General features: G+C 66.0%; 98 protein-coding genes and 1 pseudogene (1 of these 99 running past the window's edge). 59 read left to right on the top strand and 40 right to left on the bottom strand.

Annotated features, from left to right (window positions below; translation table 11 throughout):
* Both AWB94_RS09850 and AWB94_RS09845 read left to right on the top strand, forming a co-directional pair.
* Positions 1-420 carry the end of a glycoside hydrolase family 3 N-terminal domain-containing protein gene (locus AWB94_RS09850; protein WP_062660311.1) on the top strand. The gene continues 723 nt to the left of window position 1, outside the view, so the window shows 420 of its 1,143 coding nt (coding positions 724-1,143); its start codon lies off the left edge, out of view; it ends in the stop codon at positions 418-420.
* 10 nt (positions 421-430) lie between these two features.
* A complete protein-coding gene (locus AWB94_RS09845) occupies positions 431-1,444 on the top strand; it encodes an alcohol dehydrogenase catalytic domain-containing protein (RefSeq protein ID WP_062660310.1) in 1,014 nt (337 codons plus the stop codon).
* Between the two features lie 6 nt (positions 1,445-1,450).
* On the opposite strand, the gene AWB94_RS09840 is transcribed toward AWB94_RS09845, so the two are convergent.
* From AWB94_RS09840 to AWB94_RS09825, 4 genes are read right to left on the bottom strand one after another with little or no spacing between them, the layout of a single operon-like run.
* Complete coding sequence (locus AWB94_RS09840; RefSeq protein ID WP_062660309.1) at positions 1,451-2,902, bottom strand: aminotransferase class I/II-fold pyridoxal phosphate-dependent enzyme; 1,452 nt, start codon at positions 2,900-2,902, stop codon at positions 1,451-1,453.
* Positions 2,899-4,065 carry an amidohydrolase family protein gene (locus AWB94_RS09835; RefSeq protein WP_062660308.1) on the bottom strand — a complete coding sequence of 389 codons (1,167 nt, stop codon included), beginning with the start codon at positions 4,063-4,065 and terminating at the stop codon, positions 2,899-2,901. Before AWB94_RS09835 ends, AWB94_RS09840 begins: the two co-directional genes overlap by 4 nt.
* 36 nt (positions 4,066-4,101) lie before the next feature.
* A complete protein-coding gene (locus AWB94_RS09830) occupies positions 4,102-5,583 on the bottom strand; it encodes an APC family permease (RefSeq protein WP_062660307.1) in 1,482 nt (493 codons plus the stop codon).
* Between the two features lie 21 nt (positions 5,584-5,604).
* Positions 5,605-6,930 carry a type I glutamate--ammonia ligase gene (locus tag AWB94_RS09825; RefSeq protein WP_234811679.1) on the bottom strand — a complete coding sequence of 442 codons (1,326 nt, stop codon included), beginning with the start codon at positions 6,928-6,930 and terminating at the stop codon, positions 5,605-5,607.
* Between the two features lie 123 nt (positions 6,931-7,053).
* Here AWB94_RS09825 and AWB94_RS09820 point away from each other — a divergent pair, with 123 nt between their 5' ends.
* The 3 genes from AWB94_RS09820 to AWB94_RS09810 are packed head-to-tail and all read left to right on the top strand — an operon-like array spanning position 7,054 to position 9,357.
* A complete protein-coding gene (locus AWB94_RS09820; protein ID WP_062660306.1) occupies positions 7,054-7,845 on the top strand; it encodes a class II glutamine amidotransferase in 792 nt (263 codons plus the stop codon).
* Positions 7,846-7,850: 5 nt separating this feature from the next.
* The gene (locus AWB94_RS09815) at positions 7,851-8,717 is read left to right on the top strand and encodes a MurR/RpiR family transcriptional regulator (protein ID WP_062660305.1); all 867 of its coding nucleotides are present in this window, start codon (positions 7,851-7,853) and stop codon (positions 8,715-8,717) included.
* A 37-nt stretch (positions 8,718-8,754) separates the two neighbouring features.
* Positions 8,755-9,357 carry a TetR/AcrR family transcriptional regulator gene (locus AWB94_RS09810; RefSeq protein ID WP_062660304.1) on the top strand — a complete coding sequence of 201 codons (603 nt, stop codon included), beginning with the start codon at positions 8,755-8,757 and terminating at the stop codon, positions 9,355-9,357.
* Between the two features lie 20 nt (positions 9,358-9,377).
* Here the strand turns inward: AWB94_RS09810 and AWB94_RS09805 are convergent, their stop codons facing one another.
* Both AWB94_RS09805 and AWB94_RS09800 read right to left on the bottom strand, forming a co-directional pair.
* Entirely contained in the window at positions 9,378-10,223 is an 846-nt protein-coding gene (locus AWB94_RS09805) for a MaoC/PaaZ C-terminal domain-containing protein (protein WP_062660303.1), read from the bottom strand.
* A 4-nt stretch (positions 10,224-10,227) separates the two neighbouring features.
* On the bottom strand, positions 10,228-11,580 hold the full coding sequence (locus tag AWB94_RS09800) for a 3-oxoacyl-ACP reductase (RefSeq protein ID WP_062660302.1): 1,353 nt from the start codon (positions 11,578-11,580) through the stop codon (positions 10,228-10,230).
* Between the two features lie 46 nt (positions 11,581-11,626).
* Here AWB94_RS09800 and AWB94_RS09795 point away from each other — a divergent pair, with 46 nt between their 5' ends.
* Positions 11,627-12,925 carry an acetyl-CoA C-acetyltransferase gene (locus AWB94_RS09795; RefSeq protein ID WP_062660301.1) on the top strand — a complete coding sequence of 433 codons (1,299 nt, stop codon included), beginning with the start codon at positions 11,627-11,629 and terminating at the stop codon, positions 12,923-12,925.
* A gap of 94 nt (positions 12,926-13,019) precedes the next feature.
* Here the strand turns inward: AWB94_RS09795 and AWB94_RS09790 are convergent, their stop codons facing one another.
* Positions 13,020-13,208: a hypothetical protein gene (locus AWB94_RS09790; protein ID WP_062660300.1), complete on the bottom strand. Its 189-nt coding sequence runs from the start codon at positions 13,206-13,208 to the stop codon at positions 13,020-13,022.
* A gap of 257 nt (positions 13,209-13,465) precedes the next feature.
* Positions 13,466-14,578 carry a TDT family transporter gene (locus AWB94_RS09785; RefSeq protein ID WP_062660299.1) on the bottom strand — a complete coding sequence of 371 codons (1,113 nt, stop codon included), beginning with the start codon at positions 14,576-14,578 and terminating at the stop codon, positions 13,466-13,468.
* 26 nt (positions 14,579-14,604) lie between these two features.
* On the opposite strand from AWB94_RS09785, the gene AWB94_RS09780 reads away from it, so the two are divergent.
* Together AWB94_RS09780 and AWB94_RS09775 are read left to right on the top strand one after the other, a co-directional pair.
* Complete coding sequence (locus AWB94_RS09780) at positions 14,605-15,513, top strand: TIGR03564 family F420-dependent LLM class oxidoreductase (protein ID WP_062660298.1); 909 nt, start codon at positions 14,605-14,607, stop codon at positions 15,511-15,513.
* Between the two features lie 220 nt (positions 15,514-15,733).
* Positions 15,734-16,057 (top strand): helix-turn-helix domain-containing protein, encoded by a 324-nt coding sequence (locus tag AWB94_RS09775; protein WP_062660297.1) that lies wholly within the window; start codon positions 15,734-15,736, stop codon positions 16,055-16,057.
* Here AWB94_RS09775 and AWB94_RS09770 read toward each other — a convergent pair.
* Positions 16,054-16,647 (bottom strand): ClpP family protease, encoded by a 594-nt coding sequence (locus AWB94_RS09770; protein ID WP_062660296.1) that lies wholly within the window; start codon positions 16,645-16,647, stop codon positions 16,054-16,056. The two genes, AWB94_RS09775 and AWB94_RS09770, sit on opposite strands and share 4 nt — an antisense overlap.
* Positions 16,648-16,675: 28 nt before the next feature.
* A complete protein-coding gene (locus tag AWB94_RS09765; RefSeq protein WP_062660295.1) occupies positions 16,676-17,275 on the bottom strand; it encodes a ClpP family protease in 600 nt (199 codons plus the stop codon).
* A 211-nt stretch (positions 17,276-17,486) separates the two neighbouring features.
* Between AWB94_RS09765 and AWB94_RS09760 the strand changes: the two genes are divergently transcribed.
* Entirely contained in the window at positions 17,487-18,341 is an 855-nt protein-coding gene (locus AWB94_RS09760; protein ID WP_062660294.1) for a DUF559 domain-containing protein, read from the top strand.
* 97 nt (positions 18,342-18,438) lie between these two features.
* Here the strand turns inward: AWB94_RS09760 and AWB94_RS09755 are convergent, their stop codons facing one another.
* Complete coding sequence (locus AWB94_RS09755) at positions 18,439-20,274, bottom strand: acyl-CoA dehydrogenase (RefSeq protein WP_062660293.1); 1,836 nt, start codon at positions 20,272-20,274, stop codon at positions 18,439-18,441.
* A 249-nt stretch (positions 20,275-20,523) separates the two neighbouring features.
* Here AWB94_RS09755 and AWB94_RS09750 point away from each other — a divergent pair, with 249 nt between their 5' ends.
* Positions 20,524-21,603, top strand: coding sequence for an NAD(P)H-dependent amine dehydrogenase family protein (locus AWB94_RS09750; protein WP_062660292.1), 1,080 nt, complete (start codon positions 20,524-20,526; stop codon positions 21,601-21,603).
* A 1-nt stretch (position 21,604) separates the two neighbouring features.
* Here AWB94_RS09750 and AWB94_RS09745 read toward each other — a convergent pair whose 3' ends face one another.
* Positions 21,605-32,482 carry a type I polyketide synthase gene (locus AWB94_RS09745; protein ID WP_062660291.1) on the bottom strand — a complete coding sequence of 3,626 codons (10,878 nt, stop codon included), beginning with the start codon at positions 32,480-32,482 and terminating at the stop codon, positions 21,605-21,607.
* A 363-nt stretch (positions 32,483-32,845) separates the two neighbouring features.
* Between AWB94_RS09745 and AWB94_RS09740 the strand changes: the two genes are divergently transcribed.
* The 3 genes from AWB94_RS09740 to pe all read left to right on the top strand — a co-directional run bounded on the left by AWB94_RS09740 (position 32,846) and on the right by pe (position 38,467).
* Positions 32,846-34,267: a condensation domain-containing protein gene (locus tag AWB94_RS09740; protein WP_062660465.1), complete on the top strand. Its 1,422-nt coding sequence runs from the start codon at positions 32,846-32,848 to the stop codon at positions 34,265-34,267.
* Between the two features lie 94 nt (positions 34,268-34,361).
* Positions 34,362-37,340: an MMPL/RND family transporter gene (locus AWB94_RS09735; RefSeq protein ID WP_062660290.1), complete on the top strand. Its 2,979-nt coding sequence runs from the start codon at positions 34,362-34,364 to the stop codon at positions 37,338-37,340.
* Positions 37,337-38,467 carry an acyltransferase PE gene (gene pe, locus AWB94_RS09730; RefSeq protein WP_062660289.1) on the top strand — a complete coding sequence of 377 codons (1,131 nt, stop codon included), beginning with the start codon at positions 37,337-37,339 and terminating at the stop codon, positions 38,465-38,467. Before AWB94_RS09735 ends, pe begins: the two co-directional genes overlap by 4 nt.
* Before the next feature lie 741 nt (positions 38,468-39,208).
* Here the strand turns inward: pe and AWB94_RS34595 are convergent.
* Entirely contained in the window at positions 39,209-39,430 is a 222-nt protein-coding gene (locus tag AWB94_RS34595) for a hypothetical protein (protein ID WP_131805463.1), read from the bottom strand.
* Positions 39,431-39,564: 134 nt separating this feature from the next.
* Between AWB94_RS34595 and AWB94_RS09725 the strand changes: the two genes are divergently transcribed.
* From AWB94_RS09725 to AWB94_RS09710, 4 genes are read left to right on the top strand one after another with little or no spacing between them, the layout of a single operon-like run.
* Entirely contained in the window at positions 39,565-40,410 is an 846-nt protein-coding gene (locus tag AWB94_RS09725; RefSeq protein WP_131805462.1) for a hypothetical protein, read from the top strand.
* Positions 40,410-40,907 carry a hypothetical protein gene (locus AWB94_RS09720; RefSeq protein WP_062660287.1) on the top strand — a complete coding sequence of 166 codons (498 nt, stop codon included), beginning with the start codon at positions 40,410-40,412 and terminating at the stop codon, positions 40,905-40,907. Before AWB94_RS09725 ends, AWB94_RS09720 begins: the two co-directional genes overlap by 1 nt.
* A gap of 40 nt (positions 40,908-40,947) precedes the next feature.
* Entirely contained in the window at positions 40,948-42,210 is a 1,263-nt protein-coding gene (locus AWB94_RS09715) for a glycoside hydrolase 5 family protein (protein ID WP_131805461.1), read from the top strand.
* A gap of 16 nt (positions 42,211-42,226) precedes the next feature.
* Positions 42,227-43,720, top strand: coding sequence for a lipopolysaccharide biosynthesis protein (locus AWB94_RS09710; RefSeq protein WP_084395556.1), 1,494 nt, complete (start codon positions 42,227-42,229; stop codon positions 43,718-43,720).
* Positions 43,721-43,749: 29 nt separating this feature from the next.
* On the opposite strand, the gene AWB94_RS09705 is transcribed toward AWB94_RS09710, so the two are convergent.
* Positions 43,750-44,880, bottom strand: a complete 1,131-nt coding sequence (locus tag AWB94_RS09705; protein ID WP_165605437.1) for a glycosyltransferase family 4 protein — start codon at positions 44,878-44,880, stop codon at positions 43,750-43,752.
* 975 nt (positions 44,881-45,855) lie between these two features.
* On the opposite strand from AWB94_RS09705, the gene AWB94_RS09700 reads away from it, so the two are divergent.
* From AWB94_RS09700 to AWB94_RS09685, 4 genes are all read left to right on the top strand, one after another.
* Complete coding sequence (locus AWB94_RS09700; RefSeq protein ID WP_062655100.1) at positions 45,856-46,617, top strand: polysaccharide pyruvyl transferase family protein; 762 nt, start codon at positions 45,856-45,858, stop codon at positions 46,615-46,617.
* Between the two features lie 61 nt (positions 46,618-46,678).
* Entirely contained in the window at positions 46,679-47,878 is a 1,200-nt protein-coding gene (locus AWB94_RS09695; RefSeq protein ID WP_131805201.1) for a glycosyltransferase family 4 protein, read from the top strand.
* Between the two features lie 271 nt (positions 47,879-48,149).
* The gene (locus AWB94_RS09690; protein ID WP_165605267.1) at positions 48,150-48,983 is read left to right on the top strand and encodes a glycosyltransferase family 2 protein; all 834 of its coding nucleotides are present in this window, start codon (positions 48,150-48,152) and stop codon (positions 48,981-48,983) included.
* A gap of 56 nt (positions 48,984-49,039) precedes the next feature.
* Entirely contained in the window at positions 49,040-50,371 is a 1,332-nt protein-coding gene (locus tag AWB94_RS09685; protein ID WP_062655097.1) for an O-antigen ligase family protein, read from the top strand.
* Here the strand turns inward: AWB94_RS09685 and AWB94_RS09680 are convergent.
* From AWB94_RS09680 to AWB94_RS09665, 4 genes are all read right to left on the bottom strand, one after another.
* Positions 50,368-52,080, bottom strand: coding sequence for an AMP-binding protein (locus tag AWB94_RS09680; RefSeq protein WP_062655096.1), 1,713 nt, complete (start codon positions 52,078-52,080; stop codon positions 50,368-50,370). The two genes, AWB94_RS09685 and AWB94_RS09680, sit on opposite strands and share 4 nt — an antisense overlap.
* 109 nt (positions 52,081-52,189) lie before the next feature.
* Positions 52,190-53,737, bottom strand: a complete 1,548-nt coding sequence (locus AWB94_RS09675; protein ID WP_234811678.1) for a sugar transferase — start codon at positions 53,735-53,737, stop codon at positions 52,190-52,192.
* 974 nt (positions 53,738-54,711) lie between these two features.
* Positions 54,712-55,344, bottom strand: a complete 633-nt coding sequence (locus AWB94_RS09670; RefSeq protein ID WP_062655095.1) for a GAP family protein — start codon at positions 55,342-55,344, stop codon at positions 54,712-54,714.
* Between the two features lie 7 nt (positions 55,345-55,351).
* Positions 55,352-55,873, bottom strand: a complete 522-nt coding sequence (locus AWB94_RS09665) for an arsenate reductase/protein-tyrosine-phosphatase family protein (RefSeq protein ID WP_234811677.1) — start codon at positions 55,871-55,873, stop codon at positions 55,352-55,354.
* 129 nt (positions 55,874-56,002) lie between these two features.
* On the opposite strand from AWB94_RS09665, the gene rfbA reads away from it, so the two are divergent.
* The 8 genes from rfbA (at position 56,003) to AWB94_RS09625 (ending at position 64,820) form a co-directional block, all read left to right on the top strand.
* Entirely contained in the window at positions 56,003-56,872 is an 870-nt protein-coding gene (gene rfbA, locus AWB94_RS09660; protein WP_062655093.1) for a glucose-1-phosphate thymidylyltransferase RfbA, read from the top strand.
* The gene (gene rfbB, locus AWB94_RS09655; protein WP_062655092.1) at positions 56,872-57,870 is read left to right on the top strand and encodes a dTDP-glucose 4,6-dehydratase; all 999 of its coding nucleotides are present in this window, start codon (positions 56,872-56,874) and stop codon (positions 57,868-57,870) included. Before rfbA ends, rfbB begins: the two co-directional genes overlap by 1 nt.
* The gene (locus AWB94_RS09650; RefSeq protein WP_062655091.1) at positions 57,833-59,305 is read left to right on the top strand and encodes a sugar nucleotide-binding protein; all 1,473 of its coding nucleotides are present in this window, start codon (positions 57,833-57,835) and stop codon (positions 59,303-59,305) included. The genes rfbB and AWB94_RS09650 overlap by 38 nt, the downstream gene beginning before the upstream one ends.
* A gap of 143 nt (positions 59,306-59,448) precedes the next feature.
* On the top strand, positions 59,449-59,850 hold the full coding sequence (locus AWB94_RS09645; RefSeq protein ID WP_062655090.1) for a hypothetical protein: 402 nt from the start codon (positions 59,449-59,451) through the stop codon (positions 59,848-59,850).
* Positions 59,851-60,049: 199 nt separating this feature from the next.
* The gene (locus AWB94_RS09640) at positions 60,050-61,768 is read left to right on the top strand and encodes a DUF4012 domain-containing protein (protein WP_084394990.1); all 1,719 of its coding nucleotides are present in this window, start codon (positions 60,050-60,052) and stop codon (positions 61,766-61,768) included.
* A 150-nt stretch (positions 61,769-61,918) separates the two neighbouring features.
* Positions 61,919-63,283, top strand: a complete 1,365-nt coding sequence (locus AWB94_RS09635; protein ID WP_062655088.1) for a tyrosine-protein kinase domain-containing protein — start codon at positions 61,919-61,921, stop codon at positions 63,281-63,283.
* Positions 63,284-63,316: 33 nt separating this feature from the next.
* The gene (locus AWB94_RS09630; RefSeq protein WP_062655087.1) at positions 63,317-64,324 is read left to right on the top strand and encodes an isopenicillin N synthase family dioxygenase; all 1,008 of its coding nucleotides are present in this window, start codon (positions 63,317-63,319) and stop codon (positions 64,322-64,324) included.
* Between the two features lie 13 nt (positions 64,325-64,337).
* Positions 64,338-64,820, top strand: a complete 483-nt coding sequence (locus tag AWB94_RS09625; RefSeq protein WP_062655086.1) for a flavin reductase family protein — start codon at positions 64,338-64,340, stop codon at positions 64,818-64,820.
* Between the two features lie 2 nt (positions 64,821-64,822).
* Here the strand turns inward: AWB94_RS09625 and AWB94_RS34110 are convergent, their stop codons facing one another.
* The 5 genes from AWB94_RS34110 to AWB94_RS09605 all read right to left on the bottom strand — a co-directional run bounded on the left by AWB94_RS34110 (position 64,823) and on the right by AWB94_RS09605 (position 69,105).
* Positions 64,823-64,984 (bottom strand): hypothetical protein, encoded by a 162-nt coding sequence (locus tag AWB94_RS34110; protein WP_109761995.1) that lies wholly within the window; start codon positions 64,982-64,984, stop codon positions 64,823-64,825.
* 248 nt (positions 64,985-65,232) lie between these two features.
* Positions 65,233-65,982, bottom strand: a complete 750-nt coding sequence (locus AWB94_RS09620) for a succinate dehydrogenase/fumarate reductase iron-sulfur subunit (RefSeq protein ID WP_062655085.1) — start codon at positions 65,980-65,982, stop codon at positions 65,233-65,235.
* Between the two features lies 1 nt (position 65,983).
* Positions 65,984-67,888, bottom strand: a complete 1,905-nt coding sequence (locus AWB94_RS09615; RefSeq protein ID WP_062655084.1) for a fumarate reductase/succinate dehydrogenase flavoprotein subunit — start codon at positions 67,886-67,888, stop codon at positions 65,984-65,986.
* Between the two features lie 37 nt (positions 67,889-67,925).
* Positions 67,926-68,756 (bottom strand): succinate dehydrogenase subunit SdhC, encoded by an 831-nt coding sequence (locus tag AWB94_RS09610; RefSeq protein ID WP_062655083.1) that lies wholly within the window; start codon positions 68,754-68,756, stop codon positions 67,926-67,928.
* 46 nt (positions 68,757-68,802) lie between these two features.
* A complete protein-coding gene (locus AWB94_RS09605) occupies positions 68,803-69,105 on the bottom strand; it encodes an Rv0250c family protein (RefSeq protein WP_062655109.1) in 303 nt (100 codons plus the stop codon).
* A gap of 116 nt (positions 69,106-69,221) precedes the next feature.
* Between AWB94_RS09605 and AWB94_RS09600 the strand changes: the two genes are divergently transcribed.
* From AWB94_RS09600 to nirD, 3 genes are all read left to right on the top strand, one after another.
* On the top strand, positions 69,222-69,977 hold the full coding sequence (locus tag AWB94_RS09600) for an isocitrate lyase/PEP mutase family protein (RefSeq protein WP_062655108.1): 756 nt from the start codon (positions 69,222-69,224) through the stop codon (positions 69,975-69,977).
* 170 nt (positions 69,978-70,147) lie between these two features.
* A complete protein-coding gene (gene nirB, locus AWB94_RS09595; RefSeq protein ID WP_062655082.1) occupies positions 70,148-72,706 on the top strand; it encodes a nitrite reductase large subunit NirB in 2,559 nt (852 codons plus the stop codon).
* A complete protein-coding gene (gene nirD, locus AWB94_RS09590) occupies positions 72,703-73,074 on the top strand; it encodes a nitrite reductase small subunit NirD (RefSeq protein WP_062655081.1) in 372 nt (123 codons plus the stop codon). The genes nirB and nirD overlap by 4 nt, the downstream gene beginning before the upstream one ends.
* On the opposite strand, the gene AWB94_RS09585 is transcribed toward nirD, so the two are convergent.
* The 10 genes from AWB94_RS09585 to AWB94_RS09540 form a co-directional block, all read right to left on the bottom strand.
* Complete coding sequence (locus AWB94_RS09585; protein ID WP_062655080.1) at positions 73,040-73,306, bottom strand: helix-turn-helix domain-containing protein; 267 nt, start codon at positions 73,304-73,306, stop codon at positions 73,040-73,042. The two genes, nirD and AWB94_RS09585, sit on opposite strands and share 35 nt — an antisense overlap.
* Positions 73,307-73,560: 254 nt before the next feature.
* A complete protein-coding gene (locus tag AWB94_RS09580) occupies positions 73,561-74,256 on the bottom strand; it encodes a sirohydrochlorin chelatase (RefSeq protein ID WP_062655079.1) in 696 nt (231 codons plus the stop codon).
* Positions 74,253-75,398: a uroporphyrinogen-III synthase gene (locus AWB94_RS09575; RefSeq protein WP_062655078.1), complete on the bottom strand. Its 1,146-nt coding sequence runs from the start codon at positions 75,396-75,398 to the stop codon at positions 74,253-74,255. Before AWB94_RS09575 ends, AWB94_RS09580 begins: the two co-directional genes overlap by 4 nt.
* Before the next feature lie 203 nt (positions 75,399-75,601).
* Complete coding sequence (locus tag AWB94_RS09570; RefSeq protein ID WP_062655077.1) at positions 75,602-76,141, bottom strand: GNAT family N-acetyltransferase; 540 nt, start codon at positions 76,139-76,141, stop codon at positions 75,602-75,604.
* Between the two features lie 44 nt (positions 76,142-76,185).
* Positions 76,186-77,067 carry a 5-oxoprolinase/urea amidolyase family protein gene (locus AWB94_RS09565; protein WP_062655076.1) on the bottom strand — a complete coding sequence of 294 codons (882 nt, stop codon included), beginning with the start codon at positions 77,065-77,067 and terminating at the stop codon, positions 76,186-76,188.
* Positions 77,064-77,708, bottom strand: coding sequence for a 5-oxoprolinase subunit B family protein (locus tag AWB94_RS09560; RefSeq protein ID WP_062655075.1), 645 nt, complete (start codon positions 77,706-77,708; stop codon positions 77,064-77,066). The genes AWB94_RS09565 and AWB94_RS09560 overlap by 4 nt, the downstream gene beginning before the upstream one ends.
* Before the next feature lie 74 nt (positions 77,709-77,782).
* The gene (locus AWB94_RS09555) at positions 77,783-78,466 is read right to left on the bottom strand and encodes a queuosine precursor transporter (protein WP_062655074.1); all 684 of its coding nucleotides are present in this window, start codon (positions 78,464-78,466) and stop codon (positions 77,783-77,785) included.
* Positions 78,467-78,503: 37 nt separating this feature from the next.
* Positions 78,504-79,418: an ABC transporter substrate-binding protein gene (locus AWB94_RS09550; RefSeq protein WP_062655073.1), complete on the bottom strand. Its 915-nt coding sequence runs from the start codon at positions 79,416-79,418 to the stop codon at positions 78,504-78,506.
* Between the two features lie 64 nt (positions 79,419-79,482).
* Positions 79,483-80,175 (bottom strand): maleylpyruvate isomerase family mycothiol-dependent enzyme, encoded by a 693-nt coding sequence (locus tag AWB94_RS09545; RefSeq protein ID WP_062655072.1) that lies wholly within the window; start codon positions 80,173-80,175, stop codon positions 79,483-79,485.
* Positions 80,176-80,184: 9 nt separating this feature from the next.
* Positions 80,185-80,781, bottom strand: coding sequence for a TetR/AcrR family transcriptional regulator C-terminal domain-containing protein (locus AWB94_RS09540; RefSeq protein ID WP_062655071.1), 597 nt, complete (start codon positions 80,779-80,781; stop codon positions 80,185-80,187).
* Between the two features lie 81 nt (positions 80,782-80,862).
* Between AWB94_RS09540 and AWB94_RS09535 the strand changes: the two genes are divergently transcribed.
* The 5 genes from AWB94_RS09535 to AWB94_RS09515 all read left to right on the top strand — a co-directional run bounded on the left by AWB94_RS09535 (position 80,863) and on the right by AWB94_RS09515 (position 85,629).
* A complete protein-coding gene (locus AWB94_RS09535; RefSeq protein ID WP_234811675.1) occupies positions 80,863-81,912 on the top strand; it encodes an agmatine deiminase family protein in 1,050 nt (349 codons plus the stop codon).
* The gene (locus AWB94_RS09530) at positions 81,913-83,577 is read left to right on the top strand and encodes an amidohydrolase (protein WP_062655070.1); all 1,665 of its coding nucleotides are present in this window, start codon (positions 81,913-81,915) and stop codon (positions 83,575-83,577) included.
* 11 nt (positions 83,578-83,588) lie between these two features.
* Positions 83,589-84,932 carry an APC family permease gene (locus AWB94_RS09525; protein WP_062655106.1) on the top strand — a complete coding sequence of 448 codons (1,344 nt, stop codon included), beginning with the start codon at positions 83,589-83,591 and terminating at the stop codon, positions 84,930-84,932.
* 76 nt (positions 84,933-85,008) lie between these two features.
* Positions 85,009-85,287: a hypothetical protein gene (locus tag AWB94_RS09520; protein WP_062655069.1), complete on the top strand. Its 279-nt coding sequence runs from the start codon at positions 85,009-85,011 to the stop codon at positions 85,285-85,287.
* Between the two features lie 15 nt (positions 85,288-85,302).
* Entirely contained in the window at positions 85,303-85,629 is a 327-nt protein-coding gene (locus tag AWB94_RS09515; protein ID WP_062655068.1) for a heme-binding protein, read from the top strand.
* An 88-nt stretch (positions 85,630-85,717) separates the two neighbouring features.
* Here the strand turns inward: AWB94_RS09515 and AWB94_RS09510 are convergent, their stop codons facing one another.
* The gene (locus tag AWB94_RS09510; RefSeq protein ID WP_062655067.1) at positions 85,718-86,122 is read right to left on the bottom strand and encodes an organic hydroperoxide resistance protein; all 405 of its coding nucleotides are present in this window, start codon (positions 86,120-86,122) and stop codon (positions 85,718-85,720) included.
* Positions 86,123-86,236: 114 nt separating this feature from the next.
* Between AWB94_RS09510 and AWB94_RS09505 the strand changes: the two genes are divergently transcribed.
* Entirely contained in the window at positions 86,237-86,698 is a 462-nt protein-coding gene (locus AWB94_RS09505) for a MarR family winged helix-turn-helix transcriptional regulator (protein ID WP_062655066.1), read from the top strand.
* Positions 86,699-86,702: 4 nt separating this feature from the next.
* Here AWB94_RS09505 and AWB94_RS09500 read toward each other — a convergent pair whose 3' ends face one another.
* Together AWB94_RS09500 and AWB94_RS09495 are read right to left on the bottom strand one after the other, a co-directional pair.
* The gene (locus AWB94_RS09500; RefSeq protein WP_062655065.1) at positions 86,703-87,728 is read right to left on the bottom strand and encodes an alcohol dehydrogenase catalytic domain-containing protein; all 1,026 of its coding nucleotides are present in this window, start codon (positions 87,726-87,728) and stop codon (positions 86,703-86,705) included.
* A gap of 3 nt (positions 87,729-87,731) precedes the next feature.
* Entirely contained in the window at positions 87,732-89,642 is a 1,911-nt protein-coding gene (locus tag AWB94_RS09495; protein ID WP_062655064.1) for a flavin-containing monooxygenase, read from the bottom strand.
* Positions 89,643-89,832: 190 nt separating this feature from the next.
* Here AWB94_RS09495 and AWB94_RS09490 point away from each other — a divergent pair, with 190 nt between their 5' ends.
* From AWB94_RS09490 to AWB94_RS09460, 7 genes and pseudogenes are all read left to right on the top strand, one after another.
* Entirely contained in the window at positions 89,833-91,110 is a 1,278-nt protein-coding gene (locus tag AWB94_RS09490) for a PucR family transcriptional regulator (protein WP_062655063.1), read from the top strand.
* A 161-nt stretch (positions 91,111-91,271) separates the two neighbouring features.
* Positions 91,272-92,813: a carotenoid oxygenase family protein gene (locus tag AWB94_RS09485; RefSeq protein WP_084394986.1), complete on the top strand. Its 1,542-nt coding sequence runs from the start codon at positions 91,272-91,274 to the stop codon at positions 92,811-92,813.
* Between the two features lie 184 nt (positions 92,814-92,997).
* A pseudogene (locus AWB94_RS09480) lies at positions 92,998-93,448 on the top strand (acyl-CoA dehydrogenase family protein); the annotation flags it as partial.
* Positions 93,449-93,855: 407 nt separating this feature from the next.
* Positions 93,856-95,115, top strand: a complete 1,260-nt coding sequence (locus AWB94_RS09475) for a PE-PPE domain-containing protein (RefSeq protein WP_084394985.1) — start codon at positions 93,856-93,858, stop codon at positions 95,113-95,115.
* A 196-nt stretch (positions 95,116-95,311) separates the two neighbouring features.
* Complete coding sequence (locus AWB94_RS09470; protein ID WP_307188145.1) at positions 95,312-95,974, top strand: TetR/AcrR family transcriptional regulator; 663 nt, start codon at positions 95,312-95,314, stop codon at positions 95,972-95,974.
* 594 nt (positions 95,975-96,568) lie between these two features.
* Positions 96,569-97,243, top strand: coding sequence for a Crp/Fnr family transcriptional regulator (locus AWB94_RS09465; RefSeq protein WP_062655058.1), 675 nt, complete (start codon positions 96,569-96,571; stop codon positions 97,241-97,243).
* Positions 97,244-97,250: 7 nt separating this feature from the next.
* Positions 97,251-97,799 (top strand): alpha/beta hydrolase fold domain-containing protein, encoded by a 549-nt coding sequence (locus AWB94_RS09460; protein ID WP_084394984.1) that lies wholly within the window; start codon positions 97,251-97,253, stop codon positions 97,797-97,799.
* 198 nt (positions 97,800-97,997) lie between these two features.
* Here AWB94_RS09460 and AWB94_RS09455 read toward each other — a convergent pair whose 3' ends face one another.
* Positions 97,998-98,630, bottom strand: a complete 633-nt coding sequence (locus AWB94_RS09455; protein ID WP_062655056.1) for a TetR/AcrR family transcriptional regulator — start codon at positions 98,628-98,630, stop codon at positions 97,998-98,000.
* Between the two features lie 78 nt (positions 98,631-98,708).
* Between AWB94_RS09455 and AWB94_RS09450 the strand changes: the two genes are divergently transcribed.
* From AWB94_RS09450 to AWB94_RS09420, 6 genes are all read left to right on the top strand, one after another.
* Positions 98,709-99,737: an aromatic ring-hydroxylating dioxygenase subunit alpha gene (locus AWB94_RS09450; protein ID WP_062655055.1), complete on the top strand. Its 1,029-nt coding sequence runs from the start codon at positions 98,709-98,711 to the stop codon at positions 99,735-99,737.
* A gap of 29 nt (positions 99,738-99,766) precedes the next feature.
* Positions 99,767-100,840, top strand: coding sequence for an NAD(P)H-dependent amine dehydrogenase family protein (locus tag AWB94_RS09445; RefSeq protein WP_062655054.1), 1,074 nt, complete (start codon positions 99,767-99,769; stop codon positions 100,838-100,840).
* 942 nt (positions 100,841-101,782) lie between these two features.
* On the top strand, positions 101,783-103,093 hold the full coding sequence (locus tag AWB94_RS09435; protein WP_062655052.1) for an acyl-CoA dehydrogenase family protein: 1,311 nt from the start codon (positions 101,783-101,785) through the stop codon (positions 103,091-103,093).
* Between the two features lie 153 nt (positions 103,094-103,246).
* Positions 103,247-103,684 (top strand): RrF2 family transcriptional regulator, encoded by a 438-nt coding sequence (locus AWB94_RS09430; protein WP_062655051.1) that lies wholly within the window; start codon positions 103,247-103,249, stop codon positions 103,682-103,684.
* Between the two features lie 40 nt (positions 103,685-103,724).
* Positions 103,725-105,023 (top strand): acyl-CoA dehydrogenase family protein, encoded by a 1,299-nt coding sequence (locus tag AWB94_RS09425; protein WP_062655050.1) that lies wholly within the window; start codon positions 103,725-103,727, stop codon positions 105,021-105,023.
* Between the two features lie 202 nt (positions 105,024-105,225).
* On the top strand, positions 105,226-106,119 hold the full coding sequence (locus AWB94_RS09420; RefSeq protein ID WP_062655049.1) for an amidohydrolase family protein: 894 nt from the start codon (positions 105,226-105,228) through the stop codon (positions 106,117-106,119).
* A 16-nt stretch (positions 106,120-106,135) separates the two neighbouring features.
* Here AWB94_RS09420 and AWB94_RS09415 read toward each other — a convergent pair whose 3' ends face one another.
* Positions 106,136-106,585, bottom strand: coding sequence for a helix-turn-helix domain-containing protein (locus AWB94_RS09415; RefSeq protein ID WP_234811672.1), 450 nt, complete (start codon positions 106,583-106,585; stop codon positions 106,136-106,138).
* Between the two features lie 323 nt (positions 106,586-106,908).
* Between AWB94_RS09415 and AWB94_RS09410 the strand changes: the two genes are divergently transcribed.
* The 4 genes from AWB94_RS09410 (at position 106,909) to AWB94_RS09390 (ending at position 109,959) form a co-directional block, all read left to right on the top strand.
* On the top strand, positions 106,909-107,523 hold the full coding sequence (locus AWB94_RS09410) for an MspA family porin (RefSeq protein ID WP_234811671.1): 615 nt from the start codon (positions 106,909-106,911) through the stop codon (positions 107,521-107,523).
* A 125-nt stretch (positions 107,524-107,648) separates the two neighbouring features.
* Positions 107,649-108,620, top strand: coding sequence for a hypothetical protein (locus AWB94_RS09405; RefSeq protein ID WP_234811670.1), 972 nt, complete (start codon positions 107,649-107,651; stop codon positions 108,618-108,620).
* A gap of 252 nt (positions 108,621-108,872) precedes the next feature.
* Entirely contained in the window at positions 108,873-109,430 is a 558-nt protein-coding gene (locus tag AWB94_RS09395; RefSeq protein ID WP_062655047.1) for a hypothetical protein, read from the top strand.
* Positions 109,431-109,632: 202 nt separating this feature from the next.
* Positions 109,633-109,959, top strand: a complete 327-nt coding sequence (locus tag AWB94_RS09390; protein ID WP_062655046.1) for a hypothetical protein — start codon at positions 109,633-109,635, stop codon at positions 109,957-109,959.
* Between the two features lie 437 nt (positions 109,960-110,396).
* Here AWB94_RS09390 and AWB94_RS09385 read toward each other — a convergent pair whose 3' ends face one another.
* Positions 110,397-110,825 (bottom strand): MarR family winged helix-turn-helix transcriptional regulator, encoded by a 429-nt coding sequence (locus tag AWB94_RS09385; protein ID WP_062655045.1) that lies wholly within the window; start codon positions 110,823-110,825, stop codon positions 110,397-110,399.
* 152 nt (positions 110,826-110,977) lie between these two features.
* On the opposite strand from AWB94_RS09385, the gene AWB94_RS09380 reads away from it, so the two are divergent.
* The 4 genes from AWB94_RS09380 to AWB94_RS09365 all read left to right on the top strand — a co-directional run bounded on the left by AWB94_RS09380 (position 110,978) and on the right by AWB94_RS09365 (position 115,227).
* A complete protein-coding gene (locus AWB94_RS09380) occupies positions 110,978-112,006 on the top strand; it encodes a substrate-binding domain-containing protein (RefSeq protein ID WP_062655044.1) in 1,029 nt (342 codons plus the stop codon).
* Positions 112,007-112,218: 212 nt separating this feature from the next.
* Positions 112,219-113,256 (top strand): aliphatic amidase, encoded by a 1,038-nt coding sequence (locus AWB94_RS09375; RefSeq protein ID WP_062655043.1) that lies wholly within the window; start codon positions 112,219-112,221, stop codon positions 113,254-113,256.
* Between the two features lie 11 nt (positions 113,257-113,267).
* Positions 113,268-114,317 (top strand): AAA family ATPase, encoded by a 1,050-nt coding sequence (locus AWB94_RS09370; protein WP_062655042.1) that lies wholly within the window; start codon positions 113,268-113,270, stop codon positions 114,315-114,317.
* Between the two features lie 100 nt (positions 114,318-114,417).
* A complete protein-coding gene (locus AWB94_RS09365; protein WP_206779531.1) occupies positions 114,418-115,227 on the top strand; it encodes an endo alpha-1,4 polygalactosaminidase in 810 nt (269 codons plus the stop codon).
* A 5-nt stretch (positions 115,228-115,232) separates the two neighbouring features.
* Here the strand turns inward: AWB94_RS09365 and AWB94_RS09360 are convergent.
* Positions 115,233-115,343, bottom strand: a 111-nt coding sequence (locus AWB94_RS09360) for a DUF5078 domain-containing protein (RefSeq protein WP_133058216.1), incomplete at its 5' end; no start/stop codon positions are given.

Genomic DNA, 115,343 nt, shown 5'->3' with positions numbered 1-115,343 from the left:
CCGCCGCTGGACGCGCTGAAGGCCGACGACCTGGTGCCGTACCGGACGCTCACCACCGAACCCGGTGTCGCCGTCATGGTCGGACACCTGCAGGTCCCGGGGCTGACCGGCACCGACCCGGCCAGCCTCAGTGGCGCCGCCTACGGCCTGCTGCGCTCCGGCGGGTACGGCGGACCGGGGTTCAACGGCGTGGTGTACACCGACGACCTGTCCAGCATGGCGGCCATCAACGCGCGTTACGGCGTGGCCGAGGCGGTGCTGCGGGCGCTGCAGGCCGGCGCCGACATCGCGTTGTGGGTGACCACCGGTGAGGTGCCTGCGGTGCTGGACCACCTGGAGAAGTCGGTCAACGCCGGCCAGCTGGCGGTGCCCCGATTGGATGATTCGCTTCGCCGGTTGGCGGCGGCGAAATGCGGATAATCTGGCGCTCATGAGCACTCATCGCGCCGTGCACGTCGCCTCCGCCCAGGCCGCGCTCGAACTCGTCGATGTCGAGACGTCGCCGCCGCCGGCCGGGCATGTGCGCATCGCGGTGGCGGCCTGCGGCGTGTGCGGCACCGACCGGGAGTTCGTCGCCGGACACTTCCCCGGCATGACCTGGCCGTTGACCCCCGGCCACGAGATCGCCGGCACCATTGCCGAAATCGGGTCGGGTGTCGAAGGGTTCGCTGTCGGTGATCGGGTGGCGGTCGGCTGGTTCGGCGGCAATTGCAACCATTGCGGGCAGTGCCGCAAGGGTCAGTTCATCCACTGCGAGAACGGTCAGGTGCCCAGCTGGCAGTACCCGGGCGGGTACGCGCAATCGGTCACCGCGCCGGCCACCGCGCTGGCCAGGATCCCCGACGGGCTGTCCTTCGTCGATGCCGCCCCGATGAGTTGCGCCGGCGTCACCGTCTACCACGCGCTGCGTTCGACGCACGCCGTCGCCGGCGACCGCGTCGCGGTGCTCGGTGTCGGTGGGCTGGGGCATCTCGGCGTCCAGTTCGCGCGTGCCATGGGGTTCGAGACCGTCGCCGTCGCGCGCGGTGCCGACAAGGCCGAGGACGCCCGACGGTTCGGTGCCCACCATTACGTCGACTCCACCGCCGGCGATGTCAGCGAGGCGCTGCGCGCGCTCGGCGGTGTCGCGGTGGTACTGGCCACCGCCGCCAACTCGACCGCGATCGGCCAGACGGTCGGCGGGCTCAACCCGCGCGGTGAGCTGGTCGTCATCGGGGTGTCGGCAGATCCGCTGCCCATCAGCCCGCTGGATCTGATCACCCCGGCGCTCACGGTGGCAGGTCATCCGTCGGGAACGGCCGCCGATGTCGAGGACACCATGAATTTCGCTGTCCTGCACGATGTTCGGGCGCAAATCCAGGAGTATCCGCTGGAGCGGGCCGCCGAGGCGTATGCCGCGATGGAACAGGGCCACGCCCGCTACCGCGGGGTCATCACGACCTGAGCCGCTTCAGCGCACCACCAAGACGTGCTGCAGTGACGGATCCGATGCGCTGATGGGGGTGCCCGCCGCGGCCAGGGCCCGCAGCAGGGCCACCACGTCTGCGGACAGGCGCTCGCCCGGCATCACCAACGGTATTCCCGGCGGGTACGGCGTGATGGCCTCGGCGGAAACCCGGCCGGTGGCCGCGGTCAGCCCGACCGCCTCGTCGGCGGCGAAGAACGCCTCACGCGGGGTCAGCACCGGGTCGGCGCGCAGCGCGAGCAGGTCGGTGACCAGCCCGGCATCGGCGCCCTCGTCGGCACGCGTGCCGAAATGCGCTGATGCCTCGGCGAATCCGTCGACCAGGCGGTCCATATCGTGATCGGTGTTGCCGATCGTCGTGATGCACAGGATGTGGCCGGGCCCGCTGAGTTCGGGTTGCACCCCGTGCAGGCGGTTCAGCCGGGCCAGCACATCCCTGGCGTCGGCGGCCAGGCCAGCGGTGCCGACCAGCAGCTTGGTCTCGTCAAGCTGGCAGAAACCGGTTCCCGGGCCGGTGGCGTCGGACGGGCGCAACACCCGCAGCCCGGGGATCGATCCGATCCGCGCGGCCGCCGTCCGAGCCCGCCGCAGGGTCGCGGTCAGCAGTTCGGTACCCGTGCAGGCCATCTGGCGGCGCGCCGTGTCGATGGACGCCATGATGGCGAAATGCGGGCTAGTGGTCTGCACCAGTTGCAGCGCCCGCCGCACCGTCGCCGGGTCCAGCTGCGCCGGGTCGATGTGCAGCACCGCGGCCTGGCTCAGACCGGACAGGATCTTGTGCACCGACTGCACCGTCGCGGCCGCCCCGGCCCGCTCGGCGGCCGGAGGGAGGTCGTCGTGGAAGGCGAAGTGCGGCGAGTGCGCGCCGTCCACCAGAAGCCGGGCCCCGTGGCCGCGGCACAGATCGGAGAGCGCCGCGATATCGGCGGTGGTCCCGTAGTAGGTGGGGTGCAACAGCCATAGTGCCGTGGCGCCGGTGTCCCGAAGGGCCCGTTCGACGGCGGTGACACCCAATCCATGGGCGACGCCGAAGCGGGCGTCCCACTGCGGTTCCAGCCACACCGGCCTGGCCCCGGACTGCACCAGCCCGGCCAGCACCGACTTGTGCGCATTGCGTTGCACCAGAACGGGTTCGCCGGGCCGTAGCGCGCTCAGGGCCACGGCGATGTTCCCGCCGGTGGAACCCTGCACCATGACGAAACTCTGCCCGGCGCCCCAGGCCTGTGCGATCAGCCGCTCGGCGTCGGCGATCGGGCCCTCGGGGCAGTGCAGCGTGTCCAGGTCGGGCAGGTTGTTCAGATCCACCTCGGCGATATGCGTCCGCAGCCACGGATCCAGCGAGCGGCCACCCTTGTGCCCCGGACTGTAGAACGGCGCCTGCTCACGTTCGACGAAGGCGCGCAACGCATCCAGCAGCGGTGCCCGTGACTGGTTCAAAGCCCGTACACCCGGGTGGCGTTGTGCACGCCGATCATGTCGACGATCCGGATGGCGTCGGGCACCGTGCAATCGCCGTGCCGGATCCAGGTGCCCAGCTCGATGCCCATCGCGCGGCGCCACAGCACCGAGCCCAGCACGTGCAGTTCGGGCGGGCCGAACGCATCCGAGGAGAACAGTTGTTTGGCGAACGGGGCCGTCTCCATTGCCTCGGCCACCAGCCCGGTGGACCGCACTCCCAGGTAGTTGATTGCCAGGCCCACATCGAAATTCACGTGATCGAAGGCCTGCGCCAGATACCCGGCCTGTCGGTGGAACGGGTAGCAGTGCAGCAACAGCACCGGGACCGGTGCCATGGTGCGCAGCAGCGGCAACAACAGCAGCGGATCGGTGCGGTGCAGGTCCAGGTCACGGTCGCCGAAGCCGACGTGCACCTGGATCGGCAAGCCGTGCTCGGCGGCCTCGTGCACGCCGAAGGCGATCAGCACGGGGCTGTCCAGGCGCAGTGCCCCGCGTGCGGCCAGTTCGCGGGCATGCTCGATCACCTGGGTATCCGTGGGCCGCGACCAGTCGATGTCGAAGCCGGTGCGGTAGGCCGCGATGGTCTTGGTGCCCACGGTATCCGGGTCGTCGACCGCGGCGACCAGGTGCGCACGGAACGCCGCCGGGAAATCGTGCGCGGCGGTGCCGTCCTCGAGGAGTTCCTCGGCGAGCCGTTCCAGCCGTAGGATCGACGACGACGGTCGCCCGCTCAGCTCCGTCAGTCGCTGCGGTGTGGTGATCAGATCGCCCTTGAAACCGGTGTCCACCACCCAGCGTTCGACGCCCGCGGCCGGCAGCAGCAGTTCGGCCAGCTCGGCCGGGCTCAGTTCGGCCCGGCGTTTCCAATACGTGTCGGCATCGGCGAAGGCGTCCAGCCCCAGTAACGGGGCGCACCAGCGGCGGATGGAAAGGCCGAGCGGAGAATCGAATTGGGTCATGAAGTCGGGAATCGGGTCGTTGGACCCTTCGTTGATCGACTGCTCGAAACCGGCGCGGTCGACCGGCTGGTCGAACACCCCGTGCACGTGATGGTCGATCAACGCGACGGTGCGCAGATGATCGGCCAGCCCGTCCGGCACGTCCACCCCGTCGAACACGTCGAGCGTCTCACCACCCGGCATGGCGGGCCACCTCCTCGGCGTCGACGCTACCCGCCGTCACGGCGCGCCGGGCAGTTGTAGTTCGGCGGTCAGCGATTCACCGACGCGCTTGGCGATACCCGAGGCGGCCAGTGCGATGGCCAACCCGACCAGGCACCAGTACAGGCCCAGAAGTGGCGCGGCGGTCCAGGTTTGGGCGTCCTTGACGTTGAACCACAGCACCACCGCGATCACCACGGCGCCCAGCAGGGGCAGCACCAGCCCGGCCACCTTGCCGTGGCCGCCATGCACCGCAACGAATTTCGGTGCGCCGACGAACCAGGCGGCGGCGATCTCGACCAGCAGGTAGCACACCATCAGGCACACCGACCCAGCGACGGCGAACAGGAAGTAGGTGTCGATCGCCGGGTTTCCGGTGCCCATGTCCGGCCAGCCGGCCAGCCCGCAGATGACATCCACCACCAGCGCCAGCCCGATCACCAGCCAGGTGGCCCGGCGCGGTCCTCCGGTGGACGGGTGGATATGTGCCAGCGACCGCGGGCCGAATCCGTCGCGGCCGAAGGCGTAGAGCATCCGGCCAGAGGTGGCGGCGGTGGCCATGTGGCACCCGAACGCGGCCACCGTCGCGGTGAAGATGATCAGCAGGCTGAACCACTGGCCGATGTAGGTGCTGCCCAGGTCGCCCAGGGTGTTCCCGGAGCCCTGGAAGGCCGCCAATCCGGCCTCGTCGGTACCGAATCCGATGACCTGGGCGAACATCACCACGACGAACAGCACACCGGTGAGCACGAGGGTGCCGCCCAGCGCGCGCGGGATGTTGCGGCCCGGGTTGTCGGTTTCCTCGCCCATCGACGCGCACGCCTCGAACCCGGCCCAGGACAGGAACGCCGCCACCACACCGGAGAGCACCGCCGACGGGGACACCCCGCCGGAGAAGGAGAACACGCTGAAATCCATGCCCGTCGACGGCGCCCCGCCGCGGGCGAAGATCACGATCACCAGGATGACCATGGCGAGAATGCCGATGCCTTCGATGCCCAGCAGGATCTTGGCCAGCAACCGCACGTCCCGGCCGGCCAACAAGAACGAGATGGCGGCGCCGATCACCACGGGGACCAGCCACGGCAGTTGGTAGGGATGGTCGGAGCCGGCCTGCAGCTGGGCGATGAATGCGTTGGTGAATGCGGCTGTCAGCGCCAGGGTTCCGATGGAGAACCCGACGTAGGCGCCCAGCATCGCGAAGCCGGAGAAGAACCCGGTGCGGGGGCCGACGGTGCCGCCCACCAGGGCATAGGCCGACCCGGCGTGGTTGAGGTGGCGGGTCAGCCGGACGAAGCTGTACCCCACCAGGGCCACGCCCACCAGGCCGATGACGAACACCAGGGGCAGCGCCTTGCCCACGGTGGCGATCAGGCCCTGGCCGTTGCCGGACATGGCCAGTGTCGGGCCGACGGTCGCGACCGACAGGGCGAGCGCCACCCAGAAGGGCAGCCGGCGCCGGGTCAGTTGATCGTGCTCGGGTGTGGTTTCTGTGCTCATCGAGGTACCTTTCGGTGGGGGTCAACAGCTCCAGGCCAGCCGCAACGCCGCGATGGTGTCGGCCGGCGGGCGGGTGCCGTAGGTGGTCAGTTCGTAGCGGCGCACCGCGAGCACGCCTTCGACCACCGCCGAGGTGAGCAGTTCTGCTGCGGTGGAGGAAGATTCGAAGGTGTCCAGCACGTGTGCCTGGTCGGCGGGCAGCGGCTCGGCGATACCCGCCGGATTGTCGGTGACCTCCGCCGGCAACGCCAGGCCGCGCTCGATGCCGCGCAGCGCACTGCCCAGGAAGCCCAGGGTCGCCAGGTACGGGTTGGCGCTGGGATCGATGATCTTCAGTTCGACGTTGGCGCCGTGCGGGTTTCCGGCGGTGGCGGCGACGAAGCGCACGGCCGCCTCACGGTTCTCCAGTCCCCAGCAGCGCGCAGCCCCGGCCCAGTTGCCGGGCTTGAGCCGGGTCGCCGACAGCACCGAACCGGCGTACACGGCAAGCAGATCCGGCAAGGTGTCCAACACGCCGGCGATCGCGGCGGCGCCGTCGGTGCGCATGCCGTGCGGTCCGTCCCCGCCGGAGAACAACGGTCCCTGTGCGTCGGCCAGGGAAAGGTGCAGGTGTGCACCGTTGCCCGCTTCGCCGAAGAACGGCACGGGGGAGAACGAGATCTTCAACCCGTGTCGGGCGGCGGTGCGCCCGATGACGATTCGGGCCAGGATGACGGCGTCGGCGGCCGCCACCGGTGTGTCCGGTGCCAGTGACACCTCGAGCTGGTCGTGGCCGTACTCGGTGTGCAGTTGTTCGATGCTCAGGCCGGACCGTTGCGCGGCGACGGTCAGATCGGCCAGGAACGCCGCACGGTCCAGTGAGGTCCGGATGCCGTACGGCGACCAGGGCTCGGCCGTGGCGTGACCGCCGTCCGGTGCCAGCATGGTGCATTCCAGTTCGGCGCCCACCAGGGCGGTCAAGCCACGTCGGGCCAGCGCCTGTTCTGCGCCGCGCAACAACGACCGCGCGCACAGCGGTGCCGCGGTACCGTCCTGGTCGCCCAGACTGGCCGGGGCCCAGGCGATGCCGTCATCGATGGAATGCAGGTCGGCCGGGTCGATGCGCAGCCGCTGGTCCCCGACCACCCCGATGGTCGGGGTGAAGGCGATCCCGCTGTCCACGCAGAAGACGCTCCACGACGGCGACACCCCCATCCCGGACGCCACGAAGGAGTCGAGGCGGCGCAGCGGCACGTACTTGGCGCGGGTGACCCCGGCCAGGTCGGTCAGTGAGCCGGCCACCAGTTCGACGCCCTCGGCACGCAGACCGGTGCGCAGTTGCTCGCTGACCTCGGGCATGGCGGGCATGACGACCTCCTCCAGGTGATTCCAGGGGAACGCTATGTCATAAATGTTTCAGAGTCTTTAAGATGCGTCCATCCGAGAAATATTCGTAAAATTTTCGGTGCGAGCCGAGGAGAGGGGGCCGCGGTGTGCCGACTGCTCGGTGTGGTGTCCACCGAACCGATCACGGTGGAGGGCGCGGTGGGCGCTCACGTCCTGAAGGATTTCGTGGCGCTCACCAAGGTGCACGGCGACGGGTGGGGTGTCGCGGCCACCGACGGTGACGATCCCCGCGTGCACGTCAGCGCCGACAGCGCGATCGACGATCCCGATTTCGCGGCCGTCATGCGCGACTGGCGATCCCTCGCCACGCTGGTCCATCTGCGCTGGGCCACAAGCGGACTCGCGGTGCAACCGGAGAACTCGCACCCGTTCCTGGCCGACGGCCTGGCCATGGCGCACAACGGGTCCATCAAACCGACCGACGCGCTCGACGCGCTGCTGGAACCCGACCTCGCCAGGACACTGGGAGGCACCACCGACAGCGAACGCTACTTCGCCGTCATCCGGGCGTATCGACGGCACGCGCCCGATCTTGCGGCCGCCGTGCGTGCCGCGGTGGCCCGGCTGCGCACGCCCTACCCCGACGCCAGCCTCAACGCCCTGATCCTCGGGGAAGGCCAACTCATCGCGGTGCATGCCAACGCCCACAGCCGCCTGTCGGTCGAGGACGTGGCCGAGATCACCGCCGCCGATCTGCCCACCGAACATCTGGAGGACTATTTCGGGTTGCGCTGGGCCCGCACCGGCAGCGGTGCCCTGGTCGTCGGGTCCACCGGGTTCGGTGATCTGGACTGGCAGCCGTTGCCGCCGGAGAGCGTCACCGCGATCTCGCTGCGGGACCTGACGATGACGACGTTGCCCGTCATGGCAGATTGACATCCGTGGCCGACGCGCAGCACCCCGAATCCGTTGCGGAGCGGACCAATGCCGCGTTATCGACGTTGAGCAAGGCCGAACGGCGCGTCGGGCGCGCGCTGCTGGCCGACTATCCGAGTGCGGGGCTGGCCAGCGCCGCCCGGTTGGCGCAGCGCGCCGAGGTGAGCCCGCCGACCGTATTGCGGTTCGCGCAGTCGCTCGGTTACGACGGTTTCGCCGACCTGCAGGTGGCGCTGCGGGCCGAGCTGTCGGCCCGCTCCAGCGGCCCGATCACCCGGCTGCCCGACGCGCCGCCGGCCGGCAGCGCGCTGGACCGGCTGTTGCAGCAGGGCCGGGCCCAGAACGACAGGGCCGCCGAGACGCTGGCGCAACTGCCCGCCGCCGCGCTGGAGGCGGCCGTCGCGCTGCTCGCCGACACCAACCGGACCATCTACCTGCACGGCGGACGGTTCTCGCACCTGTTGGCGGTGCATCTGGCCGCCCATCTGGAACAGCTGCGCCCCGGGCTGCGGGTACTGGCCGATCCGACCGGTGCCGACCTCGGGGCGCTGCTGGAGCTGAACCGCTCCGATGTGCTGGTGTTGTTCGATTACCACCGCTACCAGCGCAGCGCCGCCGAGCTAGCGGGCCGCGTGCACCGGGCCGGTGCCACCGTGCTGTTGATCACCGACGACCTGGCCTGTCCGGTCGCCCCGGATGCCGAGGTGGTGCTGGCGGCGTCCAGCACGGTGGGGACGACCTACCAGAGCATGGCGGCCGGTTTCCTGCTGACCGAACTGTTGGTGCCGTTGGTGATGGACGCGATCGGCGAGCCGGCCAGGACCAGGATGGCGCTGTGGGAGGAGCAGCGGCGCGGCGAGTTGCTGTCCTGAGTGGGGAACCGGACGGGGCATTGCATACCCTGGACGGATGGCAGGTGGAACGAAGCGGTTGCCGCGCGCGGTGCGTGAGCAGCAGATGCTCGACGCCGCCGTGCAGATGTTCTCCATCAACGGCTATCACGAGACGTCGATGGATGCCATTGCCGGGCAGGCCCAGATCTCCAAGCCGATGCTGTATCTGTACTACGGCTCCAAGGAGGAGTTGTTCGGTGCCTGCCTGGACCGGGAGCTCAACCGGTTCGTCGAGGTGGTGCGCAGCGAGATCGACTTCACGCTGAGTCCGAAAGACATGCTGCGCAACGCCGTTGGGGCGTTCCTCGGTTATATCGACAAGAACCGGTCCTCGTGGATCGTGCTCTACAGTCAGGCCACCAGTTCCCAGGCCTTCGCCCACACCGTGCGTGAGGGCCGCGAGCGCATCATCGACCTGGTCGGCAGGTTGTTGCAGTCCGGCACCCGCAATCCGGAGCCCGACGCCGATTTCAACATGATGGCGGTGGCCCTGGTGGGCGCCGGCGAGGCCATCGCCGACAGGGTCAGCACCGGTGACGCCGACGTGCACGACGCCACCGAGCTGATGATCAACCTGTTCTGGCGCGGCCTGAAGGGCCGGCCATCAGAAAAGGCCTGAGCGAAGGCCTGACTTCCCGGTCAGAGCCCCCGAACCGTCGCGCTCAGGTGCGGATAACCCTTCTTCAGGTGCCGTAGCGTCAGCTCCCAGCCGTCGGCGTCACGGTCCACCCACAGCCCCGCCTTGGCGGGCAGCAGCACCGGCTTGCCGAACTTCACGTGGTAGTTCACCGCGTCGGGCAGCTGACCCTCGATGTTGCCCAGTACGGCGGCGGCGCTGTACATGCCGTGCGCGATCACCGTCGGGAAGCCGAACAGCTTGGCGCCCAACGAGTTCGTGTGGATGGGATTGTGGTCGCCGCCGATCGCCGCGTACGAGCGGATCTGCCCCGGGGTGATCGAGAGCACCGTGTTCGGCGGTGGCAGCTTGGGCGCCTTCGCCGATTCGGGGCGCGGTTCCCCGGACAGGCTGGTGCGCTGCTGGTGCAGGAACGTGGTGATCTGGTGCCAGGCCACGTCGTTGCCGATCTTCACGTCGGTGACGATGTCGACGAGCAGCCCCTTGCGGTGCTCGCGGAGATTCTCCGCGTGCACCGCCACGTCGAGGGTGTCACTGACCGCGATGGGGCGGTATTGGGTGATCTGATTCTCGATGTGCACCGAACCCATTGCGGCGAAAGGGAAGTCGAATCCGGTGACCAGAGACATCACGGTCGGGAAGGTCAGCGCGAACGGGTAGGTCAGCGGCACGGTGTCGCCGAACCGCAGACCCGTCACGTGGGCGTAGGCCGCCACATTGGCCGCGTCGATGCGCAGATCGGCGACGTGCACGGTGCGGTCCGGCAGGCCGTCGCCGCGCGGCACGAACGGCAGCGCACCGGCCACCGCCCGCGCCATGTTCAGCAGGCCGTTGGGTTGATCACCCATTCCGTCACGCCCCCAGCAGAGCTTGGCCGCAGACCCGGATCGTGTTGCCGGTCACCGCATTCGACGCCGGGCTGGCGAAGTAGGCGATGAGTTCGGCCACGTCGACGGGCTGGCCGCCCTGGAACAGCGAGTTCAACCGGCGGCCCACCTCGCGGGTGGCCAGCGGGATGGCCTCGGTCATCTTGGTCTCGATGAACCCGGGTGCCACCGCGTTGATGGTGATCCCCTTGTCGGCCAGCACCGGCGCCAGTGTCTCGGCGATGCCGATCATGCCCGCCTTGGTGGTGGCGTAGTTGGTCTGCCCGCGGTTTCCGGCGATACCGGCCATCGACGACAGCCCGATCACCCGGCCACCGTCACCGAGCGTGCCGGCGGCCACCAGACCTTCGGTCAGATTCAGTGGGGCCTGCAGATTCACGGCAATCACGGCGTCCCAACGGGATTCGTCCATGTTGGCCAGCAGCTTGTCGCGGGTGATGCCGGCATTGTTCACCAAGACATCGACCTTGCCGCCATGGTGTTCCTTCACGTGGGCGATGATGGCGTCGACCGCGCCGTCGGAGGTGACGTCCAGCGTCAGCGCGGTGCCACCGACCTTGTCGGCGGTCTGACGCAGGGCCTCTTCGGCCTGCGGGACGTCGACGGCCACCACGGCGGCACCGTCACGGGCGAACACCTCGGCGATGGTCGCGCCGATACCGCGGGCGGCGCCCGTCACCACGGCGACCTTGCCCGCCAGTGGCTTGTCCCAGTCGGCGGGCGGTACCGAATCGGCGGCGCCGACCCGGTACACCTGGCCGTCGACATAGGCAGACTTGCCGGACAGGATGAACCGCAGGGTTGACTCCAGGCCCGTCGCACCGGCCTTCGCGTCGGCGGCCAGGTACACCAGCGACACCGTCGCGCCGTTGCGCAACTCCTTGCCCAGCGAGCGGGTGAAACCCTCCAGCGCCCGCTGCACGATGTGCTCGTGCGCCGTCGCGGTCTCCGAGGGGGTGGTGCCGATGACCACGACGCGACCGGAGTGCCCGAGGTTGCGCAGCACCGGGGTGAAGAACTCGTAGAGCGCCTTCAATCCCGCCGGCTCGGTGATGCCGGTGGCGTCGAACACCAGACCGCCGAACTTGTCGGCCCAGCGCCCGCCGATGTTGTTGGAGACGACGTCGTAATCGTCGGCCAGCGCGGTGCGCAGGGGCTCGACGACGCGGCCCTCCCCGCCGATCAGCAGCGAGCCGTCCAGCGGCGGCTGACCGGCCCGGTAACGGCGCAGGGTTTCGGGCTGGGGTACGCCCAGTTGCTTGGCCAGGAACGATCCGGGCCCGGAGTTGACCACTTGGGTGAACAAATCGGAAGCCATGGGATCTAACTTACTCCAGAGTAAGAACGGCGGGTAACATTGGGATATGGCTAACACGAATTCTCGCCGCGTCGCGATCCTCGGTGGTAACCGGATCCCCTTCGCCCGCTCGGACGGCGCCTACGCCAACGCTTCGAACCAGGATATGTTCACCGCCGCACTGGACGGTCTCATCGATCGCTTCAACCTCAAGGGCGAACGCATCGGCATGGTCGTCGGCGGCGCCGTGCTCAAGCACAGCCGCGACTTCAACCTGGTACGTGAGAGCGTGCTGGGCAGTGCGCTGTCGCCGTACACCCCGGCCTTTGACCTGCAGCAGGCCTGCGGCACCGGCCTGCAGTCGGCCATCGCCGTCGCCAACGGAATCGCCTTGGGCCAGTACGACTCCGGTATCGCCGGTGGTGTGGACACCACCTCGGATGCCCCCATCGCCTTCGGCGACAACCTGCGCCACGTGCTGCTGAGCCTGCGCCGCAGCAAGTCCAACCTGGACCGGCTCAAGCTGGTGGGCAAGCTGCCCGCCGCGATCGGCGTCGAGATCCCCACCAACGGGGAACCGCGCACCGGACTGTCGATGGGCGAGCACGCCGCCATCACCGCGAAGGAATTCGGCGTCAAACGCGTCGACCAGGACGAGCTGGCCGCCGCCAGCCACCGCAACATGGCCGCCGCCTACGACCGCGGCTTCTTCGACGACCTGGTCACCGGCTTCCTCGGCCTGTACCGGGACAACAACCTGCGCCCGGAGTCCAGCCCGGAGAAGCTGGCCAAGCTCAAGCCGGTCTTCGGGGTGCGCAACGGCGACGCCACCATGACCGCGGGCAACTCCACCCCGCTCACCGACGGTGCGTCGGTGGCCCTGCTGGCCAGCGAGGAGTGGGCGGCCGAGCGCAACCTGCCGGTGCTGGCCTACTTCGTCGACGCCGAGAGCGCCGCCGTGGACTACGTCAACGGGCCCGACGGGCTGTTGATGGCGCCCACCTATGCGGTGCCGCGGCTGCTCGCCCGTAACGGTCTGACCCTGCAGGATTTCGACTTCTACGAGATCCACGAGGCATTCGCGTCGGTGGTGCTGGCCACGCTGGCCGCCTGGGAGTCCGACGAATACTGCAAGGAACGCCTCGGGCTGGACCAGGCGCTGGGCAGCATCGACCGCAGCAAGCTCAACGTCAACGGCTCGTCGCTGGCCGCGGGACACCCGTTCGCCGCGACCGGTGGCCGCATCGTCGCCCAGCTGGCCAAACAGCTCGCCGAGAAGAAGAAGCAAACCGGCCAGCCGGTGCGCGGCCTCATCTCGATCTGCGCCGCGGGCGGCCAGGGCGTCACCGCCATCCTGGAGGCTTAGGCGAGCACGCCCGCGAGCTGTTCGCGCGGCACCGAGAGCCGATGGGGTCCGGGGTGATCGGCGATCACCTCGTCCTGCCCGAAAGACGGCGCGCTCACCCCGGGTGGTCCAACGGCACGCTCATGTCCACGGTGTGGCCGGGCGTGCCGATGTGCACCTCGCAGGTTGTCGCCTCGACCGTGCCGCCCAGATCGGCGCACGGCGACAGCGCGTTCGCCACGGGTACGGCCAACGCCGTCGCGACCAGTGCCAGTGCGGTGGCGATGCAGGCTCGTGCGCTCATGCCGGAAATGCTGTGACCAGCGCTTTGACACTTTCTTCGGTGCGTCTGGTGATCCCGCAGAATTTTTTTCCGGAGGTGTGTAACGCCCGCCGGAACCGCGTCGATACACCGGGTAGCTCCGTGTTGCCGTCTGACCCCCCGACCCGACGGCAACACGGGGCTCTTTGGTTTTCCCCGTCGCTTCGCTCGCCCAGGGATTAGTTTCCCGTCGCTTCGCTCGCCCAGGACCAATTTCCCGTCGCTTCGCTCGCCCTGGATTACGTCTTGGGCTGCTTCGACGCCGTGATCGGCCCCGGCGCGGCCGGCGCGAACAGGCTGCCCGCCAGGCTCCCGCGGGCGGTGCGCACCGCCACCAGCCCCCACGTGCACAGCAGGCCGACGTAGCCCACCACGGCCGCGACCCGGAATGCCGGCAGGCCGGTGTGGGCGGCCAGCTGGGTGGTGCCGGTGACGAAGGTGCCGACCGGGAAGGTCAGGCTCCACCAGGTCAGCGCGAACGGCATCCCGCGCCGCAACGTCCGGACCGTCAGCGCGGTGGCCAGCGCTATCCACAACACCGCGAAACCCCAGACCGGGACGCCGAATAGGACCGCGAACACCCGCATCCCGGACGCCACGTCGGCGGGAGCGGCCAGCGCCGCGTTGGCGCCGAGCAGCCCGGCCGCGGTGATGCCCTGCCCGAGCGGCCCCAGCACGATCCACAGCGTCGGCACCCGCGCCGTCCCGGACGTGCCGTAGTGGGCCAGCCGGCTCCAGATCATGCTGATGATGATCAGCGCGGCGATCAGCGACAGGCCGAACATCGCGTAGCAGCCGTAGAGCATCGTGGTGCGCCCGGTGCCCGGTGCCATGTGCGGGATCAGCAGGGCGCCGCCGGCAGCCGACACCATCGGCGGCACCACCGGCATGAGCCAGCCGCCGAACGCCGCGTCGGGACCGACGTCGATCTGGGTGAACATGACGAACGGGATCGTCATCGCGGTGAACAGCCCGCCGATCGTGCCCGCGGTCCACAACAGCCAGTCGATGTCCACGGCCAACCGCTCGCCGATCAAGTCCCGGCCGACCAGCGTGGCGCCGGCACCGACGGTCAGCAATGCCATCGGCGCGGCGCCGTAGAAGTGCGTCATCTGCGGGTTGTGCACGTGGCTGCGCGCCACGGTCGGATGACGCACCCACTGCGCCGTCACCGCCACCGCCAGCACGACCAGCAGCACCGCGGCCCCCACCCACACCGCTTCGATGAACCCGCGCAAGCCGGGCACGTGAATCGGTAATGTCGCGCCCGCGGTAGCAACGATGCCCGTCCCCATCACCGATGCGAACCAGTTCGGCCCGAAGTTCCCCAGCCGCGACTGCTCAGAGGTCATGGTGCGACATTCAACAGGAGCGTGTCATGCAGATCAGCATCATCGGATCGTTGAGCGGTGGGGGTTCGCCGGTGGACGCCACCGTGAATTTCCTGGCCCAGGCCCGCGAGGAGGGCTTCCGGCGCGTCTGGATGACCCAAATGCCTTATGAGCCTGATCTTCTCACCGTGCTGGCGGTGGCACTGCGCGAGGTGGACGGCATCGAGGTGGGTACCGGTGTGGTGCCCATCCAGAACCTGCACCCGATGTTGATGGCCCAACGCGCGCTCACCTTGAACCTGATCGCCGGTGGACGGTTCATCCTCGGGCTGGGCATGACACACGCCGCCGTCACCGAGGGCATGTGGGGCATCCCGTGGGACAAGCCGGTACGCCGCCTCAACGAGTACCTCGACGGCTTGCTGCCACTGCTGGCCGGTGAGCCGGCGGATGCGACGGGCGAGACCGTCACCACCCGCGGTGCCCTGCAGATCCCGGGTGCCCCACGCCCCGACGTCTACATCGCCGCGCTGGGTCCCCAACTTCTCAAGATCGCCGGGCGGCGCACCGCGGGCACGGTTACGTGGATGACGGGCCCCAAGACGCTCGGCGATCATGTCGGCCCCGGACTTCGGGGCGCGGCGGGCGACCGACTGGTGCGCGTGGTGGCGGCGTTGCCGATGGCGGTCACCGACGACGTCGACGGCGCCCGGGCCCAGGCCGCCGAGCAGTTCGCCATGTACGGGCAGTTGCCGTCGTACCGCGCGATGCTGGACCGCGAGGGGTACGCCGGTCCGGCCGACGCCGCGCTGATCGGCGACGAGGCGACGGTCACCGCCCGCGTCGAGGAGTTGCGAGCCGCCGGCGTCGACGAGTACGTCGGTGTGCCCTTCGACGCATCGCCCGAGGTCAGAGCCCGTACCAGGGCACTGTTGCGGGCACTGGATTCGGACTGAAAAAGCTCTGGTGTGATCTTGATCACGGGTGTACTGTCGACCGCACGACGGGTTCGGGAAGTGACAGATCCAAAGAGCCGGAACAGAGGAGAAGATCCGGCCGCGTGCCATACCGCAAGGTAAAGAAGACGCCCCTCAAGTGTCCTTCCCGAACCCGCCCATTTTTGTGCTCATGGTGAACACACCCACGCGCCGCCGCGATAAGGGCCAGGATGCTGACATGGGCGAGGTCATTCGGATTCACCCCCACCGGCGAGCGCCGGCGCCGCTGGAACCACTGTGGCGGGAGGCCCTGGGCCGCCGGCTGCGGGCCACCCGGCAACGTCAAGGACAGCGCCTGGTCGACGTGGCCGAGCGGGCCGGCGTGTCACCGCAGTATCTTTCCGAGATCGAGCGGGGCCGCAAAGAGCCGTCCAGCGAGATGATCGCCGCGGTGTGCGGGGCGCTGGGCACCGATCTGGTGCGTCTGCTCGGCGGCATCTCGGCGGACCTGAGCCGTCCCTCCGGGCGGCCGGTGTCCGGCCCGATGTTGTTGGCGGCCTAGCCGGTCCGCTGGTCCAGGACCCGGTCGGCCAGGCCGTAGGCCACCGCCGCCTCGGCGTCGAAGACGCGATCCCGGTCGGTGTCGTGCCGCAGTTGTTCGGTGCTGCGCCCGGTGTGCCGCGCCAGGATGTTCTCCAGCTGGTTGCGTACCCGCGCCACCTCGTCGGCCTGCAGGATCAGGTCGGGGATCGTGCCCCGGCCCTGCGCGGCGGGCTGATGCAGCACCACCCTGGTGTGCGGTAGCACCGAACGCCGTCCCGGTGCGCCGGCGGCCAGCAGTACCGCGCCCGCAGCGACGGCCTGGCCGACGCACGTCGTCGCGACCGGTGCCTTGATGAAGCGCATGGTGTCGTACACCGCCAGCATGGCCGACAGGTCGCCGCCCTCGGAGTTGATGTACAGCGCGATCTCCTGCTCGGGGTTGTCGGCCTCCAGATGCAGCAGCTGCGCGATGAGCGCGTTGGCGACACCCGGATCGATCGCGGTGCCCAGGTACACGATGCGCTCGCTGAGCAGATGCGAGTACACGTCCATGATGCGCTCGCCGCCGGTGGTGCGGGTGATGACGTTGGGGATGGTGTAGGTACTCATATCTGTCGATTCCCTCGGCACGCCTTGCTCATGCGTGAATCCCCAACTGTTGCTTGCGGTTCGGTGTGATCTGCGCGAAGTCCTCGACCACGTGGTCGATGAATCCGTACTCGCGCGCCTGCTCGGCGGTGAACCAGCGGTCGTGCAGCGAGTCGGTGAAGATGCGCTCGAGGTCTTGGCCGGTGTCGGCGGCGATCAAACCGAGCACGGTGTCGCGGGTGTGCCGCAGATCGTCGGCCTGCACCTCCACCTCGACCGCCGAACCGGCGATACCCGCCGAGCCCTGGTGCATCAGGATGCGCGCGTGCGGCAACGCGAAGCGCTTCCCGGGCGTTCCCGACGAGAGGAGGAACTGCCCTGCGCTGCAAGCCAGCCCGAGCGCCAGTGTGCCGACCTCGGCGGGCACCAGCCGGATCACGTCCCTGATGGACAGCATGGCGGGCACCGAACCGCCGGGGGAGTGGATCCACAACCAGATGTCATCGCTGGAATCGGCTGCCAGCGTGAGGAACTGGGTGACCAGGACGGTGCCGTTGTCGTCGTCGAGTGCCCCGTCGAGCACCACAACGCGCTTGCGGAACAGGTCTTCTCGTAATTGCCGGCTGAACAAGGGTGGTTTCTCGGACATGCCTCGACTCTGCCGCGTGCCGCTCCTGGCGCCCAGCCGGTGCTGCTGTGGGCAGAACGCGTTGACTTGGCGCTGAGGGTGGAGGCCTCTCACACTTCTACGCCGTCGGCGCCAAGTGAATTCATCCCCAGTGCCGGATTCGTCCACACCGGGCACCCAGGGGCGCCGTCCGGCGCACCTGTCTGTCGCAGGGGCGGGCCAAGGTACGGCCATGGATACCGAAATCGGGCCTTTCATCGGTAGCGAGGCTTTGGCCGCCGGTGCGCTCACGCGGCATGAGCTGCGCCGGTACTACCGGGCGATATTGCCCAATGTATATGTGGGCAGACGTTGCGAGCCGTCGCTACGGCAACGCACCGTCGCGGCCTGGCTGTGGTCGGGACGTCAGGCGGTCATCGCGGGATCTGCGGCATCGGCGCTGCATGGTGCGAAATGGGTGGATCGCTGCGAGCCCGTGGAGCTCGTACACGTCAACGCCAAGGCACCGAGCGGGGTCGTCACCCGCAATGACCTCATCCATCCCGACGAGACGACGACGATCGACGGCATGTCTGTCACCACGGCCGCGCGGACGGCCTTCGATCTCGGACGGCGTGGTGACCTCGGAGTGGCCGTGGCGCGGCTGGACGCGTTGGCGCGGGCGACACGGTTGCGCGCCCAGGACGTCGTCGGGATCGCGGCGCAACACCGACACACACGCGGCCTTCGTCAGCTTGATGATGCCCTCGCGCTGTTCGACCCGGGTGCGGAGTCGCCGAGAGAAACGTGGTTGCGGCTCATGCTCATCGACGAGGGTCTTCCCCGGCCGCAGACCCAGATTCCGGTGTTGGGTCTCGACGGGCATCCGCTGTACTACCTCGACATGGGGTGGGAACACCTCCAGCTCGCCGTCGAGTACGACGGCGCTCAGCACGCCGGCACGCTGGGCTATGACATCCAGCGGCACGACTACATCGCGAGCGTGGGCTGGACGGTGGTCAGGGTCGCGGCTGGGCACCGCCGAGCGGGCGTGGTGGCTCGGGTGAATCGAGAGTGGCGCCGCCTATCCGCGCTGACTTGTCGCTGAGGGCGCGCGCTTCTCACATTCGCGCCCTCAACGCCAACTCAACCCAAACGACAAGGGCCCCAGGTCGAAAACCTGGGGCCCTTGTCGTCGTGAAAGATCAGAAGGAGGCTTCGTCCAGCTCCATGACCTCGTTGTCGATACCGTCGATGACGACGCGGGTGCTGGTCAGCAGCGGCAGGAAGTTCTTCGCGAAGAACGACGCGGCCGCAACCTTGCCCTCGAGGAACTTCTTGTCCTCACCGGTGGCACCGGCATCCAACTGCTCGATCGCCACGGCGGCCTCACGCTGCAGCAGCCAGCCGACCAGCAGGTCGCCGACCGAGAGCAGGAACCGCACCGAGCCCAGGCCCACCTTGTAGATGCTGGCGGTGTCCTCCTGCGCGGCCATCAGGTAACCGGTCAGGGTGGCGGCCATGCCCTGCACGTCCTCCAGGGCGGTGGCCAGCAGCGCACGCTCGGCCTTCAGGCGGCCGTTGCCCGACTCGTTCTTGATGAAGGTGTCGATCTCGCCCGCCACGTAGGACAGCGCCTGACCCTTGTCGCGAATGATCTTGCGGAAGAAGAAGTCCTGCGCCTGGATGGCGGTGGTGCCTTCGTACAGCGAGTCGATCTTGGCGTCGCGGATGTACTGCTCGATCGGGTAGTCCTGCAGGAAGCCGGACCCACCGAAGGTCTGCAGCGACTCGGTGAGCTTGGCGTAGGCCTGCTCGGAGCCGTAACCCTTCACGATCGGCAGCAGCAGGTCGTTGACCCGCAGCGCCAGGTTCTCGTCCACCCCGTGCAGCGTCTGCGCCACCTCGGCGTCCTGGAACGTCGCGGTGTACATGTACAGCGCGCGCATGCCCTCGGCGTAGGCCTTCTGGGTCATCAGCGAACGACGCACGTCCGGGTGGTGCGTGATGGTCACGCGCGGAGCGGTCTTGTCGGTCATCTGGGTCAGGTCGGCGCCCTGCACGCGCTCCTTGGCGTACTCCAAGGCGTTGAGGTAACCGGTGGACAGGGTGGCGATGGCCTTGGTGCCCACCATCATGCGGGCCTGCTCGATGACGTCGAACATCTGCGCAATGCCGTTGTGCACCTCGCCGACCAGCCAGCCGACGGCGGGCTTGTCGTGCTGGCCGAAGGTCAGCTCACAGGTGGCCGAGACCTTCAGGCCCATCTTGTGCTCGACGTTGGTGACGTACACGCCGTTGCGCTCGCCCAGTTCGCCGGTCTCGAAGTCGAAGAGGAACTTGGGCACGAAGAACAGCGACAGGCCCTTGGTGCCGGGGCCGGCGCCCTCGGGGCGGGCCAGCACCAGGTGGAAGATGTTCTCGAACATGTCATCGGCCTCGGCGGAGGTGATGAAGCGCTTCACGCCGTCGATGTGCCAGGAGCCGTCCTCCTGCTTGATCGCCTTGGTGCGGCCGGCGCCGACGTCGGAGCCCGCGTCGGGCTCGGTGAGCACCATGGTGGCGCCCCACTCGCGCTCGGCGGCGATGACGGCCCACTTCTTCTGCTCGTCGGTGGCGTTGTGCGCGAAGATCTGCGCGAAGGCCGCACCGCCGGCGTACATCCAGACGGCGGGGTTGGCGCCGAGGATGTGCTCGTTGAGCGTCCACAGCAGCGCCTTGGGGGCGGGCACGCCGCCGAGCTCCTCGTCGAGGCTGACCTTGTTCCAGCCGCCTTCGATGGTGACCTTGACCGACTTCTTGAACGACTCGGGCAGCTTGACGGTGTGCGTCTTGGGATCGAACACCGGCGGGTTGCGGTCGCCGTCGGCGAACGAATCGGCGACCGGGCCCTCGGCCAGGCGCGCCATTTCGGAGATCATCTCCTTGGCGGTGTCGGCATCCAGATCGCTGAACGAGCCGGCGCCCAGCGCCTTGTCGAGACCGAGTACGTCGAACAGGGTAAAGACCTGGTCACGGACGTTGCTCTTGTAGTGGCCCACGATTTCTCCTCAATGAGATGGAAGCTGTCGGTTGGGTACTCAGGGCTAAGTTACCCACCAGTAACTGCCATGAACTATACCGTCCGGTAACCCCAACTCAAAGGGGTGTTGAGCAAATTTGCGCCAGCGAATCAACCCGCTGGTTGATCGGGCCGCCCGCGGCGCCCGTTTTTGCCCTCTGACGTGCGAGAACAGGTGATCTGTGATGCTCGCCACGGAAACACCCATCAAACCTCTAATGTGAGGCGAATGAGACGTGTGGTGGTATGGGGAACCGGAAATATGGGGTCGACGACGATCCGTTCGGCACTCGCCTTTCCCGGGCTGGAGCTGGCCGGGGTGATCACCTCGTCCGCCGAGAAGGCGGGCCGGGACGCGGCCGCGTTCGCCGGCCTGCCAGGCCTTACCGGCATCGCCGCCACCACCGATGTCGACGCGGCGCTGGGCGCGACGGACGCCGTGGCCTATATGGCCTCCGGTGACATCCGGCCCGAGGAGGCCATCGCCGATATCGAGCGTGCGTTGAAGTCCGGCGCGCATGTGGTGACGCCGTCGCTGTACTCGCTCTACGACCCGCGCTCGGCGCCGCCGGAGTGGGTGCAGCGGCTCACCGCCGCCGCGCAGGCCGGGCAGGCGTCGTTGTTGGTCAGCGGTGTCGACCCGGGCTGGGGTAACGACGCCCTGGCCGTGACGGCAGCGAGTCTGTGCACCCGCATCAAGACCATCACCTGTCAGGAGATCTTCGACCACTCCACCTACAACCAGCCGTTCGCGGTCAAGGTGTCGTGTGGTTTCGGTGGCTCCATGGACGAGACCCCGATGATGCTGATCCCGACGATCCCGACGATGGTGTGGGGCGGCAACGTCCGCATGATCGGCCGCGGTCTGGGCATCGAGATCGACGAGATCACCGAAGAGGTCGAGCGGCTGGCCCTCGACGAGACCGTCGACACCGTGATGGGCCCGTTCGAGAAGGGCACCCAGGGCGCGTTCTACCTCAAGGTGATCGGCTGGTCGGCCGGCGAGCGGCGGGTGATCATCGAGCACATCACCCGCATCCACCCGTCGTGCGCCCCGCACTGGCCGCAACCCGACCAAGGGGTGGGCGACCACCGGGTCATCGTCGACGGTGACCCGCAGCTCACCATCACCACCCGCGCCGACGTCCCGGGCGGCACCCGCGCCGACGGCGGCAACACCACCGCCGCCAACCGCCTGTTGGGTGCCGTCGAATGGCTGGCCACCCAGCCCGCCGGCATCTACGACGGGCTGGATGTACCGCTGCGCTCGGCACTGCCGGCCGACGTGGAGGCGACGCGCTGGGCGTGACTCACGTCGCCGGCGCGGCCTCCGCATCGGCCGCCGCGGGTGCTTCCGCGTCGGGCAGCTGCGAGACCAGGTGCTCGGCGAGCTCGCCGATGGTCGGATAGTCGAACACCGCCGTCGGGCTGATGTCGAACTTCCCGCCGAACTGACCGAACAGCCGGTTGCGCAGCTCGACGGCCATCAGCGAGTCCGTGCCCAGGTCGAGGAATCTGCTCGATGCGGCAGGGGGCTGCGCGAGCCGCAGGAAGCCCTGGACCTCCTTCTGCAGGAACTCGGTGATGAAGCCGGCCCGCGCCGCCACGGGCAGCTCCTGCAGCTGGCGCAGCAGCTCACTGTCGCCGGTGGCCGTCCCATCGCCGCTGGGCAGCACCTGATCCAGCAGCGGCGGCCGGATGCCGCCGAGCATCTTCGCGGTGCGCTGCCAGTTCGCCTTCAGCACGGTCGCCTGCGCCGTGCCGTGCCGGATGGCCTCGCCGAGCGCGGCCAGCGCGGCCGACGGCTCCAACGGCATCATGCCCTGCGCACTGAGATTGGCCACTGCCGCTTGCGAACTGGCCATCCCGCCGCTGCCCCACGGACCGAAGTTCACCGCGGTCCCCGGCAGCCCCTGCGCCCGGCGCTGGGCGACGAGCCCGTCGAGCAGCGCGTTGGCGGTGGCGTAGTTGGCCTGCGACGGTGAGCCCAGCACCGCCGACGCCGACGAGAAAAGGATGAAGAAGTCCAGCTCGTCGTCCGTGGTCAACCGGTGCAGGTGGTCTGCGCCATAGGCCTTGGGGGCCAACGTCGTCCGGAACCGGTCCAGGTCCTGCTGCGGCAGCAGCGCATCGTCGAGCACACCGGCCAGGTGTGCCACGCCGGCCAGCGGCGGCAGCTCGGCGCGGATCCTCGCCAGCAACGCGGCCACTTCGGACTCCGCACCGACGTCGGCGGTGAAGACGTGGATCCGGCAGTGGTAGCGCTCGGTGATGGTGTCGATGGCCTGCTGCTGCTCGGTATCCGGCGCCCGACGGCTGGTCAGCACGATGTCACCCGCCCCGAGCTGGGCCAGATAGGCCGCGGTGTGCAGTCCCAGCGCGCCGAGCCCGCCGGTCACCAGGTAGGTCCGGTCACCGTGCGGCTGCAGCGGTTTCGGCATCTGCACCACGATCTTGCCGATGTGCCTGGCCTGCTGCATGCGCCGGAACGCCGTCCTCGCCTCGGTGAGCGGGTACACCTCGGCCGGTACCGGCGTCCACGCGCCGGTGGCCAAACCGTCGGACACCTCGGCCATCAGCCGCTGGATGTGGTCCGGGTCGGTCATCATGGTCACGTCCAGCGCGACGATCTCGTAGTCGATATCGGGCCGCAACGCGGCCATCTGCTCGGCCGTCCAGATATCGCGCTTGGCGATCTCGGCGAACCGGCCGCCCTGCGCGGTGGCCCGCACCGTCGCCTCGATGAAGCCCTCGTTGGTCAGGCTGTTGAGCACCACGTCCACGCCGGCGCCGTCGGTGTCCGCCAGGATCTGATCGGCGAAATCCGTTGTGCGCGAGTCGTAGACGTAATCCACGCCCATCGCACGCAGGGTGGCTTGCTTGTACTTGCTCGCGGTGGCGAACACGACGGCACCGTGCTGGCGGGCCATCTGCACCGCGGCAAGGCCCACACCACCACTGGCGGCGTGGATGAGCACCTTGTCACCGGGTCGCAGCTTCGCCCAGTCGAACGCCAGCCGCACCGTCAGCGCCGCCGCAGGGATGGTCGCGGCATCCACCGCGCCCACCCCGTCCGGGACGGTGGCCAGTAGCGGTGCCGGGACGTTCAGCCTGCTGGCGAACGCACCCTGCATGGAACCGAAGACCCGCTGGCCGACCTCGAATCCGGTGACCTCGGAACCCACTTCGGTGACCACACCGCACAGGTCGCCACCGATCGGGCCGGGATCGCCGGGGTAGAGGCCCAGCACGTTGAGCACATCGCGGAAGTTCAGGCCGGCCGCCTCGATCCGGACCTGCACCTCACCCGGCTCCGGCGGGGTCACGTCCTTCTCGATCAGACGCAGGTTGTCGATCGCGCCGCGTTCGGTCGGAGCCAGCTGGTAATCGTCGCTGCGCGGCATCGGCAGCTGACCGCTGCGGGCCCAATGCAGCAGCCGCGACACCAGGAAACGGCCTTGCCGCACCGCCGTTTCGGGCTCGGTGACCGGGGTTCCCAGTGCCCCCGCCAGCCAGCCCAGCGATTCCGCCGAGGTGTCCCCGTCGACCAGCCGGACCCGCAGGGTCGGCTGCTCGGCGATCAGGGTGCGCCCGAATCCCCACAGCGCCGCCTGCACCGGATCGACCGGTTCGCCGGGTTCGGTGGCCACCGCGCGATCGGTGACGATCCACAACCCGCCGGGCAGGCCCTTGTGCTCGGCGGCGGTCTGCGCGGCCGCGAGCAGGGCGGCCACCTGTGCCTCCAGCCGGGGCGCCAGGTCGGCATCGGGTTGTCCCGAAGCGCGCCAGACGATTCCGGCCACCGGCGAGCCCTGCTCTGCGGCGTCGGTGAACGCCCGCTGCCAGGACTGCGCATCGGCGACGTCGTCGACGGTCACGGCGCCGGGCACCTCGGCGGCCAGCGAATCGAACCCGGCAATCAACCAGGTACCGGTCGCCTTCTCGGTGTCATCGGCCACCGGCGGGGCGGCCTCCTGCCAGCCCACGGTGTACAGCAGGCGCGTGGAATCCCCGCCGAGCCCGCGCAGCAACGCCTCCCGGGGGGCGCGCTTCACGGTGAACTCACGGATCCCGCCGAGGATCCGTCCGTCGCGGTCCACGAAATCGATGTCGAACACCTGGGTTTCGCCGTTCAACGCGCTCTCGTGCCAGCGTGCGCGGCAGTAGAAGCGCCGCGGCATCTTCTCCTGCACCTGGACCTGCCCGTAGCGCAGCGGCAGGAACAGATCCGACATGCCCTGTTCGGCCGCCAGGATGGCGGGGAAGGCCGGGAACGCCACGCCGGTGCACAGGTCCAGAAGCACCGGGTGGATCGGCTCGCTGCTCAGATGCTCGGCCAGTTCCTCTCCGATGGCGATATCACCGATGGCCTCGCCCTCGCCGACCCACAGCGACTTCAGCGATGTCGACCAGGTCGGCCCCCAGGCCAGTTCCATGTCGTCGAAGATGTCGAACAGTTCCTGCGGCCGGGTGCGATTCATCTGCTCGATCGCCTCGTCCGGGTTGACCGAGTCCGACGCTTCGTCGGCTTCGGTGCCGGTCAGCAGGCTCCCGTCGGAGTTCAGCGACCACTCCGCGTCCTGCACCCCGTGTGGGCGGCTGTGCACCTGGAACTTCCAGCCGTCGTCGACCGGGTGCAGCGTCAACTGCACCTCGCGGGCGGCCTTGTCGGGCAGGATGATCGGTTCGTAGAAGAACACGTCCTTGACCCGGGCCGGCGCACCGGCCGCGGCGAGTGCCATCGCGGCGTACGTCGCACCGGGCACGACGACGGTCCCGTAGATGACGTGATGCGCCAGCCAGGGCTGTGTCTTGACGGAGAACACGTTGCTGTACACCGTGTCGCCGGACGCCAGATCCTTGGCACTACCTAGGATCCCGGCGACCCGGATGCCGTCGCCACCGCCGGTGAGACCCGAGGTTTTGGGCCAGTACCGGCGGCGCTGGAAGGGATAGGTCGGCAGTTCCAGCCGCCGCGCCGTCGTGCGCTGCTTGGCGGCGAAGTCGGGCCGATGCCCGCTGATGTAGGCCGTGGCAAGCGCCTCGGTGATCTGGCGCTGGGCGTTGGCGCCCTTGCGCAGCGACACGATGGTGCGCGGCGCATCCGAGGACTCCGGCCAGCACTGCAGCGCGGCCGCGGTCAGGATCGGCTGCGGGCCGATCTCCATCAGCACCGAGCACCCCAGCGCCGCGACGGTGCGCACGCTCTCGGTGAACTGCACCGGCTGCCGGGAATGCCGCCGCCAGTACAGCGCGTCGATCGGGGTGTCGGCGGTGAGCACCGCACCGGTCCGGTTGCACACCAGCGGCCGGGTGGGCACGGCGTAGTCGAACTGCGCGGCGAAGGCCTCGAATTCGTCGAGCACCGGGTCCAGCAGTTCCGAGTGGAAGGCGTGGCTGGTCTCCAGCCAGGTGCAGCGGGCGCCGTCCTGACTGCAATTGGCGACGATCTGCTCCAGATCCTCACCCGGGCCGGACAACACCGTGTTGCGGCCGTTGTACGCACCCACCGACACCCGGTCGAACGCCTCGGCGGCATCCTCCACGTACTGCGGGTCGGCGAATACCGCCACCATCCGGCCGCCGGCCGGCAGGCTGCCGAACAGCCTGCCGCGTTCGGCGATCAGCCGGGCGCCGTCCTCGAGGCTGAACACCCCGGCCACACACGCCGCCGCGTACTGGCCCACGCTGTGGCCGAGCACCACGTCGGGTTCGATACCCCAAGACTGCCACAGCCGGGCCAGCCCCATCTCGATCGCGAAGATCGCGGGCTGCGCAAAAGAGGTGTGCCGCAACGTTTCCGCGGCCTCCCGGCCGCTGCCGAACAGGACGTCCAACAGGGGGCGGGGCAGCATGCCGTCGACGGCCTGCGCGCACCGCCGGACGGTGTCGGCGAACACCGGCTCGGATTCGAACAGCTCGCGTGCCATGCCCGGATACTGGCTGCCCTGACCGGGGAAGAACCACGCGGTGGTGGGTGGGTCGGTGCATTCACCGCGCACCACGCCGGGCCGTAACCGGTTGGCCACCAACTCGTCGAGCAGCAGCCGCGCCTCCTGGGCCGAACCGGCGACCACCGCGGCCCGGTGTTCGAAGTGGGCCCGGCCGGCTCCCGCGGTGAAGCCGATATCGGCGATCGGGGTTTCCGGGTGCGCGTCCAGCCACACCGCATACCGTTGTGCCAGCGCGGTCAGCCCGGCAGCCGATCGCGCGGATAGTGGCAGCAGGGTCAGCGGCTCACGCGGTGCTTCGGGTGCATCGTCGGCGACGGTGTCCTCGGCGGGCTGTGGCGCCTCTTCCAGCAGCACGTGGGCATTGGTGCCGGTGAAGCCGAACGAGCTGACGCCGGCGCGGCGCGGCCGGCCGTTGGTGAGCCACGGCGTCGCCTCGTCCACCACCCGCACCGGCAGGCTGTCCCACGGGATGTGCGGCGATGGATTGGTGAAATGCAGTGTCTGCGGCAGCATTTCGTTCTGCAGCGACAGCACCACCTTGATCAGGCCGGCCACCCCGGCCGCGGACTCCAGATGCCCGATGTTGGTCTTGGCCGTTCCCATCAGCAGCGGCCGGTCCGAGTCGCGGCCGGCGCCGTAGGCCGCGGCGGCGGCCTGGACCTCGATCGGGTCGCCCAGCGGGGTGCCGGTGCCGTGCGCTTCCAGGTAGTCGACGTCCCCGCCGGTCAGCCCGGCCCGCGACAACGCCGAGGTGATGAGGCGTTGTTGCGCACCGCCGTTGGGCACCGTCAGGCCGCTGGACGCGCCGTCCTGATTGACCGCGCTGCTGCGGATCACCGCAGCGATGCGGTCACCGTCGCGCTGTGCGTCGGAGAGCCGTTTGAGCACCAACACGCCGCAACCCTCGCTGCGCACGTAACCGTCGGCGGCGGCGTCGAAGGTCTTGCAACGGCCGTCGGGTGACAGCATCCGGGCCTGGGACGCGGCCACGATGGACGCCGGGCTCAGCAGCACGTTCACCCCGCCGGCCAGGGCCAGATCGCAATCGCCGGAGTGCAGGGCCTGGCTGGCCTGATGGACGGCCACCAACGACGAACTGCATGCGGTGTCCACCGCCATCGCCGGCCCCTCCAGACCGAGCGTGAAGGCCACCCGGCCGGCGATCGCGTTGAGCGCATTGCCGGTGATGAAATGGGCTTCCAGGTTCTCCACCGAGTCGCCGGAAAGCAGGTGCGAGTACTCGTTGGCGCCCACCCCGACGAAGACACCCGTCCGGCTGCCGCGCAGCGACGACGGGGCATACCCCGCCCGCTCCAAACCCTCCCAAGCGATTTCGAGCATCAGTCGCTGCTGCGGGTCGATCCAGATGGCTTCGCGCGGAGAGATCCCGAAGAATTCGGGGTCGAAACCGTCGACGCTGTCCAGGTATCCGCCGTTGCGGGTGTAGATCTTTCCGGGCGTCTGCTGTTCGGGATCGTAGAAGTCGTCGACGTCGAAACGGTCCTCGGGGATCTCGCGGATCGCGTCCACACCGCCGGCCAGCAGCTGCCAGTAGGCGTCGGGGTCGGGCGACCCCGGGAACCGGCACGCGACGGCGATGATCGCGATCGGCTCGTCGGTCGCGGCGGTCGCCAACGAGACGTGCCGGGCCGCGGTGCCGGCGCCGGCCTTCTCGTTGAGGTGCAGCACGTCGCCGAGCAGGTAATCGGCCACATCGGTGAGCCGCGGGTAGTCCATGGCCAGGGTGGCCGGCAGTTCCTTGCCGACCGCCTGTTCCAGCCGACGGCGCAGTTCCACGGCCATCAGCGAATCCATGCCGAGGTCGAAGAAGCCGCCCTCCTCGCGGATCTCCGACGCGTCCACCTGGGTCACCTCGGCCACGGCGTCGCGCAGGTACTCCAGCACCAGTTTCTTGCGCTGCTGCACCGGCGCCGCGGTGAGCTGTTCGACCAGCCGGGTGGAGCCGGACGGGCCGGACGCCGTGACCACCGCGTCGGGCACCTCCCCGGCCACCTCGGCCAGCAACGCGCGCGGTCCGGTCTGGGTGTAGATCGGCAGGAAGCGGGGCCAGTCGATGCGGGCCACCACCCCGTGGCTGCCGGCGCCGACCATCAGGTCGGCCATGCCGGCGAGGGCGTCCGCCGGCGACAGCGTGCGCACACCGCGCCGGTCCAGTTGCGCGCGCGCCTCCGGGTCGGCCATACCGGCAGCCCAGGGCCCGAAGTTGACGCTGATCCCGGGAACACCCGATGCGCGCTGGCGCCAGGTCAATCCGTCCAGGAAGGCGTTGGCCGCGCTGTACGCGGTCTGGCCGTAGCTGCCCCACACCGCCGAGATCGACGACGTGGACACGAAGAAGTCGAGCGCCAGGTCGGCGACGGCTTCGCTCAAATACCAGGCGCCCCAGACCTTACCGGCGAACACCCGGTCGAGTTCGGCGGGCTCCAGCGCGCTCAGACTGGTGGTGCTGTTCTCACCGGCGGCATGCACGACGCCCGCCAGCGGCGGCAATTCGGCCTGCACCGTCGCGATGAGGTGGGCGACATCATGCGGATTGGCCACGTCGGCCGCGACCACCCGGACCGCGCAGCTGTGCTGTTCGGCCAGAGCGTCGATCTGCCGCTGGGTGGCCGCACTCGGGGCCCGCCGGCCGGTCAGCACCAGCTGCCGGGCGCCGTGGCCGGCAAGGTATCCCGCGATCTCCATGCCGAGCGATCCCAGCCCACCGGTGATCAGATACGTTGCCTCCGAGCGCAATTCCAGTGCGGTCGGATTCGGCTGCCCGGTCCGGCGCACCAGTCGGGGCACGTGTACCGCGTGCTCGCGCAGTGCGAACTGATCCTCCCCGCGTGGGGCCGCCATCACCTGGTTGATCAACAGTGACCACTCGTCGGCACTGCCGACGGTCACGTCCGCCAGTCCGCCCCACACCTGCGGGAACTCGAGTGCGGCCGCGCGGCAGAAACCCCACAATGCGGACTGCTCCGGCGACACGGCGTCGGTGTCGGTGACATGCTGCGCGCCGCGGGTCGCCACCCAGATCGGCGTACGCAGGTCGGCGGCGGCGCGGAACAGGCGTTGTGTGCCGGTCAGCACCCGGTGCTGCATGCGCAGCAGTGACTTCATCGTCGGCGCGGTGTCGCCATCCAGCGCGGCGACGTGCAGGATGCGAAGCGCCGGTTCGTCTTCCACCGCGGCACGCAGTTCGACTCGCAGTCGCTCCTCGTCGGCGTCGGTCGCCGGCAGGCCCAGGGTGCGGTGCCGGTGTCCGTGGGTGCTCAGCGCATCCAGCAGCGGCTGCATGACGGCGGAGTCGTCGCCGATGACCAGCCAGGCCGAACCCTCACCCGCGACGGCCGAGCCGGCGGCGGCCGGCTGCCACCGGATCTCGTAGCGGGCATCGGCGATGGACTGTGCATCGCGCTGCCGATTGTGTTGTGCGGCAAGTCTGCTCAGTACGTCGGTGGCGCCGTCCGTCCCGCCGAGCAGTGCGGCGAGTTCCTCGATGCGGCCTTCTTCGAGCAGCCGGACGGCTTCGGTACGCGCGCTGTCGGTCTTGGCCGGCGGGGTCTGCTTGTCCCGGAACCAGTAGTGGCGGTGCTGGAACGGATAGGTCGGTAGGTCCAGTTTGCGCGCCGGCTCCTGCAGGAATGCGTCGAAGTCGGGCACATGCCCGGCGACGTAGGCATTGGCCAGCGCCTCGGTGATCTGCCGGTGGTCGGCGCCGTTCTGGCGCATCGACGCGATGGCCCGCGGGGCCGTGGCCGGGTCCGGCCACGCGCGCATGGCGGCGGCGGTGAGCACCGGTTGCGGACCCACCTCCAGCAGTACGGCGCACCCGAGTTCGGCCAGTGTGGCGACGCCCTTGGCGAACTCGACCGGCTGCCGGGCATGCCTGCGCCAGTAGGCACCGTCCAGCTTCGCGGTGCGGCCCAATGCCGAACCCGTGCGGTTGCACACCAGGATTCGTTGTGGCGGCTGGAATTCGAAGGTGTTGGCGTATGCCTCGAAGGCGTCCAACGCCGGATCGAGCAGCGCCGAGTGGAAGGCGTGGCTGGTGTCCAGCCAATCGCAGCGCACCCCGTCGGCCGTCAGCCGTGAGACCGCCTGCTCGAGGTCCGCCCCCGGACCGGACAGCACCGTGTTGGCCCCGTTGTAGGCCGCCACCGACAGGCTGGGGAACTCGTCGGTGAGGCGTTCCACCCGATCGGGAGCGGCGAAGATCGCGGCCATCCGCCCACCGGTGGGCAGGTCGCCGAACAGCCGGCCCCGCTCGGCGAGCAGCCGGACGCCGTCCTCGAGGCCGAACACCCCGGCCACGCAGGCCGCCGCGTACTGGCCGACGCTGTGCCCGAGCACCACGTCCGGCTCGAAACCCCACGACTGCCACAGCCGCGCCAGCCCCATCTCCACGGCGAAGATCGCCGGCTGGGCGTGCTGGGTCTGGCGCAGCGTCAGGTCACCGTCGGGTGCGTCGAAGAGGACGTCCAACAGCGGGGTGTCGACGGCGTCGGCGCAGCGCCGCAACGTCTCGGCGAACACCGGTTCGGTCTCGAACAGCTCGCGCGCCATCCCGGCGTACTGACTGCCCTGCCCGGGGAACAGCCACGCCGTCTTCGGGGCGTCCACGCAGTCTCCGCGCACCAGACCGGGCGCCGGGCGGTCGTCGGCCAACGCGCCCAGCAGTTCGCGCGCGGACTCGACAGAGTTCACCACCAGCGCGGCCCGGTGCTCCAGGTGCGCACGCCCGGTTCCGGCGGTCAGGCACACGTCGGCCAAGGTGGCTTCCGGATGCGCGCTCAACCAGCTGCGGTACAGCTGTGCGGTCTGCACCAGCGCGGCCGGGGTGCGGGCGGACAGCGGCAGCACCCGGAATCGCCGGTCGTCGGGCGCGGTGGCCGGGACCGGCGCGGGCACCGGCGCCTCTTCGAGGATGACGTGCGCGTTGGTGCCGGAGAACCCGAACGAACTGACGCCCGCGATTCGCGGCCGGCCGTTGCGCTCCCACGCGGTGGTCTCGTCCACCACCCGCACCGGGATGCGGTCCCACGGGATGTGCGGGGACGGGTTCTGGAAGTGCAGGTGCTTGGGCAGCTCCTGGTTCTCCAGTGCCAGTACCACCTTGAGGACGCCGGCGATACCGGCGGCGGCCTCCAGATGCCCGATATTGGTCTTCGCCGACCCGATCAGCAGCGGCCGGTCGGCAGTGCGGTCCCGCCCCAGCACCGCGGCCGCGGCCTGCACCTCGATCGGGTCGCCCAGCGAGGTTCCGGTGCCGTGTGCCTCCAGGTAGTCGACATCGACCGGATGCACCCCGGCCCGGTCCAGCGCCTCGGTGATGACGCGCTGCTGGGCCACCCCGTTGGGCACCGTCAGCCCACCGGAGGCGCCGTCCTGGTTGACCGCACTGCCGCGGATGACGGCCCGGATCCGGTCGCCGTCGCGCAGCGCGTCCGCCAGCCGCTTGATGACGATGACACCGCAGCCCTCGCCGCGGACGTAGCCGTCGGCGGCCGCGTCGAAGGTCTTGCAGCGGCCGTCGGCCGCCAGCATCCGGGACTGCGAGAAGGTGATCATGGTCGCCGGGCTCAGCAGGACGTTCGCGCCACCGGCGAGCGCCATATCGCATTCGTCGAGCAGCAGGGCCTGGCATGCCTGGTGGATCGCCACCAGCGACGAGCTGCAGGCGGTGTCGACGGTGACGGCCGGGCCGTGCAGCCCGAGCCGGTAGCTGATCCGGCCCGCCCCGGCCGCGCCGGAGGTGCCGATCGCCAGGTAGGCCTCCACCTCGGGATAGGTCAGCTCCGAGGAGGCCATGGCCAGGTAGTCATGGGTGGACAGCCCGACGAACACCCCGGTGCGGGTGTTGGCCAAAGCCGTCGGCGCGGTGCCCGAATGCTCGACGGCCTGCCAGGAGGTCTCCAGCAGCAACCGGTGCTGGGGGTCCATCAGCCTGGCCTCGCGGGCCGAAATGCCGAAGAAGGGTGCGTCGAACCCGACGGCATCGTCGACGAACCCCGCCCGGCGGGTGACGATCTTGCCGGGGGTGGACGCGTCGGCGTCGAAGAACTCGTCGCCGTCCCAGCGGTCCCGGGGGATCTCCGATACCGCATCGCGACCGTGGTGCAGCAGATCCCAGAACTGGCCGGCATCGGCGGCACCGGGAAGGCGCGCGGCGTAGCCGATGATCGCGAACCGGGCCTGCTGACCGGTGGGCTGTTCGGTAGATGCCATGAAAGGTTGTGCTCCCCGCGTCGGGTCGGTGACGGATCGATGCGTGCGGGAGACCGCGTCAGGGTCAGAGTGTGTTTCCGAACGGCCGTGGCGCGCTCACCGTACGTTGGCAGCGGCCGGCCCATCTCCCGTCGGTCAGTATTGCATGCGAGTTGCTGAAGCAGGCGGTTTCCGGCCGGTTGAACAACCGGCCGCGCTGTGCGCCTCGGCTTGCCGCAACAGCCGGTGGGGCGGTCTCGCGGAACGGTCTCAAAGCCGGCCCACAGGGGCGTATCGGCGACCTCGGCCGGCGGAGCCGCTATCGTGAAGTCGCCGCCGGTGTTGCTGGACCGCCGCCGTCGTCGCTTCAACCCGGGAGGGATATTGCAAATCGGGAAGATCACCATCGGCACAATCGATGATTGGGCGCCGAGCCCGGGTGTGGTGACGTCCTGGCACCCGACAAATGCGGCCATGGACAAGGCCCGGCAAGCGCCCGTCAGTGCGGTGCCGGTCAGCTATATGCAGGGCCAACACATTCGCGGCGTCTACCACCAGGAAGCCGCGGGCCTCGACTATTCCCGCCAGATCATCGCCACCTGCGAAGTGCCTGGTAAATGTGACATCGACGCGATGAACCACGCCATCAACGCTTATCTCCGGCGGCACGACACCTACCGCAGCTGGTTCGAATACTCGGGTTCCGGCGACATTGTCAGGCGTACGATCACCGACCCCGACGACATCGAATTCGAACCCGTCAACCAGGGCGAAATAACGGCCGAAGACGCGCGTAAACATATTGTCGACATACCGAGCCCACTGGAATGGGGTTGCTTTTCCTTCGGCATTGTCCAGAGCGAAGATCATTTCGATTTCTACGCCAGCATCGACCACGTTCACGGGGATGCTGCACTGATCGGGATCACGATGCTCGAGGCGCACGGCATGTATACGTCGCTGACCCAGAGCGGGCAGCCGATGCCGTTGCCCGAAGCGGGTCGCTTCGACGATTTCTGTGTCAAGGAACGCGAATCAACGGCGAACCTCACCGTCGATTCGCCGGAGGTCCGGGCCTGGATCGAGTTTGCTGAGAACAACAACAACAGCCTGCCCGAGTTCCCGCTACCGCTGGGTAACTCGTCGGAGCCGACGGTGGCCGACATGGTCGGGGAGATGCTGCTGGATGCCGAGCAAACGGCCCGGTTCGACGAGGCCTGTACCGCGGCGGGCACGCGCTTCGTCGGCGGCCTGTTTGCCTGCACCGCCATGGTCGAGCACGAGCTGACCGGCGCGGCAACCTATTACGGGCTGACTCCGAGGGACACCCGGCGGACCTCGGACAACTTCATGACCCAGGGCTGGTTCACCGGTCTGGTGCCGATCACCGTGCCGATCGCCGCCACGACTTTCGCCGAGGCGGCGTGGTCGGCGCAGACGTCTTTCGATTCGGGTCTCAACTTGGCGAGAGTGCCCTATTATCGCGTGCTGGAATTGGCGCCGTGGCTGGACAAGCCACGCCCGAACTTCCCGGTTTCGAACTTCTTGCACGGCGGTGCCGCTCCGCTGAACGCGGTTCTCGCCGCTGCCGAGATGGGATATTCGAACAATATCGGAATTTACTCCGACGGCAGATTCTCCTACCAGCTGACCATCTACGTATTCCGGTACGAGGCCGGAACGGCAATGTCGGTGATGTTCCCGGACAACCCGGTGGCCCAGAAGTCGGTGGCGCGCTACATAGCAACCATGAAGTCGGTGTGCGAACAGGTGGCCGATACCGGGGATTGGGGTCGTTTTGCCTGACGCGCGGCACGAGTTCGGCGAGGCCAGTGCGGTCTGATCCGGTGAGCAAGATCTTCGGGACAACCCGACTGCAGGGACCACGGCTGGGGGCGACGTGCGACGGCTAGCCGACCTCGTGGTGCGGTTCCCCTACGCGGTGATCGGGCTCTGGGTGGCGTTGGCGGTGGTGCTGCCCCTGTCGTTCCCCAGCCTCAACGAGATGGCCCAGAAGCACCCGCTGGCCATGCTGCCCGCCGATGCCCCGTCCAATGTCGCGGCCCGGCAGATGACCGAGGCGTTCCAGGAACCCGGCGGCGACGATCTGCTGTTGGTGGTGCTCACCGACGAGAACGGACTCGGGCCCGCACACGAGGCGACCTACCGCAAGCTGGTGGACGCGTTGCGCGACGACCAGCAAGACGTCGTCATGCTGCAGGATTTCGTCGGAACACCTGCCCTGCGTTCGTTTTTGACCAGCAAGGACAACAAGTCCTGGGTGCTGCCGGTGGGCCTGGCCGGCGCCCTGGGCACCCCGCAGTCCTATGCCGCCTTCAACCGGGTGGCCGAGATCGTCAAGCAGAACACCGCCGGCGGCCCGCTGGAGGTGCATCTGACCGGGCCGGCGGCCACCGTCGCCGACCTCACCGCCGCGGGTCAGCGGGACCGCCTGCCGATCGAGATCGCGATCGGCGTGCTGGTGCTGGTGGTGCTGCTGGTGGTCTACCGCAATCCGATCACCATGCTGTTGCCGCTGACCGGGATCGGCGTCTCGCTGGTGATCGCGCAGTCCGTGGTGGCCGGGTTGTCGCAGCTGACCGGCCTCGGGGTGTCGAATCAGGCCATCATCCTGCTCAGCGCGATCATCGCCGGAGCGGGGACGGACTATGCCGTCTTCCTGATCAGCCGCTATCACGATTACGTGCGGCTCGGGGACAGCTCCGATGTCGCGGTGCGGCACGCGCTGGGTTCGGTGGGCAAGGTGATCACCGCGTCGGCCGCCACCATCGGCCTCACCTTCCTGGGCATCAGCTTCGCCCGGATGGGCGTGTTCTCCACGGTCGGGGTGTCCTCGGCGATCGGTATCGGCGTGGCGTTCCTCGCCGCGCTGACGCTGCTGCCGGCCATCCTGGCCATCGTCGGGCCGCGCGGCTGGGTCACCCCGCGGCGCGAACTGACCGCCCGGATGTGGCGGCGCTCAGGTGCGCGCATCGTGCGCCGGCCACGGCTGCACCTGGTGGCCAGCATGCTGGTGCTGCTCCTGCTCGCCGGTTGTGTCGGGCTGGCCCGATACAACTACGACGACCGCAAGGCCGTGCCGGCAACGGACCCCAGCTCGGTGGGCTATGCCGCGTTGGAGCGGCATTTCGACCTCAATCAGTCCATCCCGTCCTATGTGCTGGTGCGCTCCCCGCACGACCTGCGCACCCCGCAAGCGCTGGCCGACCTCGAGCAGATGGCCGAACGCATCACCCAGGTGCCCGATATCGGGATGGTCAGCGGCATCACCCGCCCGCTCGGTGTGGTGCCGCAAGAGTTTCGGGCCACCTACCAGGCGGGCCTCGTCGGTGACCGGCTGGGCACCGGGTCGGCCATGATCGCCGACAACATGGACGACCTCAACCGGCTGTCCAAGGGTGCCGACACCCTGGCCACCGGGCTCGGGGACGTGCGCGGCCAGGTCAACGGGATCGCCACCAGCATCCAGCAGATGGTCAACGCGTTCTCCTCGATGCGTGGTCAGTACGGCGGCGACAAGCTCGTCCGCAACGTCGAGGTCGGCGCCAAGCTGGTCGACAGCATCAACCAGCTCGGCAATTCGATGGGGATCAGCGTCACGGCGGCCAAGGACATGTTCGGCTGGGTCGGCCCGGTACTGGCCGCGCTGCAGGGCAACGTCACCTGCGATCTCGACCCCTCATGCAGCGAAACCCGAGCCCATTTCTCGCGGCTGGCCCAGGCGCGTCAGGACGGCACCCTCGACGAGATCAACAACCTCGCCGGGCAACTGCAGTCGATGCAGGACAGGCAGTCGCTGAACGCCTCGCTGAATCAGCTCGGTAACGCCTTCACCACCCTCACCAAGTTGATGAAGACGATGGGGCTGGACTCGCCCGCCGGCGCGCAGGCCACGCTGGGCAAGCTCCGGCAGCAGGCCGACCGTTCGGCCACCGGCAGCCGGGAGGTGGCGACCGGGGTGAACCAGGTGGTCGACCAGATCCAGCTGATGCGCAACGGGCTCGACCAGGCGTCGGCCTTCCTGTTGTCGATGAAGCAGAACGCGGCGGGCCCGGCGATGGCCGGTTTCAACATTCCGCCCGAGGTGCTGGAGCTGCCGGACTTCAAGGCCGCATCGAAGATGTTCATCTCGCCCGACGGTCACTCGGCGCGTTATCTGGTGCTCACCAAACTCGACCCGTTCAGCGTCGAGGCAATGGACCAGGTCGACGCGATCCGCGATGCCGCCAGGGGCGCCCAGCCGAACACCTCGCTGGCGGACGCGTCGATCTCGATGGGTGGCTATCCCGCCGCACTGCGCGACACCCGGGACTACTACCAGGCCGATATCCGGTTCATCATCGCCGTCACCCTGATCGTGGTACTGGTGACCTTGATGCTGCTGCTGCGATCGCTGATCGCGCCGCTGTATCTCGTTGGCTCCGTGGTCGTTTCGTACTTCGCGGCGCTGGGCATCGGGGTCCTGGTGTTCCAGTACCTGTTGCACCAGCCGTTGCACTGGACGGTGCCACCGCTGGCCTTCGTGGTGCTGGTCGCCGTGGGAGCGGACTACAACCTGCTGTTCGCGTCGCGTCTGCGCGACGAGTCGCCGCACGGCAGCCGCTACGGCATCATCCGCACGTTGTCGTCGACGGGCGGCGTCATCACGGCGGCCGGCCTGATCTTCGCCGCGTCGATGTGGGGTCTGTTGTTCTCCAGCATCGGTACGGTGGTCCAAGGCGGGTTCGTCATCGGTGCCGGGATCCTGTTGGACACGTTCGTGGTCCGCACGATCACGGTGCCCGCCATCGCTACGCTGGTAGGCAAGGCGAACTGGTGGCCATCACGAGTGACAGCGCAGGGGAGCAGCCAGGGATGAAGAAACTACTCGCTGCCGCGACCGTGGTGCTGACCGTGAGCGCCATCGGGCCGTCCGGTCTTGGCGTGGCGGGTGCCGACGAGCCGGCGCCGGCGCCGGGCGTCGGTACCGACACTGCGACGCCGCGCGGCACACCGGGCAAGGCCTACGCTCTCGGCGGCGCGCACGTGCTGGGCATTCCCTACGACGAGTACATCCGCCGCACCGGCGCGGACTGGTTCCCCGGATTGGACCGCCAGAACATCTGGTACCCGGCAGGCCAGGTACAGGGGCACACCCTGGAACGACTGTTCCCAGGCATCGGGAAGCTGGATGACGGTTTCCCGGGTCTCGGACTCGACGGCCCGAGTATTGGTGAATCGGTTGACGTTGGTGAGGGCAACCTGATCCGCGCGATTCAAGCCGGCGGCAGTGGCACCGCCATGGGGTTGTCCGAGGGTGCCATGGTGCTCAACGCGGTGAAGAACCGGCTGGCCAACGATCCGGCTGCGCCGCCGCCGAATCAGTTGTCCTTCGCAACCTTCGGCGATCCGCTGGCCACCCACCCCTTCGGCCAGAGCTTCCTGCGACAGAACTTCCCGGTGGGCAGCGTAGTCCCGTCGCTGGACTTCAAGATGCCGCCGGAGGTCGACAGCCAGTACGACACCTACCAGTTCATCTCCCCGTACGACAGCATCGCCGACTGGCCGCAGCGTCAGGACAACTTCATCTCCGTCGCGAACGCCATCGTGGGCCTGGCGACCGGTCACACCGCGGTGGCATTCACCAACCCATCGAATGTGCCGCCCCAGAACATCGCGGTGACATACAACTCGCGGGGTGCGAAGACGACGACGTACATGATCCCCGAGCAACATCTGCCGCTGGTTCTCCCGTTCAAATACCTCGGGGTGGACGAGGACACGCTGAACAAGCTCGATGGAGTGCTGAAACCCTATGTGGATGCCGGATATACGCGTAACGACAACCCGCTGACCGCTCCCATCACAGTGGATCCCGTCCGCGGCTACGACCCTGCGGTCGTCACCGCGGGGGCCAGTGAGGCTGCCTTCGGCAGCACCGGGACCGATCCGCTTTCGCAGCTGATGGCCGGGTTGCAGTACGTGCTGGATCACAACGGGCGTTAGGCGTCCAGCCGGGCGAATCTCCCCTGGCGATGGTGCTCGATGCACGCCGCACGGCTGGATTTGACGCCGGCGCCATTTTCGGTCCGCGTTTCCGATGCTGCGGCGGTATGCTCAGCCGATCCTGAGTGATCGGAGTCAGCCATTGGCGGTAACGGCAGTCGGGGTCATATCGTCACCATGCTCGCGCTGGGTGGTGGGATGGCGTACGCCGATCCCTCGGCGGGTACCACCCATCCGAATGCGACCTAGACAGTTGCCGGGTGGGGAAGCGAGGTGGTCATCTCCACAGTCGTCGGCAACTCCCGATGACCCCGAATGGCTGTCCTCCGAAGAAGGACCTGAGCAGTGTCGATTGGATCAACACCACACAAGAAGGTATCGCAATGGTGCACGCTGAACGCCGCGGATTACGAGACTTTGTGCAATCGGACGGAAAGTTGCTCGGCTGAGACGTTTTCGGCTGAGTGCTAGCGAATTCGATGCTCGCCAGTCGCCGCGGGTCCGCCCGCTGAGCGCAGGCAACATGGGCAAATTCACTGGCTCCGTTGTGATGACGGCTATTGATGACGTGGCCTCGGGGTGGCGTTGCTGGCTTCGGTCGCAGCACAAATTCCCTTGTTGGATCCGGGATCTCGGAGAGTGGCGGTTGGTAGCGGTCTAAACAACCTTTTCGCACAGCATTTCGCGTCTGGATGGTGTGTGGGCGCACGTCTTCCCAAATCGGTTAGAGACGTTGAATTTTCACAGGAACGCAACGGCTGATAGCCCGGTACTATCCGACCGACGCGAACCTTTCACGCCGAGAATCGAGTAACCGTGGCATGTTGGCCTTCCCACCGACTGGTGCGGCACGTCCAGCCCTGCCCAGCTATACAAACGGAAAACAATACTGCGCGCCGCGGTTGCGAAACGTCGTCGGTTCGGGATGATCGATACACCATCGTCGAGGTCGATGTCGGACACCGCACTTTCCATCAGTCAACCGAAGCCGATGAAAAGGACTGCACAGTGAAAGCAATCGCGAAATGAGTTGGGACATGTCGCGCAGGTCGGTCCTGGGCGCTGCCGGCGCGGCGGTTGCGACAGCGGGTGCGAGCATGGCCTTGAGTTCGTGCTCGCGTGACGGATCTGCCGTCTCGCAGAATGCCGAGGAGTCATTCATCGAAACGGCCCGGGCGCCGCAGCGGAATCCGCTGCGCGGCACGCTTCTCTTCCACGACACGTTTGACGACGGCTTCAACGGCTGGCGTGACCATTACAACGGACGGGGGCCTGCGACTGCGCTTTCGCTCACCTCGTACCCGGTGTTCTCCGGCAGCCATGCGCTGATGATCGGCTGTTCCGCTGCACCGGACGAGGGCTACGCAGATGGTTGGGCGCCGGCGACTGCGTCCGCCTTCAAAAACCTGTCTCGCTACTACGACGCCCGGCTGGTCACGTTCTCCTGCTATATCGCTCACGGGTCGGACGAGTCCACGGCTTCGCTGGGTGGGTTCTCGCTGATGATCGATACGCAGGCGTGGGACAACTCGCGGCGGTCCTTCTTCAGGCTCCAGATCAGCCGTAAGGCGACAGGGGAGTCGCGCAAGCTGTCTATTTCCGACAACGATCAGAAGTGGCAAGACGTCTATACCGGCGCTGACCTCGTGGCCGGTGACAACGAGAACAAGTTCAACTTCGACTGGCTCAGTCTCACAGTCGATTTGGATGCCAATGACGGCGCGGGCGGTTACCACTCCTGTCAGGTGAACAGCCGAACGTTCGACTTGACCAACTCGGGCGGCGGTAGCGCTAACCACAACCCCCAGCGCGGTGGCGCAATGGCCTCGTTCGCGGGTGGGCTGAACTTCGGCGTGGCCGCCTATCCTGGACCGCCCGGCTCTGGAGAATCGTTCATCGTCGTCGACCAGGCTGTCGCCAGCGTCAATGAGGAGGCGGGCTGATGTTGCGGTTATCCAAGACCCAGATACTCGTGTCGTCTTCGTCGACGGACGGACTCGGCCAGGGGCCGGTCCGACCGGCGTCGGCGAAGGGCCGGATCAGCCTGGCGCAGCCGGGGCATCCCATGGATTTCGGATGGGCGGAGACGCTGACGTGGGTGCTCGGCGTCGAATCGGTGGTTGGTGAGCCGTCGGCGTGGTCGCTCGGTGTGAGATTCCAGTATTGCCTCGACAACATGGATGGCTTCCAATACACCAAGAATCGCTGGTATGACCTTGCCGAGGAGAATTTCGTCTCTGACATCGCCGAGGGTGTGCCTTGGCACGGCCCGAATCTGCCAGCGCCGGTGGTCGCGAACGAAGCCTCGATCCTGCCGGTGACGGTGAAACGGACCATTCGCAATCACCCCAGGCGGGTCCGCGTATTGCTCGATCCGCAATTCACAGGGGGAAGTAACCCGGGGCTCTATATCAACCTTCAAGTCACACCAAGGACCTGACCGAGGCTCACATCATGGATACGGCCCGGGGCGTGCGTTGGTGAAGAAGAGTGGTGAGCTGGGCATGCGACGTGCCGGGGCGCTGGTGGTAATGGTCCTTGTTCTGGTCGCGGGTTGCTCTCTCGAGCAGCGTGCCACAGCTCAGGATGCGTCGTCGCCGACTGCCGCCCTTGGTTCGGTAGCGAGCCGCGTGGTGCCCGACGGCGTCAGCCGAGGCGGCGTGCTCGACGGCACGGGTGCTGATGGCCGGCCGTTCTGGCATGCAGAGACCACGACGCTTCGCGGGGAGTCGGTGCGGCCTGGTAACGCCGCTGCCGCCGCTCGCGTCGCCTCAGTTCCGGCGGCTGCCGGCCTTCCCACCCTCATCCCCGGTATCAAGATCAGGGGAGGCAACATCGTCGTCAAGCCGGACGGGGCATCGTGGGGTGGTCTGTTCTCCGAATGGGACTGGGACGATTGGATACGCCCGCAGATCGACCGTGCCCGGCTATTGGGCATGAACACCGTACGGCTCATCGGCAATCCGGGCATCATCTTCCTGCCCGCCGGGGACAACTATCCGGCAATCACCCTGGAGCAGTACATCGCCAGATGGCGGCAGCTCGCGGAATACACCGAATCGCTCGGAATGATGCTGTACCCGGCACTGTGTGAGAAGTGGGCATTCTGGGACGGTACGAAGTTCGACTACACGAACCCCGACCGCGTCGGTGCGGTCACGGCAGTGGCGAAGGCACTGGCTGCGTACCCGAATGTCGTCGGTTTCGATGTGTTCCAAGAAGGTTCCGGCAAGGATGACGGCCTGACGGTGAGCAACGTGCTCGACTTGTATAGCGCCATCAGGTCGGTCGCCCCGAATGTTCCCCTCACGACGTCCAGTTCGTCGGACGGCTTCGACAATGCCGACGATTTCTGGGCCGACCAGAGCTCGATCCCGTATCAAGCGTGGACGGCGAACGGCGGATCCGATTTCATCGACATTCACATCTATCTGGAGAATGTCGACGTCGCACGAATCGCGGGCTTATCCGGTCTGGGGAAGCCGATCCTGGTGGGCGAGTTCGGCACTCCACAATCCTTGACGCCCGCCCAACAGACGGGCCGCATCGTCAGTGGGAGGGATCTACACAATCTTCCCAGTGTGTTGGGGTCGATCGTGTGGGGGCTTGCGGATCAAGGCGCCGCGGATACCGACAAGTTCGGGGTGTGGGACAACAGCGGGTTCGCGCAGAGCGGTAGCCCGCTTTCTGTCAGCACCGGGCAGCGCGCGATTCTGACCGGCCTGCTCCGCGAGTTCGACTAGCGACGGGCCGATCTGGATGTCACGACCCACTGACGAGGTTCGTTCTACGTCCGCGACAAGGGCCGGCGCCGTTACGATCGCGGGCCAGCTCATTAAGGCATTTGTGCAGCTGATCGGTCTGGTTGCCTTCTCGCGCCTGTTGAGCCCGTACGAGATCGGTCTGATAGCGATGTTGGCCGTCTTCGTGATGTTGGGCGAGCTACTCCGTGACTTCGGACTCAGTCAGGCCGCGATCCAAACGTCCAAGCTGAGTCACGGTCAGGCGAGCAACCTGTTCTGGACCAATGTGCTTGTCGGGATGGTGATGACAGCGACGCTGACGTTGGCGGCGCCTGCGGTCGCGCGGATGTACGGCGAACCCGTGCTGCGGGAAATTGCACCGTTCGTTGCGTTCGCCTTCACGATCAACGCGCTGCAAGCCCAGTTCCAAGTTCGGCTCGCGCGGGATTTCCGTTTCGTCGCGCTGACCGTCACCGACACGGCATCCCAGGTGATCGGACTCGCCGCCGGAATCGGCGCCGCCGTCGCCGGGGCGAGCTACTGGTCGCTCGTCATCCAGATGCTCGGCGCGTATGGCTCACTGCTGATCCTTCGGATGATCGTCACCCGCTGGCGGCCGGGGCCTCCGCGTCGCGAGCCGGGAATGAAGGCGCTCTACCTCTTCGGTGCGCACTCGGGTGCTTCGCAACTGATCAACTATGTAGCGTCGAACACGGACAGCTATCTGATCGGTGTTCGGTGGGGGGCTGGTCCGCTCGGTCTGTACAACCGGGCTTTCCAGATATTCTCCGTGCCGGCGAATCAACTCTTGGCCCCCCTTACCAACGTCGCTCTGCCGCTACTGTCACGAAAACATCACGAGGGCAACGATTTCTACCCGCTACTATGGAAGGCGCAGGTCGTCTTGTCAGCGGGTCTCATTTACGTTTTCACATTCACAGCAGCGCTTGCCGAACCTCTGGTGCACCTCGTCCTCGGACCAAAATGGGGCCAATCGGCGCCGTTGTTGGCGATCCTCTCGATCGGCGGTGCTGCGCAGGTGCTCAGCTACATCTCGTATTGGGGGTTTCTTGCTTCGGGGAATGCGAAGCAGCTGTTCTACTTCAGCCTCGTCACCAAGCCGATGCTCGTCGCCTGTATCCTCACCGGATCGGTCGCCGGGGTTCAGGGTGTCGCGTGGGGTTTTACGACAGGTCTGGCGCTGTCCTGGTTCATCAGTCTCTGGTGGCTCAAACGATGTGCCGGCATGCCGGCCTGGATGTTCCTGCGCACCGGCCTGCACGTCCTGTTCTGTGGCTTCGCTGCCGGTGGAGCCGTGCGGGTGGCCGATAGTTACGTGGATCTGCAGTCGACAGTGGCCACCCTGGTCGGTGGATGTGCACTCGCCAGTTGCCTATACGTGCCTTTGCTGCTGGTGAGCGGAGTGACCCGCAAACTGTTGGCCGATGTCACCGGCCGAGCCGTGGCACGGGTGAGACGGGCGGGGCCGGCACGCGGGCAACGGCGTTGATACCCGGTTTAACCACAGAGTCCAAGCTGCTAGTCGGCCCGCGCGGGAATACCGGTCGACCCGCTGATGAGGGAGTCGTACACCGAGGCAAATCCGGCCGCCATCGACGATGGTGAGAACTGTCTTCTTCCGAACTCCCAGGAGTCTCGTCCGGCGCGGGCGCATGAATCCGGGTCGTTCAGCAGACCGACGAGGGTCCGAGCATATTCCTGTGTGTCGAAAGGCTCTACCGTGTACGCCCCGTGTGGCAAGAACTCACGCATCTCTTCGATGTGAAAGGCAAGGACCGGACGTGAGTGTGAGTAGGCGTCAAGGATCACGCCGGACTGAGTCATCGATGTGTACGGCGTGAGCACAATCGAGGACTCACGAAAATATCGCTCCACGGCGTCCTCCTCGATGAAATGGGCGTCGAGGCGGACATTGGGGCATGCGGCGATCTGAGCGATGAGTTCTTTCGGCACATCCTTGGATGGTTGGCCGGCGACCGTGATCTCGATCGTCGGATCGAGCCGATGGATCTCGTCGAAGATCTTGGGATACATCGCGCAGCCCTTGTAGAAGTTCAGTCGGCCGAACGCCAAGGCACGCTTCGAAGCGCGGGCATCGGCGGCCTCGTAGTCTTTCCATCGCTTGAGACCCAGAGGGGAAAGGGCGATGAGGCAGTGGGGCCGTAACGCCCGAAGGGTCTGGGACCGTGCGGTCTCGGAATGGACGACGATTGCATCGAGGTGACGCTGTATGACCTTGTGGTACGCCACCACGCCTTGCCGGACCGAGTCTCCCTCGTGCCCGATCGGATCGTGGAACGTGTGCACCCATTTGGTCTGGATGCCCTTGCGTCGCACTTGTCGCAACAGTAGGTAGTTCCAAACGTGTTTGTTCACGAAGTGGATGACGTCGGGCCGCACCCGTTGAATCAGCGCACGCACGGTGTCGAGGGACTTCTTGGATGACCAGAAGGAACTGACGGACGGCCGTGGTGTCGGTGGCGTGTCCACCGTGACGTTGCGTGGCCCCAAGGCGTCCCCGCTTCGCACGTTGGTAGAGCCGACGGTCCACACGTCATGACCGAGGAAAGCGAGCTCGGCGCTCGCGGTGTATAGGTACTTCTGCATCGTGGGCAACGTCGAAAACGAGATCAGGAGTACCTTCGCCAATTCTCGGACCCTTTCATCCGGTCGCGCAGCCCGCATGGCACATCGCGGGCAGTTGGTAGTGAAGGCGTGACGTCATATCGATGAGAGAACAACGGCTACTGCGCATTACCTTATTGGCTATTCGGGTCGATCGCGAATTGCTTGAGAGTGATCATCCTGATCGGCATCAGCGGGAAGCCCTTGGAAGAATAGCTACGATCTGCGCTGCGGATGAATTCCCCAGAATGGGAAACGGGTGCACTCGGCTCCAACATGTGCTGGGATCGGTGAAATCCGTTGTGTGTGTTCGGGTGGAACTCGTCCGCCTAGATGTCGACCAGGACGGTGAGCGGGCGCCACAACTTTCGCACCCGTCGAAACCGGGCTACTCTCCACCTCGGAACTACCGCGATACATGGCACCGTCGAGTCGCTTACCGGAGGGGTCTTGTCGGCCTTTCCATGCGTTGCCGACAGGACAGTTGGTGTAAACGCAGTAACCACGCGGAAATATTGTCGAATGAGACGGGTCGCAGATGCGGATGAAGGTCGAATCGATGGTCAATCATTCCCCGTCGCTTCGCTTGCCGCGGTGAGCGTCGCGCATCCGATCCAGGAGGATCATTGAAGGTTTTCTCCATACGGAACCTGGCCAGGCGAAACGCTGAACGTCTCGGCTTCTGCAGTATCGGTTGTTGCGCAGTTCCTCGAGTCGTGCCTGGCGGGTGCACGGGGTGTATGTGACTGCGCCTGTTCACAGTTGGGTGAACGTCTACGAGGTTCGGTACGGGAGGCGCGCTTGCCGGTGTGCGGCAGGAACTACGCCCTTGAACCGACCGTTCAACGGTGTTGAGCAGGGCGATCCCGCGTGAAACTGTTCTGGTGGTCTCCCCGAAGAGATGTGCGTGCCGCGTGGGTGGAGTTGCGGTCCCACGCCTCGACGTGGGCCCGTCTCCACGCTCGCGGAGGAAGGCTTCTGTCGAACTTTGGTGATGAGATGTCACCATTGATCTTTCGATCGTTAGGCTACGACGTCACCTGGGCTCCCCTGGACTCCGCCGAGCTCACCGGTATCGGATCTGTCCTTGACCTGTACATGTGGGCGCGCAAGCGGACAAGCTCGGTGGTGTGGGGGTCGGGGCTACGCACGAGCCCTACACCCGAAATACGCGATGCCGTGCTGGGGTCGGTCGCGAGCTTTGTCGCGGTCCGTGGGCCCAAGACGCGGGATGCACTCGGTCTTCCGGAAAGTACCACTCTCGGTGACCCCGGTCTGCTCGCGCCTGCGTTGGTCGAGGGGCTCGCGCTGCGGCGCGGAACCCATCCGGTGATCGTCCCGCACTATCGTGTGTGGGCGAATCCGCAGTCGCGGGCGGACTTGAAGGCACTGGCGTCAGACGGATGCCGGGTGATCGTCCCGAGTGAGCACCCGATCAGGGTGGTGCGTGGCATAGCCGAGGCCGGGATCGTCTATTCGTCGAGCCTGCACGGCTTGATCGTGGCCGACGCCCTCGGCGTGCCGGCCGCGCTGCTCCGATTCGAGGGGACCGCGCTCTCTGGTGAGCCAGAATTCAAGTATGCGGACTACTTCGCAAGTGTGCGGTCGGATCCAAGTTGGGTCGGTACCCGCCAGATCGCCTCTGCGCCAAAGGTGCTGCTGGACCAGATCGAGCAGGATTCAGAGGCGAGGCAGCGGGCGGCTGCCGCGCTCAGATCGGGTCTTGAGCGGTCGGCCTGTCTGCTGTCGGGGGTCAGATGAGTGTGGTTAGTGCGCAATCACGCGGCGTCTTCCGTCGCCGGTGTTCACGGGCGGGCCGACCGTGACCAAGGTTCTCCTTCTTTCGCCGTTCTCCCCGCTCGTGGATCACGACCACGCTGCAGCCGATTACATGGCCCCGATGGTCCGTGAACTCGGCAAGCTTGTCGACTTACACGTTTACGCGCCCATCGACAGCGCGGCAACCCAGTGCTCTGTCGTCACCGGGGTGACTTATCACGCTGCGTCCCCAGTGTGCAGGAGCACGGCCACTGCGGCCGGGCTCTACCCCTATCACTTCCGCGAATCCTGGAGTAGACGTTCTACCCGTGAAGTGCTGCGCATCGTGGAACAGATCGAGCCCGATGTCGTTCATATCGAGTACATCCAGCCTGCCGAGGCTGCGCTCGCCATTCGAGATATTCCTGTGACCATCACAATGCACGATCTGGCGACACGCGCCTACGCGCAGTCGATCCGGGCACCTTGGTACACCCCTCGCGGCGCTTTCAACCGTGTGGAGTTGACACGGTACGGCTTCTGGGAGCGGGCGGCCGTGCGCCGGGCAGCGCATGTTTTCACCCTCTCTGACAGCGATCGACAGGACGTGTCTCACGCGGCCAAGTCCTGTTCCTCGGCAAGGATCGGAGTGTCGGTGGATGCGCCGGCCTGGTCGCGGGTGGAACGACAAACGCCCGTTGTGTTGTTCGCGGGCGCCATGTGGCGTCCCGCAAACGCTCTTGCCGCAGAGTATCTCGCACGTGAGGTGCTACCGCACATTCGTCGGGCGCATCCCGACGCCGTCCTGCGGATCGTTGGTGCGCGGCCGAGGAACACGGTGCGAGAGCTCGGGTGTCTTCCCGGTGTCGACGTCGTCGGGTCGACGGACGACTACCTGGGCGAGTTCGGGCGCGCCGACGTGGTGCTCGCACCCTCGATGGTCGAGGCCGGCGTCTTACTCAAAACGTTGCATTCGTTCGCCGCGGGTGCGCCGACCGTGCTGAATTCCCGCGCAGCGCGCGGCCTGGTGGGCCTTGACTGGGGCAAAGAGGCGCTTGTTGCGGATGAACCCGAGCAGATGGCGGCTGCGGTGACGCAGATACTCTCCGATCCGTCGTTGGCGCGCGCGGTCGGAGCGGCGGGTCGAAACTTCGTCGTGCGAAACCATTCGTGGAACTCATACGCTCAGGAATACGCCAGGGTCTTCGGCGAACTGACTGTCAAGCAGGCGACGAGTCGATATTGCGATGAGGGAAAGGCATGAGCGGGGCGCAATCTCGGCCGCTCACGCAGTGGGTTGGAACGGCATTCGATCGCGGAACCGTGGCCTCGCGGCGTCGTATCGGCGCTCCATTTCCCTGTCCTTCGAGTGAACCGGGATTCAGAATATCTGGTCCGAATGCGGTTGGAGCGAAGGGAATCTTGACAAATTTGGCATTTGGGACTGTTGGACTCGTCCGTGTACGTATGCGGATTTGCCGGGCGGCCGCCGGTCCACCTACGACATATGGCTTCGCACGGCGATGAGTGTTCCGGTGGCGATCGTGGTGGGTTACCGCTCTGAGGCTGTGATCGGCGAGTGCTTGGCCGCTTTGCTCACAGTTCCTGGTCTGCGAGTATTCGTCTGGGACAACTCACCGGACGCGGCAACGCGGGCGGAGATCGAGAAGGTCGGCGGCGGCAGGGTCACCGTCCTGTCGGACGGTACGAACCACGGATTCGGCGGCGGAGTCAATCGCGCAGTCGCAGGGGCACTCGCAGTGCTTGCAGATGATGACGTCAGCCTCATCGTTGTCAATCCGGATTGCGTTGTCACACCCGATGTGGTGGACCGGCTCATTACTCGGGTCGGCGCGGACGATGCGGGTATGGTAGCGCCGAGAATGCGGTATCCCGATGGGCGCGTGGGATTTGCCGGCGGTCCGTGGCCGTCAGTGCTGAAAGAAGTTGCCGCCGCGACACGATTGGATGATCTATTGCCGGTTGGACTGCGAAACAAGATCATCGCCGGCGGTGGCAGGATCCTGGGACGGCGGAACACGCTAGCGGACAGCCTGGTGGAAGGAGTCGAACTCGAGGTCGATTGGGTCTCGGGGTTCTGTTTTGCGATCCGGTCCGAATTGTTCACCGCGGTTGGGGGATTCGATGAGGACTACTTTCTGTACTACGAGGATGTCGATCTGGCACATCGCGTACGGGCTAGAGGTTTTCGCAATCTCGTTCTACGCGACGTCGAGGCCCTGCACTATGAAAGCACTTCGACGCGCGGCGTCGGCAAGTCCAAGATCTACTGGGAAGGATTCGCGACATATTGCGCAAAGCACAAGTCCAGAAGCGCGGCGCGGATCGCGCGTCTACTCACCTCGTGAAGTGATGGATAGAAGGTGGCGGGTGCTGCACTCGAAGGACCAAGGCGCGTGATGTCATGACCGTCGTCTATGTACTAGCGGTGGTGTTCGCGCTCTTGATCGTGCGTGGCTTACAGCGAACTTCCGAGGAGAGTTCGGCGATGACCCTGGTCTTCATCGCTGCAACGTGCTACCTCGCACCGGCCTACATCGTGTACCTGGGTGACGTGTACAAGCATGTCGACATCGCGTCGTCGTCCGTCGGTGTGACGTCGGTGATGGTCGCGGTTGCCACCGCCTTGCTGATCAATGTCGCCGGAAGACTGCGGGCTCCGGGGGGCGTGCTGCTTGCCCCGGCTGCGATCTGGCTGTTGGTCGGCACCTGGCTTTCCTGGGGCCGGTCTGATGAGCACGATGCCGGCCTGGCGCATTTGGGCGTGGGATTCGGTGCATGGTTGGTGGGCGCATCCTGCGCGTACGCCATCCGCGCTGACCCGCGCGTGCGCGAGCGTGCTGCGATGTATCTGACGGGCTTGCTTGCGATCCAGGCGCTGGTGGTTGTCGGCCAAGCGCTCGGCTTCGACATCAATCCGATGAGCGCGCAGGAGCTTGCGTTGCTCGAGGGGCGATACAACGGACTTCTCAATCATCCAGGACAACTCGCCAACGCCACGTTGATAATCTTCGTCCTCATCCTCGGGCTTCGCGACAGCATGGCGTCGTGGCGAAGCGGCCGGACCGCGCTGCTTTTCACACTCGTTATGGGCATCTGTATTGCTGCGGGCAGTCGGGCACAGATTCTGGGTGCGATTGCCTTGCTCCTGGGCTGGGCGCTCTTCGCCTTCGGACAGAGAGCACCCCGAGGGCGAAGATTCGGTGCGGTGGGCATCGCCGTCTTAGGTCTGGTCGCGAGCTACCCGGTGCTTCAGAAGAGATTCTCGGAAGACCCGACCGGCGGCGGCCGCGGCATCCTGCAAGAGATCGGCTTGCAAGCTGTCATGGAGCATCCCTGGGTCGGGGTCGGACCCAACAGCTACGTCAGTGTCATCGGGCTGTCCGACGCGCTCACTGCCTCCGGCGTGCCCGTGCACAATGCGTTCCTGATTTCGGCAGCAGAGCTGGGGATTGTCGGCGCAATCGCCCTATGGCTGCCGGTGCTCTGGACTTTCGCTCGCGGATTCCGGTTGCGCAAAGAGGGCGGCAGTGGCCGGGCACCAGCCGTGGCCGCGACTGCCTTCTTCGTTCCCTTCTTGATCAGCACGTTTACCGGCTGGGGCCTTTTATCGGATCCGCTGTATGGGCTTCTCATGTTGGTCATGGGAGCGATCTACGCGCTGACGTTCCCCGCGACAGCAACCGAGGAAGCGTCGAAGCCGGCTCTGCCGAGCCACGTCCAGGCCCGACCTTAGGCATCAAGCCGGACGAATTGCCCCTGTCGGTGCTGCTCGACGCATGCCGACCGCCGGATCTTGCCGCTCGTGGTGGTCGGGATCGAACCGGGTGCCACCAGGACGACGTCCGCGACGTGCAGCCCATGTGCACGTGAGATCGCGGCGACTACTTCGCTTTTCACCACTGTCAGATCGTCGGCATCGCCGAGTTTCTTCATTTCGATCACGGTGACAAGCTTCTCGGTCTGTTCATCAGGCACCGCAATGGCCGCCACCCGACCACGGGTGACCTGCTGGACCGTGGCCTCGATGTCTTCGGGATAGTAGTTACGGCCCCGTACGATCAGCATGTCCTTGATGCGTCCCACGATGAACAGGTCGCCGTCGGAGATGAAGCCTTGGTCTCCCGTGCGCAGCCAGCCGGTGGCGGGGATCCCCTCAGGCGCGTCTGCGAGCGTGGCACCGAAGGCGGAACCTGTCTGTTCGGGTTTGCGCCAGTAACCGGCGGATACGTTTTCCCCGTGGGTCCAGATTTCGCCGACGACGCCTTCTGGGCTGAGCTTGCACGTGTCGGCATCGACGATCCGCACCAGCGGTGAGGTGGGGATCCCGTATCTCATGAGCGGGGAGCCGCCTGGGCGTCGAACCGCGACACCGTGATTCAGCTGCTCGGCGTCGAACTCGACAGCCTCGGGGGCGCGGCCACTATTGCTGCTGGCGACAAAGACGGTTGCCTCCGCCAAACCGTAGGAGGGCACCACCATCTCCGGTCGAAAGCCGGTGCCGCTGAAGCGTTCGTTGAACTTCACCAGGGTCGGCGGGTGGATGCGCTCGGCGCCGTTGATGATGCCGAGGACTCCACTGAGATCGAGATCTGCCATGTCCGCGGCCGACGCGCGCCGCGCGGCAAGGTCGAATGCGAAGTTGGGCGCCGCTGACCACGCGTAGACCGGTCGGGACATGGCCTGTAGCCAACGCATCGGGTCGGCGAGGAACGCCAATGGGCTCATCAGGTCGGCTGTGTGTCCGGACAGGATGGGTGCCGCAATCCCCAGCATCAAACCCATGTCATGGTAGAACGGCAGCCACGAAACCAGTTCGGCGCCCGGTGGCAGCACGCCCCCGTACTCGACGAAGTAATCCGCCATCAACTGTTCGAAGTTCGCCACGAGGTTGCGGTGGCTAATCATGACGCCGGCCGGTAGCCGGGTGGATCCCGAGGTGTATTGAAGGTAGGCCGTTTCCGGGCCGGCCGCGGGTGTTGATCCGCTAGGAGCCGGGCGGTCGAGATCCAGCGCGTCTACCGAGACCACCGCGATCATGGCGGCACCGTCATCCACGTACCGGGTGGCGACGTGCGCGACGGCGGAGGTGGTCAGCACCACCACCGGCGATGTGTCAGCCACCACGGCACTGACCCTCTCGTCGTGCGAGCCGGGGACCGGTACCGACAGCGGGACGGCAATGTATCCGGCCTGCATCGCGCCCAGAAATGCCACGATGTAGTCCAGTCCTTGCGGTGCGATGATCAGCGCCCGGTCGCCCGGTGCGCCGTACTGTTCGAATTCCAGCGCGGCATTGACCGTGCGCCGGTGTACCTCCGCCCAGGTCAGTGTCGTTGAGACACCGGCAGGGTCTAGGTCGTAGTCGGTGTAAGTGAAGGCCGCGGCGTCTGGGGTCGCGCTGGCGCGTTCCTGCAGGAGGGTCAGGATTGACGCGTTCGGCATGGTGGTCAGGCTACTCAACAGCTGGTGTGGCCACCCTATGGTGGGGCGGCTCACCTATCCCCAAGGCCAGAGGTGCCGCCTGCAGGAAGCCAGACGGTGACGTGGTCTCCTATCGGCCGGGCCGCTCGCGGTACAAGACCACCGCGCGGAACGTCCGAATGATGATCTTGATGTCGAGCCAGAGCGACCAGTTCTCGATGTAGAAGTTGTCGTACCGGGCGCGGTCGAGGATCGAGGTATTCCCTTTGAGCCCGCTCACTTGAGCGAACCCGGTCAGACCTACCTGTACCCGATGGCGGTGGGCGTACCGGTCGACCTCGCTGGAGAACTGTTTCACGAAGTGCGGGCGCTCGGGTCGGGGCCCGACGATGGTCATATCACCCCGGAAGATGTTCCACAGTTGTGGTAGTTCGTCGATGGAGGTGCTGCGCAGAAAGCGCCCCACCGGGCCAACGCGGTTGTCGGAAGCCACATTCCATTGCGTCTGGGACTCAATGTCATTGGCCGGTCGCAAGGAACGAAACTTCAGCAGTTCGAAGTGCCTGCCCCCGCGACCTACTCGAACCTGCCGGAAGATCACGCCTGGTCCGCCTTCGATTCGCACGGCGATCGCGGCCGCCGCCAGCACCGGCATCAGCGCGATGAGTGCAACCGACGAGACGATGATGTCGAACATGCGCTTGATCACCCGCGTCGCTCCCTGCAGATTGGGATTGCGGATCCGCATGATCGGGATGGAGCCGATCTGGTCCGCCATCCCGGTCTGAGTGTGGAAGTGGTGCATCCGCGGAACGATCAGCAGCTCGGCCGTCAGACATTCTTTGGTGCGTACCGCTGTCATCAGCGCGCGTTCCCCGAAGGCGCCATCGGCGATCAGGAGCGTGTCCGCGCCGGATGTCACGACGGCCATGTCGAGATCGGCGAGCCGGCCGAGTCGTGGCAGGTATTGCTCGGCCGGGCAGATGTCGCAGTCGTCGACATAGCCCTCGACCTTCAGTCCGTACTCGGGGTGCTCGCGGAGGGTCCGAGCCAGTTCGGCGGCAGCCGGGCCGCCGCCGATGAGCACGGTGTGGTGTCGTGTCAGGCCGTGTCGGCGGCTCGCAGCGATGAGCCGTGTCGTGATGACGCGACCAAACACAAGCAGCGCGATAGCCTGTGCCGCTGTCTCGAGGAAGGTCAGAACGGCGATTCTCTGATGTGTGTACAAGATCGCGGTGGCAACAACAGCGGTGGCGGCAAGCAGCCGGGTGAGCAGCGTAGGCAGGTCGTCCAGAACGCTCAGGTGCAGTGGTGCGGTGTACTTGGTTCCGCCGGTGAGGAGCAGGACTCCCAGAACCGCCAGTGCCAGCATCGAAAGCACTTGAGGGGGCCGCCACGCCAGTGGCGCCAGAATCATGGCGCAGTCGATGACCGGAACGACCATGTATCCACGAATGCGGCTCAAGAGCGGTCGGCCGGATGCCGTCTTATCGATTGTCCCGGTGCGGGCCGAGGTGGCCATGTGGGCGGGCGGTGAGGTTGTCGGGTCGGCGATGTGTTTCCAGCCCGCGTCGGCCAACGCGGCCGTTCCTGCAGTCAGATTCGTAACCGCGATGTCACCCGGCAAGGCTTTTCCGGAGGAGTTGGCGTTCGTTATGGCGTCGGCTATATCCGTCACTTGCACGTCCGTTCGAAATCAGCAAACAATCTTGTCTCCGCAGAATCTGCGAAAACGCGACCCCGGACTGGGGATTTGACTGACGTCGTCGTCAATTCGAGCAATGGTTCGCGCGGATGCTTCCGATAACGGGAGTCGCTGCCCGCAATCCGTGAGTCCACGCATCTGGTATTGGGAAAGTATTTGCTGGTGTACGCGGAAGGGGTAACACGGAGCCCAGTGCGACATCTGGCATCCATTATCGCTAATCCCCCATTGTTTGCGCAGTTCAGCAGGATCGTAACGGGCTTCGGCGGCGCGTGCACCGATAAATATTAACCATCATGTAAAAACTTTGGGCGGACTTCGTTCGGCGACCCCGTACCTTCGCAAAGTAGCTGGTAGAGCGTAAAAACAAGGTCCAGTTCGGGGATGAAGCTGCTCACCTGGCGGCATGCCGTCGGCGGTCAAAACGGGCCAAAGAATGCGCGATACTTGTTTGCTATAAGAGCGTTGATTGTGACGAGAATTCCGTAGAAGTATTTTGTTGCGGGTGTGCATAGAAATTAGCCATGGCAGCCCGATTGCGTCCGGTTGGTAGCGAAAATCGGAGCGTCCCCTCAATGGTGGCAAACAGTCGGGCAGTGATTCTGGCCGGGGCGCTTCCGCGCTCCGCCTGGGGCTGGGCAAGTTTCTGCCTGATCGAGCGAGAATTGCCCTGGTGGCCGGTGAGTCCACCTTGGCAAGGCTGCTATACATGGCGACGGATCGCGTGCGTGACTGCCAGTCCGGGCTGTGAAGTAACTGCATGAACTATTTGGTTGCCGTCCGTGCCGGAGTGTAGAGCCAGGGGTGTCCGGTTAGCCGCCACCGGTAGACCGCCCGCACGTCACCACATGTAGCGGATCGAGAACGCCGCCTGCTCTGCCGCACGCACCGCGGCATGTGGCGCCATTCGTGAATGGCGCGTTAATTCTGCGCCTATGGCGCGCCCGTCAGATGCCGAGCAGTCCTGCCACCAGCAGTGCCACGCCCACCGCCGCCAGCAGTCCGGCAACTTCTTGACGCCGACGAGCCCGTACCCACTCGTTCAGAGTGTTCATCACTGCAGTGGTGCGGGCAGGAGCCACGAGGTGGGCTAGTAGCGGAGCTTCTATCAGAGCGAAGGCCACCGCGTTGAAAGCGACGAGCGCGCCGAGTTGGGTGACCGCAGTGGTACCCGATGCCGCGATGACGGCGAGAGCCGCCAGATAGTCAAGCGACGGAAGCGCGATGCACATCCCCGCAACACCGGCGACCCACAGGGATCGGCCTTGCAGGACGCGCGTCACCCAGGCCGGCGGCGTCCGGGGTCGTCCTTTGGTCAACGAGAGAGTAACGGCGGCAACGATAGCCAACGTCCCGATGGCTATCTGTACCCGCGGCAAGGTGAAATGCGCTTCTGGAAGCCGCTTGCCGACGATGAACAGCACCGTCATGCCGACGGCAAGCCCCATGCCGAAACCGCCGGCGAGAAACGCCGCCAATTGCAGATGCGGACGCGGGCGACTCAATAGGACCACCGTCATGCCGATGCGGAATGGTTCCAGGCTGACTGCGACGGCCATGACCAGGAGCGTGAACCACATATGGGGCTCAGTCGCCCGCGGGCGCGGCGGTGCGGCGACATAAGTCGAGGACAGCGGGCAGCAGCCGGGCGATCTGCACTCCGACCTCTTCGAAGTACTCCCGATCGTGTCCGATCGGGTCCGCAATCTCGGCTACCCGCCGTCCGGCAAGATGTGGACGCAATCCGGCCAGATCGGTCACGGTAGCTTGCTCGTGTTCGGTGGCCAGCAGTGCGGCCTCGCCCAGGGTGAACGTTCGCCGGAATTGCCGTGGGGCCAGTTCCAGCACGCTGTTCCGGTGCGCGGTCGTCATGGTCAGTACCAAATCCACACCGTTGGCTATGGCGGGCGTGAGCTGGCGTGCGGCGAAATCGGCCGGATCGCCCCCCAGATCGCGGATGACACGCGCGGCCTCCACGTGGACGGGGTACCCGATCATCGCGTGGGTACCGGCGCTGGAGGCCACGAACTGCGGGATCTCGCGCGTCGCGGCCAGCTCCGCGGCGAGCCGCTCGGCTGTCGGGGATCGGCAAATGTTCCCGGTGCACACGAATAGTACGCGCAGGTCAACTCCCGGTCCCGTGCTGGTACGAACTGCGGATTTGCTATCCGTGGACTCACGGATGCGGTCGTGCCAACAAAGTTAGCCCACCAGGCGGGGCTGTGCCACGATGGCCGCGTGAAGGGGATAATCCTGGCTGGCGGATCGGGAACACGACTGCACCCGATCACCATAGGGGTGTCCAAGCAGCTCATCCCGGTCTACGACAAGCCGATGGTGTACTACCCCCTGTCGACGCTCATGCTGGCCGGAATTCGCGACATCCTGGTGATCACCACACCGCACGACGCCGCGAGCTTTGGGCGACTGCTCGGCGACGGATCCCGATTCGGTGTCTGCGTCTCGTATGCGCAGCAGCCGTCCCCTGAGGGCCTGGCCCAAGCATTCACCATCGGCGCCGACTTCGTCGGGAACGAACGCGTGGCGCTGGTGTTGGGTGACAATCTCCTGTACGGCCCGGGGCTGGGTACCCAATTGCAGCGCTTCCGCGACGTCGATGGTGGAGCAATCTTCGGTTACTGGGTCGCCGACCCCGGCGCTTACGGTGTCATCGAATTCGACGCAGACGGAACGGCGGTCTCGCTGGAAGAGAAGCCCAAGTCGCCGAAAAGCAATTACGCTGTACCGGGTCTGTATTTCTATGACAATGATGTGATTTCGATGGCTCGGTCGCTCAAACGGAGCGCACGCGGCGAGTACGAGATCACCGATATCAACCGAATGTACCTGGAGCAGAACAGGTTGCAAGTGCAGGTGCTACCCAGGGGGGCCGCCTGGCTCGATACCGGCACCTTCGACCAGATGACCGATGCTGCCGAGTTCGTGCGGACCATGGAGAGACGGACCGGCCTGAAGATCGGTGTTCCGGAGGAAATCGGTTGGCGCCAAGGTTATCTCACTGATGACGAGCTGCGCGAGCGGGCAGAGTCGCTCATGAAGTCAGGCTACGGCACCTACCTGCTGGATTTACTGGACAGGGGACGCTGATGGCGCGGCTTCTCGTCACCGGCGGTGCGGGCTTCATCGGCTCGAATTTCGTACACCATGTTGTCAGCCATACCGATCATCACGTCACCGTTTTGGACAAACTGACTTATGCCGGCAACCGCCAGTCGCTCGCGGGCCTGCCGGAACACCGGGTGTCCTTCGTCCTCGGAGATATCGCCGATGCCGGTCTCGTCGACGACGTAGTGCGCACTGTCGACGCAGTCGTGCACTACGCCGCAGAATCGCACAACGATCAATCCCTGGACGATCCGCAGCCCTTCCTGCAGACCAATCTGGTCGGCACCTTCACACTGCTGGAGGCCGCGCGCAGGCACAGCATTCGCCTGCACCATATTTCGACCGATGAGGTCTACGGGGACCTTGCCCTGGATGACCGGGCCAGATTCACCGAGACCACGCCCTACAACCCGTCCTCGCCGTACTCGTCGACCAAGGCGGGCAGTGACATGCTGGTGCGCGCCTGGGTTCGATCTTTCCAGCTGGAAGCCACGATTTCGAACTGCTCTAACAACTACGGGCCCTATCAGCACGTCGAGAAGTTCATCCCGCGCCAGATCACGAACGTCCTGCGCGGTTTTCGCCCGAAACTGTACGGTGCCGGCCACCATGTGCGGGACTGGATTCATGCCGACGACCATTCGTCGGCGGTGCTCGCGATCTTGCGCAAAGGACGAATCGGCGAGACCTACCTCATCGGTGCCGATGGGGAGAAGGACAACAAGACGGTCATCGAGATGATCCTCCGGCTGATGGATCAACCGGCCGATGCCTATGACCATGTCATCGACCGTGCGGGTCACGACGTGCGCTATGCGATCGATTCGACCAAGTTGCGCACAGAGCTGGGTTGGGAACCGCGTTATCAGGATTTCGAGCGGGGTTTGGCCGAGACCATCCAGTGGTATCGCGACAACGAAGCCTGGTGGGCACCTACCAAGGATGCGACCGAGGCTTTCTACGCCCGGCTGGGCCAGTGACGTGACGGAATTCGGGAAGACGTTGCGTGCGACAGCGACTCCGATTCCGGGTTTGACGATATGGGATCTACCTGTCCACGGCGACAATCGCGGGTGGTTCAAGGAGAACTGGCAGCGCGAGAAGATGGTGGCCGCGGGTCTGCCCGACTTCGGACCGGTGCAGAACAATGTTTCGTTCAACGACGCCGTGGGGACCACCCGCGGAATCCACGCCGAGCCATGGGACAAGCTGGTATCCGTCGCAGCCGGGCGAGTTTTCGGCGCGTGGGTGGACCTGCGTGCGGGGGCCAGCTTCGGGGCGGTTTTCACAACGGAGCTGGATCCGTCGCGTGCGGTGTTCGTGCCACGCGGGGTCGGCAATGCGTTTCAAACACTTGACCCCGAGACCGTCTACATCTACCTGGTCAATGACCACTATTCGCCCGGGATCGTCTATACCTCGGTCAATCTCGCGGATCCGGTACTTGACATCGGGTGGCCGATTCCGCTGGAGCGCGCGGAGCTGTCAGCCAAGGACCGCGCCAATCCTGCCTTGGCCGCGGTCGATCCGGTCCCGCCGCGCAAGTCACTTGTCATCGGTGCCGACGGGCAGCTGGGCCGCGCACTGCGTGCCGCATATGCCGACCACCCGCACGTCGATTTCGTCGGCCGTGCAGAGCTTGATCTCGCCGCTGGCGGCTTCGAAGACGCCTTTCGATGGCCGCAATACGCCACCATCATCAATGCCGGCGCCTATACGGCAGTCGACGCCGCGGAGACCGCGCAGGGCCGTGTGACAGCTTGGGCAACGAACGTCTCCGGCGTGGCCGCGCTGGCGCGCATCGCCACCGCGCACGGCCTGACGCTGGTGCACATCTCCAGCGACTACGTGTTCGACGGGACGACCGATCGACCCTATCGCGAGGACGACCCCCCAGCCCCGCTGGGCGTCTACGGACAGACCAAGGCCGCCGGTGACCAGGTGGTGGCGACGGTTCCACGGCACTACATCGTCCGCACGTCGTGGGTCATCGGCGAAGGGCACAATTTCGTCCGCACCATGTTGTCGTTGGCCGAGCGCGGCGCGAACCCTACTGTTGTCGATGATCAGTTCGGGCGCTTGACCTTCGCCTCGGAGCTTGCGCTCGCAATCCGCCACCTTGTTGAAACGCGTGCGCCATACGGCATTTACAACGTGACGGGGTCGGGCCCGGCGACGTCTTGGGCCGATATCGCGCGGCGTGTGTTTGCGCTGACCGGTCATGATCCGGATCGTGTGACCGGGGTGAGCGGCGACCAATACTTTGCCTCGATTGCAGGCCCCGTCGCGGCACGACCACGCAATAGTGTATTGGACCTGGCAAAAACCTATTCCGTCGGATATCGGACTACCGATGCCAATGAGATGCTGGCGCGTTATATATCGGGTTCGAACGCTGTCCGCGGGCGTTCCTGAGGCTAGGTAGCGGGGGCGCAAACGTTGTTGACCGAAATTTGCCTCGACGTAGAAACATCTGTTTACCTGCGGTATTAGCGGTTGACAGCGGGGGTGGGGTCTGGGACTCTTTTCCCAAGTTCCTTGACGGAAGGCCCAGAGAAATGTCCGCTATCGCGACACGTCTTTCTAGCGCAACAACCAAATTCCAGGTGGGCGTCGCGGCCTGCGCCGTCGCGGCCGCCGCTACTCTTACCCCGGCTATTGCGGCTCAGGCCGATATCGCCGCTCCGGCTCCGCTCGCTCCGGTGACCCAGGTGCTCGACAATCTCGCGCAGGACAACTGGCTGCAAAACAATCTCTGGTGGATCGGAACCGCCAATCCGAATCCGCCGGCGCAGATCACTGTCGTGTCTTTCACGCCGCTGTCCTTGATCCCCGGTTTCCTCAAGCCGATCTACCAATCGGTCACGGCTGGACTCAACTTTCAAGTCTGTCTCCTTGGCGCCAGTGCCAAGATCGGGCCGTATGGCACGTTGACCCTGTCCTTGGGTAGGGGCTGCTAGTCTCCAGACCGTCAGCCGGGACCATGGTTTCGTCCTTCGATGCTGACGTGGGTTTCCGCCCGCCAAGGGAAGGCAATCTCCGCTGAGCGAATCTTCGAATGATGGAGATGATCATCCGATAGCGGGTGACGACACGTCCTGGTTCGAACGGTTGCGTACTTTTTGGCGCCGCCGTGAGATCAAGGCTATCGCTGCGGGATTGGCGTTGTTACTGATCGGGCTGCTCGGCTGGTTGGGTATTGCGGCCTATTCGGCGAAAGGTGAGCTGGAGCAGGCGCGTGCGGTCGCTCAGCAGGCAAGGGACGCGTTGTCCGACGGTCGCGTCGCCGAGGCGCAGGGCCTGGCTGACTCAGCGGAATCGCACGCGCGCGCGGCCGACGATGCGACGCACTCGGTGCCGTGGGCTGTTGCCGCTGCTACCCCGTGGGTTGGTAGACCTTTCATTACGGCGCAACAGATTTCCCGCGTCGTTCTCGGTTTGGCCCGCGACGTGCTCAAGCCGTCGGCGCAGGTTGGCATGGCGATCGCGCCTGACAAATTGTTCGACGGGTCACGCCTGAACGTTCGTCTTCTTCAGGACAACGAGCCCGCACTCAGCAGAATCGCCGCGGATGCTCGCCGTTTGGAAGCCGAGGCGGACGCAATCTCGGAACCGGCCTATGTCTCGGTACTCGGGAAGGCTCGATCGGAGGTCCAAAGCCAGACCACGCGAATCACTGCCCTTCTTCAGAACACCGCCCTTGCAGCCCGGTTGGCACCGTCGATGATGGGTGCCGACGGCCCCCGTACCTACTTCATGGGTTTCCAGACCAACGCTGAAGCCCGCGGAACCGGCGGAATACTGGGCGGGTTCGGCATCCTTCACCTCGGCGACGGTGTCCCGAAGGTCGAATCACTGGGTCCCAACACGGAACTGAAAGGGCCTTTCACGCCGCTGGATCTCGGGAGTGAGTACGCCGAACAGTACGGATTTACCAATGCGAGTACCGATTTTCGTAATAGCAATCTCAGTTCCCACTTCCCGTACGCGGCTCAGATCTGGAGATCCATGTGGGCACAGCAGTCGGGAACCAATGTGGACGGCGTCATCGCCGTTGATCCCGTCGCACTGAGCTACATCCTCGGTGCGACGGGACCCGTCAATCTTGCCGACGGAGAGGTGATCTCCAGAGATAATGTGGTTGATCTGACTGAATCGGTTGCCTACCAACGGTTTCCAACTGACCAGGCTGCGCGCAAGCGCTACCTCCAGGATATCGCCAACGCAGTAGTGAAGAAGATGACGGGTGCCGTGCAATCGCCAAGGCATTTGCTCGATGCGTTGGGGAGAGCTGTCGGTGAGCGGCGAATCGCCGTCTGGAGTGCGTCCCCGGAGGATCAGAAACTTCTGGAAGAGACCCCGCTTGCGCATGCCGTGCCCGCCGATTCCGCGCCCTACGCCGAGGTCGTCCTCAACAATCTGGGCGGCAACAAGATGGACTACTACCTGCGGCGAGAGATCGAGTATGCCGCGGACGGATGCTCCGAGGAACGTCGGAACACCACCGTCACCGTCAAGTTGAAGAGCGTGGCGCCCGAGACGCCGCTACCTGAGTACGTTGCCGGTGCCAACGGTGTGATACCAAACATTCCCTTCAGGATGCCAAGCGGGTCGATGTTGACGTCGGTGCGCTTGGTCGCGACCGAGGGCGCGAAGATACTCAGCGCGTTCTCGAACGGTCAACGTATTCCGGTGTTCGTAGGGACCGAACGCGGGCACCCCACCTTCGAGATTCAAGTGGCCATTCCGCCAAGGCAATCCGGCGAGCTGGTCTTCCGATTATCGGAGCCGACCGCGTCAGGCGAGCCGCGGGTTCCCGTGCAACCGTTGATCGATGGCGTCGTACCCGTCGTGAAGGTGCCTGTATGCATGGGATGACCCGGGTTCGGGCGTCGTATGACTGCCGCCCTGACCCCAGGAGGGCGATTTGAGGCGGTCAGGATCGAACGCCGGCGGTATGCTGCCCGAACGTCAGAGTTCGAGCCGCAGGGCACTGAGACGCGCAAGATTCACGGCGAAGGGTTGGCTTTGAACCTACAAGACTTCTTGAAGTTGATTCGGGCTCGGTGGATCACCATCGCCGCATCGGTACTGCTGGCGACCGCAGTCGCGGGAATCGTGACACTGTTGACGACGCCGTTGTACCAGGCATCCACCCGGCTCTTCGTATCGGCTTCGACGGCATCCAGTGTTTCGGATATCTACCAGGGCAACCGCTTCTCGCAAGAGCGTGTCGTGTCCTATGCACAACTGCTGATGGGCGAGACGGTCGCGCAGCGAACCATCGACAAGCTCGGACTCGATATGACAGCTGAAGCGCTGCAAGAGAAGGTGAAGGCGACGGCGAAGACGGGGACGGTGCTGATCGACGTCGATGTACTCGATCCATCCCCGGTTCGCGCGCGTGATATCGCCAACGCGCTCTCGGACGAATTCGTGGTAATGGTCAAGGAATTGGAGACCGTGGAGGGCGGTGCCAAGCCAGATGCCCGCGTCGTCGTGGAGCAGCGAGCCTCGGTCCCCGATGCTCCGGTCAGCCCGAAGAAGGCCAGGAACATCCTCCTCGGAGTTGCTGCAGGGCTGGCGCTCGGGATCGGCTTGGCCATCGTTCGCGATGTCCTCGACAACACTGTCAAGACCCGGGAAGTCTTGGAGGACATCACCGGAGTAGGTGTGGTCGGCGGAATCCAGCTCGATAAAGAGCGCCGGAAGGCGCCTGCCATCTTCTTCGGCAAGGACAACAGTGCCATCGCAGAGTCGTTCCGAAAGCTCCGCACCAACTTGAGCTTTCTTGCCGTCGACAACCCACCGCGGGTCATCGTCATCACCAGTTCGATCCCGAACGAGGGAAAGTCCACCACGGCGATCAACATCGCCTTGGCGTTGGCCGAGAGCGGCAACAACGTGGCGCTGGTCGACGGAGATATGCGTCGACCGACGGTCCATAAGTACCTCGACCTCGTGGGTGCCGTCGGATTCAGCACGGTGCTCAGTGGTGCTGTGCCATTGGAGGAAGCTCTGCAGCCCTGCGCATTCGAGGGAGTCACCGTGCTGGCTGCCGGTGCTACGCCGCCCAACCCCAGTGAACTCTTGGCGTCCAACGCCGCGACCAAGGTCCTGGCCGAGCTGCGGGCCCGGTTCGACTACGTGATCGTCGACTCCTCGCCGCTACTGGCCGTGACGGATGCCGCGATCCTCGCGGCGAACGCGGATGGTGCTCTCATCATGGTGCGGTACGGCCAGACGAAACGAGAACAACTGGTACAGGCGGTGGAGAGCCTCAAGGGTGTCGGTGCGACTTTGTTGGGTTCGGTGTTCACAATGATTCCGGCAAAAGGCAGTTCCGGGTATGCGTACTCGTACAGCTACTACGGGGAAGCGAAGGCCAAATAGCCCGTCAGGGTTCCGTTCAGCCTGAGCCGGACCATGGCCACCCGGCCATCCGGCGGGAACAATGGAGCCGTGCTTTCCGTCCACACGGCGCTGCCCGTCGTCGACCTTCGCGGCGACCCGGCCGAACTGCGGGACCGGCTGCGCCGGGTGGCTCACGAGGTCGGTTTCTTCTACCTGACCGGGCACGGTGTGCCCGAAGACCTCGTCGAGCGCCTACTCACCCAGGCCCGCGCGCTGTTCGCGCTGCCGCAGCCGGACAAGGACGCCGTCGCGATGGTGCGCAGCCCGCATTTCCGCGGCTACACCCGCCTCGGTGGTGAGCTCACCGGCGGTCAGGTCGACTGGCGCGAGCAGATCGACATCGGCCCGGAACGCGCACCACTGGTCGCCCCGGCCGAGCCGTATCTGCGACTGCAGGGGCCCAACCAGTGGCCGGCCGCGTTACCGCAGTTGCCGGCGGTCATCGCCGCATGGGATACCGCGTTGGCGCGCGTAGGACGGACGCTGCTGCGGCACTGGGCCGTTGCCCTCGGTAGCCCGGAGGATGTGTTCGAGCCGGTGTTCGCCGAGACCCCGGCCACGCTGATCAAGGTGATCCGCTATCCCGGCGGCGCCCCGTCCGGCCAGGGCGTGGGCGCGCACCGCGATGCCGGCGTGCTCACCCTGCTGCTCGCCGAACCGGGCAGCACCGGGCTGCAGGTCCGCACCGACGATGGGTATGTCGACGTCGAGCCACTCCCCGGTGCGTTGATCGTCAACATCGGCGAGATGCTCGAGATCGCCAGCGGCGGCTACCTACGCGCGACCGAGCACCGCGTCCGCATCGGCGGCGCCGAACGCCTCTCGGTGGCGTATTTCTTCAACCCCCGCCTGGACGCGCGGATGCCGGCACTACCGTTGCCCGACGAGTTGGCGACCCAGGCCCGCGGCGTCACCGACGACCCCGCAAGCGATCGTATCTACCCTGTTTACGGGCGTAATGCGTGGAAGAGCCGATTGCGGGCGCACCCTGATGTGGCTGCGGCGCATCGTTACGTGTGAAGATGGAAGTGTTATGACGAACACCGAGTTGAGCCCGGCCGCGCTGCGTGAGGCGTTCGGCCATTTCCCGTCCGGCGTCATCGCGATCGCCGCGGAGGTCGACGGCGTCCGGGTCGGGCTGGCGGCCAGCACCTTCGTGCCCGTATCGCTGGATCCGCCGCTGGTGGCGTTCTGTGTGCAGAACACGTCGGAAACCTGGCCCAAACTGAAGGACCTGCCGGCCCTGGGCATCAGCGTGCTGGGTGAGTCGCACGATCAGGCGGCGCGCACCCTGGCCGCCAAGACCGGCGACCGGTTCGAAGGCCTGGACACGCACTCACACGAAAGCGGCGCGGTGTTCGTGCACGGCACCAGCGTCTGGCTGGAGAGCGCGATCGATCAACTGGTCCCGGCCGGCGACCACACCATCGTCGTGCTGCAGGTCAAGGGCATCACGGTGCACGACGTGCCGCCGATCGTGTTCCACCGCAGCACGTTCCGCAAACTCGGCGCCTGAGGTCAGGGCCGCCCGGCGAGCTCGTCGCGGTAGCGGGCTATCCGCTGTTCGATTTCGGCCGCATCACCGGGCCGGCCCTCCTTGCGGGCCAGTGCGGCGCGGGCGGTCAGCTCGCGGATCGCGGTCCGAATGTCGTTGACGCTGTTGATTCCACGCAGTGTCATCGAGGTCCTTTCGTCGCTGATCGGACGTTTTTCGGTCTCCCCCACCAACCGTACGCCCGGCGCCTGTGGTTGTGGGCTCGCATGGCCGTGGGTCCCGGACATCGAGTGTGCACTCAGAGTGTGATTTCGCGGCCGAACGCGATCTGAGCGCACGCTCACGGATCTGAGCGCATGCTCACGGATCTCAGCGCGGTTGTCTGCTCTTCGCGCAAGCGCTCATCGGTGCCGTTTGCTCTTCGCGCAAGCGCTCATCGCCGGAACAGCTTGTTCCCCAGCCACACAATCGGGTCGTACTTGCGGTCGGCGACACGCTCTTTCATCGGGATCAGCGCATTGTCGGTGATCTTGATGTGCTCGGGACACACCTCGGTGCAGCACTTGGTGATATTGCAGTAGCCCAGTCCGAACTCGTCCTGGGCCATCTCCTGGCGATCCACCACGTCCAGTGGATGCATGTCCAACTCGGCGATACGCATGTGGAAGCGCGGACCGGCGAAGTTCTGCTTGTTCTCCTCGTGGTCACGCACCACGTGGCAGACGTTCTGGCACAGGAAGCACTCGATGCACTTGCGGAACTCCTGGCTGCGGTTCACGTCCTCCTGCTGCATCCGGTATTCACCGGGCTGCAGGTCCTTGGGCGGGGTGAACGACGGGATCTGGCGCGCCTTCTCGTAGTTGAAGGACACATCGGTCACCAGGTCGCGCATCACCGGGAAGGTACGCAGCGGCGTCACCGTCACGGTCTCGGACGGGTCGAACGTCGACATGCGCGTCATGCACATCAGGCGGGGCCGGCCGTTGATCTCCGCCGAGCAGGACCCGCACTTGCCGGCCTTGCAGTTCCAGCGGACCGCCAGGTCCGGCGTCTGCGTGGCCTGCAACCGGTGGATGATGTCGAGCACCACCTCGCCGTCGTTGACCTCGACGGTGTAGTCCTGCAGGTCGCCACCGGCCGGATCACCGCGCCAGACCCTCAGATTCGCGTTGTACGCACTCATATCAGTTCTTCCAGTCGGGGTGTTCGGCCAGTTCGGCGGCGGTGTAGTACTTCTTCAACTCGGACAGTTCGAACGTGGCCAGCAGGTCGGGCCGCATCGGGACCTGTGGCTCCGGCGTCACCGTCACGTCCGGGACCACCCCAGCGTCGGTCGCGCGGCACACCAGCAGGGTGTTGCGCCAGTTGGCGTCCATCGCCGGGTGGTCGTCGCGGGTGTGCCCGCCGCGGCTCTCCGTGCGCTGTAGCGCGGCCTTGGCGACACACTCGCTGACCAGCAGCATGTTGCGCATGTCGATGGCCAGGTGCCAGCCCGGGTTGAAGACGCGGCCGCCCTCGACGACGACATTGGCGTAGCGGGCCTTCAGCTCGTCGATCTTGACCAGCACCTCTTGCAGCTCGTTCTCCTTGCGGATGATGCCGGCCAGGTCGTTCATCGACTGCTGCAGTTCGGCGTGCAGCGTGTACGGGTTCTCCGGATTCGCCTTGGGCTCGAAGGGTGCCAGCGCCAGCGTGGTGGCCGCTTCGAGGGCCTCCTCGCTCACGGTGGGGCGGTCGGTGAGGCCGCGGACGTAGTCGGCGGCGCCGAGCCCGGCGCGGCGCCCGAACACCAGCAGATCCGACAGCGAATTACCGCCCAGCCGGTTGGAGCCGTGCATCCCGCCGGAGCACTCGCCCGCCGCGAACAGCCCCGGGGTGGCGCCGGCCCCGCTGTCCGGGTCGACCTCGATACCGCCCATCACGTAGTGGCAGGTCGGACCGACCTCCATCTCGTCCTTGGTGATGTCGACCTCGGCCAGCTCGATGAACTGGTGGTACATCGACGGCAGCCGACGCTTGATCTCTTCGGCCGGCATGCGGGATGCGATGTCGAGGTACACGCCGCCGTGCGGCGAACCCCGGCCGGCCTTCACCTCTTCGTTGATGGCCCGGGCCACCTCGTCGCGGGGCAGCAGGTCAGGGGTGCGGCGGGCGGAGTCGTTATCTTTGAGCCACTGGTCGGCCTCTTCCTCGGTTTCGGCGTACTGGCCCTTGAACACCTCGGGGATGTAGTCGAACATGAACCGTTTGCCCTCGGAGTTCTTGAGCACCCCGCCGTCACCGCGCACGCCCTCGGTGACCAGGATCCCCTTCACCGACAGCGGCCACACCATGCCGGTGGGGTGGAACTGGATGAACTCCATGTTGATCAGGCTGGATCCCGCACGCAGGGCCAGCGCGTGCCCGTCGCCGGTGTACTCCCACGAGTTGGACGACACCTTGAACGACTTGCCGATACCGCCGGTCGCCAGCACCACCGCGGGGGCGGAGAACAGCACGAAATTGCCGGTCTCGCGGTAGTACCCGAACGCGCCGGCGATCTTGTTGCCGTCTTTGATCAGGTCGGTGATCGACGTTTCGTGGAAGACCTTGATGCGGGCCTCGTAATCGCCGAGTTCGCGCTTGTCCTCCTGCTGCAGGGACACGATCTTCTGCTGCAAAGTGCGGATGATCTCCAGGCCGGTGCGGTCGCCGACGTGGGCCAACCGCGGGTAGGTGTGTCCGCCGAAGTTGCGCTGGCTGATCTTGCCGTCCTTGGTGCGGTCGAACAGCGCACCGTAGGTCTCCAGCTCCCACACCCGGTCCGGGGCTTCCTGGGCGTGCAGCTCCGCCATCCGCCAGTTGTTCAGGAACTTGCCGCCGCGCATGGTGTCACCGAAGTGCACCTGCCAGGAGTCCTTGGTGTTGACGTTGCGCATGGCCGCCGCGCAGCCACCCTCGGCCATCACGGTGTGCGCCTTGCCGAACAGTGATTTCGTCACGACCGCGACGCGCAGGCCCCGTTCCCGGGCCTCGATCACCGCGCGCAGTCCCGCCCCGCCGGCTCCGATGACGACTACGTCGTACTCGTGCCGTTCGAGTTCAGCCATAAATGATCCTCGCTTGATCCGCTATCGAATTGTGTTTCTAGCCAACAAATCTCAGGTCGCTGATGGTCCCACTGGCGACCAGCATGATGTAGAAGTCGGTGAGCATCAGGGTGCCCAGCGTCACCCAGGCGTACAACTTGTGCCGGGTGTTCAGACGCGACACCTGGGTCCAGATCCAGTAGCGAACGGGGTGTTTGGAGAAATGCTTGAGCCTGCCGCCGGTGACGTGCCGGCACGAATGGCAGGACAGCGTGTACACCCACAGCATGATCACGTTGACCAGCAGGATGATGTTGCCCAGGCCGAAACCGAAACCGCTGGCGGTCTTGTCCGAATGGAAGGCGACGATCGCGTCGTAGGTGTTGATCACCGAGATGATCCCGGCGATGTAGAAGAAGTACCGGTGGGTGTTCTGGATGATCAGCGGCAGGCGCGTCTCACCGGTGTAGGTGGCATGCGGTTCGGCGACAGCGCAGGCGGTGGGGGATTGCCACACCGAGCGGTAGTAGGCGCCCCGGTAGTAATAGCAGGTCAGCCGGAACAGCAGCAGGAACGGCAGCGACAGCGCCGCATACGGCAGCCACCACACGTCGGGAAGGAACTGTGGCCAGAAGTGACTGGCTTCCGGCACACAGCCCTTGCTGACGCACGGCGAATAGAACGGCGTGAGGTAGTGGTAGGCGGGAACGTAGTAGTTGTTCTGCAGGAACGCGCGCACCGTCGCGTAGATGACGAAGGCGGCGAACCCGAGATCCACGATCAGCGGTGACTGCCACCATCGGTCGGTGCGCAGGGTGCGCTGTGAGATCTGAGCTCTGGTAGGTGAGAAGACGCCGGTGCCTTGACGATTCGAGGTCGGTGCGCTCACTGAGTTCCCTCTTTTTCTGTTGTGAACCGGCGCGGACGCCCAGGCGTCAGCGGGTGCCGCCGAGTCCTTCGTCGTCGACGTCGCGCCAGAAATCGCTTGCGTAATCGGTATCGGGGATGCAGATCTTCTCCACCGAATGTGGATGGTGAACTGTTCGTCCGCCGCGATCGCTTTCAAGCTCTTCGGCGTCGATATCGAGCCGGTCGATATCGTTGAGCATGCGTTCGGCGTCGTTCACGATGCGGCGCATCGCGGGGCTGTCGCCGTACCGGGCCGCCAACGATGTGACGCATCGACGGAGGCCGCCGATCAATTCGTGGAGTTCGGCAAATTCGGTCGTAGTGGACAAACTAGTGACCTCCTCGGGCTGAAGGGTGTCATGGATCACAGTACGCATTCGATGTTAGCCACAACATGGACTTCAGAGTGAGACAGATCACGTCTGAGAAACGAGAGGTAACCGAATTGTCGAATCAGGATCTGGTCGCGAAGGCCGCCGCGCTGCTGGCCTTGCACCGCCCGGGCAACCCGGGCGTATTACCGACGGTGTGGGACGCCTGGTCGGCGAACACCGTGGTGAAAGCGGGTTTCAAGGGTCTGACGGTGGGCAGCCACCCGGTCGCGGACTCGCTGGGCAAGCCCGACGGGGAGCAGATGAGCTTCGATGATCTGCTGACCCGGGTCGCCCAGATCACCGCTGCCGTCGACGTACCGGTGTCGGTCGATGTGGAGTCGGGTTACGGCGAGTCGCCGGCCGCGCTGATCGAGGGGCTGCTGGGCGCCGGCGCCGTCGGCTTCAACCTCGAGGACACCGTGCACCGCGACGGTGGCCGGCTGCGCAGCCCCGAAGAGCACGCGGCTCTGGTCGGGGAGCTGCGGGCGGCGGCCGACACGGCGGGTGTGCACGTGGTGATCAACGCCCGCACCGACATCTTCCTCAGGAACGAGGGCGATGAAGCCGATCGGGTCCAGCGCGGTATCGACCGGTTGACGCTGGCCGCGCAGGCCGGTGCCGACTCGTTGTTCCCGGCGGGTCTGCGAGATCCGGAGGGCCTGGGCACCTTCGTCAAAGCCGTGCCGCTGCCCGTCAGCGTCACCGTCCAGCCGTCCAGCGACCTGGCCGAGCTGACCGCGCTCGGCGTCGGTCGGATCACCTTCGGCCCGTTCCTGCAGTGGGCGCTGACCGAGAAGACCACCGAGATCCTGGATCGCTGGAAGTAGGCCGATTCTCACGTTGTGGTGGCGTCGAAGCCCTCACCGCCACCACAACGTCGGATTTCAGCGCCGGCACGAACCCACTCACACGCGCCCGCGACCCGTTGTGAGAACACCGTGACGGCTGCTTCACACGACGCGACATGTCGGCAATATCGACTACCTACCGTCGCGGTATGCGCTCAGCCAAGCACGTCGTCGTGGTCGGACACGGCATGGTCGGACACCGGTTCGTCGAAGCCTTAAGGTCCCGGGATGTGCACCGCGAGTGGCGGGTGACCATCCTCTCGGAGGAGGCCGACGCGGCGTACGACCGCGTGGGGCTGACCGGTTACACCGAGCATTGGGACCGGGCGGAACTGGCGCTGCCCGGCAATGACTATGCAGGCGACAACGATGTCGTGCTGCACCTCGGCTCGGCGGCCCGGGAGATCGATCGCGCCGCCAAGACCGTGACCGCCGCCGACGGCCGCGTCCTGGACTACGACGCACTGGTGCTGGCCACCGGCTCGTATGCCTTCGTGCCGCCGGTGCCCGGACACGACCTGCCCCAGGTGCACGTCTACCGCACCCTCGACGACCTGGACGCCATCCGGGCGGGGGCAGAGAAGGCACGGGACAGCAACACCCCCGTCGGCGTGGTGATCGGCGGTGGCCTGCTCGGCCTGGAGGCCGCCAACGCGTTACGCGGCTTCGGGTTGACGACGCACGTGCTGGAGATGTCACCGCACCTGATGGCCAACCAGCTCGACGAGGCCGGTGGTGCACTGTTGAGCCGGATGATCAAAGGTCTGGGCATCGAGGTGCACACCGCGGTGGCCACCGAGAGCATCGCGCCGGCGCAGCGGCACCGGCCGATCCGCAGGTCCGCCGTGGACGACGCGGTGCGGGTCTCGCTCAACGACGGCAGCACCATCGACGCCGGCCTGGTCATCTTCGCCGCCGGGGTTCGCCCGCGCGACGAGCTGGCCCGCGCGGCCGGCCTGGACATCGCGCAGCGCGGCGGTGTTCTGACCGATCTGTCCTGTGTGACAAGCGATCCGAACATCTACGCGATCGGCGAGGTGGCCGCCATCGAGGGCCGCTGCTACGGCCTGGTGGCCCCGGGCTACACCACCGCCGAGGTGGTGGCCGACCGGTTGCTCGGCGGGCAGGCCGAGTTCCCCGGGGCGGACATGTCCACCAAGCTCAAGCTGCTCGGTGTCGACGTCGCGAGTTTCGGTGACGCCCAAGGGCATACCCCGAACTGCCTGGAGGTCGTGGTCAACGACCCGGTCAAGCAGACCTATGCCAAGCTGGTGCTCTCCGATGATGCCAAGACCCTGCTCGGCGGCATCCTGGTGGGCGACGCGTCGGCCTACGGGGTGCTGCGGCCCATGGTGGCCAGTGAGCTGCCCGGCGACCCATTGGCCCTGATCGCCCCGGTGACCGACGGTGCCGCACCGGCGCTGGGTGTCGGTGCGCTACCCGATATCGCGCAGATCTGCTCGTGCAACAACGTCACCAAAGGTGATCTCAAAGAAGCGATCTGCGGCGGCTGTGATGACGTCGCCGGCCTGAAGAAGTGCACGCTGGCCGGCACTTCCTGCGGGTCGTGCGTGCCCTTGCTCAAGCAGCTGCTGGAAGCCGAAGGTGTCGAGCAGTCCACGGCCCTGTGCGAACACTTCAGCCAGTCTCGCGCCGAACTGTTCGAGATCATCAGCGCCACCGAGATCCGCACCTTCTCCGGCCTGATCGAGAAGTTCGGCACCGGAAAGGGTTGCGATATCTGCAAACCCACCGTCGCCTCCATCCTGGCCTCGACCAGCTCGGATCATGTGCTCGACGGTGAGCAGGCCTCGCTGCAGGATTCCAACGATCACTTCCTGGCCAACATCCAACGCAACGGCAGCTACTCGGTGGTGCCGCGCTCGCCCGGCGGGGAGATCACCCCCGAGCAGCTGATCCTGATCGGCGAGATCGCCAGGGATTTCGGCCTCTACACCAAGATCACCGGTGGCCAGCGGATCGACATGTTCGGTGCCCGGGTCGACCAGTTACCGCAGATCTGGCGCCGCCTGGTCGAGGGCGGGATGGAATCCGGGCACGCCTACGGTAAATCCCTTCGCACGGTGAAGAGTTGCGTTGGCAGTACCTGGTGCCGGTACGGGCAGCAGGACTCGGTGAACATGGCCGTCGAGATCGAGAAGCGCTACCGCGGTCTGCGGGCACCGCACAAGATCAAGATGGCCGTGTCCGGCTGCGCCCGCGAATGCGCCGAGGCGCAGAGCAAGGACGTCGGCATCATCGCCACCGAACAGGGCTGGAACCTGTACGTCTGCGGCAACGGCGGCATGTCGCCCCGGCATGCCAAGCTGCTGGCCGGTGACCTCGACGACGAGACGTTGGTGCGCTACATCGACCGGTTCCTGATGTTCTACATCCGCACCGCCGACCGGTTGCAGCGCACCGCCCCGTGGCTGGAGGCCATGGATGGCGGGCTGGATCACCTGCGCGATGTGGTGTGCAACGACTCACTCGGGCTGGCCGCGGAGTTCGAGGCGGCCATGGAGCGCCATGTCGCCGGCTACGCGTGCGAATGGAAGGGCGTCCTCGACGATCCCGAGAAGCTGTCGCGGTTCGTCTCGTTCGTCAATGCCCCCGATGTCGCGGATCCGACGATCGAGTTCACCGAATCCAACGGCCGCAAAGTGCCGATCGGGATGCCGACGCTGCGGGTACAGGAGAAGGCATGACACTGCTCGACGATCGCAAACGCGTTGATTCCCACGGTGACTGGGAATGGATCGAGGCGTGCGCCTACGACCGCTTGCTGCCGTGTCGCGGTGTCGGGGTGCTGCTGCCCGACGGAACCCAGGTGGCGCTGTTCCGGCTGGACGACGGCTCGTTGCACGCCGTCGGCAATATCGACCCGTTCTCCGGCGCCGCGGTGATCTCGCGCGGTATCGTGGGCGACCGCGGTGGACGCGCCTGCGTGCAATCCCCGATCAAGAAGCAGGCCTTCGCATTTGACGATGGCAGCTGCCTCGATGATCCGGATGTGGCGCTGGCGGTGTTCCGGACCCGCGTTACGCCGTCCGGTCTCGTGCAGATCGCGGTGTAGCGGCGGCCCAGTGGGCGTCGCGGCCGGGACCGGGGCGACGGGCCACATCGCCGCGGCGCTCCAGCATGGTGAGGTTGCGATACACGGACTCGATCACGGTGTCCTTGCCCGCCCGGTTTGCCCTCCGCTGCACATAGTCGCGCAGTTCGGCGGTGGTCAAGGTGCCATCGGTGTCGTCTAGTGCCGCCAGCAGCCACTCCCGCAGCTGCGCCGCCCCCCATTGTGAAGCCATCGCAGAGAATAGTAGCGGAGTAACGGGGCGAGTCCCTAGTTGAGCGTTATGTCAGGTTGCGCACCCAATGGTGAGTTGAAATGTGCTGCGAGATTTGGTATCTCCGGCGAGTCTTGGTGCAGGTGTCCGACAGGTTGCCGACTCGGACAGTTCGCTGATGCTGGCTGAGATCAACTCCGGAGCGGGCCGAAATGGGGATTCGTTCGGATGCGACGTTGCTGGCGACGGCAGCGGCCGCACCGCAGCCGGCCCGGCTACGCCGCGGCGGACAACCCGTGGACGCGGGCGCGGCGGAACCGGCCGGCGATCAGCCGCACCATGCCGGGATGGATGCCGAGTGGGTCGCCGACGATATCGGCCCCGGAATCGCGCAGCCGATCTTGGAAGAGCCCGTCGGCGAGCAGGTAGGACGCGACCGCCACACATCGGCCGGAGCGGCGGTGGGCGTTCTGGACCGCGTCCGCGACGGTGGGGGTGCCGGTAGCGGCAAAGGCGAGTTCCACGCGGTCACCGGTCAGGGCCGATAGCATGGCCGCGGTCCTGCGCAGATCGGACGCGGCACTGACATCCGAGGTGCCCGCTGCCGCCATGATCACCGAATCGCCGGTGCGCCAACCCGATTCGTAGAGCCGATCGGCCATCACGCGTACCGTGCCCTGGCACGGCCCCAGCGGCGGGGTGACCACGACGCGGCGATGCCCGCTGGCGGCGACGTGGGCGGGTACGTCGACCCGCACGTGATAGCCGCCGGCCAGGAAGGCCGGCACCACGACGGCCGGTTCGTCGCCGGGTAGCGAGTCGAGTACCTCGCGGGGCGTCGGTCCGAGCACGTCGACGAACGCCACCCGCACCTCCCGGTCCACCACCGCGGAGACACGCTGGGCGAGCTCGCCGATCATGTTCACGCCGCCGGCCTTGCGGGTGCCGTGCGCCACCAGGATGTAGTTCATGCGCCCACCGGGAACTCGTCGACCGCCAGCCGGTACCCGCGTTTGACCACCGTCGCGACGATGTTCTTGTCGCCCAACGCCGTTCGCAATCGCAGGACCGCCGTCTCCACCGCGTGGGTGTCGGTACCGCAGCCCGGCAGGGCGCCCAGCAGATCGGCCCGCGACACCACCGCTCCCGGCCGGTGCGCCAATGCGCGGATGGTGGCCATGCTCGCCGGTGGCAGCTCCTTGACCACCTCGTCGACCAGCACACAGGTCCCGCGGATCTCCAGGAGGTGCCCGGCGACGCGGATGCGGCGGGATTGCAGCAGCGGTAACTCGTCGGTGATGTGGCGGGCCAATGCGCCCAGTCGCATCCGCTCCGGAGACGAGGTCGGGACGCCCAGGCGTACCAGCGGCCGGGCGGTCACCGGGCCCACACACATCGCGTGCACCGTGGTCCGCAACGCGTGCAGCAGCGAATCCTGGACGCCGAGCTCGGTCGCCCGCATCAGCATCGCAGCGACCGCCGGGGCGGAGGTGAAGCTGACGGCGTCGTAGCGCTGATCGGCGATGCCCATCACCAGCTGGTCGAAGGCACCACCCCGCGGTGCGGGATGCCAGCGGTAGACGCGGATCGGCACCACCTCGGCGCCGGCCGCTTCCAATTCGTCGAGGAACTCGGGGAACGGGTCCCATTCGTCGGTGGCGCCGTGCAACTGCACCGCGATGCGCATGCCGACGATGCCGCCTTCGAGCAGATAGTGCAGCAGCTCGCGGGAGGATTCGGATTCCGGTGACCATTCCTCGGGCAGCCCGGCCGCGCGCAGCGCCCCGGTGGCCTTGGGACCGCGGGACACGATGCGCGCCTTGGACAAAGCGGCCGTCAGTTCGTGGGCCAGCCCCCAGCCGTCGGCCGCCGCGATCCAGCCGCGCAGACCGATGCCGGTGGTGGCGATGACGATGTCCGGCGGCGTCGCGATCAGGGCCTCGGTGTGGGCGCGCAACTCGTCGTCGTCGGGCAGCGGCACCATGGTGATGGCGGCTGCGGCGGTCACGTCGGCGCCGCGACGTGTCAGCAGCGCGGCGAGTTCCTCGGACCGGCGGGCCGAGGTGACGGCTACCCGGAACCCGGTGAGCGGAGCCCAGTCAGGTTCAGTCATGACACCTGTGTATTCAGGGCATGTTTCGGGCGGGTTACTCGACTGTTGCGCAGGTGTGTCACCTGGGCAGGTGAGCAGGGCGAGCGGCGCATGCCGACCACGTTAAGAACGCTATGTTGCGTTGTCACTGCCTGCGATATCCCAGCCGTGAACTTCCGCTCACCACCGAGAAAATACTCCTGTGAGGTCGGCCCGCGGCGCCCTCACCAGACGTCGCCGTCGCGCCAATCGCAGGTCAGCGCCCCGTCGAGGTCGAGTTCGGCGCTGACCGGCAGAGCGTAGACACCCCCGTCGTCCTCGGGGGTGCGGGTGATCCCGGACGGGGCCAGCACCGACGTCTCGCCCCGCCACTGCCGCCACCCGCGCCGGGCGTACAACGTCCGCCCAGCGTCCGACGAACTGAGCGCACCCACTTCGTAGGCGCCCCGCAGCACCTGCTCGAGGGCGTCCAGCACCGCGGCGGCCAGTCCCTGACCACGCCGGTCCTCGCGCACGGCGACGGCCTCGACGTACCCGCAGCGCAGCGCCCGGCCCTGGTGCAGCAGGCGCCGCGCCACGACGGCGCCGTGGGCGATGATCGCGCCGTGATGACACACCAACGCGTGCATGCCCCCCAGGGCGTGCTCCCAGTCGACGTCGGTGAAGTTACCGTCGAAGGCGTCGTGCACCATCTGTCGGGCGTCGTCGCGGGTCTCACCGTCGAGGTCGGCGGTATGGATCAGGCGTGCGGTGTGTACCCCCACCCTGTCGTTCTACCAGCCCGGCGGCGGGGCCGAGCGGGGTTCGGCTACTGCACCGGGCCGCGCGGGTGTGACCAGTGCAACCTGATGGTCTGACCGGGCCGGGCCTGGCCGACGCGGTCCAGGCCGGCCTCGGTGATCACGCCGATCACCGGGTAACCGCCCGTCACCGGATGGTCGGGACCGAGGATCACCGGAAAGCCGTTGGGCGGCACCTGGATTGCGCCCCGGGTGGCACCCTCGCTAGGCAGCTGCCGGTCCGGCCAGCGGTACTCCAGTGGCATGCCGACGAGCCGCATCCCGACCCGGTCACTGCGGTTGGTGACGAGCCAGTTGGTGCGAACGAGGACGTCCGGGTCGACGAACCAGTCATCCCGCGGACCCGGCACCACGTCCAGTTCCAGGATGTCGGCTTCGATCGAGGCCACCGGGGCCTGTTCCAGTTCGGGGAAGTCGGTGCTGTGCTCGCCGACCGGCAGCACGTCGCCGGGACGCAATGGTGCCGGGCCGATCGCCGACATCACGTCATAACTGCGCGAGCCGAGCACCGGGGGCACGTCGATTCCGCCGCGCACCGCCAGGTAGCTGCGCAGACCCGAGTGCGGCGCCCCGAGTGAAATCACCTCACCGTCGTGGGCGTAGTGGATGCTGTTGGTCCCGAACGGCTTTCCGTTGACCGACGGGTCGGTATCGGCTCCGGTCACCGCGATCGCGACGTCACCACCGCGCACCCGCGCCGAGAATCCACCGAAGGTCACCTCGACGGTGGCGGACTCGCCGGGGTTGGCGACCAGCCGGTTGGCCAGTGTGTGGGCCCGGCGGTCGGCCGCACCTGATCGGGTGACGCCCATATGGGCCAGGCCGGGCCGGCCCAGGTCCTCCACCAGGGCCAGCGGGCCGGTGCGCAGCACCTCCAGTGTGACGGTCATCGTGCCTCCTGGAATCGGACGGTCATCCCGGGCACCAGCAGCGCCGGTTGATCGCGATTGATATCCCACATGACGGCGTCGGTGTGCCCGATCAGCTGCCAGCCGCCCGGCGTCTCACGCGGATAGACCCCGCTGAACTCACCGGCCAGCGCCACCGCGCCGGCCGGGACCCGGGTGCGCGGCTCGGCGCGTCGTGGCACCTGCAGCCGGGGATCGCCGCCGACCAGGTAGGCGAAACCCGGTGCGAAACCCGAGAATCCGACCTGCCAGAGGCTGCCGGTGTGGGCGGCGACGACCTCGGCGGGGTTCAGTCCGGTCAGCTCGGCCACCGCGTCGAGGTCGGCGCCGTCGTAGACGACGTCGATCACCACGTCGGGCCCGGCCGAGGCCGCCGGATCGTTGTGGCCGGTGCGCAGCTTGCCCAGCCGTTGCCGGGTCGGCGCCAGGTAGCGCGGCCCGGCCAGCTTCAGCAGGATGGTGCGCGATGCGGGAACGATGTCGACGACGCCCAGCAGGTCGGCATCCCGGATGGCGGCAGTCCACGCCAATACCTCGGCGGTGCTGTCGAACTCGAGGAGCAGGGCCTGATCCCCGTATTCACGAACGGTGCTGAGCACCGGTGACTCCGTTGTGACTGTCATCTGCCAACGCTACCGCCGGGTAACAAGAAATCGGGATGCTCTATGAGCTTTGCCAGAGGAGCCTTAGGGGCTGTTTAGGCGGCCAGCGCGTAGGTCGGCTCGTGGCGCTTGACGTACGCGATCACCCGGTAGGTGATGGGCAGCATGACCACCTCGACGGCCGTCTTGTAGAACCATCCCAGCGCGGTGTAGACGGCGAGGTCCTTGAACGTGGTGATGCCGATGGCGCCGGCGGCGATGGCGCAGAACACCAGGGTGTCACCGAGCTGCCCGGCGAATGTCGACCCGACCAGTCGCGCCCACAGGTGCTTCTCCTTGGTGCGTTCCTTGATGGCCACCACGACCCACGCGTTGATGGTCTGTCCCACGATGAAACCCGCCAGCCCGGCGATGATCAGCTGGGTGTAGGCATGCACGACGTTCTCCAGGTGCGCCTGGTTCTCGTAGAAGTCGGCCGCTGGGAGATAGAGGGTGACCCAGAACATGAAGGCCGCCAGGATGTTCATCGCGAAGCCCAGCATGATGGCCTTGCGGGCGGCCTTGAACCCGTACACCTCCGACAGCACGTCGCCGATCACATAGGTCAGCGGGAAGACGATGAAACCGCCGTCGGTCAGGATCGGGCCGAACGCCACGCCCTTGGTTGCGGTGACGTTGGAGATGATCACCAGGGCGGTGAACACCGCGACGAAGATCGGATAGTAGGCCGAGCCGGTCTGCGCGAAACGAGTCGGCTCACGGTTCTCGGTGCTGGTCACCCGGACATCTTGTCAGGCGGTTCCTGTGCGCCGGTGGTTAGCCCACCGCGGCGGCCAGCAACTGCGGTAGCCGGTCGGCGACCACCGGTAGCGACAGCGGTGAGGCGAACGCGATGGCGGCGGCCAGTTCGGGATCGGTGAAGACGTTGTGCTTTCCGTGCGCGGCGATCGTCGGGTCGGCCAGCAGTGCGTCGCGCGCGGGATCACCGTCGGTGGTCCAGATCAGTACATCGGCGGAGATCTTGTCGACCGCGATGCGGCTGTCGGTCGACGGCACGGTGAAGCCGAGTGCGGTGAGCCAGTCCGGATGGTGGACGCGGGCGTGACCGTCGTCCAGGGTGCCCTCCAGCAGCAGCGCGGTCCGTCCGGTGAACGACGGGTTGTTCTTGTCCGCCGCGGCGAACTTGTCGTCCACCCCGGTGACCAGTTGCTGCATCTCGTCGTGTTTGAACACGGCCTGGCCGATGCCGGCGGCCTGGTCCTTCCACGGTTCGAAAAAGGCGTCCTGCCCGGACTGCGGGATCGTCGGGGCGATGCCGGCGAGCTTCGTGTAGGTGTCCTTGTCCAGGCCGGCGTTGGTGGCCACGATCAGATCCGGTTTCAGCGCGGCGATGGCGTCGGCGTCGATGCCGTTGGCCAGGTTCAGCACGGCCGGCTGCGCGGACCCTAGTTTCGCGGCCGCCCAGGGCCATACGCCGAACGGCTGGGCTCCGAACCAGTCCGTGACGGCGATCGGCACGACACCGACCGCCAGCAGGAAGTCTTGGTCGTTGAGGCCGGCGCTGACCACCCGGGTGGGCGGGCCCGGGATCCTGGTCTCACCGAACGCGTGCTTGACGGTCACGGATCCGTCCTTGGCCACGGTGCCGGGCTTCGGTTGCCCGCACGCGGCCAGCAGGGTCATCCCCGCGGTCATCGCCAGGAAGCCGCGCCGGGACAAGAGAGTCGGCACGGTGCGAGACTAGCCAACTCCGTCGGCGTCGTCCGCGCAGGCGACCACAAACGATGCCGGGTGGCTACGGGGTCAGAGCCAGCCCCAGGGTGCGGCGGGCGGCGGGGGCGTCACCGTCGATGTGCGCGGTGGCGGACAGATCGAGGCGTTTCCACAGCCCGAGGTACAGCGTGGCGGCGTCGGCGGTGATGGTCGCGACGGGCTCGCCGGTGCCCAGTGTCCAACTGTGGCCGGTATCGGTCGTCACGATGCGGACGGCCTCGGAGACCGGTGCCGTGCGTTCCATGCGCACCTGACGGGGGTAGAACATCGACACGATCTCGTCCACGCCGTCGGCCGCGAACGCCGGGTCGAATGCGGGTGTGGTGCCGAAGGCCGATTCCAGGTCGACGCGGTGGATGGCGTGCTCATGGGCCTGGCGGCGGATCCACCAGCCCGCGGCGCGGGGCGGCGGCCCGAAATTCCAGCACGGCTCGTCAGGGGTGATCGCGCGCATCGCGGTGAGGTAGTCGGGGACGCCGTCGACGTAGTCGGCGACCGGCGAGGGCCCCGGTTCGGGCATCGGTTGCACTTCCCGCGCGCGCAGTATCGAACGCGTCCAGGATTCGATCACCCAGAGATGGGCCAGCAGGTCGGTGACGGTCCAGCCCGGGCATCCCGGCACCGGCCGGTCGAGGTCGGTGCCGCCGGCCAGGGCCGTGCCCTGGATGGCGATCACGTCGTCCTGCAGTTGCCGTAGCAGTGCATCGTTGTCCACCGGGGCAGATTACGGGGCGCCGATACCCCGCAGCAGCACGGTCAGGCCGAACTCGAACGCCCGCTCGGCGCGGTCCGGCCGGTTGTCGCCGGTGGCCAATGCCGCGGCGAACTCGGGAACGACGTCGGGGCTTGAGCCCCAGGGGGTTTCGGGTGCGGCGGCATCGAGTGCCGAGCCGAGCACGAAGTTGTCGATGAGGGTGATGATGTGCAGCGTCTGCTCGGGTGGGAAGCCCGCGCGGGCGAGGGTGCGGGCGAGTGCGTTGTACATCTCCACGGCGGGCTGGCTGCCCACCGGGTACGCCGTCATCAGCGGGATCAATCGCGGGTAGCGGGCGAAGCTGCGTCGGTAGGACCGCATGATCGCGGCGACGACGTCGGTCCACGGTCCGTCGAGCGGGGGAAGTGCGACCTCGTTCATCGCCATCTCACGTAGCAGCTCGACGATCTGTTCGCGGCCGGTGACGTGGTTGTACAGCGAGGACGGACTGACCTTCAGCTTGCGGGCCAGGTCGGGGATGGTGAATCCGCCGGTGGCGTTGACGAGGTCCATGGCGGCCCGCGCGATGCGGTCGGTGGACAGGATCGGAACTGAAGGACGGCCCATGTGCACTTCCCCCGGAACACTTGCGAACTCGTGGCTTCCATCACACAATAAACGAACTTCATTCGTTTTAGGGGTATCGACATGCTCACCTTGACCGACGGCGCAGCCGAACCGCTGTCGCGCTATCTGATGCCCGCGGAGAGTGCGGCCCAGGACCGGATATGGATGGCCTTCCCGTCGCAGGGTTACTCACTGGGCGACACCGAAGCCGAGCATCACGAGGCGCGATCCACCTGGGCTGCTGTCGCGCACGCCATCGCCGAGTTCGAACCGGTCACCATGCTGGTTGACCCGGCGGAGCTGGACGCGGCCAAACGCTATGTCTCCCATGAGGTCGAGATCGTCGAAGTACCGCTGAACGACGCCTGGATGCGCGATATCGGGCCCACCTTCGTCCACGCGGACGACGGTTCGGTAGCCGCCGTGAACTGGGTGTTCAACGGGTGGGGAGCCCAGGATTGGGCCCGCTGGGACCGCGACGCCGAGGTCGGTGCCGTGGTGGCCGAATTGGCCGGGGTGCCGGTCGTGAAGTCGGAGTTGGTCAACGAGGGTGGGGGCATTCAGGTCGACGGTCGCGGCACGGTGCTGGTCACCGAGACGGTTCAGCTCGACCCGGGCCGCAATCCGGATCTGAGCAAGGCGCAGGTCGAGGCGGAGTTGGCCCGCACCATCGGGGCCGCCGATGTGGTCTGGTTGCCCCGCGGGCTGACCCGTGACTCCCAGCGCTTCGGCACCAGGGGGCATGTCGACATCGTCGCCGCGATCACCGCGCCGGGACGACTGCTGCTGCACACACAGACCGCCGATGAACATCCGGATGCCGTGGTGTGCAGAGAGATTCGCGATGTGCTCGCCGACCGATTCGACATCGTCGAGATGCCGGCGCCGGACACGCTGACCGATGCCGAGGGGTATGTCGACTACAGCTACATCAACCACCTGGTGGTCAACGGCGGGGTGATCGCGTGCAGCTTCGGCGATCCGCGGGACGCCGACGCGGCGGCCATCCTTGCCGACGAGTACCCGGGACGTCGTGTCGTCAGTGTCGACGCGCGTCCGCTGTTCGAGCGCGGCGGTGGCATCCACTGCATCACCCAGCAGCAGCCGTCCCCGATAGCCGTGCGCGCGTAGATGTTCCGGCGTAGTGTGCCCTCCGTGCCAACACTGTTTGACAACGGAACTATCTGGACCGGGCCCGCGACAACCACCGATGCGCTGTTGGTTGCCGACGGCGTCGTCGTGGCGCTGGGCCAGCAGGCCCGGGCGGCGCAGGCTGACGAAATCGTCGATTTGGGAGGCGGATTCCTCATGCCGTCGTTCGGCGACGGGCACGCCCACCCGCTCTACGGCGGGCTGGAGTCGGCCGGCCCACAGATCCGCGGGTGCGCCTCGGTGGACGAAATCGTCGCCGAGGTAGCCAGATTCGCCGCCGAACACCCCGACCAGGAATGGATCGCCGGCGCATCCTACGACGGCAGCCTGGTGCCGGGTGGCTTGTTCGACGCCCGCTGGCTCGATGCAGCGGTCCCGGATCGCCCGGTGGTGCTGCGCGCCTGGGATTATCACACGTTCTGGGTGAATTCCGTTGCGCTGCAACGCGCCGGTATCACCGATGACACGCCGGACCCCGTCCTCGGCGAAATCCCGCGGCGTGAGGACGGCACCGTGCTGGGTACCTTGCGGGAATGGGGTGCCACCGACCTGGTGAGCAATGTCATGCCCGCCAGGGATGAGGCCGTGCGGATCGCGGCGCTGGGCACCGCCGCCGACTACTACCTGGCCCGCGGCGTCACCTGGGTGCAGGACGCCTGGGTGGAACCGGCCGATGTCGACACCTACGTCGCCGCGGCCGCCCAGGGCGCGCTGCGCATGCGCTTCAACCTGGCGTTCTACGCCGACCCACGCCATTTCGATTCTCAGGTAACCCAGTACGCGGCCGCCCGGGATCGGGTGCAACAGGCGGGGTCGCCGCTGCTGACCGCGAACACGGTGAAGTTCTTCGCCGACGGTGTGGTGGAGAACGAGACCGGGGCGCTGCTGCAGCCGTACTGCTCCGGCCTGCACTCGCACGGCGGGCAGGAGCGCAGCGACCCGGGAGGTAGTTGTGGCATGCAGTTGTGGGAAGGCAATTCGTTGGCCGAGGCCGCGCGCCGCGTCGACGAGTTGGGGTTCCAGATCCACATCCACGCGATCGGTGACGCCGCGGTGCGCCAAGCACTGGATGCCATCGAGTACGTCGTGGCGCACAACGGTGCCCGGGACCGCCGCCCCGTCATTGCGCATGCCCAGCTGATCGACGACATCGACATCGGTCGGTTCGCCGCGCTCGGCGTCATCCCCAACATGCAGCCGCTATGGGCCCAGATGGACGCGTTGATGACCGTGTTGACCATCCCACGGCTGGGTGTCGAGCGCTCCGACAAGCAGTACCGCATGCGGTCTCTCCAAACATCGGGCGCGGCACTGGCTTTCGGGTCAGACTGGCCGGTGTCCTCGGGGGCTCCGCTGGACGGCATCGCGGTCGCCGTGTCGCGGCGCACCGCCGACGGTGAACCGGAGGCGGGCTGGACGCCCGAGGAGATCGTGCCGATCGACCGCGCGCTGTCCTGCTACACCGCGTCGGTGGCGTACCAGGCGTTCGCCGAGAACACCTGGGGGCGCGTCGCGCCCGGCGCCAGTGCCGACCTGGTCTGGCTGGACGGCGACCCCACGTCCACTGCCGCGCTGGACCTTCCCAAGCTCCGGGTACGCGGCACCTATCTGCAGGGCCGGCGCGTGTACGCGGGCGAACAGTGAAAGGCACCAAGATGTCCGAGACGCTCCCCGAAACCGAAGGCAACCTGAAACGGGTACTCGGACTGCCGTCGCTGGTCCTGTTCGGGCTGGTGTACATGGTGCCGCTGACGGTATTCACCACCTACGGCATCGTCACCGAGACCACGGGAGGCCGGCTGTCGGTGGCCTACCTGGTGACGCTGGTTGCCATGGTGTTCACGGCCCGTTCCTATGCGCGGATGTCCGTCGCCTACCCGGTCGCCGGGTCGGCGTACACCTACACCCAGAAGTCGTTCGGTGCGCCCATCGGCTTCCTGGCCGGGTGGTCGCTGCTGCTGGACTACCTGTTCCTGCCGATGCTCAACTACCTCGTCATCGGCATCTACCTGAACGCCGCCCTGCCTGCCGTCCCGCAGTGGCTGATCGTGGTGATCACCATCGCCATCGTGACGGTGCTCAACGTCGTGGGCATCGTGTCCGTCGACCGGGCCAACTTCCTGATCATCGGGATCCAGGCCGTCTTCATCGCGGTGTTCGTCATCATGGCCTTCGTCGCCATCTCGCGTTCCGGCACCGTCGATGTGATGGCCCCGTTGAGTGGTGACGGCTCGGCCGGTGGCCTCAGCCCGATCCTGGCCGGCGCGGCGATCCTGTGCCTGTCCTTCCTCGGTTTCGATGCCGTGTCAACACTTTCCGAGGAGGCAAAAGACCCGAAGCGCAGCGTCCCGCGCGCCATCATGATCGCCACCATCGCCTCCGGCGTGATCTTCTTCCTGCTGTCCTACGTCTCGCAACTGGTGTACCCATCCAACCAGTTCGCCGATGTCGACTCAGGCTCCCTGGAGGTCATGACCACCGCGGGAGGCCAGTTCCTGAACTCCTTCTTCACCGCCGCCTACGTCGCCGGCGCGCTCGGGTCGGCCATCACCTCCCAGGCATCGGTGGCCCGCATCCTGTACGCCATGGGGCGCGACGGGATCTTGGCCCGCAAGGTGTTCGGTCACGTCTCACCGCGTTTCAGCACACCGGTCTACGCCATCGCCTTCGTGTCGGTCATCTCGCTGGCCGCCGTCTTCGTCGACCTGGCACTACTGGCCTCGGTCGTCAGTTTCGGTGCCCTGGTGGCCTTCTCGGTGGTCAACCTCTCGGTCATCAAGCACTACTTCGTGGACCTGAAGCACCGCCATGGCGCCCAGCTGATCGGTAGCCTGCTGTTGCCGTTGATCGGTTTTGCCCTGACGGTGTGGCTGTGGACCAGTCTGTCCGGAACGGCCCTGGTCGTCGGGTTGATTTGGCTGGCTATCGGATTCGTCTGGCTGCTGGTTGTCACCCGCGGGTTCTCCCGGCCGACGCCGACGCTGGATCTGCAGGAGTAAGACGGCGAAACCGCCCGCCCCGCACCGGCTGCGAGCCTATTCTCGGCACAGGCACAGCCGAAGGGAGCGTGCGCCCATGCGAAGACGCTATCGCTACGCGGCGGCGGCGCTGATCGCCCCGTTGGGCATCGCGCTGCCCCCGGCGGCATCCGCCGATTGCACCAACGCAAACGGCACGACGGTCTGCGCCCAGGGCAGTGTCCGCGGCCCGGATGGCGGCACCGGAGCCGGGTACACCGGCCCCTATGTTCCGTACCCGTGTGAGTACGACTGGTTGTGCGACGACGGGCTGTCCATTGCCATCGACCCGCCCGACCGGCCGTGGCGTCCGGGTGGTGGTATCGGTCCACGATAGTGGTGAAGGAGTGACGTGAACGTGTGGAAGCGAACGCTATGTATCGCAGCGGCGGGCGCGACCGTCCTCGTCGGCACCGCCGCGCCCGCCCTGGCAGATCCACCGCCGAACTGCACGGCCGCCGACCTGGCCGGCATCACGGCGGGGGTCAGCGCGTCGACATCGGCCTACCTGTTCACCCATCCCGATGTGAATGAGTTCTTCACCGGGCTCAAGGGACAGGATCGTGATGTCAAACGTGAGCGGGTGCGGGCGTATCTCGATGCGAACCCACAGGTGCAGGCCGATTTTCAGGGTATTCGGCAGCCCCTGCAGGACTTTCGGGACCGTTGCCGGGGCTGAGATGCCAACCGCCGGCTACGGGAAATCAGTAGCCGGCGGTCGGTTTCCCGTCGCTTCGCTCGCCCGGGCCCCGGGGTCGGCGGGCTAATCAGACGAGGGTGACGGTGACCGGGATGTTGCCGCGGGTCGCCTTGGAGTAGGGGCATACCTCGTGCGCGGCGTCGATGATCTTCTGTGCGACTTCACGGTCGACGCCGGGGATGGTGACGTTGAGCCGGGCCTGGAGTGAGAAGGCGCCGTCGGTGTTGACCAGATCGACCTCGGCGTCCACGGCGGTGTCGGCGGGGAGCTTCACGTCGTGCTGGCCCGCGGTCAGGCCCATCGCGCTGAGGTAGCAGGCCGACCAGCCGGCGGCGAACAGCTGTTCGGGGTTGGTGCCGGTGCCGTTGGCTCCCGGCGGTGTGAGCTGGATATCGAGGTTTCCGTCCGAGCTGTAGGACTCGCCTTGTCGGCCACCGGTGGTGTGAGTCTGGGCGGTGTAGAGGACGGACATGGTGGGGCTCCCTTGCGTTGGTGTGGCCGTTACGGCTACTGGAACGACCGGTTGCACCCGATCATTCCCATCCGATTAAATCGGATCCGATTATTTTTCGGGTAGGGTGGTTCCATGTCACCAGATGTGCCGAAGCTGGCCGACTTCATGTGCTTCGCGGTTTACTCGGCCAACCTTGCCTATGGCAGGGCGTACAAGCCGATCCTGGACAAGCTCGGCGTCACCTACACCCAGTACATAGCGATCGTCGCGCTGTGGGAGGAGGACCACCAGACCGTCCGGCAGTTGGGCGAGAAGCTGTTCCTGGAATCCAACACGTTGACGCCCATCTTGAAAAAGCTGGAATCGGTCGGCCTGGTGACCCGGGCCCGCGATCCGCGCGATGAGCGTCAGGTGGTGGTCAGTCTCACCGAGGCCGGGCGTGCGCTGCGAGCCAACGGGGCCGAGATGGACCTGGTCGCCGCGACCGGATTGAGTCTCGATGAACTGCGTACGCTGCAGCGCGGTGTCGCGACGTTGCGGGACAACCTGCGCAGGCACGTCGAGAACACTCACGTCGAGAACACTGCGGAGTGACCGGCTACGGGTGCAGGCGGACCTTCACGTGCTCGCCCGAGCGGGACATGGCGGCGGCATAACCGTCGCCCGCGCGGTCCAATGGCAGTGTGGTGGTGAAGATTCCGCTGATGTCCAGGCGACCGGCCTGGAGCAGGGGGATCAGTTCGGGCCAGGTCTGTTGCACCGGCGCGGTGGTCAAGCGGATGGTCAGGCTGCGGATGAGGCAGGCCAGCGCTGGCAGCGGATACGGCTGCAGATCGTGGACGCCGACGATCGACACCGTGCCGCCGGTGCGTACGGTGCCGATGGCGTCGTTGATAGAGGTGTCGGTGCCCACCGCATCGATCACCGAATCGGCCCCGAGTCCGTCGGTGTACTCGCGCACGGACTGTCCGGCCGGCGGATCCACCGGCACCGCACCGCGGGTCGCCGCCCACGCCCGGCGCGTGGGCACCGGGTCGACGGCGAAAACCGTTGCGGCGCCGAGAGCGAAGGCGCTCTGCACAGCGCACATGCCGACGGGTCCCAGTCCGATCACCGTCACCGTGCCACCGATCGGGATGTCGGCGCGTTTGGCTGCCGCCCAGCCGGTGGCCAGATTGTCGGTGAGCAGCAGTGCCTGCTCGGTGTCGATCGCATCAGGCAGAGCCAGCAACTGGAAATCGGCGCCGGGCACGGCCAGCAGTTCGGCCTGGGCGCCGCCCAGCGCTCCGGAACCGAAGATGTGTGGGCCACCGAGACACCGAATCGGGTCGCGGGTGGCGCATCCGCTGCAGTGGCCGCAGCCGGCGACCGAGGACACCAACACCTGATCGCCGACCTCCACACGGTGTACGTCCGAGCCGATCTCGACGACGGTGCCCACCGCCTCATGGCCGAGCGCGACCGGCTCGACGATGGGGTAGTGGCCCTCCAGGAAGTGCAGGTCCGATCCGCAGATGCCGGTGGCGCTCACCTCGATGATGGCGCCGTCCGGTCCGGGTAACGTCGGGTCGGGATGGTCCACGACGTGGATCTGGCCCACACCGTCGACGACGACCGCACGCATACGTCAATCCTCCTGATAGTCGAACCAGATGGGTTCGGCTACGGCGTAACGGTATTCGGACAACCGCCACGGGCTCACGGTGTGGATCTCGCCGTCGGCATTCTTGAAGTATGAGTGCTTGACCGACGGGTGCGCCCACACGGTCTTGCGGATCGCCTCTTGGGATTTCGCGTGCCATGCCGCGGTGGGCTCGGGCAGCGGCTCGATGGTGTGCAGCCCGGCCGTGACGAGGTGCTCCAGGCACCGGTTGATATAGCGCATCTGCAACTCGGAGTTCATGATCAGGCTGCCGCCGTGCGCCAGGTGGGTACCGGGGCCATAGGTCATGAAGAAGTTGGGGAAGCCGGGCACGGTGATACCACGGTAGGCGTACGGCCGGGACCCCCACACGGTGTGCAGGTCCGCGCCGCCGCGGCCGGTGACGGTCATCGGGAACAACACGTCGCTGGCACGAAAACCGGTGGCGTACACGATGATATCTACGTCATGTTGGTTTCCGTCGGCTGTTCGGATCCCGGTGGGGGTGATCCTTTCGATCGGCGTGCGGACCAAGTCGACATTGTCGCGTTTGAGGGTGGCCAGCCAGCTGCCGTTGTCCTGCAGCGTGCGTTTGCCGGTGGCTGGATAGTCGGGCAGCACCTTGGCGAGTAGGTCGGGATCGTCGCCAACCTGCGTGGTGATCCAGTCGGTGAACATGATGCGGGCGATGGCGTTGATCTCGCTGACCGCGTTGGCTTGGTCGGCGTAGTTCGGATCCACCCGCGCGGCCTCGAGGCCCTTGTCGGCACCCGGCCACAGCAGCAGGAATCGGTACCATCGGCCGTAAAACGGCAAGTGCTGCATGGCCCAGCGGACCCCGTCGGGAACCCGATCGTGATACATCGGATTGGGGAACATCCACTGTGCGGTGCGCTGGAACACCGTCAGGTGTGCCACCCGATCGGCGATGGCGGGGCCGATCTGGAAGCCGCTGGCCCCCGCGCCGACGAGGGCGACGCGCTTGCCGGTGACGTCGACGCCGTGGTCCCATCGCGCGGAATGGAAGGCGGGCCCGGCGAAGGTGTCGGCACCGGGGAAGTCGGGAACATGCGGTCGGTTGAGCTGACCGACCGCGGTGATGACGGCGTCGGCCCGCAACGTCTCGGTACCGTGCGCAGTACGCGCCGTCACCTGCCATTGGCCGTCGGCCCATGCCGCCGACAGCACCTCGGCGTTCCATCGGATGTGCGGCCGCAGGCCGTGCCGCTCGACCACGTCGCAGAAGTATCGGCGCAGTTCGGGCTGTTCGGCGAAGAAGTGGTCCCAGTGATTGCTGGGTTCGAAGCTGTAGCAGTAGAGGTGGTTGGCGACGTCGACACGGGCCCCGGGATAACTGTTCTCCCACCACGTTCCGCCGGGTCCGGCGTTCTTCTCCACGATGGTGAACGGAATACCCGCCTGCTTGAGCCGTACGCCGGCCAGCACCCCGGATTCTCCGCAGCCGATGACGACGACGTGGAAGTCATCGACGTCGGTGAGTGGCTTCGGCCGGCGGGGGTCGGTGCCTTGCAGGTCGAGTTCCTCGAGGACCAGCGGCACGTTGTCCTCGTCGACGTGTTCGCAGGCCGCCCAATCGAGCATCTCGCGCACCAGATCGTCGGGTAACGGGTCGGGGATGGGGCAGCCACGGTCGCGGTAGTCGGTGATGATCGGCAACGCGACGGCGCGGGCCCGGGCCTTGTCCTCCTCGCTCATGAAGCCCTGGACTTCGTTGAGGAACACGCCGGCCTGTTCGAAGTCCCGGATATAGGACGGATCGCCGGTGAGGTGCACCAGCGAGAGCAACAGGGTGGGAATGCTGACGTCTTCCAGTGCCGCGGCGATCTGGGCGTCTGGGGTGTCAAACGGCTGTCCGGCATGGAAACTGCGCGTCACGCCCAGTTACGCTACGTGGCGTAGCGATATGGGGCAAGGATGGGTTGGTCCAGTTCCACCCGCTGCTGCTCAGGCAGGCCGGGCAGTCGTGAACGCGCGCGGTTGCGTGCGCATGGTCTGCGTATCAAGAAGCTCGTCCTTAGAGGCTCGCGTCACACACGTGAACAGGTCGGCAACTTATCGTTGTGGGGTGACCCGCGGGGCGGACGGCCATGGTGACTGGATCCGGGCTCTGCACGCCGACGTCTGCGGTGTGCAGCGATCCCACGCGCCGCGAGCCGCGGCGGCCGCGGTGCCGGTGTTGGGCGAGCCGCTGACGGCCTGGGGTATCGAACTGGCTGCCCGGGTGCATGACAAGGTTCGTGTCGAGTTGCCCGACGCCAACCTGTCTGCAGGAGGCTACGCATCGGCGGCGGTCGAGGCGTCGGTATTGGCACTGCTCACCGGACTGGTGACAGGCCGGGCATTCGCTACGCCCGCGGAGGCACGAGACCATGTGCGGTGGTCGGCGCGCCAAGGTATGGCGTTGGACACGGTCTTACGGGTCATCTGGCAGTCGCACACCGGTGCACAGGACCAACTGGTGGACGCCATGACCAAGGCCGTCCCTGCAGAACAGCTGGCCTACGAGGTCAAGCGGGTGTCCTCGAGGCTGCTGGAGACGGTGACCACGATGGTCGGTGATCTCAGCGTGGTGTTCGAGCACGAACGCACAGCGTGGGGCAGGCATCGCTCGGCCACCATCCGCCATCACATCGACTGCCTGGTCGAGACCGGACAGCTAAGGGCCGGCGCCGAAGCCGAACTCGGTATTCGACTCGGCGATCACCATGTGGCGGCTTTGCTGTGGCCGGTGGGCGCCGCGATCGACCGCGGCTGGACCGCCGATATCCCGGCCTGGGGCGAGATGGTCCGCGGAAAGCTCAATGCCGCAACCACTCTGGTGATGCCGCTGACGAACGGTTCCACCGAGGTGGTCTGGTCGAGCGCTTTGGCGCCACAGACCGCACAGCTCACTCACATCACGCCTCCGGCCGATATCGCCGTGGCGTTCGGTGTCTGTGCTCCGGGTGCCGCCGGCCTTCGGGACGCTGTCGTGGAGGCCAGGTGGATCGCCGATGCGCTGCGCACCAGCACCAGCACCCGCGTGTGGACCTATGACCAGCACGGCGTGCTCGCCCTGATGGCAACCGATCCCGACGCCTGTCGCCGCTTCGTCCGCCATACTCTTGCTGGTCTGTCGGGCGGCTCGCCGCGGATGCAGCTGATGCGCGAAACACTGCTGGCTTATCTGGATCACCAGGGCAGCCGTAACGCCGCGGCCCAGCAACTGAATATCGCCGCCACCACCGTTGCCTACCGGGTGCGTCAGGCCCAGCAGTTGCTCGGCCCGCACGCCACCGACAACCGCACCGCACTCATCGTGGCGCTGATGCTCGCGATCCACTACCCGCAACTTGCCGAATAGCAGACTCGTAATCTGTCGTCGAACAACAAACTCCGCCGCGAACTTTATCGTCACAACAGGAGAAATCGCCCTCAGTGATCGGCACACTCGATTGCATGGTTACCCAACGCGGCGACCACGGCATCCAGTCGACAACCAGACGGAAGACCAGGAGTACATCGATGATCACTCCCCAGAACACACCGCCCACCCAGGTCGTTCCGCACCCGCAGGCCCCTCAACGCCATGCCGCCGACGTCGACTGGGACACCACCAACATGTTCCTCAACGGCCCGTTTGCACCATGGCACGAGGAAACTGAGGCATTCGACCTACCAGTGGTCGGCAAGCTGCCCGACGACTTGGCCGGGGCACTGTTCCGCGTCGTGGGCAATCCGCGATTCCGCCCCCTGGACCTCGACCGCTACCACTGGTGGGAGGGCGACGGCGGAGTAGCCGGCTGCTACATCCGCGACGGCAGAGCAGCACTGCGGATGCGCTGGGTCATGACCGAGACCATGAAGATCGAAGTGGAAGCCGGCGAAGCCATCTACAGCGGCTTTGTCAACGGGTCTTCCATACACAAGCCACTGCCTGCCGGAGCTCCACCTGCCAAGAATGTGGCCAACACCAATGTCGGGCTCTTCGCCGACCACCTACTCGTCTATTACGAAGGCGGCCTTCCCTATTCGCTGAACCCGGAGAACCTGCACACCTACGGCGAGTTCGACTTCAGCGGCGGCATCGACGTACTGTGCACCGCACACTACAAAATCGACCCTCACACCGGCGACATGCTGTTCTTCGCGGCCGTCGGCAACAACCTGACCTGGTATCAGGCCGACGTCAAAACGGCCAAGATCGTCGACGCGTACACCTTCGACATGGGCTGTCCGGCCATGGTCCACGACTACGTTACGAGCGAGCACCACGCCATCTTTCTGATCTCACCCGCCCAGTTCCGCCGCGACCGAATCGAACAAGGCCGCCCGGGGGTGCTCTGGGACGAAGGAGCAGTACCGAGCGGTAGCCGGTTCGCCGTCCTGGACCGGCGAACCCATCAGCTGCGCTGGTACGACACGGGGCTGATGCTCGCCCCGACACACTTCTTCAATGCATACGAAACGCAGACCGGAATCACCGTCGACCTTCACGTCATCTCTCGACTGGGCAACCCTGCCGAACACCCCGACGACGCGGTGAATTCGCATCTGTGGTTCCCGCCGGCCATGGCCTGGCGATTCCGCCTCGATAACGCCACCGGTCGATGCTCCCAGGAAATGCTCAGCGGCGTCGCAGGCGAGTTCCCCAAGATCAACGACGCCTGGGCCGGCCGAGTCAACCGCTACGGCTACTTCGTCACCACCCGCGCCCTGTCGCCGCAGACCATGAGCGACGGTCTGGCCCGCCACGACTTCACCACCGGGCAAACCATCGTCATCGAAGGACCCGATGGCCTGACCAGTCCAAGCGAACCGGTATTCGTCCAACGCCGCGGCGCCACCACCGAAAACGACGGCTACCTACTGTCGATATGGTGGGATCCCGCCACGGGTCTGTCCGAAGTGCTGGTCCACGAAACCACACTGTTCACCCGCGAACCATTGGCGCGAATCAAACTCCCCGTGCGGATTCCGTTCTCATTCCACGGCTCGTGGGCCAACGCCGAGGAACTCGACGCAGCGATCGCTGCATCCAAGCGCACCGATATCAGCGGTCGGTGAGATCGACTGACGTCAACCGCCCCTGCGCATGCCACTCACGTAGACGCTTCTTGTCGTACTTGCCCGTGGACGTACGAGGAAGCTGATCGACGAACGCCCACCGCTCCGGGATCCACCAGCGGGCGACCTTGTGACGCAGGAAATCAACAGACCGTCCCGCGACCCGATTGGCACCCTTACTGGCGACCGGGCGGTATTGGCACAGCGGCCCGCGACCACGATCGCCTGTGACAGCCTGGGCCTGGCCGAGGCGATGCTGAGCGCGACGGTCGACCATGTGTGTGTGCGTCACCAGTTCGGCACGGCGATCGGCTCCTTCCAGGCCGTCAAACCAGACCGTCAACCACGCGTGCGCCGACATGTTGGTGCGGCTCTCGGTGAGCCGCCGGCTGGTCGCCGCTGCTGTCGAGGCGGTCGCCGACGGCAGCCCCGAAGCCCGGCGGGTGGTTTCGATGGCCAAATCACATGCCACCGAAGCCGCGGTGGCAGTGGCCGGTAAGGCCATGCAGCTGCACGGGGGGATCGGCTACCCGTGGGAGGGCGGCATCCACCGCTACCTCAAACGCGCGATGCTCAACCGCGCACTGTTCGGCGGTCCCGCGGCACATCGCCGTCTGATCTCCGAGGCATATTGATTCCGCCGAGTGAGCTGTCGGTACACGACGCGCCGCTCAGCGCTGCACAGGGACGTGCGCTGGTGCGACACAAGAGAGGTCCTTGGGTGCCCCGATCACGGATCTACGTCGCGACGTCGATAGCTGGCGGCGTGGATTGTCCACGCGCCGAGTCGAGCGGCCACCTACCGGCGGTCCTATGTCACGTTTGCGCTCCGATGTGATCTTTGACTGTGCGAGGGGCGCCACCGGGGGCGTTTCGATACGTTCTCCTCACTGCGAGCTGTTACACGGCCCGGTGTGCGAGGCGTCTTCTGAGCAATGTTTTTGTCGGGCAACCCGTTTCATGAGAGCAAGTCCTCCTTCAGGCTGAAAGGTTCGTCGTGGGTGCTGCCAAGAGTGTCACCGCTGCGAGTGTTCTGACCCTCATGGCAGTCATGGTTGCGGTCCAGCCCGCCGCGCGGGCCGCCCAACCCGCCACATCTGATGCTGCGGCGTTCTACCTCGGGGGAACGTGTTTGTGTGCCACTGTGCCGACCGCGCAACAGGCACTTGGGCTCGGTGACGGCTATCTGAGCGGCGCCGGACAGATCACCGGGATCGGCTACCCCGCCGGTCTGCTGTTTGCGCTCGATTCCGCCATCGGTGTCAACGGGGTGAACGCTCATCTCGAGGCGATACCCGACGGTGTCACCATCACCCTGGCCGGGGTCAGCCAGGGGGCGATTGTGCTCAATTACGTGAAACAGTCTCTGGCTTTGCGCATCACGCCGCAGCGCGCCACCACAGAGCTGTCCTTCGTGACATTCGGGGATCCGATGAATTCCACCGGCGGCATCGTCGCTCGTAACCCCCTGCTGTGGCTGTCGGTACCGCCGGGGCTGCTACCGACGCCGTATGCCACCACCGAAATCGTGCGAGAGTATGACGGTCTGGCCGACTGGCCAACCCGTCCCACCGCGCTTTCCGCCATCAACGCGGTGATGGGTGTCGCCTTTGTGCACCCTGATTACGGTGACGCCGCCGATCCCACCACGCCGGGCACCGTGAAAACCGTCAGCACCAACGCGGCCGGTGGTGTCACCACGCACTACCTCGTCCCCACCGCCGATCTTCCGGTAACCCAGCCGCTACGCGACATCGGCTTGGACACCAGCGCATTGGACCGCTGGCTACGGCCCCAGATCGACGCCAGTTATGACCGTCGGCCGGCGGTGTCCACGTCATCGAGCGGTGTTGCCGACGCCGTCACCTCCGATGCGACGGCATCGCCGGCGACTGCCCGTACAACTGCAGCCGAGGAACCTGCCGCATCGCCACCGACTTCGAAAGCCGAACCACCACAATCGAAGATATCGCCTGTCGGCAGGATCAGAACGGCGCTCGGTCTGGACGCCAACCCCACGCCGGATCGCCCGACGCGCACGCGGCGCGCGCCCAACCCGAGCCCCCTCGCCGCTGCGGTACGTGCCTTGACACCACCACCGCTGCGCCACCGCGTCCGGGCCGACGTCGCCGCCGAAGCGCCTTCGACGACGGCGTCATCATCGGCAACATCGGCGGCTGGCGCGCCGGACACCGGCACGGTGGAAGCACCGTCGAAGAAATCCACCACCGACCGATCAGATTCGCGTGCGTCCGATGACCCGCAGCCGCGGCAGCGGAAAACACCACGGACAGCCGGCTGACCCACCCGCGGCGCGAAGGCCCGGTGACGGGTCAGCACCGCAGCTTCGGGTGGCGGAAGCGGTCGCGCTGCACGCGGCAGATCCGAGGCCGTGCCCACGTGCGATTGTGCCCGGCGGATATGCCGACGCGGTCGCGGCGCTGCGATACGATCGGCGGGTCTAGGGGGCTGCGGGGCGCCCGATTCGAGCAGCATCGATGCGCGTCAGGAGTGCTATGCGCACCCGTGGGTGGTCTGGCAACGTTCCAACGACCGATGGCGAAGCACGAGCGCGGATTCTGGCCGCAACACGCGGTGTCATCGACATCAAAGGGGACCAGACCACGATTGCCGATGTCGCTCGCGTTCTCGGAGTGACGCGGCAGACGATCTACCACTACTTTCCCAGTACCGACGAGCTGCTGGGGGCTGTGGCCATGGACGCTTCCTGGGCGTTTGCCGGCAACCTGGTGACGGCGCTGCGCGGTGTCGGTGATCCAGCCGAGGCGATCGTGGAAGGTCTGATGCTGGCGCTGGAGCGGCTGCCGCAGGATCCCTACATCGGAGTGTTACTCAACGCCCAGCACGTTGCGGCGTTTGCCGCCATTCCGGGAAGCGTTCTCGCCCAGAACCAGACCCGCGGCGTTCTGGAACGTCTCGACGTCGACTGGTCGGGGTTCAGCTCCGCCGCGCTCGACGACATCGTCCAACTGACACTACGTATGTTGCAGTCCTTCATCTTGTCCCCGGTGCAGCCGGGCGTCGAGTTGCGTCGACTTGTGCATCGGTGGGTCGGTCCGGTGATCGCCGAGGCCCAGCGGGCATCGCGCCCGCGGGCGCGCCGCCAACGCCGCACCCCGGTAGCCCCCGACGCACCCTAAAGACGCGCCGCGCCGAAGACTGCGGGCGCGCATTGCGGACATACAGCCACGAACGCTGACCAGTGCCCAATCACCCACGCCTGCCACTCGGCTACGTCTGGTGCGTTATCGGCCGGCGCCGGACGCAAACACCACCCGCAGTGCGTGTCGATCGATGAGTCCACAGTGACCTTGTCCTTTCCATTTGCCGGGTGGAGGAGTTGTGCGCTCGTCATGGTCATGAGCCTCGCGTGGCCTCGGCTGCCAAGGGGTGTCGAGCGAAACGCGGCGCCGGTGCAGCCTGACGGCGTCGGCGGTGTCATACAGATGCACACTAATGTATGACCACATCACGACGATGGGAATGAGGCCGTGATCGCATGTCACCAGCGCGCGATGACTGGCACCGAGGAGGTCGTCGCCAAAATGGATGGAGCGATGATCAATTAGAGCGCGACGGATAGCGGTCGACGTCGCGGCGGGTGGTTTGGCGTCAAGGCTGCCAGGCTGTCCACCAGTGACAGGTCATACGCAGCAGAAGAACCGTATGATCTGCCTGAGGGGTGTGTTGGCACGCAGACCGGTTATCTGCGTCCGGGGTTGGGGAGGAGAGTGATGCACGAGGCTCTCGGTCGTGCTGGCCTCTTCAGAGGCGTTGCGCCGGAAGCGGTTGAGGCCGTGACCCGGAAGATGCAATGGGCCTCCTTTGCGCGCGGCGAGGCGGTGTTCACTGCGGGAGAGCCTGGTGACTGTCTTCACGTCATCGTGTCGGGCCGGGTGAAGGTCGGGCGACGCATCGCTGATGGTCGCGAGGTGTTGCTGGCGGTCATGGGTCCCTCGGACATGTTCGGCGAGCTGTCCATCTTCGATCCCGGTCCGCGTACGTCCACGGTGACCGCCTTGACCGAACTGCACACCGCGGTGATGGACAGGCCCGGATTCGCAGAGTGGCTCGAAGACTGCCCGCAGATCGCCGAGCAGCTGCTGCAGGTGCTGGCGCGGCGACTGCGGCGCACCAACGACACCATGTCCGATCTCATCTTCACCGACGTGCCCGGCCGTACCGCCAAACAGCTCCTGCAACTGGCTGACAGATTCGGACAAACCGAGCGCAACGCGGTGCGGCTTGATCACGGACTCACCCAGGTGGAACTCGCCCAGCTGATCGGCGCATCCCGAGAAACGGTCAACAAGGCGTTGTCCGACTTCGCTGCCCGCGGATGGCTGCGGATGCAAGAAAAATCGATCCTGATCGATCAGCCCGCCAAACTGGCGAAGCGAGCACGGTGAGGGCGCGATGCAGCCGACGCCGGCCGAGCCGCGCCATCGTGATCACTCGATTCACGGTGCGTACGGCTTCGAGCAAGTGGTTCACCACCGTCGCGAGCCGTACGAAAGGGTCGGCCGTCGCAGAAAGGCGGCATTGCTACACCTGCGGGCCTGGGGTGGAACTGGTCGAGGCCGCTGCTGCCAGCATCCGATGGTGGACGATCACGCCTGCGACCAACCAGGCATGGACAACCCGAAGTATCGAATGTGGAACCTGCGCACCAATCGGCTGGTGTGGAAGGCCTACCTCAGCGGCGGTGCAAACCCGGACATCGCCGTTCCCGCGCGCCGCGCCGACCTGTCGGGGCTTGCGCCTGCGTGGCTCGGTGTCGGAACCCTGGATCCCCTCTTTACCGAGGGCATAGAGTACGCGCGTCGGCTCGTCGAGTTCGGCGTGCCTTGTGACGTGGATACGGTGCGGGGTGCGTTTCACGGATTCGACGCGGTGGCACCTTCGGCACCCGTGTCGCGAGCATTCTTCGAACGCCAATGCGAAGTCTTGCAGCAGTATTTGTGACGTGAATCGTGAGTCACTCGGCCGCTCAAGGTGATGCGGTTTCCCTCGCGAACACTGCCCGGTGGGCGTGCCCCTCGCCAAGGCTGCGGCAGGCAACAACACCGACGAATTCGCTTGCGGCCGAGCAGAAGTTCTCCTGCGGTGCTGCGCAGTAGTTTCGGGAAAGCCGCTCCAGGTGGAGAGCCAACTGAGGTCTGTTCAATCCGCAGTTTGCAAGTAGGCGACCAGCGCGTTGGTCAACCCGCGACGCGCAACATCGAGGTCAGCATAGGAACCGAGTTGGCGTTCGGAGACCAGTCCGCGCATCGCGCCCGGAATCAAGGTAGCGACCTCACGGACGCGCTCCGGATCGGCGCCGAGATCCTCAAAAGCGTTGCGGCAGATCTCCAGCCACGACTGACCCCAGGAATACAGCTCAGCCGCGGTCTGCGGGTACAACCGCTCCAGTTCTGACGGATCGCGGGGCAGAGCGGCGCGCAAGTTCTCGATGGCCCGCGAATCAGGAGAATCGAGGCCCTCATAGAGCGTGTCGATGATACTGGCGACGCGCTTGCGCAACTGGGTGTCGGAACCCAGCGATGCGAACACATCAGCCCTCCGTTGAGCGGTTCGGTGAAGTACGGCAGCCCAGAAGCCGTCGGCGTCGCCGAATTGATACTGCACCGCACCCCACGTCGCGCCGATGTCCTTGGCTATCCGGTTGGCGGACACCGATCCGGGGTCGCCGGAGGCCAGCGATTTCAACGCGGCCTCCAACATGTTCTCGCGGGTCGCCTGCCCGCGCCGATTCGGGCGCCGCGCCGGCATCGAGGCCTCGGCCGTATCGGTCATCAACCGAGGATAGCGCGGCTCAAAGAGAATCATAAAGGGCACTATGCAACTTTCATTGATTGTTCTATGCTTCCGGCTATGGCTAAGCCGCCTCTTTCGATGAGGCCGACCGGCTGGTTCCAGGTTGCCTGGTCCGACGAGGTCGGCGTCGGTGACGTCCACCCCATGAAGTACTTCGGTCAGGAACTCATTGCCTGGCGCTCAGAGTCTGGTCAGGTCACGGTGATGGACGCCTACTGCGAGCACCTGGGCGCCCACCTCGGATATGGCGGCACCGTACGAGGCGAGTTGTTGCAGTGCCCCTTTCACGGGTGGCAATGGAACCAGCAGGGCCGCAACGTCTGCATCCCGTACGAGAGCCGACCCAACCGGGGCCGTCGCATCAAGACCTATCCGGTTACCGAACGCAACGCGTCGATCTACATCTGGCATGACATCGAGGACCGTGCCCCCTTCTTCGATGCTCCCGACGTGTTCGCCAGTTTCGGTGACGGCAGCAGCGAGGAGGATTACTACCCCCAGCAGAGATTGTTCGAACAGGGCCGGGAGATGCATCCTCAGTACGTGCTCGAAAACGGCGTTGATTTCGCCCATTTCAAGTACGTGCACGGCACGCCCATCAATCCCATCTTCACCCGGCACGACTTCGACGACCCGGTGTCCTACGTCGATTTCACCATCACGTTCGAAGGCGACGAAGGCCAGCGGATCGAGGACATCAACAGCGGTGTCGAGGCGATCAACGGCGGTCTGGGCATCGCGGTGACCAAGAGTTGGGGGATGATCGACAACCGCACGATCTCGGCTATCACGCCTGTCGATGATCGCACCTCCGACATCCGTTTCATGGTCTACATCGGACGGCCGAAAAGCGAGGTGCGCAACCCCGAGCGAGCCCGTGCCAAAGCCGAGGAGTTCGGCAACGAAGTCATCCGGCAGTTCCGCCAAGACATCCACATCTGGTCACATCAGCGCTACTCCGATCCGCCGGCGCTGGCCAGCTCGGAACTCGAAGGATTCACCGCGATCCGCAACTGGGCGTTGAAGTTCTACCCCGACGGCAAAGGCGGTAGCGCCGCCGATCTGGCCACCCGAGCCATGCACTGACCGAACGAACTGAGCCAGGAAGGGTTTCGATGACAATCAAGGTGTTTCAGGTCGCGACCGGCAACGTCGGATCCGAGATGATCAAACGGATCGCCGATCAGCCGGATCTCGAACTTGTTGGTGTGCACTGCTATTCGCCGAACAAGATCGGCAAAGACGCCGGCGAACTTGCGGGAGTCGCCCCCAACGGGGTGATCGCCACCGGCACGGTGGAGGAAATCGTCGCCGCGAAGCCTGATGTCTTGACCTTCCACGGTGTGTTCCCCGACGAAGATCTCTACGTCAAGGTACTTGAGGCCGGCATCAATGTCGTCACCACCGCCGACTGGATCACCGGCTTCCACCGCGACGCCAATCACCCGCACCAATCCGGTAAACCCGTCACCCAGCTGCTCCAAGAGGCCTGCGAGAAGGGCGGTTCCACGTTCTACGGGACCGGAATGAACCCCGGCCTCAATCAAATCCTAGGCGTCGTCTGCTCGGCGGATGTCGCCGAGATCGAGAACATCACCACGATCGAGTCCGTGGACGTGTCCTGCCATCACTCAAAGGACACCTGGATCGAAGTTGGTTACGGCCTGCCGATCGACGACCCCTCTATCCCGGGCAGGCTGCGCAAATACACCGAGGTGTTCGCCGACTCGGTCTACATGATGGCTGACTGCTTCGGGCTGGAACTCGACGAGGTGAAGTTCGAATACGAGCTCGGAGCCTGCACCAAGGATGTCGACCTGGGTTGGTATCAGCTGCCCAAGGGATCCCTTGGCGCCAACTACATCAAGTACGTCGGCACAGTCGGCGGTATACCGCGCGTGGAGACCCACCTCGAATGGCAGATGACCCCACACACCGAACCGAACTGGGATATCAAGGGCTGCTACATCACTCAGATCAAAGGTGACCCCAACATCTACAACAAACACATGATTTTCCCTAAGCCCGGCGTCGACCTGTCCAACCCGGACAATTTCGCCTCCATCGGCATGACCGTCACGGGCATGCCCGCACTCAACGCCATCAAGTCCGTGGTCGCAGCCCGACCGGGCATCATCACCAGCGCCGACCTTCCGCTGCGCGGGTTCGCCGGACGATTCAAGCTCTAGCTGCGCTCGGTGCTCAGACCGGTGGCAATCGACTGAAGGACGCTTATTGATGTCTGAGGGCAGCCAGCGCACGACTTCGGGTCGCGCAATGGACCACAGGTAACGTCGGCGTCGAAGCGGTCAAAGCCGTGCTGGCGTGGACCGATCTCAGCCTGGACACGAACATCGAAACCCTTTGAGCCACAATGTGCTGCGAAAACTTCTTCGGCACCGAGCCCGACGTGCAATCTGCCTACAGCATAGAAACTCTCGCATGGGACGCGGAGGGCAACTTGTTGATCAAACCCTACTATCCCATGCCCGAGCATGTCGGCACCGACAGTGATCCCTATGCACACCTGCTGGGTGGCCAGGGTGTCAACCAATGAAAGAGAAGTGGGCCGAGGTCACTGCCGCTGGCATGCTGGCGGTGTCCACCGCCTGCACGCGTGGCCGTGACCGCTCGATACCGGCGTAGCGTTCGGACGCATCGATTGCTCGCCATCCGGCCTGGCAGCATCGCCCGCCCCGGTGCAGCTCTACCTGCTCGACTGCGAACCCGGCGGACTTCGGCGGTGCGGCTGAGTGGTCAGTGGAAGGTAGATCTGCGGAGTCTTCCGCGGGGCAGTGGCGTAGGGCCAGTAATGGCGCCGTGGGTTCGCTACAAGCAGATACACGTCGACGATCCGCTGCTGAGATCCCCGCTGTCTTCGTAGCTGATCAGCTCCGGACTGCTGCAAACGGATCCTGGCCGGCCCGGTTCGACGGCCTTCGAGTCCCTTCGTATTACACATGCCTCACGGGACATCAGCGCGTGCCGTGAGGCGGGCGTAATCCGCGGCAACGACCACGAAACCCAGAAACACGGTATTTGAAATACCGATTTAGGAACCTTTGGTGGTCCGCCGCTGCAGCGCGGCAGGCGAGTGCACATTCCGTCCGCCATACACACCGGGAGTAGCCATGACGATCAACTTCACCATGTCCGACGACCAGCGAAAGCTGCAATATGAGGTGCGCACCTTCGCCCAGGAGGTGTTGGCACCCGCGGTCGCGACCGCCGATGCCGAACCTGATCCGCTGAAGGGTTTCCAGCTGACCAAACCGGCCTATGTCGAGGCCTATCACGCCGGCATCGCGATGTGCATGCTGCCGAAAGCATATGGTGGTGGCGGGGTTTCGTGCGTCGACCTGGTCATCGCCGCGGAGGAGATCTGTGTCGTCGATCCCGGGTTCGCATGTACCGTGCTGTGCAATGGCCTGGGGCTCATGCCGATCGCCTGGTATGGCAGCGACGAACAGAAGGAGCGCTTCCTTCGGGCGGCCACGTCTGACCCGACCGGCGAGTACCTCGGCGGCTGGACCGCCAGTGAGCCGCCGGGAAATCCCTCCGGCACCGCGAACTTCGACATCCCCCTGCCGCGGCCCGCGGGTGTGGGGTTGACGGCCGTCCGCGACGGCGACGACTACGTCGTCAACGGTCGCAAGTACTGGCCGTCATCGGCCGGCTGGGACGAGCGAGGCGTCAATGCCGGGACGCTGATCGTTCGGACCGACTCGGAAAGGGGTGGGACCGAAGGACTCTCGGCGCTCGTCTTGGAACGTGATACCCCCGGGGTGACGTTCCGGCACCTCGACAAGATCGGTCACCGACTCGCGTCCAACGCCGAGATCGTGTTCGAAGACGCCCGCATTCCGGCTGCCAACCTCCTGCCTGGCGCGCAGGGGAACGGCGATCTGGTGATCAACCGAAACTTCGCGTGGTCGGGTCCGGTCGCGGCGATCGCGGCCGTCGGCATGGCCCGCGCCGCGTACGAAATGGCGCTCGACTGGGCCAAGAACAACACCGCCGGTGGGATCACCCCGATCATCGGATTCCAGAACGTCGGCTATGTGCTCGGCGACGTGGCCGCCAAGATCGAGATGGCCCGCACGTTCTCCTGGCGGGCCGCCGACTACCTCGACAAGCACGATCAACACGCCGAGCTGGTCGGAGCCATGAACAAGATCCAGGTCACCGAGCTGATGTTCGACTGTGTCTTCAAATGCATGCAGATCGTCGGCGTCAACAGCCTGGAAACCAAGAACGGCTTCGGCAAGATCTTGCGCGAGGCCGCGGTTCTGCCGATCTACGACGGCGGCAACATGGGCATGCAGCGTCGTCGAGTGCACGGCATCATCGCCGATCCCGACTTCAACCCGCGCGCGATCATGGAGGACGAGTACGTCAAGTTCGGCAAGCAGCACGAGAGCATCGGCACCATGGCCGGGTGAGGCCGAAACCCACCGCCGGGTCCGACGGTCTCCGCGCCGTCGGGCCCGCCACGGTGGGCCGGCCGCCGCCGAGCGGACTCGGACAAATCGCGCTGCCGCCGATCGGCCGTGGCACAGTGAGACAGTGCAATCGTCAAGGGAAGCCGCGGCCACATGAAGCACACCAACCACGCCGACTACGCACTGCGAGTGCTGCTCTATCTGCGCGTCGCGCCTGACCGACGCGGGTCGGTCGCAGAGATCGCTGCGGCCCACCGAATCTCGCGAAACCACTTGGACAAAGTCGTCCAACGATTGTCGGCGGCGGGTCTTGTTCACACGACGCGGGGACGCTCGGGCGGCGTCGAGCTGGCCCGTGACCCCGCCACGATCAGCATCGGCGACGTCATGCGAACGATGGAATCGGACTTCGCCGTCGTCGAGTGCCTCGGCCCCGCGCGCTATTGCCGGGTGGCCGGGGTGTGCGGCGCGCGCAGTGTCTTCTCCGATGCCGTACAGGCCTACTTCGAGGTGCTCGATCGCTCGACCCTGGAAGACATCGCGAGCAACGACTACGGACTTCGCGGCGCCCTGGGCCTCACCAGCGGTTGAGCGTCGGCGCATCGCATCACCGGCGGTAAGGAGCACCTGCATGCCCATCGACTTCGCGATGACTGCCGAACAGCGTGCGCTCAAACGCCGAGCGCGGGAGTTCGCGACGGAAGTGCTGCGCCCCGTCGCGGAGCGTGCGGACGCATTGGCCGACCCCCAAGAAGCGTTCCGCGCCATGCGGCCCGTGTATCGGCAGGCCGCGGAGGCGGGATTCACCACGATGTTCCTGCCCCGCGAGTACGGAGGGGGCGGGGCCTCGAATGTCGACTTCCTCATCGCGATCGAGGAGCTCTGCGCGGTCGACCCTGGATTTCCGACGACGATCCTCGTCAACGGTCTGGCCTTGATGCCGATCCTGTGGCACGGCAGTGACGAACAACGCGATCGGTGGATCGGTCGAGCGGCCGCCGACCGGGACGGCTCCTTCCTGGCCGGCTGGGTGGTCAGTGAACGCGGCGGCACCGCCAATTTCGACCACCCGAGCCCGTCGGCGGGTATCCAGCTGCTGGCCCGGCACCATTCCCGGCACGGCCGATACACCCTCAACGGCGAGAAGCACTGGCCGTGCAACGCCGGCGGCTGGGACCTGCAGGGCGCAGACCTCAATGTCTGCGTCGCGCGAACGGATTGCACGAAGGGCAGCGCCGGGGCCCTGAGCGTCTTTGTCGTCGAACGGGGCACGGCCGGCATCGAGTACGAAGTGATCGACAAGCTGGCCCACCGCACCTGCCAAAACGTCACCATGACATTTCGTGACGTCAAGGTGCCCGAGCAGAATGTGCTGGCCCACGGTGACGGTGATCTGTTGATCAACCGAAATTTCACCTGGTCTGCGCCGATAGCCAGCATCGCCGCGGTCGGCGTGGCGCGCTGTGCCTACGAATTTGCGCTCAAGTGGGCCAAGACCTACACCGGCGGTGGTTCCGCGCCGATCATCCACCACCAAGCGGTCGGGAATCTGCTCACCGAGGTCGCGGCCCGCATCGAGGCAGCTCGATACTTTTCTTGGAAGGCCGCACATTACCTGGACCGGCATCCCGGCCAGGGGCATGCGCTCAGCGGGATGAACAAGACCTTCTGTGGAGATCTGATGCAGAGCGTGGTGTTCGACTGCATGAGAATCGTCGGGGTGAACGCGCTGGACACGCGGTTCCCGCTGGCCAAGCTCTACCGGGAGGCCGTCGTCTTCCCGCTGTACGACGCGGGAAACCTGGCCATGCAGCGCCGTCGAGCCTGGGGAGCCATGGCGCACCGCGACTTCGCGACCGATACCTTCGCCGATGACGAGCCGTTCGAGTTCACCAGGGAGATGCAAGGCTTCGGGACCACGCCGGGCTGACGACGGAGCGCGGTCCCAGCCGACTAGTGGCCATCGCAGCGGTGGTGTGATGCAGCACACCATTCGGAATGCGCCCGTAACTGCGACTAATCAGCATGCTGACATGTTGCCGACGCACCATCAGGATTGCGCCGAACCTCCGAATCGGGATCGCCATATGGGCCGGTAACACGGAGCCTGAGGCGACGGACCCGGTTCGGTCATGACTGTCTACGCATGTGGCGTCGATTTCGACGCGATCGAAGCCTTGGATGTTCACGCCCACGTGTCGATCGACTGGACCGGCCGGCGCTGGCTCGACGGAGAATCCGTGCGTTCTGTCCATTCCCTTGCGTCCCCGTCGGTGCGACCGATCCCCACCATCGACGCAATGGCGCAGTACTACCGCGACCGCAGGATGGCCGCCGTGGTCTTCACCGTCGACGCCACCGCGGCGACGGGTCGTGAACCCAATTCCGTCGAGGAGATAGCCGAACGAGCCGCGCTCAATCGGGATGTGCTGATTCCGTTCGGCTCGGTCGACCCATGGCAGGGCACGGCAGCAGTGCGTCGCGTGCACCGCCTCATCGGCGAATACGGTGTGCGCGGGTTCAAGTTCCACCCGAGCATGCAGGCGTTCGAACCCAACGACCGGCGCTTCTATCCCATCTACGAGGCCGTCGCCGAGTATCGGCTGCCACTGCTGTTCCACACCGGCCAGACCTGTATCGGCGCCGGGCGGCCTGGCGGGCGTGGCATCAAACTCCGCTACTCCGATCCCATGCTGCTCGATGACGTGGCTGCCGACTTCCCCGAGTTGACGATCGTGATGGCCCACCCCGCGGTGCCGTGGGTCGACGCTCAGATCGCCGTCGCAACACACAAGGCCAATGTCTACATCGACCTGTCCGGCACATCTCCCACGCAGTTCCCGCCGCAACTCGTCCACGCCATCAAAACCTCGTTGTCGACGAAAGTTCTTTTCGGCTCCGGCTATCCCGTTCACGATGCGGACCGCTGGCGCGACGACTTCGCCAATCTGGATATCCCGGCGGCCACGTTGCCCCGTGTCCTGAAAGACAACGCCCTGCGCGTTCTGGGGGTCACCGGCACGTGATGGGTTGCCGCGGCGGTCAGAGGCCGGCGGCGGTGAGAAGTTTCTCGCGCCGGGCCGGAGACAGTTGGAGCAGAGCGGTGGTAAGGCTGCGGACTTGTGGATCTCGGTACACGTCAAGCCAGTTCAGCTCCTCTTCGAGTCTCCGGCGGTAGCTCTCATCGTGACCGGTGAAGTAGTCGATGCGAATGCCGAAGAATTCGGCGATCAACTCCATCGTCTCCAGCGAGGGGTTGCCTCGCCGCCCCAACCGCAACTGGGACAGGTACGGCGCCGACAATGCCAGACCGCGATCCTCCAACGCGCGCACCAACTCTCGACTGCAGTACGGACCACGGCCGGGTGGATGCACCGTCTCGAACAGTCGGTTGAGCCGAGCCGCGAAACTCTCCGGATCCACCGATGGCACCCGCGTCCGTGGGCGCCGTCCCACCGGCTGTGCGTCACCGGTTCCTCCGCGTTCGACCATCAGCCACTCCTTCCTACCCAATGTGGCAAGAAAATCCTCTTGAATCCGCGGGTGCGGTCGCCGGTCGCCGATCGACGACTTAGCTGACCAACAACCATCAATGTCAGATTGACACATCAGTCGTATATATGCCACTCTGCGGCAGGGAACGTGAATGACACTCCTCACAAGGCGTGTTCGTCACATGGGGCAACGGGGGGATCTGCTCAATGGTGGTGCGGCGCGTCTGCTCGTCTCGCGTGTTTCTGGCCGCCTCGGTATTCGCTGTCTTGGGAGGACTCGTCGTCGGTGCCGCGCCGCGGAGTGCCGCCGATCCTCAGGTGATGCCGGATCGGTGGACGCAGTTTGTCACCGATGACGGGTGGGTGATCGATGTGAATACCACCAACGAGGTGATCAACCACATCGACAATCTGGCGGGTGCGTCGAACTCGTGGCAGGCCCGGGTGTCGGTGCGCGCGGAGGCGCGGATCAGCGGCTCAGGCGCGTCGGTGATCCAGGATGCGCAGTTGGAGGCCGGGTATTTCGTCGGTTGCCGTACCGATTCGTCGGCGGGGGTCGAGGTGGGTGGCGATATCGGGATCGATCCGTATCAACAGGTCAACGGTCAGGTCTATGGCGGCGGGTACGGCGGTGGCGGGTCCGGGGGTGGCCAGGGCGGTGGGTTCGGCGGGGCGTCGGCCGGTGCGACGTTGGGCGTGCAGGAACATTTGGGTGGCTATATCCGGGTGGTGCTCAAACCTGGTGGGCTGGCGCAGGTTCCGCTGGACCGGATCAGTCTGCGCAATATGCATGCGGTGTCGAATCTGCGGGATCAGAACATCGAAGCCGATGGCTGCGGTGGCCAGGTCAAGATCCAGTCGTATGCCACGATCCGGATCCGCACCGACAACGGCAATGACACTCAAACTCTCTACGGCGAGCCGAAAGACCTGTGATGCTGATCCGGCGGTTCATGGTGGTTCTTGCTGCGGCTGTGCTCAGTAGTGGATGGGTTGCGCACGCCGAGCCGGTCGCGACTGACCCGACGCGGCCTGCGGTGCCGTTGCCTGTGCAGCGGCCGATGCCTGCCGATCCCGGGCGGGTCAATCCGATTGGTGGGGCCAGGATTTCCTCGACGACGCCGCAGGGCGAGACCGCCGGGTTGGAGCCCCCGTTGGCCGCTCAGGTTGAGCGCGGTGAGGCGACGGTCCCGATGTGGGCCAAGGACGGCATCTTCGCACCGACCGCGCACCCGAACCGGCAGATCTCGATCCACCTGCCCGGGGAGGTGACGTTGGGTCCGGCGGCGTGGTTGCCCGGTGGGGGCGCGGTGTACGGCTCGCCCGATGTGGACTACACGGTGGTGCCCTATACCGGTGGTGGAGTGGATATTACGGTGACCCGCAAGAGTGTGTTCTCCGCCTCGACCATTCCGTTCGGGATCAAACTTCCGGTGGCCACCCACCTGCGGCAGGGACCCAACGTGGTGTTGGTCGAAACCGATGCCGCTGCCAGTAATCCGTCCCGCGTGATCGGCACGTTCAGTGTGCCCGCGGCTACCGATGCCAACCAGGCACCGCTGGCGGTGACACCCACGTTGGGGCCGGGTTTCCCGCCGGGGCAGTCGAATCTGACCATCGATCTGGGGCCCGCGAACATTTTCGCGTTCCCGGTCACCATCGCGCTGTCCTACCGGGCTTCCGACGTGCCGACCACCGGTGCGCCGAGCGCCAACTGGCAGGGGCTACCGCCCGGGGTGAATGTGCCTGCCGCGCAGGGCGATGCGCATTGCCAAGGCGGTCCCGATGTCTACACCAGTGCCGACGGGCGAGTGGCCAGTTTCGTGGCTGCGTGTGCAACCCAGCAGCAGTGCCTGGCGACCGCTCCTGCCCAGACGTCGGTGGAGTCCTGTAACAACCGACTCCTGGCGCATATGTCGATCCAATGCACCACCGTGTTCGGGCAAACCGGGGACGACTACGACGGTTGTACGCGAGCGGCAGCCGGCTACGTGGCCTGGGCCAAAGTCAATATGACCGGCGGGCCTCGATGAAGCTCCCGGTGTGGCGCCCGGGGGCGCTGCACGATGCAGTTGGCCGACGATGGTGATGATGCTCCGCTTGAAGACAATCCCGGGGCGTTATCGGCGAGTATTGATGATCGGCTATCTCTTGTTCGAGAAGAACCTCCGAAATGGCGGGCAGCTGACAGGAAAGACGCTGTGGGCAAACATCATCATTGACGGTGGCGGCGGAAAGATCATCACCGCCTACCCCTCGTCTGCTCCGAGAGGGTGCACATAGACATGTCCACCACCCGACGCACAGCCATCCTCGCCCTGACCATGATTGGAGCGATCCTTATGGCCACGAGCTGCGGTGACAACAACTCCGGCAGCGGCGACCAGCCCGCCGCTGGGGCGCCCGGTCTGCCGACCTGCGCCCAGATCGCCGAAGCACTGCACGACATGGTCGCTCATCTGGACCCGGTCAACCTCATCCGCAGCCAAGAGGACATCGAGAATGGAACATCGTGCTCATGGGAAGAAAAGTCCTCAGGCAACCACTTTCTGGTCGGGGCGAAGTACCGTCAGACAGACGTGCAGGAGATCTACAACCAGAAGGGAGACTGGGATCCGTCCACTCCCGTGATGCCGGCGTATTCGCTGGCCAAGCCAGACGGCCAGGAACGTCCGGATGCGGTCTTCGTCATCTACGACGGTAGCGCTGAGCGATATGAACCAGGTTGCGAGGTGAATTTGACCTACATCACTCCAACGTTCAAGGTTCAATTTATCGGCGAGGGATACGTGGTGGATCAGGCCAAGCAAGCAGTGCTGCGTGTGGCGGATTTGATGCGATGAACCCATCTTCTGCACTAGGGATTGTCGGTGGGCTTTAGTGTGGGTGAGTCGGTAGGAGTCGGTGCCGGTTTCGAAAAGATATTCTTCCCGATCGAGCAGTCTTCGTGTCTCGGACAAACAGTTGCGACTGCTCACCGCGGTGTCGGCGGTAAGCGTCCTAGCGATGCTGATATGCGGATATCGCTGGTGGACAGAGCCTGTGATGGCCGATGAGGGATACGGCCTTGGCCTCATTCCGATTGGCCTAGCCACGTTGGCGGTCATAGCGGTGGCAGGCAGCTGGAATGCCTTCGCATTGCGGGTCGCACGCCGCGTCGGAGAGGGCGAAGTGCAACGCAGGCCTCTTCTCGTCGGCGAGGCAGTCGCAATGGGCCCATTATCGGTGATTACGCTGCTGCTACTGGTTTCGAACCAAACCATGGCGGTATGGCTCTTCATCTTCATCGGTGTCCCGTTGCTGTTCGTCGGCTTCCTGATAGCCGCGACGCCGCCCTGGCCGAAGACCGGCACCATGGGTGACGATGTCTAGGCCGTTGGTTCCCATTGTCATATTGGTGACGGTATCCATGCTGTTGATAAACAGGTTCAGCCATCGGCGCTGTCTCCGGAGCATCCCTATCTTGGCTCCGTGAAAGCGCTGGTAGGTCCATCCGCGTTGGGCCTTGCGGTGTATGTCGTTGGGGGACAATGGAAGTAGGACCGCGGGGCTGACGGCACGGTCTTGTTGAGCGCATCGCTGCCGTCACTGCAACGTGCAGCGGACCCACGCACTGGACACCACAGCGGTTGCCACTCCCATGTGGCGTCCGGTGCTCCGGACGCCGCGGCGTGCGCCCGGCTTCGAAGACCCGCGCAATAATGGGGTTCTGAAGTTGGCGGCTGGGTCGCCGAGCGACGGCTGCGAGGTGACCCCACGCGATCGGCTGACCGGAGATGTTCCCGCTCCCGGATCAGTGCGGCAGCACATCACCGCCGCTGAAACGCCCTCCCGAACAACGCCTGGGCGAGTTCGGCGCCGTCACTGTCGAGCCAGCCCGCCTCGGCGGAGGCGATCGACCGGCTCAGCCGTTCGTACAGCTTGGCGCCACGTGTACTCAGATACACCCTGACCTTGCGCCGGTCGACGGCGTCCACCTCGCGGTAGGCCGCGCCGTGTGCCACGAGCTTGTCCACGACCCTGGTCAGCGTCGGGCCGGGCGTCAGGGTCGCCGACTGGAGATCGGCCATCGTGAGTCCGTCACCGCTCGCCAGGGCTTCCACGGCCAGCCAGTGGTCGATACCGAGCGCGTCGTCCTGCAGTTCCGCCTCCAGTTGGGCCGTCAACCGCCGCGACGCCCGCAGCACGGCAGTGGTGACCGACGCGGCGGCGAGCCCCTCCGAGGTGCCGTTGGCCATAGCTCGCCCACTCCTTTGTGTTGCCGATCCCCGCCGACCGCGCGATACTTTTGAATGAAAACGATAGTAGACGATCGCACGCAGATGGTGGTGAGGTCATAGCGTTGACGGGCCCGGAGCGACGGAATCGCGACCAGGAGTGGCGGCTGGCCATGGTCATCCCGCTGCAAGGTCCTGGTGGCGTCTTCGGTCCGGCCTGTGAAGCGGTGAGCCACCTCGTGGCGCGCGACCTCAACGCCGCCGGCGGCGTGCTCGGCCGTGAGGTCGTCATCGATATCGTCGACGGTGGGTCCGCGCCGGCGCGGGTGGCCACCGAAGTGGGTGCCATGATCGCCGCCGGCGCCGTGGACGCGGTCAGCGGATGGCACATCTCCTCGGTGCGTAATGCGTTGGCTCCCATCGTCGCCGGCCGGGTGCCGTATGCCTATCCGGCGCTGTACGAAGGCGGGGAGGGTCGCCGCGACATCTTCTGCTGTGGGGAGACGCCGGACCGTCAGATCTTCCCGGCGCTGCGCTGGTTACGGGACCACCTCGGTGTTCGGCGATGGTTCGTCGTCGGTGACGACTATGTGTGGCCACGATCGTCCATGGCCGCCGTGCGACACTACGCGCACACCCTGGATCTGGAGATCGTCGGGGAGCGACTGGTCGCACTGGGCAGCGACGCCATGCACGGCGTCGCCGGTGCTGCGCTGGCCTCGGGCTGCGACGGCGTGCTCATGCTGCTGGTCGGGCAGGATGCCATCGCATTCAATCGCGCGTGCGCCGAGTTGGGTGCCCACGATTCCTTCATCCGATTCAGTCCGCTGATGGACGAGAACATGCTGCTGGCCAGTGGCGAGGAGGGCACCCGGGGTCTCTTCGCCGCCGCGGCATACTTTCGCTCGATAATCGGCGCTGCGTCCATGGAGTTGATCGGACGCTATCGCACGATGCATGGCACGCACGCCCCGCCGCTGAGCGGCGTTGCCGAATCCTGTTATGAGGGAGCGACATTGCTCGCACATCTCATCACGAAGGCCGGCCGCCTCGGTGATATCGCCCCACCGGATCGCCTTTCGTACGAAAGCCCGCGAGGGACAATCCAGTTCGAGCCCCGATCCACCGTGCAGCCGGTGCACCTTGCCGCGGCGAACACGTTCGACTTCGACGTGCTCGCCACCTTGCCGGTGCGAAGCTGACATAACCGAACAGCGGTGCATCTCTTGACACCACGCCGGGCCGCATATATTTTCAATTGAGAATTGTTTAGTCGACGATGGCCTCGTGCGCAGGGGCCGTCCGCGTGGGTTTCGCGCCAGCTGCCTTGCGGCGGCATCGGGCGACGAGCCGTGCCCACATCTCGTGCAGTCACCAATGTCTCTAATTGTCAACACCTTTAGGAGAAGAGCCCATGCGCCATGGGGATATCTCGTCCAGCCCGGACACCGTCGGGGTGGCCGTCGTCAACTACAAGATGCCGCGCCTGCACACCAAGGCCGAGGTGCTCGACAACGCCCGCAAGATCGCGGACATGGTCGTCGGGATGAAGGCGGGGCTGCCGGGCATGGACCTGGTGGTCTTCCCCGAGTACTCCACGCAGGGCATCATGTACGACCCCGACGAGATGTACGCGACGGCGGCCACCATTCCGGGCGATGAGACCGACATCTTCGCCGCAGCGTGCCGCAAGGCGAAGACGTGGGGCGTGTTCTCGATCACCGGTGAGCGGCACGAGGATCACCCCAACAAGCCTCCCTACAACACCCTCGTCCTGATCGACGACACCGGCGAGATCGTTCAGAAGTACCGAAAAATACTGCCCTGGTGTCCGATTGAGGGTTGGTACCCCGGCGACACGACCTACGTGTCCCGAGGCCCGAAAGGCATGAAGGTCTCGCTGATCATCTGCGACGACGGCAACTATCCCGAGATCTGGCGGGACTGCGCGATGAAAGGCGCCGAACTGATCGTCCGTTGCCAGGGCTATATGTACCCCGCCAAAGACCAGCAGGTGCTGATGGCCAAGGCCATGGCGTGGGCCAACAACTGTTATGTCGCGGTCGCCAACGCGGCCGGATTCGACGGTGTCTATTCCTATTTCGGTCATTCGGCGGTCATCGGGTTCGACGGCCGCACCCTGGGGGAGACCGGCGAAGAGGAATACGGCATCCAGTTCGCGCAGCTGTCGCTGTCCGCGATTCGCGACGCCCGCCACTTCGACCAGTCCCAGAACCACCTTTTCAAGCTTCTGCACCGCGGCTACTCGGGCGTGCACGCCGCCGGCGACGGGGACAAGGGCGTGGCCGACTGCCCGTTCGACTTCTACAAGTTGTGGGTCACCGATGCGCAGAAGGCGCAGGAGGTCGTCGAGTCGATCACCCGCGATACCGTGGGGGTCGCCGATTGTCGGGTCGGTTCCCTTCCCGTCGAGGAGACCGCCGAAGCGTAGCCGGGCACGCCATGCCGTTCATCACCGATATGTTCCACGAGCAGAACGGAACCGCCCTGCAGCCCAGCGACATCGGCGGGCGGCGCGCTCCGGGGTTCGATCAGCGGGCATTCACCGGTGCCCTCGGCGCGCACATCCTGGGTCAAGAGGACGCGGTGGCCGCCGTCGGCCGGGCCGTCGCCATCGCAGCGGCCGGCGTCGCCGACCCGGGCCGCCCGCTGGCCAGCATCCTGCTCGTCGGACCCACCGGCGTAGGCAAGACCGATCTGGTCCGGCGGGTCGCTGCCCAGCTGCGCTCCGGCCCCGACGACCTGTGCCGCATCGATATGGCCGCGCTGGCGCAGGAGCACTACGCGGCATCGTTTTCCGGCGCGCCACCCGGATACGCCGGAAGCAAAGAGTCCTTCACGGTTTTCCAGAAGGACAAGATCGAAGGCGATCCGTTCACGCCGGGGATCGTCCTGTTCGACGAGATCGAGAAGGCCGACACCACGGTGATTCGCGCCCTCCTGCACGTACTGGACTGCGGCCAGCTGCGACTTGCCAACGGGCGCGAGACCATATCGTTTCGCAACACCTACATCTTTCTCACCTCGAACCTGGGCTCGCACGCCGTCGCGCGCGAACAACGATCCAAAGGGACCCGGCGCTGGTGGAATCCACGCCGCGGGGTGAGTGCGCACCAATCCCGCGAGCTGATCCGCCACGCCGCCGAGGCGTTCTTCGACCCCGAGTTCTTCAATCGCATCGACGAGACGGTCGTCATGGACCCGATCACCCCGGCGACGGCGAGAGCCATCACCGAACGCGAGGTCGAGTTGCTCACGGCCCGTCTCGCACGCGAGTCCGTCACCCTCGCTGTCGACGACGACGTGGTGGCGTTCCTGCACGACCGGGGCTTCGACCCGATCTACGGGGCGCGCGGGCTGCGCCGAGCGATCCGTCAGCACCTGATCGCGCCGGTGGCCGCCTGTCTACTCGGTGCGAGGCCCACCGGGCGCGAACCCATCGGCCTGACCGCCATTCTGGGGGCCGGCGCGGTCGTCGTCTCGGCTTCGTGATCGCGTGATCTGTCCGCTGTGGTGGACGCCAGGTAGATCCGATTAGGATCGCATCGTGCGACCAGGCACTCCTGCGCTGACACTCCTGGCGACCGCGTGCTTGGCCCTGGCCGGTTGCTCGACCGATGGACAGGCAGCGCCCGGGGCGCCGTCGGCAACGTCGACGCTGCGCCTGCCCGACCGCAATGCAGGCTTCGACTATCAACTGGGCGGCCCCTATCGGCCTCCGGCGGAGGTCGGCACCGTCGAACGGGACCGCACCCACGAACCGGCCGGCGTCGGCTACGACATCTGCTATGTCAATGGTTTTCAGACGCAGCCGGCCGAGTCCGCCGACGTCGCCCAACGGCATCCCGATCTGGTGGTGCAGCTCGGCGGGAAGCCGCTCGTCGACCCCGATTGGCCGGACGAGTACCTGCTTGACACATCGACCGCGCCGAAGCGCGAGGCGCTGGCCGCCATCGTCAAACCATGGATCGACGGATGCGCGGCGAAGGGGTACGCGGCCGTCGAAGTGGACAACCTCGACTCGTACACGCGCTCGGCGGGGCGGCTGACCGTCGAGGACAACGTCGCGATGGCGGCGACGTACGCGCGGATGGCTCATCAGTCCGGCCTGGCGATCGCGCAGAAGAACGGCGCGGAGATCGCCGGGCGGCTCCGGTCGGCCGGTTACGACTTCGCCATCACCGAATCATGTGCCCAGTTCAGTGAATGCGACAGTTACACAACGCAATACCCGGTCGTGCTCGACATCGAGTACACCGATGAACTGGGGCCTGAAGCGTTCGACTCAGCGTGCAACGGCGTCGGACGGCCCCCGGTGATGATCATGCGCGACCACAACCTCGTCACGCCGAACGACAGCGGCTACTACTACTCGGCCTGCGCCCCGGCGCATCCGAGCTGAGACCTCTAGTGCCAGTCCCAGACGGACATGTCGTTGGGTGGGTAGTTCTGGCAGATGTCGGTGGTGTGGGCGGCTACGCCTTTGTTGTTGAAGAACAGTTTGGCCCAGTTGGGCCA

The sequence above is a fragment of the Mycolicibacterium canariasense genome, from assembly GCF_002101555.1.
In the GTDB taxonomy this organism is placed as follows: Bacteria; Actinomycetota; Actinomycetes; order Mycobacteriales; family Mycobacteriaceae; genus Mycobacterium; species Mycobacterium canariasense.
This window is presented reverse-complemented; position numbering and strand designations above follow the sequence as displayed.

What these genes read in the sequence shown, in the direction of transcription:
- AWB94_RS09370 (WP_062655042.1), top strand. Translation starts at nt 113,268, where the DNA reads ATGCCGTTCATCACCGATATGTTCCACGAGCAGAACGGAACCGCCCTG.
- AWB94_RS09645 (WP_062655090.1), top strand. Translation starts at nt 59,449, where the DNA reads ATGTCCGCTATCGCGACACGTCTTTCTAGCGCAACAACCAAATTCCAG.
- AWB94_RS09410 (WP_234811671.1), top strand. Translation starts at nt 106,909, where the DNA reads ATGCCGGATCGGTGGACGCAGTTTGTCACCGATGACGGGTGGGTGATC.
- AWB94_RS09465 (WP_062655058.1), top strand. Translation starts at nt 96,569, where the DNA reads ATGCACGAGGCTCTCGGTCGTGCTGGCCTCTTCAGAGGCGTTGCGCCG.
- AWB94_RS09745 (WP_062660291.1), bottom strand. Translation starts at nt 32,482, where the DNA reads ATGGCATCTACCGAACAGCCCACCGGTCAGCAGGCCCGGTTCGCGATC.
- AWB94_RS09615 (WP_062655084.1), bottom strand. Translation starts at nt 67,888, where the DNA reads ATGGCTGAACTCGAACGGCACGAGTACGACGTAGTCGTCATCGGAGCC.
- AWB94_RS09535 (WP_234811675.1), top strand. Translation starts at nt 80,863, where the DNA reads ATGCTCACCTTGACCGACGGCGCAGCCGAACCGCTGTCGCGCTATCTG.
- AWB94_RS09750 (WP_062660292.1), top strand. Translation starts at nt 20,524, where the DNA reads ATGAGACGTGTGGTGGTATGGGGAACCGGAAATATGGGGTCGACGACG.
- AWB94_RS09650 (WP_062655091.1), top strand. Translation starts at nt 57,833, where the DNA reads ATGCGACCGAGGCTTTCTACGCCCGGCTGGGCCAGTGACGTGACGGAA.
- AWB94_RS09720 (WP_062660287.1), top strand. Translation starts at nt 40,410, where the DNA reads ATGTTGCGGTTATCCAAGACCCAGATACTCGTGTCGTCTTCGTCGACG.
- AWB94_RS09375 (WP_062655043.1), top strand. Translation starts at nt 112,219, where the DNA reads ATGCGCCATGGGGATATCTCGTCCAGCCCGGACACCGTCGGGGTGGCC.
- AWB94_RS09510 (WP_062655067.1), bottom strand. Translation starts at nt 86,122, where the DNA reads ATGTCCGTCCTCTACACCGCCCAGACTCACACCACCGGTGGCCGACAA.
- AWB94_RS09430 (WP_062655051.1), top strand. Translation starts at nt 103,247, where the DNA reads ATGAAGCACACCAACCACGCCGACTACGCACTGCGAGTGCTGCTCTAT.
- AWB94_RS09835 (WP_062660308.1), bottom strand. Translation starts at nt 4,065, where the DNA reads ATGCCGGGTGGTGAGACGCTCGACGTGTTCGACGGGGTGGACGTGCCG.
- AWB94_RS09830 (WP_062660307.1), bottom strand. Translation starts at nt 5,583, where the DNA reads ATGAGCACAGAAACCACACCCGAGCACGATCAACTGACCCGGCGCCGG.
- AWB94_RS09825 (WP_234811679.1), bottom strand. Translation starts at nt 6,930, where the DNA reads ATGCCCGCCATGCCCGAGGTCAGCGAGCAACTGCGCACCGGTCTGCGT.
- AWB94_RS09455 (WP_062655056.1), bottom strand. Translation starts at nt 98,630, where the DNA reads ATGACCGATACGGCCGAGGCCTCGATGCCGGCGCGGCGCCCGAATCGG.
- AWB94_RS09425 (WP_062655050.1), top strand. Translation starts at nt 103,725, where the DNA reads ATGCCCATCGACTTCGCGATGACTGCCGAACAGCGTGCGCTCAAACGC.
- AWB94_RS09810 (WP_062660304.1), top strand. Translation starts at nt 8,755, where the DNA reads ATGGCAGGTGGAACGAAGCGGTTGCCGCGCGCGGTGCGTGAGCAGCAG.
- AWB94_RS09525 (WP_062655106.1), top strand. Translation starts at nt 83,589, where the DNA reads ATGTCCGAGACGCTCCCCGAAACCGAAGGCAACCTGAAACGGGTACTC.
- AWB94_RS09670 (WP_062655095.1), bottom strand. Translation starts at nt 55,344, where the DNA reads ATGTGGTTCACGCTCCTGGTCATGGCCGTCGCAGTCAGCCTGGAACCA.
- AWB94_RS09470 (WP_307188145.1), top strand. Translation starts at nt 95,312, where the DNA reads ATGCGCGTCAGGAGTGCTATGCGCACCCGTGGGTGGTCTGGCAACGTT.
- AWB94_RS09565 (WP_062655076.1), bottom strand. Translation starts at nt 77,067, where the DNA reads ATGACCGTCACACTGGAGGTGCTGCGCACCGGCCCGCTGGCCCTGGTG.
- AWB94_RS09575 (WP_062655078.1), bottom strand. Translation starts at nt 75,398, where the DNA reads ATGACTGAACCTGACTGGGCTCCGCTCACCGGGTTCCGGGTAGCCGTC.
- AWB94_RS09500 (WP_062655065.1), bottom strand. Translation starts at nt 87,728, where the DNA reads ATGCGTGCGGTCGTCGTCGACGGTGTGGGCCAGATCCACGTCGTGGAC.
- AWB94_RS09785 (WP_062660299.1), bottom strand. Translation starts at nt 14,578, where the DNA reads ATGACCTCTGAGCAGTCGCGGCTGGGGAACTTCGGGCCGAACTGGTTC.
- AWB94_RS09435 (WP_062655052.1), top strand. Translation starts at nt 101,783, where the DNA reads ATGACGATCAACTTCACCATGTCCGACGACCAGCGAAAGCTGCAATAT.
- pe (WP_062660289.1), top strand. Translation starts at nt 37,337, where the DNA reads ATGAAGAAACTACTCGCTGCCGCGACCGTGGTGCTGACCGTGAGCGCC.
- AWB94_RS09485 (WP_084394986.1), top strand. Translation starts at nt 91,272, where the DNA reads ATGATCACTCCCCAGAACACACCGCCCACCCAGGTCGTTCCGCACCCG.
- AWB94_RS09620 (WP_062655085.1), bottom strand. Translation starts at nt 65,982, where the DNA reads ATGAGTGCGTACAACGCGAATCTGAGGGTCTGGCGCGGTGATCCGGCC.
- AWB94_RS09530 (WP_062655070.1), top strand. Translation starts at nt 81,913, where the DNA reads ATGTTCCGGCGTAGTGTGCCCTCCGTGCCAACACTGTTTGACAACGGA.
- AWB94_RS09450 (WP_062655055.1), top strand. Translation starts at nt 98,709, where the DNA reads ATGGCTAAGCCGCCTCTTTCGATGAGGCCGACCGGCTGGTTCCAGGTT.
- AWB94_RS09385 (WP_062655045.1), bottom strand. Translation starts at nt 110,825, where the DNA reads ATGGCCAACGGCACCTCGGAGGGGCTCGCCGCCGCGTCGGTCACCACT.
- AWB94_RS09540 (WP_062655071.1), bottom strand. Translation starts at nt 80,781, where the DNA reads ATGGGCCGTCCTTCAGTTCCGATCCTGTCCACCGACCGCATCGCGCGG.
- AWB94_RS09380 (WP_062655044.1), top strand. Translation starts at nt 110,978, where the DNA reads ATGGTCATCCCGCTGCAAGGTCCTGGTGGCGTCTTCGGTCCGGCCTGT.
- AWB94_RS09780 (WP_062660298.1), top strand. Translation starts at nt 14,605, where the DNA reads ATGCAGATCAGCATCATCGGATCGTTGAGCGGTGGGGGTTCGCCGGTG.
- AWB94_RS09710 (WP_084395556.1), top strand. Translation starts at nt 42,227, where the DNA reads ATGTCACGACCCACTGACGAGGTTCGTTCTACGTCCGCGACAAGGGCC.
- AWB94_RS09390 (WP_062655046.1), top strand. Translation starts at nt 109,633, where the DNA reads ATGGCCGATGAGGGATACGGCCTTGGCCTCATTCCGATTGGCCTAGCC.
- AWB94_RS09765 (WP_062660295.1), bottom strand. Translation starts at nt 17,275, where the DNA reads ATGTCCGAGAAACCACCCTTGTTCAGCCGGCAATTACGAGAAGACCTG.
- AWB94_RS09415 (WP_234811672.1), bottom strand. Translation starts at nt 106,585, where the DNA reads ATGGTCGAACGCGGAGGAACCGGTGACGCACAGCCGGTGGGACGGCGC.
- AWB94_RS09405 (WP_234811670.1), top strand. Translation starts at nt 107,649, where the DNA reads ATGCCTGCCGATCCCGGGCGGGTCAATCCGATTGGTGGGGCCAGGATT.
- AWB94_RS09800 (WP_062660302.1), bottom strand. Translation starts at nt 11,580, where the DNA reads ATGGCTTCCGATTTGTTCACCCAAGTGGTCAACTCCGGGCCCGGATCG.
- AWB94_RS09520 (WP_062655069.1), top strand. Translation starts at nt 85,009, where the DNA reads ATGCGAAGACGCTATCGCTACGCGGCGGCGGCGCTGATCGCCCCGTTG.
- AWB94_RS09475 (WP_084394985.1), top strand. Translation starts at nt 93,856, where the DNA reads ATGGCAGTCATGGTTGCGGTCCAGCCCGCCGCGCGGGCCGCCCAACCC.
- AWB94_RS09680 (WP_062655096.1), bottom strand. Translation starts at nt 52,080, where the DNA reads ATGCCGAACGCGTCAATCCTGACCCTCCTGCAGGAACGCGCCAGCGCG.
- AWB94_RS09700 (WP_062655100.1), top strand. Translation starts at nt 45,856, where the DNA reads ATGTCACCATTGATCTTTCGATCGTTAGGCTACGACGTCACCTGGGCT.
- AWB94_RS09460 (WP_084394984.1), top strand. Translation starts at nt 97,251, where the DNA reads ATGCAGCCGACGCCGGCCGAGCCGCGCCATCGTGATCACTCGATTCAC.
- AWB94_RS09845 (WP_062660310.1), top strand. Translation starts at nt 431, where the DNA reads ATGAGCACTCATCGCGCCGTGCACGTCGCCTCCGCCCAGGCCGCGCTC.
- AWB94_RS09505 (WP_062655066.1), top strand. Translation starts at nt 86,237, where the DNA reads ATGTCACCAGATGTGCCGAAGCTGGCCGACTTCATGTGCTTCGCGGTT.
- AWB94_RS09805 (WP_062660303.1), bottom strand. Translation starts at nt 10,223, where the DNA reads ATGGGTGATCAACCCAACGGCCTGCTGAACATGGCGCGGGCGGTGGCC.
- AWB94_RS09770 (WP_062660296.1), bottom strand. Translation starts at nt 16,647, where the DNA reads ATGAGTACCTACACCATCCCCAACGTCATCACCCGCACCACCGGCGGC.
- AWB94_RS09420 (WP_062655049.1), top strand. Translation starts at nt 105,226, where the DNA reads ATGACTGTCTACGCATGTGGCGTCGATTTCGACGCGATCGAAGCCTTG.
- AWB94_RS09795 (WP_062660301.1), top strand. Translation starts at nt 11,627, where the DNA reads ATGGCTAACACGAATTCTCGCCGCGTCGCGATCCTCGGTGGTAACCGG.
- AWB94_RS09585 (WP_062655080.1), bottom strand. Translation starts at nt 73,306, where the DNA reads ATGGCTTCACAATGGGGGGCGGCGCAGCTGCGGGAGTGGCTGCTGGCG.
- AWB94_RS34110 (WP_109761995.1), bottom strand. Translation starts at nt 64,984, where the DNA reads ATGACACTGCGTGGAATCAACAGCGTCAACGACATTCGGACCGCGATC.
- AWB94_RS09775 (WP_062660297.1), top strand. Translation starts at nt 15,734, where the DNA reads ATGGGCGAGGTCATTCGGATTCACCCCCACCGGCGAGCGCCGGCGCCG.
- nirD (WP_062655081.1), top strand. Translation starts at nt 72,703, where the DNA reads ATGACACTGCTCGACGATCGCAAACGCGTTGATTCCCACGGTGACTGG.
- rfbB (WP_062655092.1), top strand. Translation starts at nt 56,872, where the DNA reads ATGGCGCGGCTTCTCGTCACCGGCGGTGCGGGCTTCATCGGCTCGAAT.
- AWB94_RS09625 (WP_062655086.1), top strand. Translation starts at nt 64,338, where the DNA reads ATGACGAACACCGAGTTGAGCCCGGCCGCGCTGCGTGAGGCGTTCGGC.
- AWB94_RS09725 (WP_131805462.1), top strand. Translation starts at nt 39,565, where the DNA reads ATGGCCTTGAGTTCGTGCTCGCGTGACGGATCTGCCGTCTCGCAGAAT.
- nirB (WP_062655082.1), top strand. Translation starts at nt 70,148, where the DNA reads ATGCGCTCAGCCAAGCACGTCGTCGTGGTCGGACACGGCATGGTCGGA.
- AWB94_RS09580 (WP_062655079.1), bottom strand. Translation starts at nt 74,256, where the DNA reads ATGAACTACATCCTGGTGGCGCACGGCACCCGCAAGGCCGGCGGCGTG.
- AWB94_RS09560 (WP_062655075.1), bottom strand. Translation starts at nt 77,708, where the DNA reads ATGACAGTCACAACGGAGTCACCGGTGCTCAGCACCGTTCGTGAATAC.
- AWB94_RS09685 (WP_062655097.1), top strand. Translation starts at nt 49,040, where the DNA reads ATGACCGTCGTCTATGTACTAGCGGTGGTGTTCGCGCTCTTGATCGTG.
- AWB94_RS09445 (WP_062655054.1), top strand. Translation starts at nt 99,767, where the DNA reads ATGACAATCAAGGTGTTTCAGGTCGCGACCGGCAACGTCGGATCCGAG.
- AWB94_RS09395 (WP_062655047.1), top strand. Translation starts at nt 108,873, where the DNA reads ATGTCCACCACCCGACGCACAGCCATCCTCGCCCTGACCATGATTGGA.
- AWB94_RS09630 (WP_062655087.1), top strand. Translation starts at nt 63,317, where the DNA reads ATGGCCACCCGGCCATCCGGCGGGAACAATGGAGCCGTGCTTTCCGTC.
- AWB94_RS09790 (WP_062660300.1), bottom strand. Translation starts at nt 13,208, where the DNA reads ATGAGCGCACGAGCCTGCATCGCCACCGCACTGGCACTGGTCGCGACG.
- AWB94_RS09760 (WP_062660294.1), top strand. Translation starts at nt 17,487, where the DNA reads ATGGATACCGAAATCGGGCCTTTCATCGGTAGCGAGGCTTTGGCCGCC.